Below are 115,017 nucleotides of genomic sequence, written 5' to 3'. Positions count from 1 at the left end.
GTGCTTCCCGACTGCCCGTGGCAGCCGGGAAGCACCTACGCGTAGATGCCCTAGAACGTCACTGCTGCATGCAGGCTCGCAACCGCCGCTGCGTTCAAGCGTATCTGATAGTTCTGCGAGAAGTTGACGGTATAGCCCGTGGTGCCGGGCGTTGCTACCAGATACGCATTGCCGCCCTCCACCGTACCGGACTTGATCAAGTTGCCCTCGTAGACGTTGCCGTTTAGCTCGTAGAAGGTTCGATAGGCGGGTGTCGTCAAGTTCGCGCGCACATTCGACGCCAAGTATGTCGTAACGCCATTGATCGTCGACACGGTGCCGTTGCTGAGTGTATAGGTCACCGCGTCGGTGGTCGAGAAAATACCCCCGGCCGCGATCATCGCTGCGATTGTCGTACCGCTTGCTACCGGCGTCGGTGCGTTACCGGTCGTGGCGCCCGCGAAGTCCACGACCGTGTAAAGGTCGCCGATTTGCGTGCCGGTGAATTTCTCATAGGCGGCGCCCGCGCTCCATGTGCTCGATGCATTGAGCAAAGACGCGTTGTAATAGAGCACGCTGAAGAATTGCGTGAACTCCGTTGGCGCGGCTGTGACCGCGCCCGTCAGTGGCACGACCGAATAGTTGGAGCGAAGTACGCTGTCCACAACGGTTACGCCATCGCTGGCAATGTCGTCGAACCGCACGCCTGTTCCCTGGTAACTGACATTGGACAAACTTGAGCCGACGAGGATTGCGCCGTTCACCAGATAACGCACGGGCGTCCCGGTTGCCGGCACACCGAGAGAATTCGCAATTGACGTGTATGAAGTTTCGTTGAGCTTCTGCGTGCCGGCCGTCAATGGCGACGCTGCCATAGATGCATGCGCCTCAATCAGGTAATTGAATCCATTTACAGGAGCGCCTGAAACCGGCAAATCCCAACTAAGAGCGTATGAAGCATTTGGCGCAAGCAGAAATTGTTCGGATGCGCTTTGATCCGCACTTAGCGCCGCATTATTGCCGGACGAGCTGCTATTCCCGCTGCCGCCACATCCGGCCAGGAAGGCCAATAGGCCCAACGTCATGAGAGACCTTTGCAGACCGAAGTTTTTCATTTTCCTTACCCCTGGCTTTGATTTTGTTTATTTGGAGTTCGCTGTTAACGACCAATTCGCATTCGGCTTTTTAATTACGACCGGCTTTCTGTGAACGGGATTCCGTGTCAGTTCTTAAAATGACTTTCGGGACGCGCAAAAATATCCGATGTTGTCGTGGGTGTCTAGCCTTTGATCAGACACTTCACTCGATTTAGATGGCGTGGTGATTTTCAGAGCCTGGCGGGAATGACGGAAGGTCAGCTCAGTACTAGCATTCACGGCCTCTACTCATGAGCACCGGTTCCCCGCTAACGGTGTTAGCGGGGAACAAGCCGCTGCTGCGCGGGGGCATTCACGGCTCGAACCAGCGGAAACGCTCGCGGGCGTTTTGACCGCAGTCAGAAGTTACGATGGTCGGGGTCATGCTCTTAACTGGCCCGCTATAAAATTGCTATAGCAAGGCGGGGAGGCAGACTGGACAAGTTCGAGATAACGAAAGACGCGTAATTCATTATTCCCAGCCGGCCAATAATTTTCGCCGCTAGCAGACAGCCAACTAATGTGAGCGGGCTGCGGGATGTGCTGTAGTCGAGATGACCTTAGGAAGCAAGGCGCCCGATCCAAGCGGGCGAATAGGTCGTTAAAATGCCGTCACCGGAGTGACGGCCAGGCCTTAAACATACTTGATCACAGCAGGGTTGCCGGGTACAAGGTCGAAGTTCACGACGGAATATGGGCCGATCATTGCGAGTTGCGCCACGATGACTCCAGGGATCGCTCCGTCAAAAACGGTGAGCAGACCTGGCACGAATGAAAAATTGGTCGCGGGGGCATCCAGCACGATTGTGTCGTTCCCATTGAAGCCCGAGATGCTGCCGCTGAACGCGGGAGGACTGCGCAGGACGAGCTTTGAATTACCACCGCTGAACGCGACAGTCTGGCCGCTTGCTACCGCTTCGAGCGACGCAGTACTGCCTGCTGTCAACGTGATCGTGCCGGAACCGCTGATCGCGCCGACGAAGCGTAAGTCGCTGCCCGCAACCGCCTTGATCATGCCGTTGTTTTGCATCGGGCCAATGAGCGTCAGTTGCTGGGACGCACTGATATTTCCCGTGTTGATGCAGCCCGCGGCAGCGATCACGGTGCCATGGCCGACAAGCGTCCCGCTCGCGTTGACCGCCATGCCTGTCGTTTCAATTAACCCGTCCGCGAGCGTCACTGGACCGTTCACGATAGTGCTGACGCCCGCAGAAACCACGCCGTGATCCGTGACGTCAAGTGAGCCGAAACCCATGTGCCCGATTTCCAGTGTGTTGATGAGAACCAGCCGCGCGTGCTCGCCATGGACCGTGATCGACCCTTGTCCGGCCGGCGTCCAGCCGGCCGCCAGGTCGGGTGCGCTGACGAGCCCGGATGGACCGATCTTCAGCATGCCGCTCGTCGACCGGCCGACAATGATCTCTCCCTGGGCCAGCAGCGATCCGTTCGACACCTCGACAGTGCCATTCGCTCCAGCATGATTGCCGATGATGACGGCCCAGGGATAGATAAGCGGGTCCGCGTTTCCGGCGCTTACCATGCCACCGTCTTCAATCTGCATCACCCCGTTGCCGTTCTGGCCAATCGACATCGGTTCGCCGCCGCCATTGAGGGTCGCGCCCGCGCCATGCACCCGCAACGTTCCGATCGACCCCGTCGCGTTGGCAACTCCGATTGCGTAGTTGTTGGGCAGATGAAATCCGTTGACGACCAGGCTGCTGTGCTTGCCGATAGTCAGCTTGCCGACATCGCCCGAGGAAACCCCGATGCCTATGAATGGCGTAGTCAGGACAGCCCCCGGGTGCAACGACAAGTCTGCAGCGGCCTGGGTACCCATCACGGCCGTCAATTGTCCCCTGACAACGTCGGACCCGCCGAAGATGAGCCGCCCGGCAGTACCCGTGCCCGCGATCGTCGCGCTGGCGGTGTCGAACATCGCGTCGTCGCCCGGACCCGGTACTGGCAAGGCCGGCAGCGGTGGCGGCGACGCGACCAGCCAGTTGTTCGGCGTCGAGAAATCCTCTGTTCCTGCCGCACCTGTCCAGGAATAAGTCGTCATGCTGATCTCCGTAAGTTGACGATTGCCGACCATGGGACATCTGAAACTTTGCCGTAACGATGGGCGAACACAATCCGCGCCACGACCGAACGCAGTGTTCAAAACGTTGACGACGACATGTGAGTTCTCAACGGCGAATTCGTGCCGATGCTTCGAATACCTTATCTTTGCGCGTGAACCTACTGCAAAAAGTGAGCGGCATAGAAGGCGAAGCGAACGGGCCACATTGGTTAATGTAGATTCTTTTCGACGAAACGCGAGGAATATCGTGGCAGTCAATGGCCCGATTATCTTTGCAGGCACGAAGTCACTGCACGCACCCCCGGCACTGAAATCCCCATGGGTTCAATGCGCTAAATCGTTTCGAATATTGAAACGACGGCCTGCCTCGGTTTAGCGCTGCGCTCGTGCGCCCCGATGGCTTCGTCGCCTGGGCCAGCGAGGCTTCCGCATTTGTCAGGAAACTGCTCATGCCGCGTCACGACGGCTCGGTGAACTCGAACCGGTGCGTTAGTCTGTCTGAGCGGGCCGGCGCCTATGGTTCGATGTTGATTGACCGTTCCTGCGACGCACCCGGTCCATTGAACTCACTCCACCGCTGCTCATTGAAGCGATTAGCCTCCGGCCCGCTTCGCGTTGTGACCGAACTTTTTGAGCGCTTCGATGACCCGCTCGCAATGGTCACCCTGCACTTCAATCACGCCGTCCTTGACGGTTCCACCAGAACCGCAGGCCGTGCGCAATTGCTTGCCGAGCAGTGCCAAGGCAAGCGGATCGAGCGCCAGCCCTTTGACGAGCGTCACGCTCTTCCCGCCCCGGCCTTTGGTCTCGCGAGTCACCCGCACTACGCCATCACCTACCGGCAGTGTCTTGGCAACCGTCTTGCAGATACACTCTGCGAGCGCTTGCCGGCATTCGGGACACATCCGCCCGCTATCGGTGGAATAGACAAGGCCGCCTTTGGAGCTACTCTTCATGATTGGTTTATTCAAAGTCGCTTAAGTCGGGAACCGGGACGAGTTTAGCAGGTGCGCATTCGCAGCCTCGTGGCGAAGTCCGGTCTCGAAGTACAACGGCCACACAGCTATGCGACTAAATCGGCGTCAGGCGTTGACAAGCAAAGCACCGGTGCGCTTAAGAATAGGTTGATTGCGCGACGACAGGTTCACAAATCGCAAACGCCTCCCGGCCTTTAGATAGCGCTCCTTTAGCGCTTCAAAAGCAACGATTGCAGAGTGATCGGCAACATGCAAATGCTGGCAATCAACGATGACTTCTTCTGCATCGGTTAGGGGCTGGAAAAGGTCCCGGAAATTCGCGCTCGATGCGAAGAACAAAGTGCCGTGCAAGACATCTGTTCGCGCACCTTCATTGCTGTTTTCACCTCGGCGCGTATTTCGCGCGCATGCAGCCAGGCGAAGTTCAATGCAGCTATGACGATGCCGCACAGTACGGCAATCGCCAGGTCGGTTAAACGGTAATCACGGTCACGGCGATGATCACCGACGCATCGTCGCAAGGAACTTTACCGGGCACCCGAAGCGATCCCCATGCAAAAGTCTGTTGTGCAACAACGTACAACACCCCGACCAGTGCGGCCATTAAAGTATTAGATCTCGCGGCAATGTGACGTCACGCGATCTTCTGAACCCATTGGCTCCGCCAACCCGGTGCTTCGAAGGGATCCGAAAAATACTGGGTCTCGTGAATAACCTTGCCGTTGCAGAACTCCATGATGCTGACTGTGTAAGCGACTCGCCCGTTATAGGTGATGGCGTATTCCGTGACCCACAGACTGCCTTCACCTTGAATTCGCCTGACATCGAAACCTGATGGCTTACCTGGATGGTGACCCCGCAGCGCCTGCAAATTGATTCGCCCGATAATTCGTTCACCTGATTGGGGATAGTCACAGATGGCATCGTCATCGTAAATATCATGTTCCGCGTCGAGATCACCGGCCGCCGACGCGTGCCAGTGCGCATTCAGGGCTTCACGTATTTGTTCTTCCTGCATGGAGTGCCTCCGGATACCGTTCACTTCAATCTATTGCTTGCTCCGCGGGATAAACCCGGGACTGCCTGTCTTGACGACTTGGTTGAACCGCTGCCTCGTCTCAATCCGGTTGATCTCGTCGAATGCGTCTGCCGGAAGCGCCGAGACATCGAAATTCTCTCGCGCGCGGGCCGGGGTTTTAGGGGTGGTGAGCAAAGCCCCGCCACGCTGGATCGCCCATGCAAGCAGTACCTGTGCCGGCGTAATTCCAATTCGCGCTGCAATCTGCAAGACGACTGGATCGTCGAGCGGTCCCGGCCTGATTCCGTGACCCAATGGCGCAAAAGCCAAAAACGCGATCTCTTTCTCCTTGCAGAACTCCAGGAGCTCCGTTTCCGGAAGATACGGATGTGCTTCGATCTGCACCGCCGCCGGCTTGATTCGTGCCGATTCATAGAGAGGCCGCAATTCGTTCAAGCCAACATCAGAAAGTCCGATGGCCCTGCATCTTCCACCGTCGACGAGATCTTCCATCGCCTTCCACGTGTCTAGCAATGTCACGTCTTTATCGTAGATGACATCGCCGCTTTCATCGCGCGGATCATGCTCGTCACCCGATTGAAATGCAAACGGAGTATGTATCAGGTAGAGATCAAGATAGTCGAGCCCGAGCCTTTCAAGACTTGCCTCGAAAGCCGCTTCGACGCGCTCAGGCCGATGATTGGAGTTCCACAATTTTGTGGTCATGAAGATGTCTTCGCGCGCAATCCCTCCGGCAGCAAGCCCTATCCGCAGAGCCTCGCCCACCTCGCGCTCATTCTGATATCGCTCGGCACAATCGAAGTGTCGATAGCCGGCTTCCAGCGCGTATCGGGTGGCACTGATCGTCGTAGCCGCATCGGGGATCAACGTGCCAAATCCGAGCGCGGGCATACGGCCGTCTCCGTGATTAAGCGCAATCTTTTTGCTCCGGAAATCGGAAGACTCAATCATGGCGACACCTCCGCACTCATTCATGCCCTGCGAGGAAGGACCGACGCGTGGGCCCGCAATAGTGGCGCCAGGCCCATGAACAGAAAAACGCCAACGTACTCGAGTCGTAGCGTGGGTCAGCCGCTTCATAGTGCATTCCCGGCTAACGAATTCGTGAACTGCTTACTCAGAGTCTCGTTACTTTCTTGTTATCTAACGGGATGTGAAGCCATTGGCAGGCGCGACGTCGTGGTTTTGGTAATGGAGCCGGAGTCATCTCGGCAACGCAAACGAGCAGAACAGTGACCGTGAAGCCCTTCTCCATAAACCGGATTGGTGTTGAATGCGCGACCGTTGAAGCCGCCGAAACGGGTCACGACGATTCCCAACTCAGCTGCCATCAGGGTCGAATCAAGCGACAAACAGGCCTGCTTCGCAATCAAGTGTAGCAAATGAATTACTGGGCAGCAGTTCAGGATTCCGGGGGGGGCAGGACACGGAGTTGGCAAGTGGCGGATAGCCTGGTCTTGGAAGGTGCGTTATCGAACCTGACCAGCGGCTATTTGATGCACACCGGCCAGTCGTTCCTCCGGTATTGCAGTTGGCGAGCGACGCCTGCCGGCTGACCTTTGCATGCCGCGATCGGCGACACGCGACCCGGAACCCGCAGCTCAAGCTGCGAGGTGCCAGCGGCTGCAGAAGGGCCCAAAACGGACGCCAGCGTGAGCAATTTCCGGTATGGCGTGAGGTGCGTTGCACGAACGCTTCGCCTGCCGGGCAATTGTTAATGAGCAGTGCCCGTTAACAACGGGTCGTCGTTGAGCACAATCGTGAATCGGGCGTCGTCCCCGATGCGATCAACTTCCAGGGCACCGCCGAGGCCGACTGCGATCGCGTTTGCGATATATAGCCCGAGGCCAAGCCCCGTTTTGTTCCGCGGGTTCCTCGACGACGATACGATGAAGGGACTTGTCATAAGCCCCGGTGAGAACGAAACGCCAGCCGGGATCCGGTTCGTAATCTCAATACGCCGTTGATCCCCGCAACGGTTCGCGCTGACCTGGATCGGAAAACGCATATCTCCATGATGCCGGGCATTGCTCAGCAAGTTCGAGATAGCTTGTACCAGACGGTCTCCATCCACCAGGCACTCTCCGAGCTCGCCGATTGCCACGGTCATCTCGACCCCAGGGTGCGCTTGTTGCGCCCGTTCGAAAGTCGCATACAGGAGCGGCGCGAGCGCTATCTTGCGAACTTCCATGGCCAGACCTACTCCGGTACGCAAGCGGCTTACGTCCAGGATGTAGGCGATCAACGACTGCATGCGCTGCGATGAGTATTCGATGCGTTTGACGCCGTCAGCATTTGAGAGAAGCCCGCGCCCCATTAGCGTGACAACCATATCGATGGCCTGGAGGGGGTCGCGCAAGTCGTGACCCATAATTGCAAGCAAAGCAGCGCGTTCGTGCTCGGCCACCCGGATATGATTGAGCGCCACCTCCTGCAAGATCGCTTTAAGTTCCCGAGCCGCAAACCGGTCGGTCGCGTCCCAGGCTCGACTACTGCCGCGCACCGTCTCTTTCCAGATTTCAAACGATTTTCGTGGCCTTGGGCACTCGACATTCGTGCCGGTCGCCGTGAGCTTCTCGGGTTGTCCCGCCCAATGGACAGTTTCAACAAGTTCGGCTCGCCACCAGATGATCGTGATCGCGGGCGTGCCGCTTAGTTGGATCGCGAGAATGCCTGAGGCATGGTTGGCTTCCGTGAGCAATCCGTCGAGTGCCGGCACGTCTCGCGAAACGGAGTCGGTCACGAGCAAGTCCTGACGGTGGTCGCTCAAATAGTCGGCCACCTTGATGGCGGCCGCGCGATCGAGGTTCGCCGGAAACGACCCTACCCGCTGGCCCACCAGTACCGACAGCGCATCGCACCCGATCAACCCGCGCATGGCGTCGTTCGCGGCTAGCAATCCGGCCGTAGCGTCGTCCGCCGATGCCAGCGCGTTAGCCACCTGACCACGCAGACCTTCAATACGGCACTCTGCTAAAGCACGTTGGGAAAGTTCGTTCCGCTCGACGGTAATCGACAGCACTTGAGCCAGCACGGTACAGGACACGCGAACTGCATGAGGCACCGACAACGGTTTCATGTGATGACATGCAATCAGGCCCCACAGTTTGCCATCGACGACGATCGAAACACTCATCGAGGCCGCGACACCCATGTTCGTCAAATATTCGATGTGAATGGGCGAGACGCTGCGCAAGATCGAATAAGTAAGGTTGAGCGGCTTACCGCTTGCCTGAGGAATAGCGGGTTCGATCGCCACCGGGACGTCTCCAACATCTGCAATGTGGCGTATTGGATTGAGGACGTAGAGGCGTCGCGCCTGCGCCGGGATATCTCCGGCTGGGTAACGCAGGTGAAGGTACGGCGCAAGCTGGGCACGCCTGGATTCGGCGCTGACACTACCGCTGCCGTCCGGCAGGAATCGATACGCCATCACCCGATCAAACCCGGTGAGCGTCCGTATGGCGTCTGTCGCGACTTGCAGCAATTGTTCCAACGACGAGGCGGCACTGCGCTGCAACTGTTGAATACTTTGCTGTACCAGGTTCGCGTAATGCGTAATTGGCGGGACAATCAACGGCTTTGCTTCCCACTCGGCCAGGAGTAAATCATCGGACCAATGCATGACAAGGTCGAAACGCCGCTGGTCCGCTCCGAAACATTGCACGCTCTCAGCGACTTGCTCGGGATTCTCCAGTACCCGGGCGATGGCATCTCTCGCGGTTTCATCGAAATGTGCGTCGGTCATCTTCATGCCGAGGCCAGGCAAGTGTCCGAGTAAAGACGTTGCGTTGGTGGAACGGGCGACTACGAATCCGGCTCGATCAAATGCCACCAACGCTCCATACCCCTGGATCAAGCCGAGCGCATGAATGGGCTCGAGATCGCAGCTTTCAATCGTTGATTGCATGGCGTAGCCGTGCGGCCTCGCGTGGAACTGGGATGGGAGCGGTGGTGCAAATGCCACTGGTGTGGCAAAGCGATGGCAGGGCGAGGTGAACTGGAGGCTGCTTCTTATTCGATTTTGTAAGGATGAGCCCCGGACCGAGTCTCCCCCTATACATACAACTTAGCAACCTTTCATATTGGATGTAGCCGCGCCTTCGCGTGAATTATGAAATGGGTGGCGCTAAAGCGCTTGTGCCCGGCCTGCTGTGCACGTAACCCAGCGAACTGCCGTTCGGCGGCGACAGCGAATAACGGCTCAGTCGTATCCATTTCAACGACCAACCGCGATTAATCGCGGAAATCGCGGAAATCGCGGAAATCGACAAATGATTTGCATGCCTGAGCCATTCCGACAAGATCGGACGTCGAGACTCTTAACCCGCTTCGTCAGCGTGCCTCACCCGCCGGAGAACGAAAGCGAGGCCGGTGAAAATGCATCCGACTACACACACGCCGGTCCAGCCAGCCGACGCCCACGCAGCGCCGGAAAGCGCAGCTCCCAACGCGCCACCGACGAAAAAAACACCGACGAACAAACCGTTCAGCCGTCCGCGCGCGGCGGGATCCATCAGGTTAATCGCACGTCTTCCCAAGGTCTGGTCAGTGACGACGCCTGCGTCAAGCGCGGCCGCACCCGCGACGAGCATCGCAACCGCCAGAACAGGATGAGCGCTCGCCGAGAAGCCTCCCCAGCCCGCGCCTGCCATGCCGATTCCCACAAGCGCCGCGAGCATCGTCAGGTGACCGGCAAGCAAGGTCTTGCGACCCCACCCGCGGTCGCCCGCGCGGCCGGCGAGCGGCGTCACGATCACACCCGCCGCGCCGGCGAGCGCGAACAGTGCGATGCCGTTCATATCGAAGCTGAATGGCGGCTGCACGAGCCGCAGGCCGATCGCAGTCCAGAACGCGCTGAACGCGCCCATCACCAACGCCGCCGATACAGCGTTCCGTTGCAGCACAGGCTCAGTGCGCAGCAATGTCCAGAGCGAGTACAGGAGGGCCGGGTAACGCTTCGGCATGGCCGGCATGCGCACAGGCAGTTTCACATACAGCACGATAGCGACGAGTGCATCGGTCCCCGCTGCAAGCCCGTAGAAAGCACGCCAGCCCGCTGACCCGGCAATCAAGCTCGCAGCCGGACGTGACAACAGGATGCCGAGCATCAAGCCGCTCATCACGTTGCCGACTGCACGTCCACGGTGACGTTCCGGCGCCATCGAAGCGGCCATCGGCACCAGCATCTGGATCACGCTGGTGGCGGCGCCCGCCAGGAAGACAGCGGCCAGGAACACTATGCGTGACTCGGTAAGCATCGCGATCGCGAGAAAACCGGCGCCGCATGCCAGTGTGAGCACGATCAGCCGGCGGTTCTCCAGCAGGTCGCACAGCGGCACAAGCAGCATCAGGCCCACTGCGTAGCCCAGTTGCGGCAGCATGGCTGCGAGGCCGGAGAACTCAGGCGCGAGATGCAGGCTGCGGCTGATCGCACCGGTCAGCGTTTGTGCGGCAAACAGGTTCATCACGATCACGCCGACTGCGGTCGCGAAGAAGACAGTCAACGGCCCCGTGAGTCTGTGCGGGTTGTCGACTTCCTGCGTCGTGATGGCACGGGCGGGACTTTCTGCTGATGGATTCATCGAACGGGTTCTCAAAACGGGATCTGAGAAGCCATCCTAGTGATGCATTTATTATGCGACAATTGAAATATGTTGATAATGATTATGCGTGCTATCTTTGAATACGTTTTTGGAGCGCCCATTTGAATACACGAGATCTACAAGCGTTCGTTGCGGTTGTCGACAGCGGTTCGATGGTGCGCGCGGCGGAAAAACTCCATCTCACGCAGCCCGGGTTGACACGGCGCGTGCAAAACCTTGAAACCATGCTGGGCGTGGAATTGCTCGATCGCCAAAGCAAGCCGCTCAAGCCGACCGCCGCGGGCAACGAGGTGGTTGCGCTCGCGCGCACCGTGTTGCGCGCGGTGGACGATCTATTGTTGGTGGCCTCTCCCGAAAGCGAGCCGTCCGGCGAGTTGAGAATTGGAATGCCGCCGTTTCTGGCGGAAATGGCGCTCGAAAAGCCAGTCGATCTCCTGCGCGATGCCTTTCCCCGGCTTACGCTGCGCGTAACAGCGGGTTGGTCGCCAGCTTTGATGCAAAGCGTGGAACGGGCGTCGCTCGATGCATCGATCGTGTTGATGCCGTCCGGCATCGCACCACCCGAGACGTTGCGCGCTACACGCCTCGCGTTCCTGCCGACGGTGATCGTCGCAGCGCGCAGCCTAGGTCTGCCCGATACGCCAGTGACATTGGCGGATCTGGCCCGTTACGAGTGGGTGCTCAATCAGGATGGCTGCGGGATGCGCTCGGTGTTAAGGCGCGCGATGGAAGCGGCGGGCGTGCCGTTCAATGTCGCCGTGGAGGCGTTTGGCTCCGAGCTGCAATTGTCTCTGGTAGCGCGTGGCCTCGGTATCGGGCTCGTCACGCCGGACATGCTGGAACGCACTGTGCATCGTCCCGCGCTCCAGGTTATAGAGACCACCGACTTTCGCACGGGAGTCGATGTGTGGTTCGTTCACGGTTCCGTTCCGGGCCGGCTCATGCGGGCTATCGATCTGTTGCGCTCTTCGCTCACCGAGGTGATCTCCGAAGGAAAGACGGTTATGCACGGGGAAGATGCAGGTTCGTCAACTAATTCGGCATCCTGAGTGAAATGCATTGCTGTTTTCGCGGGGACGGCTAGTGGTTAGCTGAAGAATTTGACTGCGCACGGCATTTCTGAAAGATACTGGAAACGCCGCGCGCGCTCAAGCTGCCTTGACGAGTCCGAGTTGCTGCAAGGCGGTCACGCCGTCGTCCAGACCGATCTCCTCAACAATCTTGCCATCCTTGAGACGCAGCACGGTCGTGCCGGTGAAGCGCATCTTCCGGCCAGTCGCAGCCGGCAACGAGCCAATCAGGAAATCGCTGAATGCAGGACCCGTATGCGTGCCGCCCCCCTCCCAACGGCCAACCACATACTCGCCCTCGGCGATGAGATCAGCCGCGCCCCAGAAGTTGAGATCCGGGAACGCCTCGCGGAAATCGGTCATGAATGCCTTGATGTCCTCGCGCCCATGGCGCGGTTCGTGCAACGAGTAGCGCAGAAGCATGTCAGGAGCAGCAAGTTCGTCGACGATGTCGAGGTTGCAGGTCTTGCCCCAGAAATCAGTGAACCAGCGGCCTACGATAGCCTTGTTGTCGTCTTCCTTGGACATGGTGAATTCCTCAATGACTGTGGTTGAAGAAGAGCGGCACGATCGCCTCTCTCTGCCTGAACCATATCGACGAAGGCATTCCAATGCCCCCCGTTTCTTGCGGCAATATTCGAAAAACAGTCACGCGGAATGTGGCGCCCGTGAGGCGCTCAGCAAGACGCTCAGCTTTTTCGGACCGATCGCTTGGGCTTTCGCATTAAGCAACCGGAGGATCACCGAGCAACAGGGCTAGCGGCTTCAGAGGTGAAAGAGCAATGAGTTCGAATTCCATCATGCCCGACACGCCCAGGGGTAGCTTTTCCAGTATCTCGTGAGCTTCGGCTGTACTCGAGGCGTTCATGATAAAAACAACCCCATACCCCTCGGCCTGGAAGTACCAGTGATCGATTTTGCCGGCCAGGTAGTTGCGGACAGTGGCGCGCACTTCGAAAGGCAGGATCGAGGCAATTGCGTCGGGCGTTCCCTTCGTTGTCACCGAACCAATCGCGAGGATTTTGTTCGTGGGGGCGACGACGGCATTGAGCGCCGGCAGGATGTGTGCATGAACGCGCGGATTTTTGGCTTGAGACATGTTAAAACTCCAGTTGATAGAAATTGGGGTGCTACAGCGATCACAGCAATTCGGACTAGCGTTCTTGCGGTTGAAAGAGCTTGCGGTTGGCTTTGACATATTCGCCTACCGTCATGGGCTTTCTACCCGTTAAAGCCTCAATTACATTGTTGTTCCCGGCGAAATCTCCGTTCTGGTAGTCGCGATAAACCGCAACGATATGCTGGATGAAATGCTTCGGCATCCCGATCGAATTCAGCCGTTCGCTAAAATCGTCGAAACTCTCCGGTTCGTAGCGAATCTTTCGGCCCAATGCCTCGCCAACGGCGCTCGCAAGCTCGTCGTGATTCATCTCCACCGCCCCATAGAGCGGGTAGGTCTTGCCGGAATGCGGCGTTGGGTCGAGCATGATATTGGCGATGGCGCGTCCCTGGTCTTCCGCCGAGATGGGTGCGTGGCGCCCGTCTCCCGCCGGAACCTTGATGAGATCGTGGTTAGCGATAAGCGGCAGTTGAAACCCGTACGTCAGCCATTCCATGAAAAACGTGGGACGCAAATGCGTAACGGGAACGCCGGCCCAGTCGAATACGCGTTCGCCGTACCAATGCGAACGCGCAGCATGGCTTACGGCGTCAGCCTTTGCAGAAATCTGCGACATATTGACAATGGAACGTACCCCTGCGGCTATCGCGGCATGCGCGAAATAGGCGCTCGCATCGACGAGCTGCGGCTGCATGACGGGATACACGAAATACGCGCCAGTCACTCCCCGCACTGCTTTTTGAACGGCATCGTTATCGAGGAGATCGCCGAAGACGACCTCGACTCCTTTGCCGCGCAATGCCTGGGCACGATCGTCGTCGTTATGCACGAAGGCCCGAACCTTCGATCCCCTTGACAACAGGTGGTCGATGGCACTCCGACCAGTGGCCCCTGTCGCGCCCGTTACCAAATACAGTTCATCGTTCATCTCGTTCTCCAGATATATTTAAATACCGTTCGTAATCCTATATATATGAAACGCAATACCGTTCCAATATCCTTCGCCCCACGCTGTCTTATGACTTAAGATGCCATGCTATTTTCTACCGGTTTGCTGCACCGCCCAGGGCTGCCAACGGAGATAACGGACCCAGTGGAATCAGGTCGAATTCCATTAGATCAGCCTTGCCGAGCGGTAACTGTTCCAGTGTTCTACGCGCCTCATTCACATCGGTCATATTAAGAATAAAAACGACACTGGCCTGGTCCTTGCGGACGTACCACTGTTCAATCTTTCCCCCAAGATAGAGTTTGACCGTGTCGCGAACTTCCTGAGGAAGCATCGCACCGATAGCGCCGGGCGTTGACTTCGACGTCAACCGGCCGATGGCAAGTATTCTGGTGGTGGGAACGTCAGGTAGTCCAAGTGAAGCGGGCGTTTGTGCGGGTTCCGCCGCCTGTACGGAGCTGAAAGCAGGCATGGAAAGCGTCAACATGACCGCCATTGCAGCCGTCGCCAATCGTTTCGGTAGCTGCAAAGCAGGACCGATTGCTCTTACGTTCATGGTTTTCTCGATGGTCATGACATCTCCTTCAAGGGTTGATATTTGATGTATATACAACATTAAGCATAAAAAAAATGCCATCGAAACGACGGCGTCAATCAGAGGCAGCGACATATCAAAACGGCGAATTCCAGACGGATTCCGACGCTTTGTGGACTGCCCTCACTCCATCCGGCCCAAGCAACTTGCCGGCCTGTTTCTGTGCGGCCCGCCAATCCGGAAGCACGGCTTCAATCTTCGCGTTGCCTGCTGCTGTAAGCGCGACCTCTCGAATTCCCTTTGCATCCGAGGACACTGCCTCAACCAACCCCTTCTGTATCAACAGATCCAGATTGCGCGAAACGGTAGATCGTTCCAGTTGAAGCACCTCGCCGATCTTACCCGGTGCGCAAGAGCCAATTTGTCCCAACGCCGTCAGCATATTGACTTGGGCAACCGTCACATCATGGCTTGCCATAGCCTGTTCGTAGATGGCCGAAACCGACCGCGCGACAATACGAACGCGCATGGCCAGACAATTGTTGATGATTTCGCGGACGGCGCTACGTGTAGTCATGAATCGAACCGAGTTTGTTGATCGATTCATTGTTGTAGATACAACGTGCATTGTCAAGTTTATTTTCGCTGGCTCTATCGAGAGCTTGCGGTGCTCGCGGATTAGCGAAATGCAGAATGCATTCCGCATAGAGGCCATTCGCCGCCGGACTCGTTACCGGAAACGTCTGAAAAAGCTACGAATGTCGGCCGCGAGGAGTTCAGGTTCTTCCATTGCCGCGAAATGGCCGCCACGTGGCATGTCGGTCCACTGCGCGACATTGAACGCTCGTTCCAGCCAACCGCGCGGCGGATGGTTAATCTCCTTCGGAAAGTGCGCAAAGGCCACCGGCGGCGATATCCGTTGTCCGGCGTCGAAACGCATGGGTTGCAAGCGGTTTTCCCAGTACATTTGAATGGCTGAACCAATGCTCTGGGTGTACCAGTAGAGCGATAAATTGGTGAGCAGTTCATCTTTCGAAAAGCTACGCTCGATCACACCCTCGCAATCGCTCCACGCGCGAAACTTCTCCCCGATCCACGCGGCCAGCCCGACCGGTGAGTCGTTAAGCGACGCGGCTAGCGTCTGCGGCCTAGTGCCGTGCATATGCGCATAACCGCCCTCGAGCGCAGCCCACTCACCCTTCTCTCGAAGGTAGTCTTGTTCAGCAACGGTAAGCGGCGAACTCACGGCATCGATTGCAGGTTCGTACGAGCTCGGCAGAAAGTTGAGATGAATGCCATCGACTACCTGAGAGTGCCGCAAGGCGAGCGCGATCGACACCCCCGCGCCCAGGTCGCCGCCCTGAGCGCCAAAACTCTCGTACCCAAGACCCCGCATCAGCGATGCCCACAGATCGGCCACCTGAAACGCAGAGGTGCCAGGGGTCGCAGACGCCGGTGAAAACGCGAAGCCCGGGAGTGAAGGAATGACGACGTCGAAGGCATCGTTCGGGTCAGCACCGAACGCAGCCGGATCGCACAACAGATCAGCCAATGCGTGAAATTCGAAGAACGATCCCGGCCAGCCATGCGTGATGACCAACGGATACGGCTTGGGTCCAACACCACGCCGATGAACGAAATGCACGCGCTGACCATTCACGTCGGCCATGAACTGAGGTTGTTGGTTCAGACCGCGTTCCGCGGTCCTCCAGTCAAAACCGTCGGCCCAGTACTCCACCAATTCGCGCAACCATGTGGCGTCTGCGCCTTGTTGCCATGGCGCGGACGGAGTCATGGATGCCCATCGGCTCGCGCGCAAACGCCGTCGCAAGTCGTCGATCTCAACATCGGACACGGAAATCTGAAATGGCTCGATATGCATGGCACCTCCTCTGGACGGATGAAGTCAATTCTCCACGCTCCGACTGTAAATGAAAGCGCGCCTGATGGCGCAGCCTCCGTGCGCATAGTTTGACACGTATATACTTCACGGAGTATATATAAGAGATGGAATCGACATTTGCCATCATCGCCGAGCCGAGCCGCCGCGCCATCCTGAGTCTGCTTGCAACGTCTGAGCGGTCCGTGGGTGATATCGAGGAGAAGTTAAACCTCTCGCAGCCCTCGGTCTCAAAGCATCTGCGAGTGCTCCGAGAGGCCGGATTCGTGGAATCGCGCGTCGATGCGCAGCGGCGTCTATACCGGATCAAACCGGAACCACTCATGGAGATTGACGCCTGGCTCGCGCCATTCCGTCAATTTTGGTCGGTCCATGTCGACGCTCTGGAACGCCACCTTGATCAGATGGATCCTGTACCGCGCAAAAAGGGGAAGAAACGATGAGCAATCGCGACGAATACATGCCGGGCCCTGCCGCGGGCGCCGAGGTCAGAAAAGACGGGGAAAAGTGGACACTTGTTCTCGTCCGCGAGTTGCGGCACTCGCCGGAGAAAGTGTGGCAAGCGTTGACCGATCCGGCCAGTCTGCGTGAATGGGCGCCATTCGATGCTGATCGAAGCCTCGCGTCAGTCGGCCCCGTCAAGCTTTCAACAGTCGGCACGCCGACGCCGCAGATCTCGGATACGCGGGTGACGCGCGCCGATGCACCGACCCTGCTCGAGTACCGCTGGGGCGAAAATGAAATGCGATGGCAACTTGAACCGCTCGGCGACGGCACGCGTCTTACGCTCTGGCACAACATCGATCGCGGCTTCATATCGATGGGTGCAGCCGGCTGGCATATCTGCCTCGATGTGCTCGATCGGCTTGTTGGCAACGATCCCATTGGGCGTATCGTCGGTGGCGAAGCTATGAAATTCGGTTGGCCGCGCTTGAACACCGAGTATGCGAAGCAATTTGCTAGCTGAATCGCCGAGTGCTGGGAAAGGCTCGCCTCGAACTCAGGAAGCGTCTCGAAGTTTTAGGAGGAAACAATGAAAAAATCGGCTTCGACCGAGGACCAACCGGCATCCGAGTTGATCGACAAAAGGCTCACCGATCTTGGCGACTGGCGCGGAGAAACTTTGAGCAGGATGCGCAATCTCATCAAAGATGCAGACCCGGATGTCGTGGAGGAGTGGAAGTGGATGGGAACGCCCGTGTGGTCGCACGACGGGATCATCTGCACCGGTGAGTCCTACAAGTCGGTAGTGAAATTGACCTTCGCCAAGGGAGCTTCGCTAGAGGACCCGACCAAGCTATTCAACTCGAGCCTCGACGGAAACACAAGGCGCGCGATTGACATCCATGAAGGCGAGGAGGTCGACTCGGCGGCGTTCAAGACGCTTATCGGTGCTGCTATCGCGCTTAATACATCCGGTGCAAAAGCTAAATCGAAGCCTAAGCGAGCGAAATGAGCTACGCGTGTTGGTTCTTAGACGCCTCAATACGGGAACCTCAAACCAGTAGCGAAATAATTCCCCCGACGGTGAGTCCCGCAGCGATCCATCTCCCGGCCGTGTAGAACTCGTTGCGATCCTGTTGCGGCTGGTCGGGACGTTCGAGACCAAGCGTCCCGTAAGCAAGCGACTTGACCGCCGATACGTTCGACGCCGAGCCCTCGTCACTGCTCGCGTCCTGACTCGCCATTGCAGCCCCTTCGGGCGAAATCGTGACGGCCGAATCCTGTGTCGCGACATCTGCGGGGTTGGTCGCTTGCGCTGTTTGTACCGGGTCGACGTTATCGTCCGATATAGACCGTTGGTCAGTCGCGGCACTCGAAGTCGATATCGTCCGCTCCTGAGTTGGCGACGACGCGGCATTGCCTATCTGCATAGCAAATCCCTCATCCTCTTAGTCGGCCTCTTCAGCTTATCGACTCAAGCAGTCGAATCTTTAGCGTTGGTAAGGATAGGTAAGGGTCAGCGCAGTCAGCCGCGAAAATCCAGCGTGGCTCAAGCCAATGCTTGCAACAGCTTCTGCCGCACTACTGCTGTAATCTCAAGCTGGCGCTCATTTTCAAATATACCGATTACCCGCTTGAGCGGACCGTAGGGAAGTTGCAGTGCTATCAGCGAATGGTCACGCGTCCAGGCAACATGCTTAAGCAAAGGCACGATAGAAATTCCCACGTTTTGCCGGACCAGGTCGATGATGGCGGCCACTGAGTTGACCTCGAGAATCTCCTTAGGTTTGATCCGCATGCGCCGCAGGGTCTGCTCGACTTTTGCCCCCGTTGGCGAGGTCCGGTCGAAGCGAATGAACGGCTGACTCTTGAGCAAGGATGAGACGTCTGCCTGGGCCGTCGCAACCCGAGTGCTTGCTATCAGCATAAGGGGTTCTTCATAAAGCGGCGTCCATTGAAGATTGACGGGCATCTCGTACGGTATCTGCACGGTGAGCGCGGCATCTATCTCGCACGCCGTGACCTGCTCCGCGAGCTCTTTGGTATGACCAAGAACAAGCCGGACATCGAGTGCCGGATACTGCGCCTTCAGGCTGACCAGGTTCTCCGACAGAAAGCCCATCGCCGAAACAATCGCGCCCACGGTAATGCTGCCGGCGATCTCGTGCCCCGTGTCCGCGTCGGCCAGCATTGCCTCATACGCCGCGACCAGCTTGCGCGCCTGCGGGATCAGCACGCGGGCGGCGGGGGTTAGCGTGATGACTCGCCCTGACCGATAGAACAGAGGCCTTCGGAACTCTTCCTCAAGCGCGCGCATCTGCTGTCCGACCGCTGCTTGTGTCAATGCAACCCGGCCCGCGGCTGCAGCAAAGGATCCGTATTTTTCGACGGCCAAGAACGTGCGCAAAAACCGAATGGTGCTCATGGAGATGGTATCCCGACGTCGCGAGACTAAAGGTTTAGTTTAGTTTGTGTAAATATAAATCAGTTAGTTTTTTTGAATCGGCGACTGCACAATTGTACGGTGAACCATTCCATTACAAGGCTGCAGACATGACGCAAGCAATTGATCGCCCCCCCGTAGACAAAGCCATCGAGCGCGGGCAGGCGTATTACGAACTGGGTTCGACGACCGTGTTCGCGTCGCGCCACGACCCGCGTTTCGCTTACACGTTGTACGTGCCTGAAACCATCATGGAGTCGGGCAACAACGTTGAACTCGTCGTGGTCATGCACGGGACGGGGCGTCAGTTCGCCCACTATCGCGACGCGTTCGCGGAATTCGGCCGCTGGAACAACTGCATCGTTTTATGCCCGCTATTTCCGGTCGGCGTGCGCGGTGACGGCAACCGGGACGGTTTCAAACATCTGATCGAAGGCGACATTCGCTATGACCGCGTGCTGCTCGATATGGTCGATGAGATCGGCGAGCGTTACGGCAAGCGCTTCGACCAGTTCGCGTTGTTCGGTTTCTCAGGCGGCGGGCAGTTTGCAAATCGGTTTGCCTACCTGCATCCGGAAAAATTATGGGCAGTGTCGATCGGTGCACCGGGCTCGGTGACCCTGCTCGATATCAAGCGCGACTGGTGGGTCGGCTTGCAGGGTTTCGAGCAGCAGTTCGGTAAGGCATTCGACCTCGACGCGTTGCGCCGCGTGCCTGTTCATATGGTGGTCGGCAAGGCGGATCTGGAAACGTGGGAGATCACACATCGGGAAGGTGGCCGTCATAACATGCCGGGCGCAAACGATGCCGGTACGACCCGCCCAGAGCGTCTCAGGTCGCTCAGGGCGTCGTTCGAAGAACAGGGAGTCAGTGTTGAACTGGATGAACTGGATAACGTTCCACACAACGGCATGATGGCCGTAAGCGCGGTTCAGGACTTTCTCGCGGGCGTGCTGCGAGCGCGCCGGTCCAGCTAGTTCAACTTTTCCTTCGCCCGGGCGCATTCCTGTTCCGGGCCGGTGCTGCATATCACGCGTCATTTGCCTGCTCTTGAGCGGCGGCGCGCAGGAGGAGATGACATATGAATCCAGCAGAACGCGAAGGCGTATCAACGCCCGCTGCACCTGACCTGCGCCAGGTCCGCCGCGCACTGATCGCCTCGGTGATCGGGAGCGGCTTCGAGTGGTTCGACTTCACCGCTTATGTCTACTTCTCGAAGATCATCGCAGAGGTGTTCTTCTCCGTGGGAAGCAGCGTAGTGTCGATGTCGCTTGCGCTTGCGACATTCGCCCTTGGGTTCCTTGTTCGGCCGCTCGGCGGGGTCCTGCTGGGCATCTATGCGGATCGCGTGGGACGCACCCGTGCACTTTCGTTGGTTATGCTGATGATGTGCGCGGGAACGCTGATATTGGCTTTGGCGCCGGGTTACGCGACCCTGGGCGTTGCCGCTCCGCTTCTAGTCCTATTGGCACGGCTGATCCAGGGACTGGCGATCGGCGGGCAATTCAGCCTCTCGTCGGTGGTCGTGGTGGAGAGCGCGCCGCCGGGCAAGAAAATGTTCTACGGCAGTTTCAATATGTCGTCGCAGGCGCTCGCCATACTGCTGGCTTCAGGATGCAGCTATCTGCTCATCAATAATCTCTCTACGAATTCCCTCGTGAGTTGGGGCTGGCGCGTGCCGTTCCTGATTGGCACGCTCATCGGGCCGCTGGGTTTTTACATCCGCCATAACATTGCCGAGTCGCCGGAATTCGAGGCCCTGCGCAAGCAAGTCCGCACAGGTGCCGCGCGTGCTTTCCGGCTAGGCGACTTCGTGCGTGAGCAGGGCGATGCGGCTTTATGTGCGATGGGTGTGATGATCATTGGCACGGCGTCCAATTATTTGTGGAACGCGTATTTGCCTTTGTATGTGGAACACCAACTGCATCTCCCGCTCAAGTCGGCCTTGCTTGGAACATTCATAGGCGGGGTCATCAACTTCCTGCTGTTTCCGGTCTCGGGCAAACTCGCCGATAAATTCGGCGCCTACCGCCTTTTCTATCCATTGGTGATCAGCTGGTTGCTTTGCACGTTCCCGTTGTTCTGGTTCATTGTTTCCGCGCCATCGCTCACGCATCTTCTCATCGCTCAGATTATTGCGTCGCTCTTCCAGGTTGCGATAGCGGGCCCGCACCCCGGCATGCTGGCGACAATCTTCCCGGCGAAGGCGCGTTCGACTGGCGTGGCGCTGTCATACAACCTTGCGGTAACTTTGTTCGGCGGCCTTGCGCCCCTGACCGTCTCGACGCTGACCGAAGTCACAGGCAGCCACTATGTTCCCGCTTTTTATGTCGTCTTTGCCGCGCTGGTTTCGCTTGCGCTCGTGGCGTTCACGCGTACCGGGCAGGCGGCCTTGGCTAGCGACCGCGCTAACAGCAAGCGATTTTCCGCGGCGCAGCACGGACCCACAGCGAACCTTCAGTCTTCCGATAGCTGAACCTCTCGCCCCCTGCGGCACACGCCCGGCGCCAATTCGCTACACTTGAGCGCATCGTGGGCACGGGGAGGGATCTCATTCATGGCAACGCGGAAGACGGCGGGTAATGCTACCGATAAAGCTGCCGGCAAAGCCGGGCAGATCAGGATCGGCATCGGCGGCTGGACCTTCGAGCCGTGGCGCGGCAGGTTCTATCCGGAAGGACTCGTGCAAAAGCGCGAGCTCGAATACGCGAGCCGCAAGCTGACCACGATCGAGATCAACGGCACGTTCTACGGTTCGCAGAAGCCCGCCACGTTCGTAAAGTGGCATGACGAAACCCCGGATGATTTCGTCTTCTCGCTAAAGGCGCCGCGTTTCGCAACGAATAGGCGAGTGCTCGCTGAGGCCGGCGAATCCGTCGAGCGATTCCTCGCGAGCGGCGTGCTCGAATTGAAGAACAAGCTCGGGCCGATCAATTGGCAACTCGCCCCGACCAAACAATTCGATGCAGACGACATTGAAGCCTTCCTGAACCTGTTGCCCCACAAAGTCGATGGCCGTGAGATCCGGCATGCGCTCGAAGTGCGGCACGAGAGTTTTCGCGACGAGGCATTCGTTGCCCTCGCGCGCAAGCATGGCGTGGCCATCGTCATGGCGGGCGATTCGAAATATCCGCAGATCGCCGACGTAACGGCGAAGTTTGTCTACGCCCGCATCATGGGGACGACCGAGCAGGTTGAGCAAGGCTATGACGACAAAACGCTGGATTTATGGACTAAGCGGGCTCGTGACTGGGCGGCGGGCGGTACGCCGAAAGGACTTGAGACGATCGGCAAGCCAGCCGCAGCGACTACGCCGCGAGACGTGTATTTATACGTGATCAGCGGCTTCAAGGCACACAACCCGGCTGCGGGCATTGCCATGATCGAGAGACTAAGCGGCAGCAGCGCTTAGCGAGTCATTCGGGCCTATTTCGGATCGGCCTTTGCGCCGAGCGTGGTCAGTGCATCCAACAACCAGTTCCCGGCGAGTCCCAGCGAAGCGCCCTTTAAACATAAGGCGTCGACCGCGACCAACCGGGGCCACCCGCGCGCCGATAACTCCTTTAACGTTTTTGCGCCGAAACGATCGGCCACCCACCGAGGCAGCTCGGTCCACCCGAAGCCCAGCTCCGCCATTTCCAGCAGGAGCAAATAACTATCGGCAGACCAGACTCGCACGCTTCTCTGATGCTCGCCCGGCTTCACGCCCGTGGTGATTCGCAATTCACGGTGCCTGGCGAGCTTTTCCATTGTCAGATCCCGAACACCGCTTAACGGATGTCCCGTCGCGACGAACAGTGCCAGCTCCGACGATTCCGCCAGCCTGATTGAGCGGACTTCGGGAGGATAGCTAGCCAGGGCCGCCACTACGCCAAGCGCTGCGCGGCGCTCCTGCACCAGCGAAACCACGTCTTCGTCCTCCTTGACCAGGCACTCGAGTTCGACTGTGGGAAAACGCTTTTCGAATGCCACGAGCAGCTTCTCATAGTGAGGCGGCTGGTACGTGTTGGATATGGCCAGACTCAAGCTAGGCTCCAACCCTGCACTGAGTCGCGCGGCCGCTTGTATCAAGCGATCGTGTGCTTCAAGGGTCTCGCGGGCATTGGCGAGCAGCGCTTCGCCATGTGCGGTGAGACGGGGCTTTCGGGTAGTTCGATCAAAGAGCGCGACACCTAAGTCAATTTCCATGTCCGCAATGATCGTGCTGACAGTCGATTGACTGCGCCCCAGCTTTCTCGCGGCGGCGGAGAAAGAGCCCGCGGCGGCGGCCTCCGAAAACACAATCAACGCGTCGATAGAAGCGACCATGATCTATCTGATTTTCCGATAGTAAGCAATTTGGGATATTAAGGGCGACCCCTGAAAATAACAACTGTCTATTCAAAGGTGAGGTCGGCATGACCACGCAACGCAGCTTGTACGAACGCATATTCCAGGTAGTTCTCTTCGAAGGACTTGCCATTGGCATTTTTTCTCCTGTCCTATCATGGGTCGTCGATAAACCTCTGGGCGAGACCACGGTCCTTACGATTGCAATTTCCGTCACCGCCATGGTGTGGGGATTCGCGTTCAACTCTTTCTTCGGTATCCTTATTTCCCATGCGTCAAACAAGGTGCAGAAGTGGAAGCGCGTTATTCATGCCCTCGGTTTCGAAACGGGTCTGGTCCTGATCGCGGTTCCCTTGTCGGCGTGGTGGCTGCAGATGACATTTGTTGAAGCCCTGCTAATGGATCTTGGGCTACTGCTTGTTTTTCTTCCGTACACGTTCTGTTTTTATTGGGCGTACGACATGCTAAGACAACGTTTGGTCAAAGCGCCCCTTAGGCGGAGCCCTTTGGTGCCACATAAGACCTTGGTCGCTGAGCGCCGGTCGCAATATGCTCCGGCAAGACCGGTGAAAACAACCGGGCCATAACGGTGGGCCCTTTAACCTAGTGTCTTAATGACTCTTCGAACCCGCACCACGCAAGGTGGCGTTGTTCGAATTTCGTTGCAACTGTGGTCCAACTTGTTAAAGTCGCGGAATTCTATTGCCAAGAGCCTGATTCGACCGCGATGAATTCTCTTGCCCGGCACCATGCGACGCTCTTCTGCCGCCGCACTTGCAAACACGCGCTGTTCTGCGCGCTGCCGCTCCTTGCGACCGCAGGCACAGTCCGTGCGCAAGGCTCAGTCACGCTATACGGCACACTCGACACCAGCATCGAAGTAACAAATCCAGGCAACGGCTGGACGACGAGAATGGATTCCGGCGCGTATCGCGGCTCTCGCTTTGGCTTGCGCGGGAGCGAGCCCTTGGGCAATGACACGAGCATCATCTTCGACCTGGAGAACGGCTTTGGCTCTGCGAACGGCACCCTCGACACGGCCGGCACCCTGTTCAACCGGCAGGCATGGGTCGGCCTCGACGCACCGTGGGGCGAAACCCGCTTCGGCCGGCAATATTCGCCGCTCTACATCCCGTTCAAGGGCGGACTCGATGCCTTTGGCGCAGGCACCATTGGATCGGGGCTGAACAACTTGTCGAAGATCACACCTTATACGGATAACGCGTTGACGTGGATCTCTCCTTCGATAGGCGGCTTCGACGTCACCGGCATGGCAGCGCTGCGCGACCCGGGCGACGGCAACGGTATCGGCGGGTATTACGTGACCGCCAATTACACCCTGAATGCCTTGAACTTGTCATATGCACGGCAGCAAACACACGGCGACGCCGGGTTGCGTGCGAATCTAGCGGGCGCATCCTATCTGTTCGGTCCCGTGCGCACCTACGTCGCGCTGTTCAACGGCGACGGCGGCAGTCCACGCTATCACGACGACGGCATTTCGCTGTCAGCCTCTTGGACCATCACGCCGCTGGCGCGCGCGTCGCTGGGCTATGCGCATGCACGCGATCGCAGCGGCGAGGGCAACAACGCAGACCAGTTCAGCGTCGCGTTCGAATACACGCTGTCGCGTTCCCTGCTGCTGTATTTCACCGCCGCCGATCTGGAGAATCGCGGCAACGCTACGTTCACCCTTCGCGGCGTCAACGTGACGGGATTGCCGGTCGCCTACCCGGGCGCACCGGTACGCGGTGTGCAACTCGGCATGATTGAACGATTTTGAACCGGGTGTTTCTACGCGATCTTTTAGACAGGCTCCGCGCGGCCACGTATTAAATTCCGCTAGCGAAATTGCGTTGATCGCCGCAAACGAAGAAATGCACGGCTAAGCCTTCTCACGGAAGTGACCTGAACATGCTCATCAAACACTCTCTAGTTATCGCTGTGCTGGCTTTTCTGGGTGTTACGCAAGCGCGTGCGGACGCAGGGTTTTATGTCGATCCCGACTCTAGTCCCGCAGTGTGGGTGCGAGCGCATCAAGCGGACCCGCGCGCACAACGCATTGCAGAGTCGATTGCAAACGTACCCACAGCGCGCTGGTTCGGCAACTGGAGCGGAGACGTGCACAAGGCGGTCAAGCGCTTCGTCGACAAGGCGCATGCTGCCCACCGCGAACCCATCCTGGTCGCCTACAACATCCCTCATCGCGACTGCGGAGGGGCATCGGCGGGCGGCGTGGGCGATGCCTCGGCTTATCAGGTCTGGATAGATTCGTTCTCGCGCGGCCTGGGCAATCGTCGTGCGATTGTCATCGTCGAGCCGGATTCGACCGCTCAACTGGATTGCTTCAAGACTGATGGCGAGCGCGACGAGCGACTCGACTTGCTGCGTTATGCGGTCTCGCGATTTCATCTCAACGCACCGGTCGCGGACGTCTATCTCGACGGTGGAAACGCACATTGGATTCCCGCAGCTGCCATGGCGGCTCGCCTCAACGCTGCGGGTTTGAGCGAGGCGAAAGGCTTCGCATTGAACGTATCCAATTTCTATACGACCGAGGAATCGGCGGCTTATGCAAACTCGGTGAACGCCGCGTTGGCAGCGCAATTCGGCTATAGCAAACCATTCGTTGTCGATACAAGCCGTAACGGCAAGGGTTCGGATGGTCAGTGGTGCAATCCGCCCGGCAGGATGATCGGTGCACGCACAAGCGGCCCCTCGGGCACCATGCTGCCGGTATGGATCAAGGTCCCGGGAAGTTCCGACGGACCCTGCGGAGTCGCTCCCACGTCGCCGGCCGGCGCGTTCAGCCCGGAACTGGCGGTGCGTCTCATCGACGGTGACTGAAGGGCAGGGGCATGCCGTTTCCGCGTTCGTTAGCCGCATATCCGAAGGTCAGGGACCGATGCGTGGCTGCGTCCGCGATATAGCCATCGCCCACGGTAACAGGAGCGCCATTGGCACCTACGGTGGCATCGCCGCAAGCGAAGACACCTTTAACGGTGGCGGCTTTCAACGTCGGACTCCACCTGTCGAGCAACGGCTTGCCTGTACTACTTACGAGAAAGCGCTGAAAGAATCACTAAGACGCCGTAACACGGCCCTGGCGGGCATCGTTTATAGTCGCTTCGATTGCAGCTTACAAAGCTCTTCAAGGGCTCATCCTGGCTCAAGCCATGTCCAACAGCGAAACCCGAATCCTTTTAGTCGACGACGACGCCGCACTGCGCGACTTGCTGCAAGCTTTTTTCGATGAACGCGGCGTCTCAGTCACGTTCCGTGAAGACGCACGTGACCTGAATCAAGTGGTGATGCGCGAGCGCCCCTCGATCATCGTGCTCGACCTGATGATGCCCGGTATCGACGGCCTGACGGCCCTCACCCGGCTGCGTGCGGATAATGACGATACCCCTGTCATTATGCTGACGGCGCGTGCGGACGACATCGACCGCGTTGTAGGGCTCGAAATGGGCGCGGACGACTACCTCGGCAAGCCCTTCATGCCGCGCGAACTACTTGCGCGCATCAACGCGGTGCTACGCCGCCAGGGCGTGAGCCGATCCCCGAGTCCGACCAGTCAACGCTCCGAACCGGTGCGTTTCGGGCGCTTCGAACTCGACTTTGACAGCCGCACGCTCACGCGCGACGGCGAGCCGCAGCGCCTCACCAACAGCGAGTTGCGCCTGCTCAACGTGCTCGTGCGCCACCCGATGGAAACACTATCGCGTTCGCGGCTGCTCACCCTCTGGTACGGCACGCACGCGGACGTGACGGAGCGCGGTATCGACGTCCCGATCTGGCGCCTGCGCCAACTGATTGAAGACGATCCCTCGCAGCCGCGCATCATCCAGACCATGCGCGGTATCGGCTATATGTTCGTGCCGCCGCGAGACTCTGGCGATGCACCCGATGCCGAACGAGATGCATAAGCTGCTGCGCCCCCTCAACACGATCTTCGGCCGGCTCGCGCTGCTGTCCGTGGGCCTGCTCGTCATGATGCAACTGACGTGGATGGTGATCGTGGATCGCGAGCGCGGCATCATCGAAGCGGATCACGTCAGCCGGCTGGTACGGCTGGTGCTGGATCCGGCAGCGAGTGCTGCCGACGGCTCGAGCGAGCGGCTCGCCGCCGCGCTCGGCCTTCGTTTTGCCGACGCCGGGCCGCAGTCAGTACCGCTCGGTTGTCCGCCTCCTTGCGCCGATACACATGGTCCCTTCGAGACCGTCCTGCGAGCGGACCTGCCGCCGCAAAGCCGCGTGGTGTTCGACCACACCGGGGACCTCATGTGGGTGCGTTATGGCCCATCGTCGCGATGGCTTGTGATCCCGGCCATCTTGCCTCCGGTGAGCCGCTTGGTGAGCGCGAGTGCGCTCATGCTGTTCCTCGCCATTGCTATCGCACTGCTCGGCGCATGGCAAATACAGAAACCCGTATTGAGGCTCGCACGCGCTGCTCGCGAGTTCAGGTTGGGGCATCGTCCACCCATGGTCCTGGCCAACGGCCCATCGGAAGTCAAAGGGCTGATTGGCGACTTCAACGAAATGGCCCGTGAACTGAGCGATGCCGAGCAGGAACGGGCGGTCATGCTGGCCGGCGTCGCGCACGACCTGCGCGCACCGATCACGCGCATTCAGGTCCGCGCGAACCTTGTGCAAGACGCGAACGCCCGCAACGGTTTTTTCCACGACACTGAATCGCTTGCGCAGATCGTCACGCAGTTCCTCGACTTCGCTCGCGATAGCGAAACAGATGCAAATGCCCCGTGGATTTCAGTCGATGCGTTCTGCCGTTCGCATTACGCGGAAGCTGAAGCGGATGTCGATGGCCACGATGTGCTCGCACGAGACCCGCTCTTCGTACTCGACTTGCAGGCGGGCGATGACTTCCGCCTGCCTGCCGTAGAACTGGACCGGATACTGTCGAATCTCGTCGAAAATGCGTTCAACTACGGCGCGCCGCCGCTTCACATTGCGACGTCGCGCCACAACGGGTGTGACCGTCTGAGCGTGCGCGATCATGGCAAGGGCATGCCCGAAGCTCATTTTGCGCGTGCGCTCAGGCCCTTCGTGCGGATCGATCCCGCTCGCGGCGGCGATGCACATTGCGGCCTGGGATTGACAATCGTGCGGCGTCTCACGCGTCGTTACGGCGGCGACTTGTCCATGCATAACGCAGATGGCGGCGGCCTCGCCGTCGTGCTCGACTTCCCCTTGCGTGTTCGCGCCTGACGACGTTGCCGCGCACTCCGCGGTAACGTTACATCGCGTAATCAGTCACTAAGCCAGCGTAAGGCAGGGCTCGTTAAGCTCGTGTCATCCCTTGCCGCTGGCATGGCGTTGCGCGGTTTTCTCCGAGCCTCCTTCGCTTTCCCTCGCGTTTTTCGAAAAACCTGCGCATCGATGTCTGCCCGGCGGCCCTTTGTCGAACCTTGATCGAAGGATGCTCATCGCATGTCCAGAATAATCAATCAGGTATCCGTATTAAAAATCCGGGCAGCCCGATCGATACGCGCCCGTGCACTTTTCGCCGTTGCTGCCTCGGCGGCCGCGTTTTCGCTAGCCGCTTGCGGCGATGGCGGTTCACCACGTCCGCCGCAGGGCGTGCCCGAAGTGGGCGTCGAAACCATCTCCCTGCACCCGATCGTCGCCAGCACCGATCTGTCCGGCCGCCTGTCTGCCGTACGCGTGGCCGACGTCAGGCCGCAGGTGCAAGGCATTGTCATGAAACGGCTCTTCACCGAAGGCTCGATGGTCGCCGCAGGCGCCGTGCTCTACCAGATCGATCCGGCCAGCTATCAGGCGAGTTATGACCAGGCCGTCGGGACGCTCGTGAAGGCACAAGCCACGGCCGACGCCGCGCAAACCAAAGCGACCCGTTATGCGGATTTGTCGAAGATAGACGGCGTGAGCAAGCAGGACTATGACGACGCCATCTCGTCGCTGCAGGAAGCGAAGGCCGACGTGGTCGCTGATCGCGCGGCATTGAAAACCGCCGCGATCAACCTGGGTTACACGAAGATCGTGGCGCCGATCGCCGGGCGTATCGGTAAGTCGAGCGTGACCGAGGGTGCGCTTGTCACGGCCGTGCAGACCACGGCGCTCGCCACCGTTCAAGCAACCGGCGAGATGTACCTCGACGTCACCCGTTCATCGGTCGACTGGTTGCGGCTGCAAAAGGAATTCGCGAGCGGCCAGTTGCAGCAGACGGATAGCGACGGCGCGGTCGTGCACCTCGCGATGGAAGACGGCAGTGATTATCCGCATGCCGGCAAGTTGCTGTTCTCGGATATCACGGTCGATGCCACCACCGGTTCGGTCACGCTGCGCAGCGTGTTCCCCAATCCGGAAGGTGCGCTGCTGCCGGGGATGTTCGTGCGCGCGCGGCTCGAAGAAGGTGTGAACCAGCAAGCGATCACCGTGCCGCAACTGGCGGTATCGCGCGCATCGGACGGTTCGGCCAGCGTGCTCACCGTTGGCGCCGACAGCAAGGTCGCGCAAACCACCGTGACCGCCAACAGCGCCAACGGCGCGGACTGGGTCATCACGAGCGGCCTGAAGGCCGGCGACCGCGTGATCGTGTCGGGATCGCAGAAAGCGCGCACCGGCGCGCTCGTCAAAGCGGTCGAAAGCCCCTCCCCTTCCGATTCAAATTCCGATGCGCCCGCTACGGCAGCATCGGCAACCCGCAGTTAAAGCGAGAACCTCATGGCAGGCTTTTTCATCAACCGACCGATTCTCGCGTGGGTCATCGCCATCGTCATCATGATGGTCGGGGCGGCGTCCATCCGCACGCTACCCGTCGAACAATATCCGAGCGTCGCGCCGGTGTCCGTGCAGATCACGGCGACCTATCCCGGCGCTTCCGCCGAAACCGTGGCGACCACGGTCACGCAGGTCATCGAGCAGAAGCTGAGTGGTATCGACAACCTGCTCTACATGTCCTCCACCAGCAATAACGCGGGATCGGCGACCATCACGCTGACCTTTCAGCAAGGCACCAACGCGGACATCGCGCAGGTGCAGGTGCAGAACAAGGTTGAGCAGGCAAGCTCGTCGTTGCCGCAAACGGTACAGAATCAGGGCGTGCAAGTCGCCAAGGCGGCCAACGCGTTCCTGATGATCGTCTCGCTGTCGTCTTCCGACGGCAGCATGAGTTCCATCGATCTCGGCAACGTCATCGCCACACAGATCGAAGACCCGCTGACGCAGATCGATGGCGTGGGCGACGTGACGCTATTCGGCGCGCAGCACGCCATGCGCGTGTGGCTCGACCCGGTCAAGCTGCAGGCGGTAGGTCTGACGGCAAGCGACGTCACCACCGCGGTCACCAACCAGAACGTGCAGCTATCGGTCGGGCAGATCGGTGGTTCTCCATCGACGAAAACGCAGGCCATCAACGCCACGATCTCCGCGTCGAGCCTCCTCACCACGCCCGCGGAGTTCGGCTCTATCCTGCTGCGCGTGAACACAGACGGCTCGAAGGTGTTGTTGAGCGATGTGGCACGCGTGGAGGTCGGCGGCGATGACTACAGCACGGACTCGCGGCTCAACGGCAAGCCCGCCGCGTCGCTTGCGGTGAAGCTCGCAAGCGGCGCGAACGCAATGAGCGTCGCGAAGGCGGTGCGTGCGAAGCTGGAACAGTTGACCCCGCAGTTACCACGTAGCGTAGTGGTCGACTATCCGTACGACACCACGCCGTTCGTGCGCATCTCGATTGAAGAGGTGGTGAAGACGCTGATTGAAGCTGTGATGCTGGTGTTCGTCGTGATGTATGTGTTCCTGCAGAACCTGCGCGCCACGTTGATCCCGACCATCGTGGTGCCGGTAGCGCTGCTCGGTACGTTCGCGGTGATGTCTGCGGTGGGCTTCTCCATCAACGTGCTTTCCATGTTTGGGCTCGTGCTTGCGATCGGCTTGTTGGTTGACGACGCGATCGTGGTCGTGGAGAACGTCGAGCGCTTGATCGCGGAGGAAAAACTGTCGCCTCTGGAGGCGACACGAAAAGCGATGAAGCAGATCACCGGTGCACTTGTCGGCATCACGACCGTGCTGATCGCCGTGTTCATTCCGATGGCCTTCTTCTCCGGTTCCACCGGCGCGATCTACCGGCAGTTCTCGATCACGATCGTGGCGGCCATGCTGCTCTCTGTGTTCCTCGCGTTGACACTCACTCCCGCGTTATGCGCAACGCTGCTCAAGCGTTCGGACATGGACCATCACGAGAAGCGCGGCGTGCTCGGCTGGTTCAACCGTGTGCTTGCGCGTGGCACCGACCGCTACTCCACGGGCGTATCGCGCGTGGTCGGCAAGCCGGTGCGTTATCTCGTGATCTATGCGCTGATCGCGGGCGTGGTCGTGCTGCTCTTTACGAAGCTGCCATCGTCTTATCTTCCCGAAGAGGACCAGGGCATCATCATTACGTCGATCTCGACGCCGGTCGGCACGCCCTCCGCGAAAACGCTCGATACCGTGAAGCAGGTCGAGGCCTACTATCTCGGCTTGCCGCAGGTGGACAAGATCATCACGCTGACGGGATTCAGCTTCAACGGCTCAGGCCAGAACAATGCGCTCGCGTTCGTCAAGCTCAAGGACTGGAGCACACGCCGCGGCAAGGATGGACAGGCGTCGTCGATCATCCTGCACGCCAACATGCATTTCGCCACTGCCGCACGCGACGCGCAGATCTTCGCGCTCAACCCGCCGGCCATCCAGGAACTCGGCACGCAGAGCGGTCTCGACTTCGAACTCGAAGATCGTGCGGGACAAGGCCACGACAAGTTGATGTCTGCCCGCCGCGAATTGATGGCGCTGGCCGCGAACAGCAGCATGCTCTCGGGCATGCGTCCCGGCGGTCTCGACGATACCCCACAGTTCCACGTCGATATCGATCGCGAAAAGGCCAGCGCGTCGGGACTCTCCATCGCCGATGTGAACGACACGCTGGGGACGGCGTTCGGCTCGACCTACGTGAACAATTACGTCGATACGGGCCGCATTCAGAAGGTGTATGTGCAAGCCGATGCGCCCTACCGGATGATGCCTTCGGACATCGGACGCTGGTACGTGAAGGCTAGTGCGAGCAGTTCGTCGAGTACCACGAACTACGACGGCCAGATGGTGCCTTTCTCGTCATTCGCCACCGGCAAGTGGACTTTCGGGCCACCGCAGATCGAGCGTTTCAACCGCACGCTCGCGATGGAAATCACCGCGCAAACCGGCGCGAATGCAAGCACTGGTCAAGCGATGGACGCGGTCGAAGCACTCGTCAAGAAACTGCCCGCAGGCTTCGGCATCGACTGGACCGGGCAGTCCTATCAGGAACGCCTCGCGGGTTCGCAAGCGATCTATCTGTATGCGATCTCGCTGATCGTTGTGTTCCTGTGTCTCGCGGGTCTGTACGAAAGCTGGTCCATTCCGATCGCGGTGATTCTCGTCGTTCCCCTGGGCGTGCTGGGCGCGGTACTCGGTGCGCATCTTCGCGGCCTTCCTGACGATATCTACTTCAAGGTGGGTCTGCTGGCGACCATCGGTCTGTCGACGAAGAACGCGATCCTGATTGTCGAATTCGCGAAGGATCTTCAAGCGCAAGGACGCGGTTTGATCGACGCCACGCTTGAAGCGGCGCGCCTGCGCTTGCGTCCAATCCTGATGACCTCGCTCGCGTTCATATTCGGCGTGCTGCCGCTTGTGATCAGCACGGGTGCGGGATCGGCGAGCCGTCACGCGATCGGCACCGGCGTGATGGGCGGCATGATCGCCGCCACCATCCTCGCGATCTTTTTTGTACCGGTGTTCTTCGTCGTCGTGCGGCGTTTGTTCGGCGAGCACGGCCACACCACGCATAACGAAGGTGAGCAATGATGAGACTCAAACTGGGTGCTTGCCTGCTGTCGCTGGCAATCACAACACTCACCGGGTGCACGCTCGACCCGCATTACGAGCGGCCCGCGGCACCGGTGGCCGCGGCCTTTCCACAGGGTGACGGTTACGAAAGCACGACGGCCGCGCAGAAGACAACCGCGGATACGTCAAAAGCGCTAGCCGTCGATACCCAATGGCGCAGCTTCTTTCGCGATGCGCGTCTGCAAAAGCTGATCCAGATCGCCCTCGACAACAACCGCGACCTGCGCGTCGCGGCGCTGAACGTGGCGGAATACGAGGCGCAATATCGCATCACGCGTGCAGCGCTGGCGCCGTCGATATCCGCGAGTGGCGGCGTGACACGCGAACGCGCGTTGGGCGTAACCAGCGTATCGAACGATCTCAACATTGGCACTACATCGTGGGAGATCGACTTCTTCGGGCGTCTGCGCAGTCTCAAGCGGCAAGCGCTCGAGAACTATCTCTCGACCGAGGCATCGCGTCAAAGCACGCAGATCAGCCTGATCGCGACGGTGGCGACCGACTACCTGACCTTGCTTTCGGACGAGCGGTTGCTGAAAATCACGCAGGACACGGTGGCGGCTGACCAGGCCACCTACGACGTCACGAAGCGCATACAGGAGCTGGGTAACTCCTCGCTGCTCGATGTGCGGCAGGCACAGAACACGCTTGCCAGCGCGCAGGCAAGCCTCGCGTCCTACAGGCGAGCCGTGGCTCAGGACCGCAACAACCTGGTCGCGGTGCTCGGCGCGCCGATCCCGGACGACCTCCCGGCCGCGCCCGCGTTCGACCAGGCTACCGACACGTCGATGTTCGCCGAGATCGATGCGGGCCTGCCTTCGACCTTGCTCACGCGGCGGCCGGATATCGTGGAGGCGGAACATGCGTTGAAAGCCGCGAATGCGAATGTGGGCGCCGCGCGTGCGGCGTTCTTCCCGAAGATAGAACTGACGGCGACCGCGGGGTCGTCGAGTTCGACGCTATCCGGTTTGTTCAAGGCGGGAACGGGCGCATGGGCGTTCGCGCCGACCGTCTCCCTGCCGATCTTCGATTACGGCAGCAACAAAGCGTCGCTGGACGTTGCGAAGATCGAAAAGAACATCGAGATTGCCGACTATGAAAGCGCGATTCAGACGGCGTTCAAGGAGGTATCGAATGCGCTCACGGCGCGGGCAACATACATAGATCAAGTGACCGCGGATCATGATTACGTAACGTCTGCGCAGAGCTATTACACGATTGCACAGGCGAGGTACAAGGCGGGCACGGACAGCTTCCTCACGTTCCTCGATGCTCAGCGAACGCTCTATACCGCGCAGCAGCAGTGGGCGTCCGACACGCTGTCGCAGCAGTCCAATCTCGTGACCTTGTATAAGGTGCTGGGCGGCGGGGTGGAGTGACAACGGGCAGCGCGTGATACTTAAGACTGACCGCCTGTGTTATCAAGCGTGATACCCAGTTCGGCCGCCATCTGCTCGACCATTGTCCGCAGCCGGACCAGCTCCTCGCCGAGCCGCTTGTGGTCGGCTTTGAGAATCTCGAACTCAGTATATGAAACGGAGTCGTCGACAGAACCGCCAGCCGAGGCTTCGCTCACACTCACGCTCACTTCGCCGCATAACAAATGCGCCCAGCGGCTTTCGCGCTCGCCCGGCGTGCGCGGCAGTTTCACGACGCGCGGCGGCTCGTTCGCGGCGAGTTCATCGAGGAAGGCCTCGACCGACGAGATATCGGCGAAGCCATGCAGCCGCGCGGCATTCAAGCGTAGCTCCGCCGCAGTCTGAGGCCCGCGCAGCATCAATGTAGTGAGCAGCGCGGCGGCCTGGCTCGGGATGCCCAGCACGCGGTTCATGTTGTGCTCGAAGCGCGGCACGCGGCTGCTGCTGCCTTCAAAAACCAGGCTCAGGCGCTTCAGGTCGTCCACGGTCGTGAGGACATCGGCGTCGGTGACGTTCATCACCGGGGAGCGGGCGGTCTTCTGGTTGCAACCGGATGTCAGTGCATTGACCGACAGCGGATAAGCATCGGGCACCGTGTGTTGCTTTTCGACGAGGACGGCCAACACACGCGCCTCGAGCGGCGTGAGGGTGCGCATGGGCGGGCGTGAGGGAACATCGGGAGTGGAGTTCATGCTTGACGTCGCTGAATGCACATACTGGTATTCGGACCGGGCGTTAAGCCGGGCGGGGGATGTCTATAGGCGCTTAACCAGCCCGTTGAAGAGCACTATGATATCCGCCCTGCCCTGTCCCGAGAATACGCGGTGATTGATGCACTTGGGCTGCGCCTACCTTCGATCGATCGAATACTTCCCTGCCCCGGTCACGCACAACAGCAGCAGGCCGCCCATGATGCTGATGTTCTTGTAGAAGTTGATCATGTTGGCCATATGCGCGTCGCCGGTCATCGTCCAGAAGTGGTGTCCAATGAGCGCCGTGCCCAGCGTGTACAACGCGAAGAGAAGCGCCAGAGGCCGGACGTAGAAGCCGATCAGAATTGCAATGCCGACAAAAAACTCCATGACAACCGCAATGATGGCGGAGAGCGTGGGGAACGGTGCGCCTTCCGTGGCCATGTAACCGACCGTGCCCGAGAACCCCGTCAACTTGCTCCAGCCGAAGATCACGAAGAGGATCATGAGCAGTACGCGCGCGATCAGAATCAATTCGTCTTTACGTTGCTCGAACAGGGTGTATCGCATGATGGCGTTCCTTTGGAAAGAGCACGACCGTACACGGGATGGATGCGCTCAAATGGCGCCAGTCGAACAGTAGCATCGCTATGTTGCAGCAGGCAAACGGCAGGATTGTTTCGATCAGACCGTGATGGCATCGCGACCGACGCGCTCGATGCCATCGACAAATTCGCGGATGATTCCCGCAATGGCCACCGGCGACTCCAGCGGGGACAAGTGGCCGGTACCGGGCAGCACACGCATGACCGCATGAGTCACGCGAGTGAGCAACTCCGCTTCGAGGATCGCGGTACCGTCGATACGGTCAAGCTCGCCGGCAATGACAATGGTCGGTACATCGATCGCAGCGACTTCGGACGAAATGTCTTCCTGGCTGGTGGATCGAGGCCACGCCAGCTTCGCCTGAGGCGCGCCACGCAGGCTGTCTTCAATCACCTGCTCACGGTGCTTCGGGCTCAACGGCTTGGCGGTCAGCATCTGGTCTATCGACATGCCGACAGACTCCCGCGTGACGTAGGCCCCTTCCATTGCTGCCCGCACCTCAGCCGGCAGCGCCAGCGGCCCGGGAGGGGACGGCGCAACCAGCACGAGTCCCGCAAGTCCCCGCGGTCGCCGCGACGCGAGCAACTGCGCAATCTTGCCGCCCATCGAATGACCGACCAGGACGAACCGGTCCAACTTCAATGCGGCAATCACGTGCTGCGCGTCATCGGCGAAGTCAGCGAGCGCGTAGCCCGCGGCAGGCGCGTCCGAGTCGCCCCAGCCCCGGAGATCAGGCGCAACGGTCCTGTACTCCACCGGAAGCGCAGCGATCACGTCATCCCATGTGCGCGACGAGCCACCCCAGTAATGTAGGAAAACGACCGGCAGCGTGCCGTTGCCCTGATCCTTGACGTGAATCTGTATACCGTTCAACGCTACTTTCATCGCGCTTCTCCTTGATATCGGCGGCTTGACCGCGGTCGGCCAAACTCACAAGGCGATGTTAGATTAGCGCATGAAAGGCGATAATCCCCGCTTTGCTATCATCACCCAATCATCTGACTATCGAATAAAAATGGACCGCTTTGCGAGCATCGCCGTGTTTGTGGCCGCCATTGACGAGGGCAGTCTCGTGGCCGCCGGCAAACGATTTGGCTTGTCCGCCTCCATGGCGGGCAAATACGTCAGCGCACTCGAAGCCGAGTTGAATGTGCGCCTGCTTCATCGCAGCACCCGAAGCTTGAGCCTCACTGACGCCGGGCGCACGTACTACGTCCGGTGCCAACGCATCCTCGAAGAATTCGACGATGCCAACCGCGAAGCCAGCGATGCGCACAGCGCAGTACGCGGCACCTTGCGAGTCGCCGCGCCGGTCACGTTCGGGACGCTGCACATGGGCGAGGTCGTCGCGCGCTATCTTGACGATCATCCCCATGTGAGCATTGAAGTCTCTCTCGACGATCGTTATGTCGACCTGCAAAGCGCGGGCATTGACGTGGCTATCCGCATCGGCAAGCTGCCCGACTCTGATCTCGTCGCCCGGCGCCTCGCCCCCTGCCGCATGGCAATCTGCGCGTCACCGGCGTACCTCAGCCGCGAGGGCACGCCTGAAGACGCCGAAGACCTCCGACGTGCACCTCGGCTGGCGTTCAACGAAGCGGTATCGGTTCCTGAGTGGACACTGACGGATGAACAGAATCACGACCATGTGATCGACGGGCCGCTTCGGATGCAGGCCAACAACATGCAGATGCTGCTCTCGGCGGCACTCGCGGGCGTCGGGATTGCATATGGACCAACCTTCGTTTTTGGGCGTGATATCAAGGCTGGAAACCTGGTCAAGTTGCTGCCTGACTATAGGACCGCCGAGCTGACCATCAACGCGGTTTATCCGACTGCGCGCTATGTGCCGTCGAAGGTTCGGCAGTTCATCGATTATCTTGTCGAGGCGTTTCGCGACGAGCCACCGTGGGATCGCTGATGGCTATGACTGATCGAGTCAAACCACCAATGACGCTTGTATAGTGGCGACCCGTGCACGTTGGCTGCGTGATGACCGGTGCAAAGTACAAGCGCAGAGGCTGCTTCAAAAGTATGCGAAGCTACGGCTGACACTGATGGCATTGGCATTATCCAGCCGTCCGGCAATCATCCCTTCGCGGAATAAAGAACAATAACGCACGAGCGGCCACGCATGCTCTGGCGATTTTTTTGCAGTCGCGTGAACACGTATCTGCTCTCGAGAGAACTTATGGACAATCCAACCCGCTCGGAACGCTCCCGTGCAGCCGCCATCCAGGCGGCGCTCACCATCATTTCCCGCGATGGCCCGGGCCAGCTCACGTTCGATGCCATCTCGCGCGAGAGCGGCATCAGTAAGGGCGGGCTGATGCATCAGTTCCAGACAAAAGGAAACGTGCTGAAAGCGTTGCTCGAGCACCGCACGGAGTATTTCGAGAACTTCTCCCGGGATTACCTGGCGAAGATCGGTCCCGACCATCCCAGCGCCGCCCTGTTGGCGCAGATCGCGACAACCCGCGAATCCATGATCCAGCAGGACTCGGTGGGCCATGCGATTCTGGCGGCGCTGGTGGAAGATCCCACGCTTCTGTCCGCCGTTCGGGAATCGGATGCAAAGAGGGTCAAGCGCGTCAAGTCCGAGGCAGCCGACCCTGAGCTCGCCTTGTTGCGCTGGGAGGCAGCGAGAGGCCTCGCATTGACCTCGCTGCTCGGGCTGTGCCCGCTATCCGACAAGGAGCGCGGCCGTTTATTTGATCGCCTGCTGGACGAGCGCCAGTGGGTAGGGTGTTCTGGAGCGCCCAAAAAACCGCGCTCCGTGCGCGCGTCACGCGGCGCTAGTTCTGGCGATCAAAGCGCCTGATTGTGGTTGATCTCCGCCGGCTGATAGGCCCAGTGGAGATCGCCTTGCATCGCGACGCATCGCGCATGCGAAAACTGCGCCACCGGATTCAGCAAACACCGATGTGCTGCTCGGAAATCGCCCATTCTCGATGCTTGCGTTAGCATGCCTCTGTGTCTATAAACGCAACAGATATGTTGTTAATATACATTGCATTTGACAACATATCTGTTGTATAATGGCCTCACTTAACAATAACAGGAGGCCTATGAAATACAGCGAGTTCAGAAAGTGGCTCAAAAACCAAGGCGCGGAATTCATACCAGCCAAAGGTAGCCACTTCCGAGTAACTCTTAACGGCAAGACAACAATTTTCCCGGATCACGGCAGCAAAGAAATGGGAACGGGGTTAGTTGAGCAGATTAAGAAACAGCTTGGATTGAAGTGAGTCGGTGGCCTCGGGAGGGGCTGCCTTCACACATTCGCTGTAGATCGCAGGTCGCGGAGTCGTTGCAATGCAGGACATCGCACTTCGGTTTTGAGGTGTGAAAATTATCGGAGAATCACATAGCCATGTTGTCTTATCCTGTGAAAATGGAGCTAGATACGAACAACACGTATCTGGTGACCTTCCCGGATATCCCCGAAGCCGTATCTGTCGGAGATGATGAAGACGAGGCACTGCTTAACGCACTGGACGCCTTGGAAAGCGCCATCGAGATCTATTTTGACGAGAAGCGGGAGGTTCCACCGCCTTCAAGACCAAAGAAAGGACAGCCTGTCGTGACGTTGCCGGCACTCGTCGTTTCGAAGCTTCTGCTCGCCAACGAAATGATCCGTCAGGGTATTAAGAAGTCGGAACTCGCACGTCGTCTGGACGTACATATGCCGCAGGTCGATCGTCTGCTCGATCCGCGTCATTCATCCAAGTTGGATGCCATTGAAGCGGCGTTCAACAAACTCGGCAAACGGTTGGAAATATCCATCGCCTGATCAGTTTTTGCACAACGTTCGGCCCCGGACGCATCGGCGTTTCCGGGGCCTTTTTAATTGGGCTGCTGCCGGGCCCAAGATGCCCCGCTAACGCACTGCGCAAAGCGCCTGCCTCATTTGCGCGCATCCGTAACAAACACGCCATCTGAGCAAAAGCCAACACACTTGCCCTGCACAATCACGCCAGCGCGGTCACCGTGATTTCAACCAGCAGATCCGGCGCGGCCAGCTTGGACTCGACCGTCGCGCGTGTCGGCGCGCAACCCGGTGCGACCCATGCGTCCCACACTTCGTTCATGCCCGCGAAGTCGCGGCCAATATCCGCCAGCCAGACCTGCGCCGAAACCAGCCGCGTTTTATCGATACCCGCTTGCGCGAGATAACCGTCGATCTTCGCGAGAACCTGCTGCGTCTGACCTTTGACATCGAGCGTGCGGTCATTCGACGTTTGTCCGCCGACGAACACCAGACCTGCAGCCTTCACGACGCGGCTCATCCGTTGATTGGTTTCGAATCTAACAATATCAGTCATAAGTATTCCTCGTTAATTTTAAATTGCCATCAATCAGCATGGCACAAACATGTGTCATCTCTATGCTGCCGCAACATCCTTGAACCGGTCGATGGCAAACGCATCCAGCGGCAACGACGCCACGCCGTCCAGCACCAGTTCTGACACCAGCTTCCCACACCCCGGCCCAAGCTGAAATCCGCTGCCGCAGTACCCGAACGAATAGGTCAGATTCGATGCACGCCGGCTGGGCGAGATAACGGGCAGCGAGTCGTCGGTGAAGGCTTCCACACCGGCCCATGCTCGATTGATCCCAAGATTGCGCAGGTGCGGAAACAGATCGACCACCGTATTTGCGCTCTTCACCAGCCGCGCGAAATCGACTTCGCCGTGGCGACCGGACAAGTCCGCAATTCCAATCAGCTTGCCGCCAATCACCACCGTGCCGTTATCGAACTGCTTGAAGGACAAAGGCCGCCCCGTTGCGCCGAGTGTCGCGCGGCAGAAAGGTGCGGCCCGATGCGTGACCATCAGCATGAGCCCTTCCGGATGAACCGGCACCGGCTCGCCCACTTGCTCCGAAAGCTCACCCGCCCACGCCCCGGCTGTGACCACCAGCTTTGCGGCCGAGAAAACACCCGATGGCGTATGCGCGAACCAGCGCTCGCCCTTCTGTTCAATGCGCGTGACCGGCGTGCCTTCATGGAACACGGCGCCGTGACGCTCCGCCGCCAACCGGAACGCGGTGGTCGTCCTGAACGGCAACGCGTAACCATCGCGTTCGACCCAGATACCGCCGGTCACATGCGGCGTAAGCGCGGGCTCCAGCTCAAGCACGGTCTCACGATCGATGATTTTCTCATGCGTGAAACCATGCGCTTCGAGCAGCGCGACGCGTTCGCGGCATTCATCGAGTTCGGCTTCGGTCTCCGCAATCTTCAACTGGCCCGACGCCACGAAACCGCAATCGTCGCCGATTGTATTGACGATGTTGTGCCAGATCTCCCGCGACATCAGCGCGAGAGGAATCTCCGGCAATGGCCGGCCGAGCGTACGCACGCCACCCGCATTGACGCCCGATGCGTGGCGCCCGACGTAATCGGCTTCCAGCACGGTCACGCCCACCCCGCGGCGCGCGATATGAAATGCGCTGCTCGATCCATGCAGCCCACCGCCGATGATCAGCACATCCGACTCATTGGCTACGGGCTTATTCACCGGCCAGTTCTCCGAGCGTGAGTGGTTTGATCGGCGGACGGATGCGGTAATAGCCCACCGTTTCGGGAGGCACGCTGCGCGCATCCGCGATCACTTCGGTGACGGTCAATCCGCACAAGCGGCCTTGACACGGACCCATGCCGCATCGGCCGAAGGACTTCGCCTGGTTCGGCCCAAGGCAGCCGAGCTTCACGAAATTCCGGAGCTCGCCGGCGGTGACTTCCTCGCATCGGCACACAATCACCTCGTCCTTCGGCACACGATTTTCATCGCGTGGACGATAGAGACTGTCGAGGAAAGGACGAATGCGCATGACCTCAGCCAGCCGGCGAAGCAGCGGCGCAGCGCTGCGATTGCGCGCGGCGGTATCGATTGCGCCAAGCTGCGCAGCAATCGCCAGCGCCGTTACTTCACCCTGCGTTTCCGCCGCCTGCGCGCCGCCGATCCCACCACCATCGCCCGCGACGAAGATGCCGGGGACATCGAGCTCGCCCCATTCATCGGTGACGGGCGCGAAGCATAACTGCGCGTCATCCCACTTATGCGATGCCCTGAGCGAAAGCGTGAACTGCGTATTCGGAACCACGCCCTGATGCAGCAGGATCACATTGGCCTCGATCCGATGCGACACGCCGCGCACCGAAAAAGTCAAAGCGCGTGCCCGTTCGGAACCGTCTTCATCGATACCGCTTTCCACCCGAAGGTCATCGGCGGCTTCATGCATCGGCACGCCTGCGTCGCGCAAAGTCCGCATCAACTGCAGACCCTTGCTCAGATACGGCCACGCACGCAAAGCGGACAACATGTGCCGCTTCGCGCGCCAGCGGTCCTCGTGACGCGTGGTGTCCACCAGCGCGCGAATGGGTACACCCGCGCGGACGTACTGCCATCCGAGCAAGTAAAGCAGCGGTCCGCAGCCGACGAGTATCGGCGGCTCGGCGGGCACTTCACCCGCGCTTTTCAGCAGGATCTGTGCGGCACCGGCGGTCATCACGCCGGGCAGGGTCCACCCGGGAATCGGGAAGGGCCTCTCCAGCGCGCCGGTCGCGAGCACCACGCGCCGGGCCTCAAAGCTGCTCACCTTGCCGTCCTTGAGGTAGTGCACCGTACGCTCGCGCGTGACTTGCCAGACCGACGCGTTCGGTACATAACGCGCACCTGAACGCGCAAACTCGCTCGCCAGCGCAGCACCGGCGCCATAGTCCGCGCCGAGAATTTCGCGGCGCTGTGCATCGCTGCGCTCGATCGCGCGATAGATCTGCCCGCCGACCGCTTCCTGTTCATCGAGCAGGACCACGGACAGCCCGGCTCTCGCAGCCTGGGTCGCAGCAGCGAGCCCGGCGGGTCCGGCACCGATCACGGCAACATCGACAGTTTCAGCGGCCATGAGCGTTCTCCAACGGGTTCATATCCGACAGCGGCGGCAGATCGCGCGCCCCCTCTTGTGAATGAATACGCATGCCGTCTTGCACCGCGACAAGACAACTCTGCCGGCTCGGCATACCGTCGATCTCGACCAGGCATTCGAAACAAGCACCCATCATGCAATACGGCGCACGTGGCGCACCGGACACGGGCGTCGCGCGAAATCGCTGGACGCCGGCGGCCAGCAACGCGGCTGCAACCGAGCGTCCGGCCGGGACGCTGAGCGCCTGGTCGTTGAACCAGATCTGGATGGTGGCCTCGGCCTGGGCCTTGGCATCGGCGCCAGCAGCCGGCGAAAGCACTCTGAATAGCGGTTTTGAAGTCATAGTGGGGCAGCTAAAAGCAAAGCGAAGTGGCGGCGTTCAGGACGCATCGCGGAAAATGGACGACGGTTCCGGCAAGCAGAAGGAGTCGATGCAAGCGAGACGTTGAGGCGGCTAATGAGCATGGCTGGTTGCGTGATCGGCGGCGAGAAAGCGGCCGCCCCGGAACGAAGCGAGTTCATCGGGGATCGGTCCACCTTGAATCCACGGGGCAATTCGCATTGCATGCGCTGCCGCCAGCGTCACGCCGCTGTGACAGGTCACGACGAATGCGCCCGGATACTGCAGCGACTGCTCGTAGATCGGGAAACCGTCCGGGCTGTAGACACGCAGCGCGGCCCATGTGCGTACCAGCCGCACGTTCTTCAGCAAGGGGAATGCACGCACATCGCGTCGCGCAATGTTCGACAGCACGTCGGCGGTGGTGAAGTCGTTGTAGCCGACCTCCTCCATTGAGTCGCCGAACTGCACCGAGCCTTCATCGGTCTGACGCACATTGATGGTCGGGTAATGCAGGAACGGCGCGACCCGTTCGCTGACCAGTACCTGTCCGCGATTCGGTGCAACCGGCGCGTGCAGACCCACCTGGGCGCTAAGCGCGCGGTTGCCGAGACCTGCTGACAGGACAACCTTCGGCGCGCGCCATACAGCGTTCTTGCCGTGCACGGCGAAGCCGTTCGTCTCAGGAACAATACGCCCGATATCTTCGCCGTTGATGAGCGTCACGCCGCGCCGCTGCATGGCGTCGTGCAGCGCACGCAGCAGCTTGAGCGGATTCACATGGCCGTCCATGGGCGTATAACTCGCGCCGATCACTTCAGGTCCTACAGCGGGAATACGTTCGCGCAACTCCCGTGCATCGAGCAATTGATACGGATACTCACCACCGAGTTCTGACTGCAGCGTGGACAGGCGCTTCTCGCGATCGGCCAACTCTTCGTCGGAGAAACACAGGTGGAAGCCACCGGGCTGCTTGAGCGATACATCAATACCCGTTTCTTCCAGCAACGCCGCAGCGAGTCCCGGCCATAGCCTTGACGAACTGCGCGACCAGCGTGCGTACGGCGACAAACCGTAGCCTTTACCCTGCACCCACACCAGCCCGAAATTGCCGCGCGATGCACGAAACCCGCCATCGCCTTGATCCAGCACCGTGACTTTTGCCCCTTCGCGCGCCAGCCCGTAGGCCACCGCGGTTCCTACCAGCCCACCCCCGACCACCAGCACGTCGGGGCTGTCGACTGAATAACCTCTCATCGTGTTTCTCCAATCAGGACGCGGTCCAGACCCACCATCCGGTCGAGCACCAGCATCAAAACAATCGTGCCGGCGATCAACACGGTCGACACGGAGGCCACCAGTGGATCGATCGTCTGCGCGATCTGGTTGTACATCGCGACGGGCAGCGTGGTCGTGCCGGGTGTCGCGACAAAAATGGTCATGGTGAGCTCGTCGAAGCTCTGGATGAACGACAGCACCCAGCCGCCGGCCACGCCGGTACGGATCATCGGCAGCACGACGCGGCGAAAGGCCGTGAAGCGGCTCGCGCCGCATGACAGCGCTGCCCGTTCGGCATCGCGATCGAGACCAATAGCCGATGACAACGCCAGCCGCAACGCGTACGGCAACACGATGATCACGTGCGTCGCGCAGAGCGCCCAGAAAGAGCCGCCGAGTCCGAGCAAGCTCAGGAACCGCAGGAACGCAATGCCGAGCACCACGGCGGGGATCATCATGGGCGAGAGGAAAAAGCCGGTCAGCGCGCCGCGTCCAGGGAAGCGATAACGGGCGATGGCCAGCGCCGCCGGCAACGCGAGCGCCACTCCAACCGTGGCCGCCACCAGCGCGAGGCGCACTGAGAGCCAGAAGGCATCGACAATCTGGTCGTTGTGCAGAAGCGCCCTGAACCAGCGCAGCGACGCGCCGTCGAACGGCAGCGAGATGAAGCCCTTGTTAGTGAACGAGACCGCGATCACGACCACCAGCGGCGCCGCGATGAACGTGAGAAACAGCACGTTGAACAGCAGGCCCAGGAATCCGTTTTGTTTCATGACGTCTCCTGGTTCAATCGAATATGTGCTTGAAACGGCGCTCGGCGAGACGACTACAGCCGAGCACGATTGCCACATTCGCAATCAGCAGCAGCACCGCGATGGTCGCCCCTAAAGGCCAGTTCAGCGTACCGAGGAACTCGTCGTATGCAGCGGTCGCGACCACCTTGAGACGCCGGCCGCCGATCAACGAGGGCGTAGCAAATGCCGATGCCGACAGCGCGAACACAATGATCGATCCAGACAGGATGCCCGGCAGGATCTGCGGCAGAACCACGCGCCGGAACACGCGGAACGGCGAGGCGCCCATGGACCGGCCGGCCCATTCAACCTGCGGGTCCAGCTTCTGCAACGTCGCCCATACCGACATCACCATGAAGGGCACCAGCACGTGCGTCAGCGCGATCACAACGCCGGTCATGGTGAAGACGAGGCGGATAGGCTCATCGGTGATGTGAAGCGCCTGCAACGCGTTGTTCAGCACGCCGTTATTGCCGAGCAATATCTGCCAGCCGAGCGTGCGCACGACGACCGATATCAGCAGCGGACCGAGCACGACGAGCAGGCAGATGGACTGCCACGGCCGCTTCATCCGCGCGAGCACGATGGTCTCGGGCACGCCAAGCAGGATACATAGGAAGGTCACCGCGAACGCCATGCCTGCGGTGCGGGCGAAGATCGCGCCGTAGTAGGGATCGGTGACAACTTCAAGGTAGTTGCGCAGCGTGTAGGTCGCGAGCGTGCCCTGGCTGTCGCTGAAGACGTGGAAGGACAACACGAGCGTCAACAGCAGCGGCACCAGCAGCAGGCTGCCGAACAACAGCAACGCGGGAGCGGACAGGAGCCACGGGGCAGCACCCGCGCGATCGTTGTCAAGCGTGGCCATGATGTCCCTCCTTCTGAAGCACACGCAAGTCGTCATCCGACCACGCGACGCCCACCTCCGCGCCTTCATCGGGCGGCGGTGCGCCATTATTCGGCTGGGCCACGCTCAGTTGCCCAAGACCGGTATCGATCAGCAGAAGCCACTGGTTGCCTGTGAACACACGCGTCGTAATACGGCCTGTTGCGCGAGCACCAGCTGTGTCCATAGTCGTGAGATGAACCTTCTCCGGGCGGATATACACGTTCACCTCGCCCTGCACATCGCGGCCTTCGTGCGGCACCTTGAGCGTGGTGCCCGCTACATCGACTTCAGCGCAACGAGCATTGAGGCGCAGCACCGCGCCGGGCAGCAGATTGGTCTTGCCAAGAAACGCTGATGCGAACGGCGTTTCCGGCCGCTCGTAAGCTTCGAACGGCGTGCTCAGTTGCGCGATCATGCCGCGATGCATCACCGCGATGCGATCGCTCATCGTCATGGCTTCGACCTGATCGTGTGTGACAAGAATGGTCGTGATACCGAGACGCTTTTGAATCGACCGCAATTCGATGTGCATTTCCTCGCGCAGCTTGGCGTCGAGATTGGACATCGGTTCGTCGAGCAACAGCAGTTCGGGCCGCATGGCAAGCGCGCGGGCAATCGCGACGCGTTGCCGCTGACCGCCCGACAACTCTTTCGGATATCGGCCACCCAGTCCGTTCAGACGCACGAGATCGAGCGCTTCGGCCACGCGATCAGCGCGTGCCGCGCGTTTCATGTTGCGCATCTCGAGGCCAAAGCCGACGTTGCCGTTCACGGTCATATGTGGAAACAACGCATAGCTCTGGAACACCACGCCCATGCCCCGTTTCTCCGGCCGCTCATGCGTGATGTCGCGACCGTCGAGCAGGATCGTGCCGGTGCTTGGCGTGACAAAACCCGCGATCATCTGCAGGGTCGTGGTCTTGCCGCAACCGGAGGGACCGAGCAGCGACAGGAACTCACCACGCTCGACGTCAAGGTCGATCTGTTCGATCGCGGTGAAGTCGCCGTAGTGCTTCGAGATGCCTTTGAGGGTCAGAAAGCTCATGTGCGTCCGTGAGTTAATGTCAGCGGTCGGTGTGTGCTGCTCCGGGTCAAACTCAACGTTCAGCGCTCCACGCTGCGATTCCAGCGTTCAGTCCACTCGGTCCGATGCTGGTTGATCGTTGTCCAGTCCACCGCAACCAGCTTCGAGATCTGCTCAGGACCATAAGGTACTCGCGCCGCCACTTCCGGCGTCAGTTGCACGGTCTTGTTGACAGGACCGAGGCCGATCGCCTGCGCCTGAATCGTCTGCACTTGCGGACTCAGCAGGTACTGGATGAACTGCTGCGACAACGCGGGCTGCGCGTTCTCGGCCACTGCGCAAGCGCCGACCTGCAGCGCGACGCCACCCTCTTTCGGATAGAAGAACTTCAGCGGAAAACCCGTGTTTTGCAGCGCAACAGCGCGGCCGCTTCCATACGGCGCGAGGATCACGTCGCCGCTTTGCATCAGTCCATCCATCTCACCCGGCGTCGGAGCCCACGACAACACATCCGGTGCGACCTGCTTGGTCATGGCGGTAAACCCCGGGTCAATGTTCTTCTCGCCGCCGCCATTCAAACGCGCCAGCATCACCAGCGTATGCAGGCCATACGTGTTGGTGATAGGCGGCATGCCGAGCTTGCCCTTCAGGCGCTTGTCGTACAGCACGCTCCAGGAATCCGGCGCGGGCAAGCCCATCTTCTTGAAAGCATCCGCGTTATAGCCAATCCCTGTCGCGACCATGCCGACACCGACCGAGGTGGGACCAAGACGTGCAAGCGGATACAGGTCCTTCATCACCGGCGCTTCCTCGACTTTCGCGCACAGACCCATCTGCATCGCCTGGTACATCGGGCCGTCATCCATCACCGCGACGTTGATCTGCTGATGCCCTTTTTGCGCCTGCAATTTCGCGAGCGTGTCGCTGGAATTACCCGCAACGTAGACAATCTTGACGTCGTGCGCCTTCTCGAACGGCGGGATGATCTTCTCGCGATACATGGTCTCGTTCGAGCCACCCACGTTCGCCACATACAGCGTGGTTTCTGCCTGCGCCAGCGGCGATCCGGACAACCCCGCGGCGCAGCCGAGCGCAACCAGCAGGGGCCGCAGATACGAACGAGAAGACGACGAACAAGCAATCTGCTGCAGTTGTTTCATGTGCGATTCTCCAGACTGGGGCGGGTCGGACGCTTGAGGAATGTGGTCAGGCAAATTTATTTTGTTCGTTGCAGGGCATATCGTCCAATAAGAATAAAATAGCTATCCATACAGGAATGATATGGGTTTCGTTCAATGAATCTTAAGCACATAGAGGCGTTCCGGGCGGTCATGCTGGCGGGTTCCATGACCGCGGCGGCCAAGGAATTGTTCACGTCGCAGCCCAATATCAGCCGCCTGATCACGCAACTGGAACGCGAAACCGGGCTCTTGCTGTTCCAGCGCAGCGGCGTCAGGTTGATTCCAACCAGCGAGGGGAACGCGTTTTTTCGCGAGGTGGAACGCGCGTATGTCGGCCTGCAAGGGCTGACTAATGCGGCGGCCCAGATCAAGAATCTGGGAACCGGTCGATTGCGCATTGCAGCAATGCCGTCGGCGGGAATGACTCTCGTGCCACATGCAATCCAGCGCTTCCAGGCATTGCATCCGGAGGTCACCGTCTCGTTGCATGTGAACACGTCGGGCACCGTCAATCACTGGACGAGTTCGCAGTTCTGCGATCTCGGAGTCGCGATCTATCCCGCCGAAGCGTCCAATTGCGAGGTCGAGTTGTTATCGAGGGTGGCTGCGGTAGGCGTGCTGCCTGCGGGTCATCGGCTGGCGAAGAAGGCGTCGCTCAAGCCGAAGGATTTTCAGGGAGAACCCTATATATCGCTCTGTCATGGCGACGGCACACGCGCTCAAATGGACGAGGTCTTCGCGCATGCGGGCGTTGAACGGGTCATGGCAATCGAGGCTCAATACTCCGCCATCTGCTGCGAGATGGTTCGCAGCGGCATGGGTGTGACGCTGTCGCATCCTATCGTTGCGCAAGATTTTGCCGGGCCTGGCATCGAAATCCGTCCATTCACGCCAGCGGTCCTGTTTCCCATTTATTTGCTGTTTCCTCCGCATCAGCCGCGGACTCGTCTGACCATGGAATTCGTGGACATACTGCGAAAGACGCACGACGATCGGATGGCGGCGATGGGTAAGCTCGAGCGGTTGAAGCGGGCTTGAAGGGACGTGATCCTGGCTACTTCAGACCCACAAGCTTATGCGTCAAAATTGGCTTGATTGCGCTCTCGCATGCCGGCGCTCCGGTTTCCAGATGGACCACCAAGTCGTAGGTCGTCGAGCGCCGCGTAAGCATCAGGCTCGTCGACTCACCGTGCGGCACTCGCGTTGCGTGCCAGCAGTGAGGGCGCATGCAGACACCCTCGCCCTGCGGCACCCAAAACGCACGCAGCGACTCCATATCGGGCTGGCCGCCCTCAGTGCTCGTTGCAACGATCTGGATCACAGGCGCGGTCAGCGGCACGATGGCTTGCTGCGTCAGCCAATGGGCTTCGAGGCTCGCGACCGTTTCGTCAGCGTTCCTGTACTTGACCCACAGGACTTCGGTCTCGCCGATCGCGCCGGTATCGAAGAGATGCTCGCGCCAGAAATCCGAAGCCGGACTGGTGTACGCGGGAGCGTCGCCGTCTTTTTTAAGCGGCTTGCCCAACATCCAGCCATAGGGGTTGAAGGCCTCGGCGCTGAGCTGTTGAATCGTGAGAGAAGGATAGGAATTAGTCGGCATTTTTCGGCAAGGTGTCTGGAATTATCGAAGGATTTGATAATGAAACCGGCGCATCGCCTGTGTTGGGAAACAGCGCGAACTCGGGGCCATTGGCCAGGCTGAAATCACGCACGACTTGCAGCGCAAGGCGCGTAATGGATTCGCACAACAAGCTGTCCGGGCTGCGCCTAAACGTTGCTACAAGCGGGAGCGCCGGAACGCGGTGCGTCACCTGCAGCAATTGCAGCCGGCCCGACTGCAACTCGTGCATAACAAACGCGGTCGGCAGCACGGCTATGCCGAACCCGTCGACGACAAGACGAATAATCGCGGCCACCGAGGAGACACAATTAATCTGGACGGAGGTCTCGCCGCTTGCCGCGAATAACTCGGTGAGGAAACCATGAGGCGCCGAGTGCCGTGCAAAACTGACGATGGGAAACGCAGCCAACTCAGCCTCCGAGAGCGCTTCAGCCGATAGGTTGAGCGAAGGGCTCGCCACCCATCGCATGGGGAGTGTCCCAAGCGGAATGTTGACGGCGTCGCTGCCGGTCACGTTCGTGGTCAGCAATGCGACATCCACATTGCCGTTGACGAGATGCCCGGAAAGATTGGCCGTGGTGTCCGACGTGAGTTCGATCGTCAGGTTCGGATACTCCTCCCTTACCCGCTTCAGCAGATTCGGCAGCCATGTATGCACGACCGACTCGATCACACCCAAGCGCAGCAATCCCGATACTTTGGAACGGTCACTGACGCTCGCGAGCATGTCGCGGTTCAGCTTCAGGATCTGCTCCGCGAACGCAAGCGCCTTGGTGCCTTCCTGCGTGAGCGTCACATCGCGTGGCCCGCGGTCGAACAGGCGCACGCCAAACTCCTGCTCCAGCGCAGATATTCGGCTGGAGATAGCGGCCTGAGTCGCGTGCAAATGCTCGGCCGTCATCCGGAAGTTGCGCAGCTTGGCGAGCCATACAAACGTTTCGAGAAAGCGGACATTCATGGCGCACCCCGACTGATGCGTTGAGTAGCGAAGCGGCGGGCATCGATTGAATCATTCCCTTCAGTTTATCGCTGGAAGAATTTCCGCGTGATAAGAAAAAGTGACCACGTAGGCCCACATTTACTTGTTGGACATCGGCGGGCCCCTCTTCAAGACTGTCATGCATTGAATCCAACCGGTGAAAGGTTTTGATGAAAACACTTGAATGCAGGATAGATGGCGGCGTTGATATCGAGGTAACGGTAAGCCGCCTCGTCATCGCCGGCTGGGCAGGGCGCGATGCGCGCGACGTCGAGCACCATATCCGCGAACTGGAAGCGCTCGGCGTCAAACGGCCGGCGTCGGTGCCAACGTTCTACCTTGTCGCGCCGGCCTTGCTGACGACCGAGAGCGGTATCGATGTGGTGGGCACGCACTCATCCGGCGAGGTTGAGGTCGTGCTGATCCAGACCGCGAGCGATGGCTTGCTCGTCGGCATAGGGTCCGACCATACGGATCGCCGGGTGGAAAGCTACGACGTCGCTGTATCGAAGCAAATGTGTGCGAAGCCGGTGAGCGCCGCGCTCTGGCGTTACGCCGATGTCGCCCCCCACTGGGATTCGCTGATCGCACGCAGTTGGCGGATCGGCGGCGATGCCGGCCCCGTGTTGTACCAGGAAGGCACGCTCGCACGCTTGCTGCGCCCCGAAGAACTGATTGAAAGAGGTTTCGGCGCGGCCGCCATGCCGCCCGGCTCGGCAATGTTCTGCGGCACGCAAGCCGTGCTTGGCGAACTAAGTGCGGGTGTGGGCTATGAACTCGAACTACATGATCCGGTGCTTGGGCGCAGTCTTTGGCATCGCTATAGGGTCGACGCGTTGGCCCATGTGGAATGACGGCGCTCCGGGCCATCATCAACAGGTTCGGCGCTGTCGACCCATTCTTTCGACTCGCTGGCCTTGATGACTACGTGTGTGTAGGTTCGTCGGCGTTGGAATGTGATGTTTTTTGACTGATCCAACGCGATGATGACGGCACGGGCTAAACCGGTGCTTCGGTGCGTGGGGCTGCCCTCGCGATCTGCGGAACGCCGCGCTGTTTGACTTCCCAAAGATCGCGATCATTCTGCAATTGCAGCCACATGGACGCGGGCGGGTTCGTGATCCATTGCTCCAGACGCAAGGCCATTTCCGCGCTTACCGCTGCGTGTTCGTTGATTAAACGCGTCAATGCGGAGCGTGAAACGCCGAGTTGCCCGGCCGCTTCGGTGACGGTTAGCCCCAATGCGGGAAGAATGTCTTCACGCAACAGCGAGCCCGGATGCGGAACGAAATGTTGCTTCATCAGTGATAGTCCCTGTAATCGACTAGCACCGCATCGGTACCATCGAAAGTAAAAATAAGCCGCCAGTTTCCGTTAACCGACACAGCAAAAAAATCGCGGTAATCGCCCTTCAATTTGTGAAAGTCGTTGCCGGGGAAATTCATCGAATTGGGCTCACTCGCTCGATTGAGCGCGTATAACAAGCGGCTTAGTCTTGCCGCATGCGCCGGCTTGATGCCTTTGACATTGCCTGTCTCGAAGTACGCCCGCAAACCTTTATGCTTGAATGTCTTGATTGCCATATGAAGTGTAGCGCATAGCGCTACAAATAACAAGGTGGAGAAACGGCACGGGCTGAACTCCTCGCGCAGTTGGCTACTCACACAGGTCCAAACCCGGCCTCGTTCCGTGCGACGCTAGCCGCTGCAACTGCGGCGCGATAAGCATCGTTACACAGTCTTGATGGATTCCTTGCGCCCCAATTAGATTTGTTTATCGCCAGTCAACATAATTAGTCGTTGGACGGGGGAAATTGGCGTTTGAATACTGAGCCTCATTCGGCGGCCATGTTGCTTAACTGCATTCGATGGACGCCCCCGCTCACTTTCCAAGCCCCAAGGATCCGCTCGTGACTTCCTCTTCCGCGCCGCTTCGTTTCTCGCGTCCCGCCTGCTCCGCCTGCTCCGTCCTCTCGGCAGCGGTTCTTTTGATTGTCAGCGGACAAAGCTACGCGGCCGACCCGGCCGTCGTCCTGATCGGCCACGCCGCGCCACTGACCGGACAGCTTTCCCACATGGGCAAGGACAGCGAAAACGCTGCGCGGCTGGCGATCGACGAAATCAACAGCCAGCACCCGGTGATCGGCGGCAAGCCGGTCCGCTTCCAGCTCGATTCCCAGGACGATGCCGCCGATCCGCGCACCGGCACGCAGGTCGCGCAGAAGCTGGTGGACGACGGCGTGGTGGCGGTTGTGGGCGATATCAATTCGGGCGTCTCGATCCCTGCGTCGAAGATCTACAGCGAAGCGGGCATCGTGCAGATTTCGCAAGGTTCGACCAACCCCACGTACACCCTGCAGGGATACAAGACCACGTTTCGCGTAGTCGCGACAGACGCGCTGCAGGGACCGGCGCTCGCCCATTACGCGCTCGACTCGCTGCATGCGAAGCGGATTGCGATTATCGACGACTCCACCGCCTACGGTCAGGGACTCGCCGATGAATTCGAAAAGGCCGCGAAAGCGAAGGGCAGCACGATCGTCACGCGCGAACAAACCAACGACAAGGCCACCGATTTCCGCGCGATCCTGACGAAGATAAAAGGCTTGCGTCCCGACGTCATCATGTACGGCGGCTCGGACGCAACCGCCGGGCCGTTGGCCAAGCAGGCGGGCAATCTCGGGATTACAGCCAAGGTGCTGGGCGGCGACGGCGCATGCACGGAAAAGATGATCGATTTGGCCGGCGATGCGATCGGCAACGTGACCTGTTCAGAGGCGGGTTTGGCGCTCTCGAAGATGCCCAAGGGACAGGACTTCGAAAAGCGCTATACGGCACGTTTCAATACGCCGATCGATGCGTACGCGCCGTTCACCTATGACGCGGTCTACGTGATCTACAACGCGATGAAACGCGCGGACTCGACCGAGCGCACCAAGGTGCTGGCCGCGATGCCATCGACTCAATATGACGGCGTGATCGGCCGCATCGCGTTCGATCCGCATGGCGATCTCAAGGACGCAGCCATCACGATCTATCAGTTCAAGGACAAGAAGAAAACCGTGATGGATGTCATCAGGATGTGAGGGTTGCTGAGGGCGTGCTCGCGGGCCTATGGCTGCCGCCCGTGAACACGCCTCAATCAGAACTTGTAACGTATCGCGAGCCGCACCCGCCACGTACGCTTGATCGATCGAGTCTGGCCGAATCCCGGCAACGACGGGAGTCGTTGCCTATCCAAACCTAATACCGAACAGGCCGCCATCTTCGGTGGCATCAGTCAGGCGTGTTGCAAGTACATAGTCATTGAGATCGAAGTCTTCGATGGTTTCCTTAAACGCGTCGTCTTCATTCATCGTCACGATGTACTGAAAACCAAGTTCACTCGAAATCTCGGCGCCAAGGCGCAACGCGCTAATTACTTGGCGACCATCAACGCCATCAAAGAGGTGGCTGTCATGGATCAGAAATCCGGGTCCCATTCTACGCTTGGAGCACAAACGCATAAGCATCATGTCGAAGCAGAAAATCTGCATGTTCTTGATGCCCTTGCTCCGTTCACCCTGCATCGGAAACTTGAACATCGGGCCATTGGATGTTTCATCGACCGTCATGCTACCGGCTGATTCATACAAACGTTGAGAGGTCTCCTCGAACGCGACGATCGCTTCAGCCAGTTGATCCTTCTGCTCGGCGAAATCGCGCCGTAGCCGGATCGTGAGGCGATTACGTTCGATCTCCAACTCGTTCTTCGTACCATCAAGCTGCTCCGCGGCTTCAAAGCGTTGGCGCAGCGATTCCACTTCGGACTCGAGTCGACCAAGTTCTCCTTGCAGCTTTAAAAACTGTTCCAGCGCACCGTAGCTCTTGAGGATACCCAGAATTTCACCGCGTCGATGGTCAAGCTGTGCCTTTCTCCCATCGCGTAGCTCGATGCGCAGCTTTGCCGCTTCGAGTTCGCTGGACAGATAATCCTTGCGATTGCGCACCACCGACTCATGGAAACTCTTCACGTCCTCATAGCGGCGCTTGACCAAGCCAGGAAGCGCCACGCCTGCTTCTTGATAGACCGCCTGAAGGTCTTCAAGATCGGGAGGGATTTCGGAGGTCAGCGCGCCTTCCAAGTCGCGAATAGCCGAGAAGTCGATGGTGTTGGCATTGGCCAACTCATTGAGTTGACGTGTCAGCACGGAGCTTTCGACCTCCAGTTCTCGATATTCGGGCAACACCTGGAATGTCTCGATCTCTGCATGGAGTTTCTTGAGACGTGCCTCTTGCAAAGTCATCTGCGTGCGCAAGTCTGCGGCCTTGCCGATGATCGAGCCGAACGCGCCAGTTCCAGCTGCCTTCTTTAGTTCTTCCAGGGTCTTTTCACGATCACGAACAGCTTGCCAATCGCGTGCAATCTGCCAGTCCAATCCGAGAAGAAACATGAGCGCCATTTGCATGTCGCCAGTTCCCTGCATCGTGGCCTGCTTTTCCGGCGTCATGAAAGCGCCACTTGCTTGCCGGCGCACAAAATAGGCGAACAGCGACCGGAACGAAGGCGGCTTGCTGCCTGCAGCTTCCAGGCTGCTCAAACCGAACATTTGTTCGCCGAGGAACGAGCACCACTCGGTTGCCGAGAATTTCATCTTGGCCCCGGGCGGGGTCCTCACGGAGATCTTCGCCTTGGAGTTGCCACTGCGCTCAACGACAGTGTGTTCAGCCTTCAGATCGAAGATCATGCCGAAGGCTGAGTCGATCAGTTCTGGCGTGCGGAAAATGGAATCCGGAGGGGCTTCGGAGCCCGTCAGGAAATGCACAAGTTCGACGAAACTGGTTTTGCCCGCTCGATTGCGTGTTTGCTTGCTGCTTGCTCCCTCTGTTTTTTGAGCAAGCAGGACATTCAGGCCCGGCTTCAGATCAGCGAGATTCTTGAAAGTGGGTAGTGCGCTGTAAATCTGGTGAATCAAGCTGTCCTCCGTGCCACGAGGCCTCTGTCAAGTTCAATGGTCCCGAGGGCATACAGAAGATCAAGGGCGAGCAAAAACCAGTCATAGGTGATACGCCGAGGCGTTATGCCAGTCAAACCTGCATCGTGCCTGTTTAGTTCCTCCCATAACGCGGAAACCGTCTTAGGGCCTGCCAGGAAGGTCAGAACATGGCCGCCCACGGTCAACAGTGCGCGATCCTGTGGAAGATGCTTGGAAGGAAGGATCATGCTGTCCCCACCGCTCGAGCGTCTTCGAAAATCTCGCACTTGTCGAACAGGTAGGCCATGACGGCCAGCACCGCAACCTTACGCGTGGGCGTGGTATTTGCCAACCCTCCGGCCCAGGCTTCTAGTCGGCCGAAGATCTCATCGGGATGGAGTCGAGGCGTCGCCTCGCGCAACGCCATATATTCGCTCTTGAATGCCGACGCAATCTGCTCACCGTAGCTGGGGTTCTTCCAGTTGTTGAAGAACTGTGCAACCAGCGGCGACTTCTGCATGCCAATCTTCAAGAAGTCGGCGACAGCCTGAGAGAGAAGGTTCGCCTCGATCTTCCCGCGTGATACGTCTTTTACTTCGCTCGTAGTCGGTATGGGAGTGACGTTGATATGAGTAAGCACGGCTACCAAGTCGCCGTAACCCAGATTGACGTTCGCTTCCATCGTCGGCGCGAGACCGAACCAGGATTCAAGATCCAGCAGATTCAACTGGCGGAACTTCTTCAGCATCTCCTCGTATCCACAGTGGCCGATTTTGATCTTCGGGTTTTCTTGTCCGATTCTGGCTAGCGCCTCGATGATTTGAGGACTCAAACGGCCATCAGGAGCGTTGTGGACGAAAGTCCACTCATCGAAGTATTTCGCCCAGTGCTCTTTGGCACCCTCGAAATCCTCGTTGATCTTCTTGATGGCTTCGGTGGCGCTCAATTCATTGGGGGCGTAGCTCTGGAACAGGACTCGCGCCGAAGGCAGATATCCATCATTCTTCCGATCCCCAACATTGCCCCAAGGGCGGCAAGCCATGAAGTCGTTTGGGTGAACCTTCGACATCAACTTCTCGAAAAGGCGTTGGAATCCGTCACCCTTGGACTCCAGGAACGCAATGCGGAAATCTTTTTCGTAGTTGAGCTGTTGTATGCGATCCATAGGTTCGGTGCCGTGACTGGAGGTTGTTTGATTGCTTCCGGGAAAACCTCACGGTGTCCTACCATCCGATTGGGGATGCGCACGGTTGATATCAAAGGGAAGTGCTTTATCTGCCGCTATGCGGGTAAGCAGAATTCGGATTGCATCCGAAACGGACAAACCCATTTCGGCCAGTACATTAGTAGCTTCCTCTTTGATATACCCGTCTATCCGGGCACGAACGACATCGGTATTCGCCACTGCTGCGCGCTCTAAATTTTAGTAGCTACATTGTGGCTCATGTGCGCATTGAAGTCAGTCACTTTTTGTCTCCGCGGCGTGGCTTCCCGCCGGTCCGCCGTCGGGCTCGGACCGCTACGCCGCGCTGCACGCGCAGATCCATGGCAGGGCGATCGATGAGGTGATGTTGATCCAGCACACGCTGGGGCGTTCATGGCCGGCGATCGGGAGTTTAGGAAGGGAAGCCCCTCGAAGGGCGATCCACGAAATGCAACCCATCCAGCATCCACGAGAACGCAGCCTGGCTCAATGCGCATCCGTAAAGAACGGTGGATTCCCGAGACACGCCCGCCGCTCGGGAACATCCCTCACTCAGAACTTGTGCCGTATCGCGAGCCGCACGACAACCTGCTTCGACGTGGACGAAGCGTCCGCCGCACCCGGCACGTACGCGTCATCCAGCGCGGTTCCGGTGTTGTCCCCACCGACCGATTGGAAAGCAGCTTGGGCGTAGACATCGGTACGCTTGGACAGCAGGTAGTCGGCCATCAACCCTGCCGACTGATAGTTCGGGTGAGCCGTGCCGGTGCTGGCGTTATCGGTAGCACGTGTATAGACATACTGCGCACCGACGAAAAACGCCGGGGTGAATTGATACTTGCCGTTGATCTCGAAGTTGTTGAACTTGAGCGACGATATCGATCCGCCTGCCGGGACGATTGACCCCGTGATATAGGTCGTGGAAGTCGGGTCGGACAGGTTGGAGTTGGTGTACGCAAAACCGACCGTCGCATTGCCCATGGTGTAGTTGATACCGGCGCCGAAGACGCGCAAGCGCTGCGCGAGGAAGTTCTGGTCGGTCGTGGGAATGGCGCCGCTCGTCGTGCCGGAAGGGTTATCCGAATTCAAATAGGCCGCCGCAATCAGCAAACCGCCGTAGGTATATTGCGCGCCAACACTCATCAGCCGGTTGTTGGCAAAACCCCCGGCCACGTTACTGAACCCATACATGCCGCCGAATTGAAAACCGGCCCATGTCGGGCTCGTGTATTTCACCGTGTTATTCACGCGGAATGAATTGTCAGTGTTGTCGTTATCGTACGGGTGCGCGAACAGATACCCTGCCCAGTTGCCGTTTGCCGTTGTCTGCGCAAGAAAGTCCACTACCGAATCATATTGCCGGCCCAACGTAACGGTTCCGTATGTGGCGTCGCTAATGCCCACGAAAGCTTGCCGGCCGAATTCCAGACCGCCCTGACCCAGCCGCCCGTTATTCAGGTTGAAGCCATTTTCAAGGGTGAAAATTGCCTTGACGCCCCCGCCCAGATCTTCTCCGCCCTTCAATCCCCAGCGGCTGCCCTGCGCGTAACCGCTCTGCATTTCATAGGCTTTATTGCCGTTGACGTTATTCGTATAGTCGAACCCTTCGTCGATGACGCCATACAGCGTCACACTGCTTTGGGCATGCGCGCCCGCGACGAACAGGCATGACAAAGTCATGCACATTGCTTGCTTTTTCATTGATGGCTCCAAAACCATAGATCCGGCGTGGCGCCGGCGTGGACCTGCTTTTTTTATGACGCTTCTTTTATGACGCTTCTTTTATTGATCGCCCGGTATGGGCGTGTGTTTCCAGGACCCTTGATATGGGCCCTGTCCTGCGCTCAGTCACGGTGCTAACTGATTGGGTTACGCGACGCGTTCGGCGCGCCGCTCGACGAACCGGCGAACATAGTCGTTCGCCGGAAATCGCACGATGTCCTCGGGCGTGCCTTGCTGCACGAGTTCACCATCACGCAGAATCGCGATCTGCGTGCCGAGCCGCAATGCTTCATCCAGGTCATGCGTGATGAAGACAATGGTTTTGTTCAACGTCCTCTGCAACTCGAGCAACTGATCCTGCATCTCCGTGCGGATCAACGGATCAAGTGCCGAAAAAGCTTCGTCCATCAGCAGCACTTCCGTGTCCGCCGCCAGCGCACGGGCGAGCCCCACGCGCTGACGCATCCCGCCTGAAAGCTCGTCCGGAAATTTATCGCCGTAACCGTCCAGGCCCACCTTGCCGAGCCAGGTCCGGGCCTTCTGGTTTGCTACATCGTGGCGCTCGCCTCTTACACGCAATGCGTACGCCGCGTTCTCCAGCACCGTTGCATGAGGCAACAGGCCGAAGTTCTGGAACACCATGCTCACGCGATGCCGCCGGAACTCGCGCAGCCCCGCCGCGTTGAGCGACAGGATGTTCTCGCCGTCGATCACGATCTCGCCCGCGCTTGGATCGATCAGCCGGTTGAAGTGGCGCACGAGCGTGGACTTGCCGGAACCGGACAAGCCCATGATCACGAAGATCTGACCCGCCTCGATATTCAGGTTGATGTTGTTAAGGCCCACGTTGCAGCCGTTGTCTGCCAGCACGTCCGCCTTCGACGCGCCGTGCCTGAGCATGTCGATAACGCGTGCGTGGGTCATCGTCGGCCCGAAGATCTTGTAGACGTTGCTGACTCGGATAGCTGTCATGTTCGCGCTCCGCGCAAGAAGGTTGGGTGAGAGTCAGACGTGACGCGAAGCGGCGTCGCCCGCCGCTTCCGGCTCGCCAAGACCGGGGCTGCGCGCGCTCTGGCGAGCCTGCACGCGTGCCCTCCTGTTCGCGCTCAGCGCCATGCGTGCACGCCGTTCCTGACCATAACCCTGCGAGATCCGATCGATTACTATCGCCAGGATCACAATCGCGATACCCGCCTGCATGCCCTTGCCGACATCGAGCGTCTGGATGCCGGCCAGCACGTCTTCGCCCAGGCCACGCGAGCCGATCATCGATGCAATCACGACCATCGACAGCGACATCATGGTGGTCTGGTTGATACCGGCCATGATGCTCGGCCGCGCGAGCGGCAACTGCACGCCTATCAGCACCTGCCAACGTGTCGTGCCAAAGGAGCGTGCGGCTTCCACGACGTCACCGTCGACCTGCCGGATACCCAGGTCCGTGAGCCGGATCAGCGGCGGCAGCGAATAGATCACGGTTGCGAAAATGGCGGGCACCTTGCCCAGCCCGAAGAGCATCAGCACCGGGATCAGGTACACGAAGCTGGGCAGCGTCTGCATCACGTCGAGCACGGGCAATAACGCCCGGCGCATCCACCGGCTTTGCGAGCACAGGATGCCGAGCGGAATGCCTAGCACGATCGACAGAACGGTTGCCACCAGCATCAGCGCGAGCGTCTGCATCAACTTGTCCCACAACCCGAACGCGCCGATTGCGTAAAGCAGCAGCACGAACAGCGCGGCCAGCGAGAGCTTTCGCGTGGCGTGCCAGGCGAGCAGACCGGCGAGGAGTAACAAGAGCCACGGCGGCGTGATTCGCAAGCCGCTTTCCAGCGGCACCAGCAAATATTTCAGCACGACCAGGCTGAACGAGTGGAAGGCATCGCCATAGTTCTGGACCAGCAATGCGACCTTGTCGTTGATCGGGTCGGCAAGCGAAAGATGCGGAAAGATGGACGTCATGGTTCACTCGTCTTGGGAAGGGTCGCGGTGACACGGAAAGGGCCCGTTATTAAGTGCCCAGCTTGGCCTGCACCTTGGCCGCTACATCGGCCGGCACCCAGGTCTTCCACATCTCGGGATGCGTGCGCAGGAACGTGGTGGCCATGGCCGATCCGTCGATCTTCTTCGATGTCATCTCAAGGATCGTGCTGTTCAGGAAGTCCATCGGAAAGCGGACTTTCGAGAACATCTCGATGGCTTGCGGTTCGGCTTCGCTGAAGGGCGTCGAGACACCCACCGTCACGTGCGACACCATGTACGACGAAGCACATTGCTTCGTGCTGCTTTCATCGCGCAGGGTCTTCCAGCAGGCGTCGTTATACGCCGGCATCTTGAGTTCGACGAACTTGTATTTCGCCATCAGCGCAGCCGGTCCCCAGTAATAAAACACCAGCGGCTTGCCGCGCTGATACGCCGATTCGATCGATGCATCGAGCGCCGCGCCCGTGCCCGGGTGGAAGTTGGTGTATGACGCATCGAGGCTCAGCACCTTGAGCAAACGCGTATTCACGCGTTCGCAGTCCCAGCCTGTCGGACAGTTCAGGAAACGGCCCTTTTCCGGTTCTTCATCATCGGCGAACAGCTCCTTGTATTTCGGCAGGTCCGTGACGGAAGCAAGACCTGGCGCGCTCGCCTTGATGTTGCGCGACGCATCGCCCTTGATCACATATTCGGGCACGAACCAGCCCTCTTTCGTGCCACCCGGCAGCGTGTCGCCGACCAGCTTGACCTTGCCGGCAGCGACCGCTTTCGATGTAATCTCGCTACGGCCGGTCCATTGCTCGGCCCAGACCTGCACGTCGTTGCTTGCCAGCGCGGTCTCAGTGGCGGCAGTGCTGCCGGGCACGACATCCGTAGCGCAGCCATAGCCCTTTTCAAGGATTTGCCGCAGCACTTCGGTCGCAAACGCGCCGCTCTCCCACGTAATGCCCGCAAAGTGCACGGTCTTGCCGGAGCTGCAGAAAGTCCCTGCGGCGTGCGCAGTGCCGGCGCTAGCCGCAGCCACGACCAGCGCCGAAATGCCTGCTTTGAAGAATCGTTTGAGCATCGTCTTGCACCTATGGGGTTGGTTTGTTATCGATTTCTAGTGATGCGGCGTGGGTGAGAATCAGGCCAGCAACCTGGCCTCGAACGGATAATCCGAGAGCAGTTCGACGCGGCCGTCGTCGCGAATGTAGACCTGCTCTTCGAGCTTCACGCCTTCGCCGCCGGCCTCGTGTCCGATATAGCTTTCGATACACAGGGTCATGCCCGGCTCGATCACGCCGTCATACCCCTTGGCCTCGTTGTCCTCTCTATGCACGATGTACGGATACTCGCCCGTCATGCCAACGCCATGCGCGAGCGCGAAATAGCGGCGTGCACGGTATGGCTCGGGAATCTTCCACGCCCGGGCGATGAACTCCTGGAAGGTCGTGCCCGCACGCACATTCTCCATGTTCGAATGAATCTGCTCGTATGCGAGCTGGTAGAGATTCTTTTGTGCGGCTGTCGCCTGCACATCGCCGCAAAGGAACGTGCGCGAAAAATCCGCGTAGTAGCCGAAGCGGCCGACCACGTCCGTGTCGAGCCCGACGAGTTCACCCGACTGGATCTTGCGCGGACTGCTTTCCTGGAACCACGGATTGGTGCGCGGCCCCGAACTGATCAGGCGCGTTTCAATGTAGTCGCCATCGGTTGCAATGATGTGCTGATGCAGATGCGACCATAGCTCGTTCTCGCTGATGCCCGGCACAAGCGCTGCTTCCAGTTTGCGCACGCCTTCTTCAGCGGCACGCAGCGACGCGCGGATCATCTTGATCTCGTTGGGCACCTTGATGGCACGCGCCCGTTCGAGCGGCTCCTGTGCATCGAAGACCTGATAGCCGCGCGCCTGCAATGCGAACGCCGCGGCGGACGTCGCGCTTTCAATCGCAATGCGCTTGCCGCCGCCGCTTTGTTTCATCAGCTCATCGATTTCTGCTGCCCAGCGCTCGGTGACCTGACCGAGCATGTCGTCGCAGAAGTAATAGGAAATCGCGGTGGCGGGGCGGACTTCATCGACGGTGTCCAGCCCGTCGGCCAGGAAATCGCAGCCTGCGTACTCGAACAGTACGACCTTGCCTTCCGCCGGCACGAACACATAGCGGGCCGGGTTGCGCATTGAATAGACCTGCATGTTGCGCGAGCCGGTGGCGTAGCGCATGTGCGTCGGGTCGAACAGAACAGCGGCGGTCAAATCGCGCTTCTTCAGCTCACGGCGCACGGCAGCCAGCCGGTCACGCTGAATCTGCGCAATTTCTGCTGCGGTGGGTTCGCAATCTTCAGGAAGATGGGTGGGGCGAATAATCGACATGTGGGCTTTTTATGAGAGTTAATCGACGAGGCTATCGGCGCGAACGAGCCGTTGTTCGGCTTCCAGATGAGCTTCCGAAACGCGGCCGTATAACTGCCGTGTCCGTTCAAGCCGTCCGATCACGCCAGGCTTTTGCGAGTAAGCAAAAATTGCTGTGTGACGCTCGACTTCTCCCGCTACCTGCGTGACGCGGTGCAGCGAAAAGCGGCCCTTGAACAATTGCAGGTCTCCCGGACGCAACGTAATGATGTTGATGGCTTCGCGGGTTTCCCCTCGTACCACCCGGCCGACGCCTTCATAGTTCTCGCCTTGCGGCGTGCGAATGTTCGGGCAGTATTCGAAGTCACCGCCCGAGGTGGGTTGCTGTGTCATCATCGAAACGATGAATTCGTTCGTGTCGTAATGCCACGGCTGTTCAGTGCCGGGCGGCATCACGTTCTGCACCAGGCCCGCATACGGATCGGCGTATTCCCACACCCGCGTTTCGCCCAGGCAGTCGGCCACGAAACGCTTCATCGCCTGGGCGACATAGATGCGATGCACGATCGCGTCTGCCGGAATCAGGTCGCGTGTCACAAAGCCGCTAGTGCGGTCCATGAAGATGCGGCGCGGATCGGCGTCGGACAACGTGGGATCGTCGGCGGTGAAGTAGGCGTTGACCTTACGAGTTGAAAAGTAGGTTTTTGTGGCTAGGGCGCGACCCTCGTTGCGTGCCCGCTCCAGCGCCTCCGGGCGCAGGAAGTCGTGCAGCACGGCGCTGCCGCTCGCGGCCAGATCGGCGCGGCAGGCCGCCACCAGTTCGTTCAGGCGCGGGCTGTCCGGGTCGTGCAAGGGATAGCGGTCGGTGTTGACGATATCGCTGAGATCCAGGCATTCAGCATCGGCAAGTGAAACAGAGAGAACCACGGCAGGCTCCAAATCGATATTTTGGCGAGTGGATTTACGAGTCGACTTCAACAACAATCTGCGAACGACGGCCCGATCTTTTGGCGGCCAATTTCTTTTGGAAAGCGAGTATTTCCGATGGATTCCATTAGCGAACCCGATTGGTCGAAGATCGCTTCACTCGATGCGGAACTCGTACGTGCGTTTGTAGTAGTGGCTGAAAGCGGGGGTTTCACGGCGGCGGCACGCCAGCTTCATCGCACGCAATCAACCATCAGCCTGCGTATCAGGACGCTCGAAGAACGGCTTGGCGCGCATCTGTTCTTGCGCAACAGCCGTCATTTCGCGCTCTCAAGCGATGGCGAGAATTTCCTGATCCACGCTCGGCGGATATTGCAGGTGCAGAACGAGGCGATTGCATCGCTCACGCGAGGTAGCCGCGGCAACGTGATTCGTTTCGGGCTGCCGGAAGATTATGCTGAGCTTTGGCTGCCGGAATTGCTGCGGGCGTTTTACGCGTTGCGCCCCGGCGCTCGGCCGCATATTCATTGCCGGACATCGCTGGAATTGCTGGAACGGCTGGGTGCAGGTGAACTCGATCTGGCGCTGGTCGTGCGGCATGGCGAGCGTGCCGGGGGAAAACCCCTAGCGCGTCAGGAACTGGTGTGGGCGGCTCATCATGATTTCGAGTTGTGCGCGGATGCGCCGGTGCCGCTCGCTCTCTTCGACGAAAGCTGTACTTATCGGCAACGGGGATTGCAGGCGCTGACCGCGATCGGGCGGGATTATCAACTCGTGTACACGAGCCAAAGTCCCACCGGCATCCGCATTGCGGTGAATCATGGCGCGGCGGTGACCATCATCGATCGTCGGACGCTGCCCGCATGCTGGCGCACGTTCGGCGAAGCGGATGGCCTGCCGGCGCTGCCGCCGGCCGAACTGGAACTTCACATCGCACCGACCATGCGTAACGAAGCAACGCGCGACCTGAGCGCGTTGATCGAGACGCTGGTGTCCGAGCATAGCGGCGTGATGGTTTGAGGGTTGATGGCTGGCCGCACGGCTCGCCAATTCGCACCACGCTTGGCGAACTTTCCGGTCCTGACCCGAGCGGTTATATTCCCTGTTCCCTTCAGGCTACGCCGCTAGCGACGTCCCCTGTCCTATTCACGCTTTCACGTTTCGCCCATGCCCCACTCCGCTGCTGTTCTGGAAACCGATCGCCTCGTCCTCCGCCCACCGCAACAAGCCGATTTCGACGACATCTACGCCATGTGGTCGGACATCAATGTCGTGCGCCATGTCACCGGCAACGCCTTCACGAAAGAGGAAGCATGGGCGCGCCTGCTTCGAAGCGCGGGGCATTGGTCATTGATGGGATTCGGCTACTGGGTAGTCAGCGAGAAGCACAGCGGCAAGTTCGTCGGCGAGGTCGGCTTCGGGCAATTCAAGCGCGGTATCGATCCCGCGTTCGATGAAGCGCCGGAGATCGGATGGATGTTGACTGCCGAATCGCAAGGACAAGGCTACGGAACCGAAGCCGTGCGCGCCGCGTTGCGATGGGCGGATGCACGCTGGCCCGAAGCGGAGATTGTCTGCATCATCTCGCCGGAAAATGCGCCCTCGCTTGCGCTCGCCAAAAAATTCTCATTCGCACAAAGTCGCGCAACAACGTACAAGGGTAGGGCAACCGTTGTATTCCAGCGCGAGGCGTCATCGCGTGAAAGCGAAAGTGAAATTTAAAGCCCTTCCAGGAAGTCTTTTTTGATCGATTTGGAGTAGGCGGAACACGCTACGTGCGCAGCGTTGGCCGCCGCATTGACCATGACACTCGCATCGACGGGCTTGCATAGCGACACAACAATCGGCGGTGGAACCGGCTTCAACGGCAACTCGACGAACTCGCCGCTTTGCAATTCCTTCGCGACGAAAAGACTGGGAATACCGGCAACGCCATATCCATCGCGCACCAGTTGAACGATTGCGGCCACCGAGGGCGAGCACGTAATACGCGTTTGTTCGGGCCGCATGTTCTCTTGCCGCGCAAGCGTATGTACGATACTTTCCAGCGCGACTTGCGGCGCTGTCCCACGGCCGAACGTGACTATTGGCCGTTGCAAAACACGTAACGCAAGCCCCGCCGTGCGTCGCGACAACAACCCGCGCCGCGCGATCCAGCGCACCGGATAACTCGCCACCGCACTCGATGCAATCTTGGTGCTATCGATCCCCTCCACCCGTATGACGAGATCAAGCTCACCGCTCAGCAAGCGGCGCTGCAACACCGAACTGGAGTCGACGGTGAGATCGACATCGAGCTTCGGATAGTTCGCATTCAAGTACGTGATGTAGTGCGACAGCCAGCTATGCACCACTGTTTCGATGACGCCCAACCGCAGCTTGCCGCCGACCACGACCTCCTGACCCGCCGCCTCGCGCAACGCACGCGCGGCATCGACCACGTTCCTCGCGAGCCCGAGCAGACTCTGCCCTGCCGTCGTCAACCGGAACGCGGTTGAGGTGCGGTCGACCAGCTCAGTCTTCAACTCGTCCTCAAGCGACTTGATGCGCAGCGAAATGGTCGCGGGCGTAGCGTGCATGACACGCGCCGTCGCCCGGAAACTTTCCAGTTCAGCCAGCGTCACGAAGGTCTCGAGGAAACGTGTATTCATGCAGGCGTCAGCCGGAACGACTGCATGGCGTCACCCAGGCGGAGGGCCTGATCGTTCATCGAACTCGCTGCCGCTGCGGCCTGCTCGACCAGCGCCGCGTTCTGTTGCGTGGTGCCGTCCATCTGCGCGATGGCTCGGTTGACCTCTTCAATCCCCACGCTCTGCTGGCTCGACGCAGTAGCAATGTCCTCCACAATCGATGTCACGCGTTTGACCGCCGTGACGATATCGGCCATTGCCTTGCCCGCGTTTTCGGCGAGTCCCGCGCCGCTTTCGATCTGCGTCAGCGAGGTATCGACCAGCACGCGGATCTCTTTTGCCGCAGCCGCGCTGCGTTGCGCGAGGCTGCGCACTTCGCCCGCCACCACCGCAAAACCACGGCCGTTTTCACCGGCCCGCGCCGCTTCAACCGCCGCGTTCAGCGCAAGAATATTCGTCTGAAATGCAATGCCGTCGATCACCGCCGTGATCTCGGCAACTTGCTTCGAGCTCGTTGCAATTGCGCGCACGTTCTCGACCACGTCATTCACCACGTTGCCGCCTCGCAGCGCCTGCGCCGACGCGCTTGCCGCAACCTGACTTGCTTGCGACGCGTTATCGGCATTCGCCCGGACCGTGGTCGTGATCTCGTCCATGGCCGCCGCGGTCTCCTGCAGCGCCGCTGCCTGCTGCTCGGTGCGGCTCGACAGGTCCGCGTTGCCGCTGGCAATTTCCGCGGCGGCAAGCTTGATGGCATCGGCCGCGTCCTTCACGCGCGATACCGTGCCCGCCAGGCTATCGCGCGTATGGGCAATCGCTGAGATAACGCTATGCGTATCGCCGGCCGTCACATCGATACGCCCCGTCAGGTCGCCCGATGCTATCTGCCGCGCGAGTTGCGCGGCGTCGGCAGGTTCACCGCCAAGCGAGCGGCGCACGCTCTTGATTGCCAGCGATGCAAACAGCGAAATAGCCGCGCCGAGTGCGAACAGCATCAGGAACGAATGCAAGAGCGTGCGATAGAACGCCGCCTGGATGTCGTCCTGATACGTGCCGGCGATCATGTCCCAGTCCCACGGCTTGTAGCGTTTCGTATAGCCCAGCTTCGAACTCGGTTCGGTCTCGCCCGGCTTCGGCCACCAGTATTCGAGGAACCCCGCGCCTTCCGCGGAACTGCCCGCCGCGGCGATGGCCTTGTAGAGCGGGTTGCCCTTCGCGTCCTTCCAGTCCGACATGTCTTTGCCGTCCAGCTTCGGGCTGATCGGATGCATGATCATGACCGAATTCGCCCCGACGATAGTCACGTACCCGCCGCCGTCGTACCGCAGGTCGCCGATCCGCGCGATGGCTTCCTGCTTCGCGGCGTCGACGGACATCTTGCCGCTCTGCGCCAGCTTGTCGAGGCCGGCGGCGATTGAATACGACATCGAGACAATATCGCCCAGATCGCGGTGACGCTCTGACAACTGCAGGTCACGCGTCTGGTAAGCGTGCCAGACGGTCAGCGTCAGAAGGCCGAACCACGACAGAATCAGCGGCATCCATAACTTCTGACGCAAGGACAGACGGTTCATTTTTTTGTTTTCCAGTTGAAAGGAACGGCGGTCAGGAGAGGCGCGGGAGAACGAGCCCGCTGGTTCGCTTAACGGCAGCCCGGAGGAATTATTAACTCCGCCAAAAAAATGCGCCTGCGTGATCGATGATTTTTGCCGTGCATTTCCTAGCAAAAAATGCACGCCGGCCTGCGGGCGTCAGCACGTCAAAACATCGCGGAAAAAGGCATGCAGCCTTGCTTTGCGCCTATTTGTCTAGTGCCTTGAGCCAAAACCCGCTACGTGAAAACCCGCACGAAACTGTTAAGAAAACCTTAACGCATACGAGCGGAATTACTCGCTGGCGCCGCTTTTTTTTCGACCCTAACCTGCATCCCATCACTTGCTTCATCGCCATTTCATTGCATTCGTGAGGGACCTGAACCATGCCGCACCTTTTCCGCCAGCAAGTCCGCAGCAAGCGTTTTACCGGTCCGACGGCCGGTCACTGCGGCGAGTTCGCGCAAGCCAATCTCGCCGTCATCCCAAGCGCTTATGCAGAGGATTTCCTGCGTTTTTGCGTGCGCAACCCCAAGGCGTGCCCGCTGCTCGGCGTGGGTGAACCCGGTGAGTGGAACGTCCCTGCGCTGGGCCGAGACCTCGATATCCGCACCGACGTTCCCGGCTATAACGTGTATCGCGACGGCGTGTTGTGCGAGCAGCCGGGCGATATCGTCGAACTCTGGCGCGACGATCTGGTGGTGTTTGCCATCGGCTGCTCGTTTTCATTCGAACAGATGCTGGGGCGCGAACGTATTCCGTTACGGCACGTCGATGAGGGCGTCAACGTGCCGATGTTCCGGACGAACATTTCCAACCAGGCGGCCGGGCCGTTCGGCGGCAAGCTGGTCGTCTCCATGCGTCCCATGAGCGGCGCGCATGCGGTGCGCGCTGTCCAGATCACGAGCCGGTTTCCTTCGGTGCACGGTGCACCGGTGCATCTGGGCAGCCCGGCGGTGCTCGGTATTGAAGACTTGATGCAGCCCGATTACGGTCAACCGGTCTCGATCCATGAACACGAAATACCCGTGTTCTGGGCGTGCGGTGTGACGCCGCAAAGCGCCATTGAAAGCGCGCGGCTGCCGTTCGCCATTGCGCATCGGCCGGGTCACATGCTCATGACCGACATCCCCAACTCATCGCTCGCTGTGCTCTGAGCGCACGCTCACGAACCCTGGAGAAAGCCATGAATACCGAAGCCCACTATGCGAGCACGCAAGTTGAAGCGCTGCCCGATGAACCCGCCAGCAGCGGCATGTTCGGCTGGTATAAACACACGACCCCAAGCGAGAAGCGCGCGTTCTGGAGCTGCAAGATAGGCTATGGACTCGACGCCATGGACACGCAGTTCCTAAGCTTCGTGATCCCCACCCTGATTGCAACCTGGGGGTTGAGCAAGGGCGAAGCCGGGTTGATCGGAACGGTGACGTTGCTGACGTCCGCGCTCGGCGGTTGGGTGGCAGGCATTCTCTCGGATCGCATCGGCCGAGTGAAGACGCTGCAAATCACTATTCTATGGTTCGCGTTCTTCACGCTCGTCTGCGCGTTTGCTCAGAATTACTCGCAGTTGCTGGTTGCACGCGGCTTGATGGGCTTTGGCTTCGGTGGCGAGTGGACAGCGGGCGCTGTATTGATCGGCGAGGTCATCCGCCCGCGCGATCGAGGCAAGGCAGTGGGCATGGTGCAGGCGGGTTGGGCAATTGGTTGGGCGGTCGCCGCTGGTCTCTATACGCTGGTGTTTTCGTTTCTCCCCGGCGACATCGCATGGCGCGCACTGTTCGCGCTCGGGATCTTGCCCGCGCCGTTCGTGATCATGATCCGCCGTCTTGTCGACGAGCCCGAAGTCCACAAGGCGCAAAAACAACGCGAACTGGAAACCAATGACCGCAGCTCGTTCCTCGAAATCTTCGGCCCCGGTATCTGGTTCACCACGCTGCGCACGGCCATTCTCGCGACCGGCACGCAGGGCGGCTATTACGCCATTACTACGTGGTTGCCGACGTACCTGAAGACCGAGCAGCACCTGAGCGTAGTCGGCACTGGCGGCTATCTCGCCGTGGTGATCGCTGGATCGTATGCGGGGTACCTGTGTGGCGCATTTCTCAGCGACCGCTTCGGCAGACGACTTAACTTCATCGTGTTTTCGCTGGCTTCCATGATCATCGCGCTGGTCTACACCCGTGTGCCGATGAGCAACACCTTGCTCCTGATCCTTGGCTTTCCGCTTGGCTTTTTTGCGTCGGGGATCTTTGCCGGCATGGGCGCGTTCATGACCGAGTTGTTTCCTACACGGATACGTGGTTCTGGTCAGGGCTTTTGCTACAACTTCGGCCGTGCTGTCGGCGCGACGTTTCCTTTCCTGATCGGTTTTGTCGCGCAGAAAATGTCCTTGGGCATCGCGATTGGGACGTTCGCGGCTGCGGCCTATGGCGTGGTGATTTTGGCGGCGTTGACGTTGCCGGAGACGCGTGGCGCTAAGCTTGTTTCTTAGATTTTGCTCGCGGAGGGGTGGGGTGTTCGCACTGGTGGACGGGGGGGTAGTGGTCGAAGTCAGTGCCGGGTGCTAGGTTCCTGCGGTAGCGGTCGGAGTCAATGCCGGGTTGCTGCTTTCAGTGTTAGCGGTCTGCATGAGTCGGATATTCTCTTTATCACTATTAGCCACTGTGCGTGGCGGCACGTCATTTCTTTGTCCAAAGCGACAAAGAAACGAAGCAAAGAAAACGCTTTCAGAACGAGGGCTCATAAGTTGACCCAGCGTGCAGTTTCCGCGTTTTTGGCACCCCAAAAGCACGGTGCTCGCCAGAACGACGGATGTGTGAAACCCTCCTTCTCGCGAATTCTTACACGCACACGCTTCGCCCCGTACGCTCTCGGGCAAGCACCATTGCCAAAGAACCAACACGGCCTTACGCGTATTTACGGCTCCATTTTTCGGAGATTGGTTTAGTAGTCTGTGCTGCTGAGTAATCTGCGCTGTTATCTTCGTTGGCCACACGACCCGACGCATACCGCTATATATTTTGGTGGTTTTGATTGTGCGACTCACAGTGTTATTCGTGCGGTACGGCCTCATGCATTCTAGGGGCTTTGTTTCTTAGCGGGTTGGCGACGTGGTTCGGGATGCATACAAATTGTTAGGTGGTTGTCCGCGGATAGCGCGGGGTGTCCCTTGGGCAGGTTCAATCACTGGTGGCGAAGCGTGTGGGTATCCGTGTTCGGAGAAGGAGGGTTTCACACATCCTCCATTCTGGCGAGCACCGTGCTTTTGGGGTGCCAAAAACGTGGAAACTGCACGCTAGGTCAACTTATGAGCCCTCGTTCTGAAAGCGTTTTCTTTGCTTCGTTTCTTTGTCGCTTTGGACAAAGAAATGACGTGCCGCCACGCACAGTGGCTAATAGTGATAAAGAAAAAAGCCAACTCAAGCAGACCACTAACGCCGAAAGCAGCAACCCGGCACTGACTCCGACCGCTAACGCAAAACCTAGCAACCGGGCACCAATCCACCTCCGTCCACCGGCGCGAGCACCCCGCCCTTCCTAAGTTATCCTTTACAACAGGACCACTCCCATGTCCCAGACAAATCCCTCCCACGACCGCCGCTGGCAATTCTGGATCGACCGCGGAGGCACCTTCACCGACATCGTCGCGCGCCGCCCCGATGGCCGCATCGTCACGCATAAGGTGTTGTCAGAGAACCCCGAGCGATATCGCGACTCCGCTGTGCATGGCATCCGCGAGCTGCTGGGCATCGCAAACCACGAAGCCGTGCCCGCCGAGCTAATCGATAGCGTACGGATGGGCACCACAGTAGCCACGAACGCGCTGCTCGAACGCAAGGGCGCGCCAACGCTGCTCGCTATCACGAAAGGCTTCGCCGATGCCCTGCGCATCGCGTATCAAAGCCGGCCGAAGCTATTCGTGCGAAACATTGAATTGCCGACGCTCCTGTACGAGCAAGTTGTTGAAATCGATGAGCGGATCGGCGCACGCGGTGAAGTCGTGCGGGAACTCGACGTCGAGCAGGCTCGCCAAGCGTTGCAAAGCGCCTTCGATAACGGCATCCGGTCCTGCGCAATCGTATTGATGCATGGCTACCGTTACACCGCGCATGAACAAAAGCTCAAGGAGCTTGCGGAGCAAATCGGTTTTACGCAGATCTCCGTCAGCCACGAAGTCAGCCCGCTGATGAAGCTGGTCTCGCGGGGTGACACCACTGTAGTCGACGCATACCTCTCACCCATCCTGCGCCGCTATGTCGGGCAGGTTGAAGCCGATCTGGGTGCAGTGCCGCTGCAATTCATGCAGAGCAATGGCGGCCTCACCGATGCCCATCGTTTCCAGGGCAAGGATGCGATCCTGTCGGGACCAGCGGGTGGCATCGTAGGAGCAGCGCAGGTATCGAAACTCGCGGGCTTCGACAAGATCATCGGCTTCGACATGGGCGGCACATCCACCGACGTCACGCACTACGCCGGCGAGTACGAGCGCGAGTTCGCCACCGAAGTGGCCGGCGTGCGCATCCGTGCGCCCATGATGAAGATCCATACGGTTGCGGCGGGCGGCGGCTCGATCTGCAGCTTCGACGGCGCGCGTTTTCGCGTCGGGCCGCAAAGCGCGGGCGCGAATCCCGGACCGGCTTCGTACCGGCGCGGTGGCCCGCTGACCGTAACCGACTGCAACGTGATGACCGGCAAGATCAGCGCGCGCTGGTTCCCGCACGTGTTCGGGCCGGACGGCGACCTGCCGCTCGACGCCGATGTCGTGCAACGCAAGTTCGCGGAGGTGGCAGCGGCGGTGGCAGCCGCGACCGGCGTCGCGCGAACGCCTGAAGAAATTGCGGAAGGCTTCCTGAAGATCGCAGTCGAGAACATGGCGAACGCGATCAAGCAGATTTCCGTGCAGCGCGGCTACGACGTCACGCACTACACGCTCGCGTGTTTTGGCGGCGCGGGCGGTCAGCATGCGTGCCTCGTCGCTGACGCGCTCGGCATGTCGCGCGTGTTCATCCATCCGCTGGCGGGCGTTCTGTCGGCCTACGGCATGGGTCTCGCCGATGTCCGCGCACTGCGGCAGCAAGCGCTTGAAACACCGCTTGATCGCGAAGCGCTCGCAGCTTGCGGTCACACGTTCGGACCACTGGAAACAGCAGCGCAAAACGAAGTTGCCGAGCAACGCATTCCCGTCGATAACATCGCGTTGCGGCGCACGCTGCATATCAAATACGACGGCACCGACACCGCGCTTGAAATCAACTTCTCGACGGAACCGGCAAGTATCGTTGCGACGTTCGAGCGTTTGTATCGTACGCGTTATGGCTTCCTCATGCCGAACAAGACGCTGATCATCGAAGCGGTCGCGGTCGAAGCCATCGGCCGCACGCAGGACGCTGAAGACGAACAATGGCCGCTGGCCGAGCATGCATCGATGAATCCGGAAGCGCTTGCGACCACGCGCATTTTCTCGGGCGGTGAATGGCGCGATACCCCTGTCTTCGATCGCGATGCGCTGGCGCCCGGCGCGCGTATCGACGGCCCGGCGATCGTCAACGAGCGTACCGGAACGACCGTGATCGAACCCGGCTGGCAAGTCGTGGTCAGCAAGCACAATCATCTCGTGGTTGAACGAACGACCGCGCTCGTCAATCGACATGCTGCAGGTACGCAGGCGGACCCTGTGCTGCTTGAAGTGTTCAATAACCTGTTCATGTCGATTGCCGAACAGATGGGCGTGACGCTCGCTAACACGTCGTACTCGGTGAATATCAAGGAACGTCTCGACTTTTCGTGCGCGCTCTTCGACACCGGCGGCAACCTGATCGCCAACGCGCCGCATATGCCGGTGCATCTCGGGTCGATGGGCGAAAGTGTGCAGACAATCATCGACCGGCGTGCGGGCACCATGCAAGCCGGCGATGTCTACGTGCTCAACGCACCGTACGCAGGCGGTACGCATTTGCCGGACGTGACCGTCATCATGCCGGTGTTCGTCGATGCCAGCTCCACACCGACCTTCTATGTCGCGGCGCGCGGACACCATGCGGATATCGGCGGCATCACGCCCGGCTCCATGCCGCCGGATTCCACGCACGTAGACCAGGAAGGCGTGTTGCTCGACAACATTCAACTCGTGGCGCAAGGGCGTTTTCTCGAACGTGAAATACGCGACCTGCTGACTTCCGGCCAGTATCCGGTACGCAACGTCGAGCAGAACCTGGCCGATCTGCGTGCGCAAGTTGCCGCTTGCACGAAGGGCGCGCAGGAGCTTGAACGCATGTGCGGGCAGTTCGGTCTGGATGTGGTGCGTGCTTATATGCAGCACGTGCAGGACAACGCGGAAGAAGTCGTGCGGCGCACGCTTTCCGTGCTCAAGGACGGCCGTTTCGAATACGCGCTCGACGACGGCGCGAAGATCGTGGTGGCGGTATCGATCAACCGCGAAGCGCGGTCGGCCGTGATCGATTTCGAGGGCACGAGCGCGCAGCAACCGAACAACTACAACGCGCCATCGGCGATCTGCAAGGCGGCGGTGCTGTATGTGTTCCGCACGCTGGTAGACGACGATATCCCGCTCAACGCCGGTTGCCTGAAGCCGCTCGAGATCCGCATTCCGGCGGGATCGATGCTCAATCCGCACTATCCGGCAGCGGTGGTGGCGGGTAATGTCGAGACCTCGCAAGTTGTCACCGACGCCCTCTACGGCGCGCTCGGCGTGATGGCCGGCGCACAGGGCACGATGAACAACTTCACCTTCGGCAACGAGCAGTTCCAGTACTACGAGACCATCTGCGGCGGCGCGGGTGCCGGCCCTGCCTTTGACGGTTGCAGCGCGGTCCAGACGCACATGACGAACTCGCGGCTGACCGACCCGGAAGTGCTCGAGTGGCGCTTTCCGGTACGTCTCGACGACTTCCGCATCCGCCGCGGCAGCGGCGGTGCGGGACTGCATACAGGCGGCGACGGCACCGAGCGAAGGGTACGTTTCCTCGCGCCGATGACCGCGGTGATCCTCTCCAACCGGCGGCGTGTCGCGCCGTTCGGATTGGCGGGCGGCAAGGCGGGTGCGCTTGGTATGAACTGGGTCGAACGAGCGGGGGGGCAAGGAGCGTGAGACCTTCGGCGCGCGACATCAGTCGCAGATGAATCCCGACGATGTCTTCGTCATTCAGACTCCCGGCGGTGGCGGCTACGGCGAAGAGCGATGATGCCTGCTGTCCGTCTCGAGCTATTAGCGAGGCGGACAGCGGCACCTAAGAAAGCAAACCTCAGATCTCCACTTTCGATCCGAATTCGACCACGCGATTAGTTGGCAGCTTGAGATACGCCGATACATTGCCGACGTTGTGCAGCATGACGCCGAACAATCGCTCGCGCCACAGGGCCATGCACCTTTCCCTCTCGCGCTTCGGTATCACGGTCGCACGGCTCAGGAAGTAGGACGTCTCCGACTGCTCGAACACCAGGCCGTATGCCTTGCATGCTTCAAGGGCACGCGGCAAGTTGACCTCGTCCTTGAAGCCGTAAGAGATCGTGATGTGATAGCAGTCGCTACACAGCGATTGCACCGACACACGCTCGCTCTCTTCAACCCACGGGACCTCTTTGTTCGACACCGTCAGGAACACCACTCGCCGGTGCAACACCTGGTTATGCATGAGGTTGTTGATCAACGCATGCGGCACGCCATGAGGATCGGGCGACAGGAAAATCGCCGTCCCGTTGACCCGCACAGGAGAACGCGCCAGCAGCGACTCCAGGAACGGCTTGAGCGGCGTCGTCCCGGCCCGTACCTTGGCTTCCCCGAGCATGATTTCCCATCCACGTCCCCAGGTGGTCATGACGGCGAACATGAGCAGCCCGATCACGAGCGGGAACCACCCGCCCTGCGTGATCTTGAGCAGATTGGCCGAGAAGAACGTGGCATCGATCACAAAGAAAAACACCGTAGCGCCCACGCACAGAAACCAGTTGTAATGCCATGCATAACGAATCACGAAGAACGTAAGCATGGTCGTGATAAGCATGGTGCCGGTAACGGCAATGCCGTAAGCCGACCCCAGTGCAGTCGATGACCCGAAGCCGATCACAGCCGCCACCACGGCGACCAGCAAGGTCCAGTTGATGCCCGGAACGTAGATCTGCCCTATCTCTTTCGCCGATGTGTACACCACGTTCATGCGCGGCAGGAAGCCTAGCTGCATCGCCTGCTTCGTCATCGAATAGGTGCCTGAAATCACGGCTTGCGAGGCGATCACCGTGGCTATCGTCGACAACACGACCATGGGAAACAGCGACCACACCGGGAACAATCGATAGAACGGATTTTGCACAGCGGACGGATCGGACAGCAGTAGCGCGCCCTGTCCGAGGTAATTCAATGCGAGTGCCGGGAATACCAGGCCGAACCAGGTGAGCCGGATCGGATGGGCGCCGAAATGACCCATGTCGGCATATAGCGCCTCAGCGCCCGTCAAGGACAGCACGACGGCCCCCAGTGCGACGAACGCCAGCCACCGGTGATGCAGGCAGAATGCCAGCCCCGCAAACGGATTGAGCGCGACCAGGATATGCGGCGCGTTCATGATCTTGATGAGCCCCGCCCCGGCGATGACGATGAACCACACCACCATGATCGGCCCGAACACCGCGCCAATACCGGACGTCCCGTGCTTTTGCATCATGAACAACGTAATCAGCGCGGCCAGCGTGATCGGGATGACATAGGGCTTGAGCAACGGCGTTGCGACCTGCAGCCCTTCAACCGCGCTCAGCACTGATATGGCGGGCGTAATCACGCCATCGCCATAGAACAGTGCAGCACCCATCACACCGACGGCCAGCAGGGTATGACGAAGCCGTGGACGGCTCGCAACCGACGACGCGGCAAGCGCCAGCAGCGCCATGATTCCGCCTTCGCCGTGGTTATTCGCGCGCAGGATGAGCGTCACGTACTTGAGCGAGACGACCACCGTCAGCGACCAGAAGATCAGCGAGACAATGCCGATCACATTGCCGGGATCCAGCTTCAACCCGTTGGCGGGATCGAAGACCGTTTGCAGGGTGTACAACGGACTGGTGCCGATGTCGCCATAAACCACGCCAAGCGCAGCCAGCGCCAGGCCCAACACGGCCGGCCGATGCGGCTGGGGCTCACCAACGTTCTCAGCGCCGGTCGCAGCGGGTGCAGGTAGTCCCATGTCTCCTCCAGATGGCCGCCGCCGGGAGCCTGTGGCCCCGGGGTACGGATCGTCCGTCTGCTTGTTCTGGCGCGATCCGAAGCCGGCTTAATTGTCAGGCAAAAAGCGGTTTGTTATCTCTGGTTGATCCAAGTATAGGAAAGCGTAAGCGGATCGGCGAATCCATCTCGCGTACGGCAGCATAGATTGAGTGAACGGAAAAGGCGCTAAGGGTTAACTCAAGCATCTTTGGCTTCTTGTTGTACTTGTGTTCAGCCATGTCCTGGCTAACACCACGGCTTCGAAATACTTACATGAGCGCTTACGGACCTTGCGTTATCACTCCGATGACAACAACGCTATTGACGCAGCGAGTGGGCTTATCGAGAATCCACGCAGCACCTACAGAAAACAAAAACGGCTAGGACTAAGATGCGCGCTTGTTTCCATACAGCAGTAAGCGGTCTCATGAGCAGTCTGATCGTGCTTGGCCTCGCCGGCGGACCGTCCGCTGCCTTGTCCCAGGAAACCGGCGCAGCGCCGGCAGACACCTCAGCCGCGCCCGCCGACATACAGGAGTCGCCCGACGCGTCCGCTTCATTGCCGGCCGGAACACCAGCGCGCCCAGATGCGGCCAAACCCTCCGCTCAGGCCAGCGCCCGTGCCGCATCGGATGCGAACGTCAACCCCGCTCGCCGCAACAGCGTAAGCGCTGCGCGAGCGCCGGCCGCTGCCAGTGACGCCGCCAGCGAAACGAAAGCCGACACCCTGATACCGGTCCCGCCGGAAACCACGTCGGTCACGCAACATTCGATCCGTCTCGACGGGCACAAGATCGACTACACGGCCACAGCCGGCAATCTGCTTCTGCGCAACAACGCGGGGCAGGCAGAGGCCAGTGTCTTTTATGTTGCTTATACGTCGAATACGAAAAGCACCGCCACACGTCCCATCACGTTTCTTTTTAACGGCGGCCCGGGCGCGGGCAGCGTCTTCCTGCTGATGGGATCGTTCGGGCCGAAGCGTGCGCATACGTCGAGTCCCGCTATCACGGCGCCGGCGCCTTACGTGCTCGCGGACAATCCGGACAGTCTTCTGGACACGACCGATCTGGTCTTCATCGATGCACCCGGTGCAGGCTTCTCAAGAATCGTAGGCCGCGCCACCGGCAAGCGCTTCTGGGGCGTCGATGAAGACCTGGAGGCCTTCGACCACTTTATCGAGCGCTACCTGAGCGTGAACCAGCGCTGGAATTCGCCGAAGTACCTGCTTGGCGAATCGTATGGAACGGCGCGCGCCGCCATGCTTGCGTATCGCCTGAGCCAGAACAACATTGCGTTGAACGGGGTCGTCTTGATGTCCTCCGTCCTCAACTCGGGCGCGCACATGAATGGAACGGATCTGGAGGCCGAGAGCTACTTGCCGACCTATGCGGCCATTGCCTGGTATCACGACAAGATCGTGCCCAAGCCGCCGAGCTTACCGGCGTTCCTCGACGAGGTCCGGGCGTTCGCTTCCGGCCCCTACGCGCAAGCATTAGCAGCAGGCGATTCGCTCCCCGATTCCGAGCGCGACGCAATCGCCGCACGTTTGGCGCATTACACGGGGCTCGATGTGAACTACATCAAGCAGTCGCGCCTGCAAATCTGGCCGCCGCGATTTCGCAAGCAACTGCTGATACGCGAATCACGCACAGTGGGCCGCTACGATGCGCGATTCGAAGGCATGGACTACGACGACGCGTCCGAGCATCCCGACTACGACGCGTCGGTCACCAGCGTGTCGAGCGCCTTCGTTGCTGCGTTCCACGAGCATCTCGCACAAGACCTGCACGTCGAACCGAAAGATGCGTATCGCGTATTCAACGACGACGCGTTGAAGCAATGGAACTGGAAACATCGCGAGTGGTGGGGCGAGCAGCTTGCGTTGCCCTATGCAGCCGGCGACCTCGCTGAAGCGATGCGGCAGGATCCCCAACTGCGCGTGCTGTCGCTCAACGGCTATTTTGATCTGGCGACGCCGTTCTTTCAGACCGAATACGATCTGGCGCATATGGGGCTGGACCCGTCCCTCAGATCAAACGTGCAGCGCACGTATTATCCGACGGGCCACATGATCTATCTCGACGATGCCGCCCTGCATTCGCTCAAGCAAGATCTCGCGCGTTTTTATAGTGCCGGCGCGGCGCAAGCGCCGAAGGCTGGGTCGCAGTAGATCGAGAGCAAGCCGCTCATTCGTCATCCTGACGATTTTTTCACAGGGACGCTTAAAGCAATGGCAACCCCGCATCACGCTTTACCTCGCGCAGCGAAAGCGTGGACTCGACGGCCGTAACGCCGGGCAATGTCCGCAATACGTCTCGGAGGAACGTGCCATAGTCCTCCAGATCTCGCGCGACGACTTGCAGCAGATAGTCTGCGCTACCGGAAATGTTGTGGCACGAAACAATACGCGGTATGGCCTGGATTTCGCGCTCGAACCGGTCGGCCAGTTGCCGGTCGTGCACGCCAAAACGCACCAGCGTAAATGCGACCAGACCCAGTTTCAATGCGGACTTGGACAAAACCGCCCGATACCCTTCTATATAACCTTCTGCTTCCAGCCGCTTGAGACGTCGAGCGCACGGCGTTTCGCTAAGTCCAACGGCTTCGGCGAGGCTCGCGTTAGTCGCGCGGCCATCGGCCTGGATCGCGATCAGCATTGCGCGATCTATCTTGTCGAGTTCCATACGGTCCATCCGTCATCCTCCATGAAGGATACGAATGTTAGTGCATTCCGCTAAATCCCGCGGTCTCCCGGCGGGAAATACCTAACTCGCTAATATAGTCTGACGTAATGAGCGCGCTGCAACTGCCTGGTTTCCTAAGCGGGCCGGTTAGTCATGCCCGGCGGCAACTCGCCAATTTGCCGGAATAAGCCCAGCCAGTCTTCAAGGTGCCACGTCTTCGCAATGCGGTCATCGCGGAATTCATGGAAAGAATGAATCGCGAACTCGACCACCTTGGATGTGGCTGGAATGCCCATGAGCGGTCCCGACTGCGTGCCCGTGACCTTTGCACGCACGCCGACCATGGCATCGTGGATCAGGACATTGAGCAGGACGATTTTCATATCGGGCAACGCGTGCAACAGGTCTGCAAGCATGGGCGCGATCTGCTCCGCGCCGATCGCCTGTCCCGATGCACTTGGCAGATACTGCCAGTCAGATGTGACGGCCGTGCGCAGGAGCGCTATATCCGCAAGCTCGATGGCACGATAGAAACGCGTGATGACATCCCTTGTGGCGGCGTGCCCGGTTTCGTTCGATGCAGTCATGTTCGGTCCTCTCCGGCGCTCATGAGGCGTTCATGGGACGCGCATAGGCAAGCAGTCGGCCCCGCTTCCTTATGCCGTATCGCATCTGCATATCTGCACAGGACAGGGTTTCAGCAATGATAAGCCACTTGGCAGACACCCTCTGAGCACGCAACAGAACGCCTTACTCACGTAGGAAAGTCGGTCGATCGCGACAACGTCTCCCAGGTCTTCAGCTCCTGCTCGACAAACGCATGCTTCTCACGAACCCGCGCCAAGGCGTCCGTGCCCAACTGAAGCCGCAGCGGCGGATTGGCGGCCGACACCAACGTCAGCAGCGCTTGCGCGAGCCTCTTCGGATCTCCTGGTTGCCGACCGTTGAATGCGCTCGCCGACACTCGAACCTTGCCGGCGGTTTCGGCATAATCCGCGATCACGTTCTCCGCTTCCATCGCGGACGATGAATCGAGAAAGTCCGTTCGGAAATAGCCTGGCTCGACGACCGTGACATGGATGCCAAGCGCCGAAAGTTCTGCGTGGAGCGCTTCTGAAAGCCCTTCCACGGCGAACTTGGTTGCGCCGTACACGCCGAAACCCGCACCGACCCGATAACCGCCCAGCGACGACATGTTGATCACATGCCCGGAGCGCTGGCTGCGCATTTGCGGCAGCACGGCGCGGGTGACGTTCAGCAAACCCATCACGTTGGTGTCGAAAATGCTGCGGACCTCTTCGGCACTGGTCTCTTCGACCGCGCCTGCCAAGCCATAACCGGCGTTATTGACAAGCACATCGATGCGGCCGAAATGCTCCATCGCCAGCTTGACGGCTTGATGAGCCGCGGACTCGCTGGTGACATCGAGGTCGACAGCCAACAGGCCCGGCTGCGAGCCGAGTGCGTTGGTGACGGCGCTCGATTTGCGGGCCGTGGCAACCACGGCGTCACCTTGAGCGAGCGCCGCAGCGGTAATCTCGGCGCCCATTCCACGCGATGCGCCGGTGATCATCCAGACGCGCTTGAAGCTTGTTTGCGGGGTCATTTCGAACCTCTCCGGTCAGGCACCGCCTTTACATATTGATCTGTCCGCCCAACTCCACCACGCGATTAGGCGGCAAGCTATAGTACTCCGCCGCTTGCGCCGCATTGCGACCCAGGAACGCGAACAGCTTCTCGCGCCAAAGCGCCATCGCCTTGCTTTCACCGGTCGCACGAATCGTGTCGCGGGCGAGGAAGAACGAGGTATCGGCAGCGTCGTAAGTCCAGCCGGGAATCTGCTTCTGGATCAGCGTCAGAAGCACCGGCACGTCCGGAATCTCCATGAAGCCGTGACGCACAATGACCGCATAACAACCATCGCCAAGATCCTCCACCACGGCCTTGTCGGCGTCCCTGACATGGGGCACGTTGTCGGTCGTGCCAGCAAGAAAGATGTTCGTATTGTGCAGCACGCGGTTGTGCTTGAGGTTGTGCATGAACGCCGTCGGTGTCATGCCGGCCACGCCGCCCGGAAACACTGCCGTGCCTTCAACGCGCGACGGCGGGTGACTGCTCCTGCACAGCGAATAGATGATGTCCTTGAGCGGCAAGTTATCTGATTTCATCCGGTCGACCAGCATTTCGCGGCCCTTGTGCCAGGTCGTCATGATCGTGAACAACGTAGCGCCTGCCAGCAGCGGAAACCAGCCGCCGTCGAGGACCTTGCTGACGTTACTCGATACAAACACCGCGTCGACAACCGCAAAAGGCCCGATGACAAGCGCTGTTGCCAGTGGTTTCCAGTGCCATAGGCAATGCGTGATGAAGTACATCAGCAACGTGGTGAGCAGCATGGTGGACGCCACCGCGATACCGTAGGCAGAGGCGAGGTTATCGGATGATTTGAAGAACACCACCAGGAACACAACGGCCGCGAACAACGAGAGATTGATGAACGGCACGTAGACCTGGCCGATCTCATGCGTCGACGTATGAACGATCGGAATGCGCGGCAGGAAACCAAGTTGTACTGCTTGCTTCGTCATGGAGAACGCACCCGAGATCACCGCTTGCGACGCGATGATGGTCGCCGCCGTCGCCAGGATGACGAGCGGGACAAGCGCCCAGCCGGGAGCCGACTCGAAGAACGGTTGCTTGAGCGTATCGGGATGCATCATGACAAGCGCACCCTGACCGAAATAGTTCATGACCAGACTCGGCCAGACGAGGAACATCCATGCGAGACGGATCGGCTTTTTACCGAAATGCCCCATGTCCGCATACAAGGCTTCACCACCCGTCAGCGCGAGGAAAACCGAACCCAGCACAATGAATGCCGTGCCCGGGCTATGTGCCAGGAAAGCGATGGCGAAGGTCGGCGAAGCCGCTTCAAGAATGACCGGATGCTGGACGATGTGCAGCAAGCCCAACGCGGCCAAGGTCACGAACCACACCACCATGACCGGCCCGAAGACCTTCCCCACGGCACTGGTGCCGTGCTTCTGGATGGCGAACAATCCCGTCAGGATAACCAATGAAATCGGCACGATCCAGGCGGTGAGCTGAGCATCGATAAGCGTCACGCCTTCCACCGCCGAAATGACGGAAATGGCCGGCGTAATCATGGAGTCGCCGTAGAACATGGCCGCGCCGAACACGCCGAGCGTTAGCAGGACATTACGCAAGCGCTCGGGAGCGACGCCTGATGCCAACGCGGTCAGCGCAAGAATGCCGCCTTCGCCGTCATTGCCTGCGCGCATCACGAAGCTGACATACTTGAGCGTGACGACAATCAGGATCGACCAGAGAATTAGCGACACGATGCCAAACACGTTAGTCTGACTGACCCCGCCCGCGGCCTTCAGGCACTCCCTGAGGGTATAAAGCGGACTTGTGCCGATGTCGCCAAAAACAACGCCTACAGCACCGAGCATGAGAACCGGCGCCCCTTGTACAACTTTGGTCGAAGAATTTGCGACTGATGCTGACATATGCCTTTCGCTCGATTTGTTAATCACCACCGCTAACCGGGATGGCCCACAGGCTAACCGGTTTCATCGGCATGGACCTCAGCATTTACACCAAGCGCGCCTCATCATCTCAATAACACGCCCCGTAACAATAACCGCGAAAAATGACGGTGGGTCATGCAAAACAAATGCGAAGCGCGCGCGTTTGAATAGCGTGACCAGGACGCGAACGTCCGCGCACCGCCCGGACTGCTTGCGCAAACTTGTTGGCTCGCACTGCGTCGGGTACGCTTGCCGCATACTAAATAAAGACCCGGCGTACACGCTATGAAAAAATTAGTCAGGCTGGAATTGCAGCAGATCCATCCAACGCAAATAACCGCCGGAATGCTGGAGGTCGATGAGAAACGCAAGCACTTCGCGTCCCTGCCCGCGGAAGAATTGAAGCGCGCGCTCAAGGCCCTGCCTATTCCGGCCGTGTTGGGCCGGGATGGTACCCACTTCGCGACTGATCATCATCACCTTGCGCGGGCGCTATTCGATGCCCAGATTAATTACGCTTACGTTGAAGTCATGGCCGACCTGTCGAAACTGAAAGGCGACGCCTTCTGGCTGGAGATGGCAAACCGGCGATGGGTGCACCCCTATGACGAGCACGGCATCCTGCATGGCGTTGCCGCCATTCCGCCCAATGTCTCGGGGCTCATAGACGATCCGTACCGGAGCCTGTCAGCGTTTGTTCGCAATGCGGGCGGCTACATTAAAACGCCAGAGCCGTTTGCCGAATTCCAGTGGGCGGACTTCTTCCGGACTCGCATCCGCTTGTGGAGCACGTCGTTTCAATTCAGCGCCGCCGTGAAGCAGGGGGTGCATCTTGCCAGAAGTCCGGATGCGTTGGTACTGCCGGGGTTCTACAAGAGCAAGGTTGGCACTGGAGCTGCGGCCGGCGCTTGATGACGGGCTCGACGGGTTAGCGGCAGATCCACATACAAAAACGCCGTTGGACCCTTTCGAGTCCAACGGCGTCTAGATACTGCAGCGATCCTTACGGCGAACCTTAATGCGCCAGGAACGAGCGCAACTTCTCCGACCGGCTCGGATGCACGAGCTTGCGCATCGCCTTGCTTTCAATCTGGCGAATCCGCTCACGCGTCACATCGAACTGCTTGCCGACCTCTTCCAGCGTATGGTCGGACACGGTGTCGATACCAAAGCGCATGCGCAGCACCTTCGCTTCACGCGGCGACAATGAATCCAGCGCATCCTTGATCGCCAGACGCATGTCGGCGTGCATGGCGGCATCAGCCGGGGATTCCGTGGCCGAATCTTCCACCATGTCGCCCAGCGTCGTGTCGCCGTCTTCGCCCAAAGGCGTTTCGAGCGAAACCGGTTGCCGCGCGATCTTCAGAATGCTGCGAACCTTTTCTTCCGACAAATCGAGGCGAACCGCCAGCACCGACGGATGCGCTTCCTGTCCCGTCTGCTGCAGGATTTCGCGCGATACGCGGTTCAGCTTGTTGATCGTCTCGATCATGTGCACCGGCACGCGAATAGTCCGGCCCTGATCGGCGAGCGAACGCGTCACAGCCTGACGGACCCACCACGTGGCGTACGTCGAAAACTTCCAGCCACGACGGTATTCGAACTTGTCCACAGCCTTCATCAAGCCAATGTTGCCTTCCTGGATCAGATCCAGGAAATGCATGCCGCGGTTCACGTACTTCTTCGCGATCGAGATCACCAGACGCAAATTCGCTTCTGTCATTTCGCGCTTCGCCTGACGCATCTTGTGCTCGGCGGACGTCATCTGCTTGTTGAGCGCCTTCAGCTGCAACAACGGCAACATCAGGTTCGACTCGATCTGGATCAGCTTCTGCTGTTCCGCCTGGATGGCCGGCAGGCTGCGTTCCAGCGCCTTGCCATAGACGCTCGAGGCGGCGTGACGGGTTGTCCACTCGAGATCCGTCTCGTGGCCCGGGAACACTTCCACAAACTTCTCGCGCGGCATGCCCGCGACGTCGACCGCGATCTTCAGGATGCGGCGCTCGATAGCGCGAACCTGTTCGACTTGCTCGTGAACCTCGGCGCACAACTTATCGATGGTACGAGCGGTAAAGCGGATCGTCGCCAGTTCTTGCTGGATGTGTTCCTGCACGCTCGGCCATTCGCCGGTGCGCGAGTCGTCGGCGGTATAAGCCGCATGGAACGCGTCGAAATGGTCCCGCACGTTCGAGAAAATAGGCAGGCAATCGCGCAGCAAATGCTTGAGACGCGTTGCGTTCGCACGCGTGGCCTGCTCGTCCTCGGTCTCGCCGTCTTCGTCGTCGCTTTCCGACGCGAGTTCGGCTTCGTCGAGTTCAGCGTCGGTATCGGCATCCGCCGCGACCGCGTCTTCGTCCAGCGTGGTGTCCTTGAAGCCGTCGACCAGTTCGTCGATGCGCAGCTCGCCCGCGACAATCTTGTCCACGGTCGTGAGCAACGTGACCACGGTCGACGGGCACGCGAATGCCGCCTTGATCATCTCGCCGAGGCCATCTTCAATGCGCTTCGCGATTTCGATCTCACCCGCACGGGTCAGCAGTTCGGTGCTGCCCATTTCGCGCATATACATACGCACGGGATCGGTCGTCCGGCCGAATTCCGAGTCGACGGTCGCCAGCGTGACTTCCGCTTCCTCGTCCGATTGCTCGTCCGACACCGCCGTGGGGGCGGAATCATTCAGCAGCAGCGTTTCCGAGTCCGGCGCTTCTTCGTAGACGGCCACACCCATGTCGCGGAACGTGCTGACAATGGTTTCGATAGCCGATGTCTGCGCAAAGTTACCCGGCAGGTGATCGTTGATCTCCGCGTGGGTCAGGAAACCTTGCTGCTTTCCCAGTTGAATCAACGCCCGCATCTGGCGTTGACGTTCATCGGCCTGCTCGGGCGAGCAAACGCTTTCGTCCATTGGGCGCGACAACTTGTCCGCAGCCCCACGGCGGGCTTTCGATTTTTTTGCAGGAACGCCGTTGCCGGCGGTAGATTCGGTTGGATCAAAACTTGTCATACATTTCCTCGACAGCTTTGCTCTGTAATAACAAACCAGTGCACAAGCGGTTAGACACGAGCACTACCGTGACGACCGACGGGATCATCACCTCGGGTTCAGCTATTCAGCTTATTCAGCCAATTCGATGCGTTGATTCGAGCAAAACTGAATCAGTTTGGAGGCGGGGCGCGCTAACGAGCGCAGTACTCGCGCGGGTCGTACAGTCTATAGCAACTTGGTTGCGGCTAGTGAGGTAAACGCCAATATCAGGCGTATTTAGTAGCCGAGCGCAGCAAAACACCAACATTTAGCTCGGACAAGTAGTCAATTGCGGACGAATTAGCTCGATTCAAGACCGTGCAAGCCACATGAAGTCCCCTAATTGAGCATAAAAAAAGCGCCGTTATTCCGACCCCGATTAACGCGCGCTGGTTCGGTGACGGACGATTTTCGTCGACTTTGCTTCTCGTGAGGTGGTTTTTTCGCGTCGCAGCTTTGCAGGGAGCCGTGCACGTACCTCGCTGACTGTCAGATTGGCGATAACGCCTATTTTAATCGCATTGCGGTCAATCGCATTTCAATGCGATTTTTTTCTCCCTACTCTCTTCGTTAGACGCGGCGCTTCCGATGATCCTTTGATGATCCGGGAGGCCGTCGATGCCTATCGAGGAAGTTGACATGAAAAACGTCACGGCGTTGATCACAGCCCTGGAAGCGGAACTCGGAGCCGATGCGGTACTGACGGCCGAATCCGACCTCGCGCCTTTCACGGAAGACTGGCGTGGCCGCTACAAAGGTCCGGCGGCAGCGCTCGTCCAGCCCTCGAATACCTCGCAGGTGTCGGTCGTCGTGCGCTTGTGCGCGGAGTACGGCGTCCCGGTCCTGCCGCAAGGCGGCAATACCAGTCTGTGCGCGGGCGCGGTGCCGGCGAACGTGGGCCTGCCGCCGGTCATCGTCAATTTGACGCGCATGCGGCGCATTCGTCATATAGATGCAGCTAACGGCTCGATGGAAGTCGAAGCCGGTTGCGTGCTGAAGACCATCCAGGATGCGGCAGCCGCCGAACAACGCTTGTATGCGGTCAGTCTGGGCGCCGAGGGTTCGTGCCAGATCGGCGGGAATTTGTCGACCAATGCGGGCGGGACCGCCGTTCTGCGCTACGGCAATACGCGCGACAACGTGCTGGGTCTGGAGGTCGTACTCGCCGACGGCACCGTCTGGAACGGGCTGCGCGCCTTGCGCAAGGACAACACAGGACTCGACCTGAAGCACTTGTTTATCGGCACGGAAGGCACGCTCGGGATTATCACGGCTGCTACGTTGAAGCTGCATCCGCTGCCGGCGCAACACGCGCTTGCGTGGTTCGCCCCAGTGGACCCCGCCGCCGCGCTGCACATCCTGGGGATATTCCAGGCCGCGTGCGGGTCACGGCTGAGCGCCTTCGAGATGATCAACCGCCGCCAGCTCGAACTCGTGATCGAGCATGTTCCCGGCCGTCGCAATCCGCTCTCGGAGCTGCATGAATGGCATGTGCTGGTTGAACTGGGAGACACCCACGGCGGCGAGGAAATGACTGCGTTGATGCAGCAAACCCTGGAACACGCGGCCGAAGCCGGGTTGATCCATGACGCCGTTCTCGCCAGCAACGAGACCCAACGCGCCGCCCTCTGGGAAATTCGCCATAGCGTGTCCGAAGCCAATAAGAAAGCAGGCGTGGGCCTGACGACCGACTGTGCGGTGCCGGTGTCGGCGGTGCCGCTGTTCATTGAGCGCGCCACGCAAGCGGTGCATGCCATTGTTCCCGGGCTGGACATCATCGTGGTCGCGCATCTTGGCGACGGCAACGCGCATTTCATCCCCTTCTTCACCTTCGAAGCCTGGCGCCAACTCGCCGATCGCTCCTCGATGGCCAACACCATGCGCCGCTGCGTGAACGACGTCGCGCATGAATTGCGCGGCACGTTCAGCGCGGAGCACGGCGTCGGGCAAACCGGGCTGCCGGAGATGGCGCACTACAAATCCGCAGTTGAACTCGGCCTGATGCGCGCGGTGAAGAACGCGCTCGATCCGCACAACCTGTTCAATCCGGGACGTTTGCTGCCCTGAATTTCCGGGTCCCGCTTTTTTGATCGTCTCGGGACCACCGATCCAGGCCACAACAAGAAGCCTGGACGTTCGCATCACAGCGTTTCTGTTTCTATCCACACCCTTGGAGCCGACATGAAAAAGCAGCCCGCACGCGATGAGATTCAACAGCTTCAACAACCCGGCCGCCGCACGGTCATCAAAACGGCTGTCGCCGGCGCTGCCGCTGTGGCGTTCCCGTTCGTCTGCACGCCCTCGCGCGCGGCGAACAAACGGATCGTCATTCGCGACGATGGCGGCATCTACACCAAGGCGTATGGCGCCGTTTTCTACAAGCCGTTCACGGAGAAAACGGGCATTGAAGTGATCGGCGTGCAAGCTAACGCCGAACCCACAGCGCAGATCAAGAGCATGGTCGAGACCGGCAGCTACACGTGGGACATGGCCAAGATCAGTCAGCCTGCCATCCTCCTATTGACGGGCGGCGGCAAGGAATACCTGGAGAAGCACGGGCTTGAAGCCGACCCAGTGATCGCGAAGATTCCATCGCAATACATGTCGCCGTATGGCGTTGGCACCAACATTTATACGACCGTGCTCGCCTATCGCACTGACGCCTTCAAGGGTCGCAAAGCCCCTAATTCATGGGCCGATATGTGGAACGTCAAGGACTACCCAGGCCGTCGCGGCTTGCGCAAGTATCCGTTCGATACCTTCGAAGAAGCGATGATGGCCGACGGCACGCCGCTCTCGCAGGTCTATCCGGTCAACTTCGACAAGGGCATCGCGAGCCTCGACAAGATTTCCAAGCACGTCGATGTGTGGTGGACCACGGGCTCGCAAGTCGAACAGATGCTGGGCTCCGGTGAAGTCGACATGATCAGCACGTGGGTATCGCGGGCGCAATCGGCTATTGCAAACGGCGCGCCGGTGGCGATCGTCTGGAACCAGAACATCTGGGGCGTCGACAACTGGTCGATCCTCAAAGGCACGCCGAATGCCGCCGCCTGCCGCGAGTTCATCAAGTTTGCGTCCGACCCGAAACGTCAGGCCGCGCTGGTCGAATTTTTCCCGGCCGGTGTTACGCAGCCCGAAGCATTCAACTACATCAAACCCGAGATCGCGAAGAACTGCCCGACGTTCCCGGAGAACATGAAGAACGGCCTGCATATCGATGCGAAGTTCTGGCAGGAAAAACAAAGCGTCGCGCTCGAACGCTTCAATAGCTGGATCCTGACCTGAGCGCTGTTTTTATCGCTTCCTTTGTGTTTTCACCGTCACGGATGCCGATTCCATGCCTGCCTCGAACCTTCAAATCACCGGACTCTGCAAGCGTTATGGCGACTTCGTTGCCCTCGCGCCCACCGATCTCGATGTCGCCCAGGGCGAATTCCTGACCCTGCTCGGACCCAGCGGATCAGGCAAGACGACGCTGCTCAGCCTGATCGCCGGGCTCGCGCAGCCGGACGATGGCCAGGTGCGGATCAATGGCGTCGACGTGACGTATGGAGCGCCGTATGAGCGGGACATCGGCATGGTGTTTCAAAACTACGCGCTGTTCCCGCACATGACGGTAGCGGAGAACATTTCGTTCCCGTTGCAGATGCGCAAGACCGACGCCAAAGCGACGCGTGAGAAGGTCATGCAAGCGCTCGAGATGGTGCATCTGCCGCATGTGGCAGGGCGTTATCCGCGGGAATTGTCGGGCGGTCAGCAGCAGCGGATTGCACTCGCGCGCTGCATGGTCTACCGTCCGTCGATCATCCTGATGGACGAACCGCTCGGTGCGCTCGACAAGAAATTGCGCGACCAGATGCAACTGGAGATCAAGCGGATTCATCGGGACCTGGGCACGACGATTGTCTACGTCACGCACGACCAGGAAGAAGCGATGACCATGTCCGACCGCATCTGCCTGATGAACGCCGGATCGATTGCGCAACTCGGCACGCCCGCCGATCTGTACTTCCGTCCGAAGAGCGTGTTTGTCGCGGACTTCCTTGGCGAATCGAACCTGCTCGACGCGGTGGTCACAGGGCGCAGCGGCGATCAGGTGCAGATCAGCGTGCAGGGCGGCGCGAACGTCAACGCGATGGCGTACGACTCCGTGATCCGCGACGGCCGCCCGGTGAAACTGATGCTGCGCCCGCAGAACCTGCAGATCCACGATGGACCGCCGGGAGCGTCGATTAACGGCGGCACGTTGTCGGCGAAACTCACCGACATCATGGTCACCGGCAGCATGACGAAGCTTTATCTGCAGTCACATATCAGCGATGCCCCGCCGCTTGTCGCGGCTTTTCCCACCAACCGGCTCGGCCGTCAGTACGAGATCGGGCAGACGCTCGGGCTTTCGTGGCTGACCGCGGACGCTGTTGCCATTGCGGGGTAAGCGATGAATCGTTCCGCCCTGACCGCTGAACAAATGCATCCCGACGCACCGCCGCCACGCCCTGCCCGATGGCGAGCATGGTTGCGACCCGGCGCGATGAGCGCGCCGATCATCGTGTTGCTGCTCGTGATGCTCGTGTACCCCGTCGGCCAGTTGTTGCTGCTGAGCGTACATAACGGCAGCGGCTTTACGCTCGTTGAATACAAGCGGCTCTTTGCTTCGCCGGTGTATGTGGATGTATTGCTGATCACGCTGAAGGTCTCGTTGTGGACGACCTTCTTCTCCGTGCTCACCGGGTACCCGATTGCTTACCTGATTTCCTCGCTGACGCGTGAACGCAAGAACCGTCTGCTGTTCTGGGTCCTGCTCTCCTTCTGGACCAGCTTTCTCGTGCGCACGTTCGCATGGGTCGTGCTGCTCGGGCGCAACGGCGTGATCAACCAGATGCTGCTTGGACTTGGCATCATCGACCGGCCGCTGAGCCTGCTCTATAACTTTTCCGCCGTGATCGTCGGCATGGTCCACGCGCTGATGCCGCTCGCGGTGCTGACCATGCTCTCGGTGATGGAGAACATCGACCGCCGCTTGCCAAGCGCTGCCGCCACGCTCGGCGCGCGTCCGGGCACAGTGTTCTGGAAGGTGTATTTCCCGCTGTCGCTGCCGGGTGTGGCCGCAGGCGCGTTGATGGTGTTCGTCACGGCCATCGGCTTCTTCATCACACCCACGCTGCTCGGTGGACGCCATCAGACCATGATTACGCAGCTGATCATCGACCAGGTGATGCAGGCGTTGAACTGGGGTTTCGCGGGCGCAATCTCCGTGCTGCTGCTGGCGGTCGTGCTGCTCGTGTTCCTGATCTATGACCGCATGGTAGGTCTCTCCACCATGGCCGGCGGCAGCTCGTCCGCGCGTGGTCCGAAGCGCGGCGGCGGCTGGAGCCGCAAACTCGGCGATGTGATCCTGACCGCGCTGGGCAACGCGACAGATGCGGTGATCGGCGTATTGCCCAAACGCCGCAAACGCCGCGCCGCCAATGTCGAAAGCCTGACGTTGCGCGTGGTGGTGATCCTGCTGCTGGTCTTCCTGAGCGCGCCTGCGTTCCTGATGATTCCACTCTCGTTCGATTCCGCGTCTGGCCTCGCGTGGCCGCCGCACGGTTTCTCGTTGCAGTGGTATCGGCAGATCACTGATTCGCCGTTGTGGATGCAGGCCATCACGCGCTCGATGCTGGTGGGTATCGGCACCGGCATTCTCTCGATGCTAATAGGCACGCCCGCCGCATTCCTGCTGGTGCGCGGCGGCATGAAGGGCAAGGCGGCCATGCTTGCTTTCATCCTCGCGCCGATCGTGGTGCCACGCATGATCATTGCGGTAGGCGTGTTCTATTTCTTCGCGAAGATCGGCCTGATCGGATCATCGTTCGGCCTCGTGCTGGGACACACCGTGGTGGCCGTGCCCTACGTGGTGATCACCATGATGGCCGTACTGCGCAACTACGACACGCGGCTCGACCTCGCCGCGCACAGCATGGGCGCACGCCCGTGGGCCACGCTGCGCCGCGTCACGTTCCCGATTCTTGGCGCAGGGTTGATGTCGTCGTTCCTGTTTGCTTTCGCCACTTCCTTCGATGAACTGACCATCGCGCTGTTCTCGTCGGGCGGCTTGAGTACGACCTTGCCCAAGCAGTTCTGGGACGAAATCACGATGCAGATTTCACCGGTCATCGCGGCCGTTTCCACGTGCCTGTTCGTCTTTATTGCAGCCTTGATCTGGGTGGCGGACCGGTTGCGCCGCCGCAGCCTCGCTTCTTGAATAACCTTGTTTTCCAGGACTAACTCATGCTTTCAGCCCTCCAACTGCGTGGCGTCTTGCCGGCCATTCCAACTCCCGTCAATCCCGATGACACCATCAACGCCGACGCCGCTCGCGCGCTCATGCGCTATCTGCTGAAGCAGGGCGTGGACGGGGTCGTGCCGCTTGGCGGCACCGGTGAATATGGCGCACTCTCGCGCGCCGAGCGCATTCGCATGGCCGAGATAACGGCGGAACAGGCAGCGGGCAAGGTTCCCGTTATTGCGGGCGTGCTCGATCCCGGTTATCACGATGCGATGCAAGCGGGCAAGGACTTCGCGGCCGCCGGCGCCGATGGTCTGCTCGTGCTGACGCCCTATTACACGAATCCGACGCAAAGCGGCATTCGGGATTACTTCATGCGTTACGCCGATGAATCGCCGCTGCCGATTCTCATCTATGAAATCCCGTACCGCACGCGGATTGCGATTGCGCCCGAAGTGCTGCATGAGTTGTCGAAGCATGAGCGGATCATCGGCATGAAGGCATGCAACACGGACATGTGGCATTTTCTGCGCACCGTTGCGGGCGTGGATGAATCGTTCGCCATACTAAGCGGTGAGGATACGTTGTTCCCGTTGCACGTGGCGGCCGGCGCCAAGGGTGGGATCGTGGTGACGGCGACGTTGCTGCCGACTGCGTGGAGAAAAATTTATCAGTTGGCGTCAGAGGGGAAGACGCAGGAAGCGTTGACGCTGCATCGCTCGCTGATTCCGCTGATGAACCTGGCGTTCGCCGAGACGAATCCCGGTCCGATGAAGTCCGTGATGGACCTGATCGATGTCCACGCGCCCGCGATGCTCGCGCCACTGGTTCAGGCGGAGCCGGGGTTATCGGCGAGCTTGCGCGTGGAACTGGAGAAACAACTCGACTTGTTTGAACGCGGGGTTTGACGCGTTGTTGTTAAAACCTCAACGCTTGTAAGTCGACAGCCGTGCCTTCGAAATCGAAGTCGCGGCGACTTGCACATGCTGCGCGAGTTCGGCTTCCACGCGTTCGATCGACCACCGCGACGTGGGCACCGAAATATTGATCGCGGCAACCGCCATGCCGCCGTGATCCGTGACCGGAGCGGCGACCGAAATATCACCGAGCACCGTCTCGTTTTCGATCACCGCGTAACCCCGTCGCGCGACCTTGCGGACGCGTTCGAGCAGTTTGTCGGGATGGATTTCAGTGTAGTGCGTCAGCGGGTCAAGCGGCGTCTGCGCCAGGATTTCGCGCACGCGCTCGTCCGACAGACGAGAAAGGATTGCTATGCCCGCAGCCGTAAACATCGCCGGCAAACGAGCGCCGACCACAATGTCGATGTTCACCAGATGCTGCCCCGGAAAGCGCGCGACGAACACGATCTCGTGGCCGTCGAGTTCCAGCAGGTTGGTGGTTTCGCCGAGACGACGGCTGATATCGAGCAGATACGGTGAGGCTTTGTCGATGAGTTCGTTGGCCCGCACGTAGTTGTACGAGAACTGCAACACCTTCGTCGTCAGGGCGTAGTTCCGCGTTTCGGGCACGCGATAAAGGTAGCCGAGCGCTTCGAGCGTATGAACAAGGCGCTGGGTCGCGCTGCGGTCAAGGCCGGATGCGCGGGCGATATCGACGAGGGTCATGTGACGGCTCGGACCGTCGAAGGCGTGCAGGACCTGGAAGGCTTTTTCCGTCGACCCGACGAATAGCGATGAGCGCTGAAGCGCTTTCTCGTCGGGCTTTTCCGGCGTGCCAGCGGCGCTTTTTGACATGCTCGTGTGAGATTCGAAAGTATCGGATTGTGATTATCTCAATTGTAGTGCAATCGAATCACGTGTTTGTGGCCGATTGCTATTTCGTGGAGTATTGATGCTTGCGTCTGTTGCTGAGTACAGGATCGCTGCACGGCGGCGCTTGCCGCGGCTTGCGTTTGACTATCTTGATGGCGGTGCTGAAGACGGCGACGCGTTGCGGCGCAATAGCGATGCGTATCGGCAGTGGCTGTTCAAACCGCGCGTCCTCACAGATGTGTCGCGCTGTTCAAGCACGACGCAATTTTTTGAACGCGAAGCGGCCGCGCCGCTGATCGTGGGACCGACGGGCCTGAACGGTCTCTTCTGGCCGCGCGCCGACGAACTGCTCGCACAGGCCGCAAGTCGCGCGAGCTTGCCGTTCGTGTTGTCGACCGCGTCGACGTCGCTATTGGAGGACGTGCGCGCCGCCGCGCCGCAAGGCGACCTGTGGATGCAGCTCTATGTGCAACAGGATCGCGGCATTGCCGAAGACTTGATGCGGCGCGCGAGCGCTGCAGGTTATTCAACCCTGGTTCTCACCGTCGATGTCCCGGTGCACGGCAAGCGCGATCACGACACGCGCAATGGTTTCCGGTTGCCGCTGCGTTTATCGCCCAAGCTTCTCGCCGATTGCCTGACACATCCGCACTGGTGCTGGCAGATGGCGCGCACGGGTTCGCCGCAATTAAAGAACATTGCGAAGAGCGTGGGCGAGCATGCGGATCTATCGCGTCATTCCGCCATGCTGAGCCGGCAGATGGACTTGACGCTGGGCTGGAGGGATCTGGAGTGGGTACGACGGCACTGGAGCGGCAAGGTGATCGTCAAGGGCATCATGGGTATCGAAGATGCATTGCTGGCCGCTGCGCATGGCGCTGATGGCATGGTGATATCGAATCATGGGGGGCGGCAGTTGGGGAGCACGTTCGCGCCATTGGAGCTGCTGCCGGGAATCGTTGCGGCAGTACGCGGAAAGACGGAGATTTTTATCGATGGCGGAGTACGGCGCGGCAGCGATGCATTGAAGGCCGTAGCGTTAGGCGCGCGCGGCGTGTTGCTCGGGCGAGCGCCGTTGTATGGACTCGCTTCGCGCGGCGCAGCCGGGGCCAGCGAAGTGCTCGCGCTGATCATGGAAGAGATGCTGATTTCGCTGCGCTTGCTGGGGTGCCAGGGAATCTCGGATCTCGGTCCGGCGTACGTCGGGCGCGACGGTTCGCGTGATGCAGCCCCGGGTTAACAATGCAATCGGCCAGCCCCTTATAATCCCGGCCGCCGGAGCGCGTTCGCGCCTCCTCGACTGTTACGATTATTTGAAGGAACTATGTCTACACTCCCAGCCTGCCCGCTTTGCTCGATGGAGAATACCTACGCGGACGCCGATCGCATCATTTGCGCAGACTGCGGTCACGAATGGTCAGCGTCAGAAGCCACACCGGCCGATGACGACGCGAACGCAGTCGTGAAGGACGCCAATGGCAATGTGCTGGCCAACGGCGATTCCGTGGTGCTGATCAAGGACCTGAAAGTGAAGGGTTCGTCGATCACGCTGAAGGTGGGCTCGAAGGTGAAGAGCATCCGGCTGGTAGGCGGCGACCACGAGGTCGACTGCAAGATGGACGCCGGCAGCTTTATGCTGAAAGCCTGCTATTTGAAGAAGGTTTAACGTCCAGCCCGAGTTCGAAAAGCCATCCGGCAAGGATGACTTTTCGAAGCGCTCACACCACGCGCTTACCCTCCCGCTAGCGGATTGCCCTGGTCGTCGGTATCGAAGGTCTGCGACTGGAACGCGAAGAAAAACGCGCGCCACGTGCCGTCCGCGTACGCGATCATCAGCGCTCCGTCCTGATACGCGCCGTTGTCCTGCTCGTACGGGGCGCCATTGCCCTGGTTCATATGGATGTCGTGGACGCCATTGCCGGGGACAAATTTGAAATACTGGTCCGGCTTGTTTTCTTCAGGACCCCATCTCGATCCAAATGCGTAAATGATCGACCCTTCCATGGCCATCGCCGCAACAACCGCGCTTTCCAGTTTGTCTTTCAGATCATTGGTCGAGCCGGGTGCGTCGGCGGGAACGGGCGTCATTGCCTTGATATCGACCAGGCCGCCGCGCACATAGTCGATGGCGAGACCGCCGGGCGTAGACGGCAGCGTGGTGAAACCGGGCGTCAACGCGCCCAGACCGCTCGTCAGTGTCTCGGGCAACGTATCCTGCTCTTCGAACAAAACCGTTGAAGGCGCGTGCGGCGCCGACGACTTTACGTTCGACGCAATCCGGAAAACCGTCGTTCCTGCGTGGACCAGGATTTGATAGTGGTCGTCATCGGCATTGCGAAGATGACCGGTCACGGTGCCCTTGAGCACCCCGTAGTTCACTGCCATGCATCCTCCTCGTAGTAAAACCGGCAGCGGTTGCTGCTCATGCGAAATCCAGCTTCGTCCTCCCTACTCCCGCGAGCGCCCTTGCGCAAACGTTGCCGCGGCGACCGGGCGACCGGGACCGGGCGCCGCGAAATGCGCACAATCAATCGATGTGTGCGAGGCGGAGCGAGGCACGCGTTGCGCTTCCCGCCGGCCGGTTCGACAGACTGTCTGCTGAGAAGTGCCATCGAAATGGCGAGCGTCGAGAAACATCCGTTCAATGTTCGGTTGCCATCAAAACATCATTAAAAAAGCGTAGGCGCGGCTATCGATCCAGGCGCCTCTCATCTTGTGTACGCTCGCAGACACATCGGCTCTTTCTAGCGGTATGTAATGTCACCATCGCGACTCGTTCGTCGCGTACAGTGCCCCGTTCGACCACCGTAACCGTGTATCAGATCCTGCGACATTCATGAACGCGCATGCCCTTTCCGACCATCACGTCAGCGAAGCCCCTGATCGCCAACGGGCGGGCCGCGCATTCGCGGCAAGGCTCGACATGACCATCAAGCGTTCCGGGCTTTCGTCCGGGCGCGTGGCGAAATCGCTGGGTGTCACCGAGGGGGACGTCACGCTGTGGCGAGCGGGTATCACGTTGCCGCGAGCCGCCGACTGCCGTCGCTTGTCGGAACTCCTGCACGTGGAGATGGCATGGCTCAACGGGGGATCGAAGCCAGTCGGCGAAGGCTAGCGCAGGCCCGACAGGGTGAATTCCGTTGCCTGGCGGCAATGTGATTCACCAACGATTTTGCGGCCTTCGTGCAATGTGGCGGACAATTGCCCAGCACATTCCGCCACGGAAATAGCAGTGAGCCTGACGAATGCGGCACCCGGCTAACGTGTGCCGCACCTCACCCTGAGTCAATCGCGCAGTGAAGCGGTCAAACGCGCCGCGGTATCGAAGAACTCGATCCAGCGGGTCAACAAGCCGTCCTTTATCGTGCAGATGTGAACCCACTCCGTTTCGAATGGCTTGCCGGTTTCTTTTAGCGTCACCCGGACAAACCCGAGAACGACAATATGCTCGTTCGCGTCGATAAACTCCCGGGGTTCCCACGTCGTGATCTCCCCGTCCGCGGCCAGATCTTTGAAATACTGCCCGACCTCCTGCCGGGTACGACATTGCGTTGCATGAGGTAACGATGCGGGGCCTACGATTCGCCAGTCAAGCGTCGGCGCGACGCACTCGAGCACAGCCTCGATGTCGTTGCGCCCAAACGCCTGATAAGCTCGCCTCACAACTTCCATGGGCGTGTCCATGAATTCCTCCTTGGGGTAAAAGCGTGGCGCGGGACGGTCCTCCGAACGAATCGAGTTGGCGCAAAGGTCGATGCTCGTTGGCGAAGCGCCTTCATCAAGGCTGCACCGTCATCAAGCGAAACCCTCGCCTACGCTCGACACGTCGCCCCGCCTGAGGCGGTCAGCCTCTCAATGGATTAACGCATCGGCAGCGTCGATAACAACGAATGCCGGCTTGTTAAAGCGGCTCGGTTGGACTGACCGGGGTTTCTCCTGCTTTGGGATTCGCAGGTCACGAAGCAGGGAGAATCATCATAGGAACGGGAATGGCTGGCCTTAAGCGCAATGTCTTAACCAGCACGATTAAGGGTGTTATAGGTTGTGCCCGGATATAAATCCAGAGTGTCGAGTGCGGATCGACTAGAGCGACAGCGGGACATGCTTAAGCAAGGATGCCTAAGTATTAAGTCGTTTACTGCGAACATGCGTTCCAAGCGGCAATACGACAGCCCGGCTGAGCCGATTCGATTTGTCTGTACTGAAGCGGATGAGCACGCCAACGTATCAGCGAAGACTTGCCCCCTCTATGACGCGAAGCTCCAGCGCGATTTGCCCATTGCCTTCGCGACGTTGAGCGCCTTGTCGGCGGCATTGAGCGCCGTCAGCACGTCGCTGCCGTGATCGGGAATCAAAGCCACGCCAATACTCGCGCCCACACTGACCGAAACATGCGCGGTCAGCGCAAACGACGCCGACATTTCGCTGATCAGGCGATCCGCAAATGCAGCCGCTTCCTCATGGTTGCGCGCCCTGACCGTGACGACAAATTCGTCGCCACCAATGCGAAACACCATGTCCTCCGGCCCCTTCAATGCGTTGAGACGGCCGCCGATCATAACCAGCAAGAGGTCTCCCGCTTCGTGGCCGTACTGGTCGTTGACGGGTTTGAAGCCGTCCAGATCGATATAAAGGACGGCAGTTTTTACGGCACTTTCCGACGCTGTCTTGTATCGGTTCTGCGAAGCATGGATCAACCCGGCGCGATTCGGCAGGCTGGTCAGCGCGTCATGGCGCGCACGGTGATCGTTCTCCCGTTCCGCCTTCATGGTTGAGACAAGCAGTCCATTCAGGCGAAATGCCGCGATGCTCATCGCAACGAGGTAGAACGGAATTTGAATCAGCGTCAGGCTCAGGATGAGCTCTTTCGACATGGCCGCTGCAATACAGCACGGACCAAGGGACAAAAGAATCATGATCCCGACCAGTCGGGGCGCGCCGAAATTCCGGAAGCAGATGCCCCCAACCATCGCGGCGGCGGACAAGCAGGAGAGCGTGGCGGCAATCCAGTCCGTACTCTGGATGCTGATAAATGCACCGTAGCCGACGCTCGCACCCCAAAGAACGCCGAGGAGCAGATAGACATCGGTGAAGGTCGGCTGTCCGCGCCTCGCCGCCCGATGCGCCGCGACCAGCAAGACCAGGCGCGCGCTGCACAGGACGACTTCGATCACCACCCAGGCGATAAATGCCGGCGAGGGTTCGCGCATGGCGATCGCAACGGAAACAGCGATGGTATTGAGGACGCCGCCGGCGAAAATAGGCAGTGTGCCGAACAGACTTCCGATCAGCGCGACCCGGATGTCATCGGGTACGTCGGGGCCGGAATAACATAACCAGGTGGTGAATCGCCAGCGAGGCAAGCTAAACGGCGCTATTTTCGTATCCATGGATCGTTTCGTTTATGCGCGACTGCCGTGTCATGGTGTCATGGTTGTTCGTCACGGCGCCGGCGCCCGTCCGAGCGGTTTAGCCGAATAAGCCAGTATTCTATACGTGCTTAAGTTACGCGATTGTGTGCACTGCAATGTGATGTGCTCTGCTTGGCGGGATGTGCCGCTTGATCGACGCGAGGCGCTGCGTTACGGAATCAAACAGAATCGAAGTGAAATGCCGCGGGATTAAACCGCATGTCCGGAGCGCGTTCCGGACGTCATCAAGCACTTTTACGAGCGTGGCTTTCGCGTGCCGTATGGCGATGTTCGACGGGAAACACATGCGGTCGGTGTACCAATGCAGCCTGCTGCCGACGGAGCAATCCTCGAAATGAACTGCCGGGCGCCGTCGTATCGGGCGAGGGACGGGCGGGCTGCTGCGACTGGTTTGCAGGATAGACGGCCAACGGACATGTTTCAGCGATGGTGGCCTGCACCATCGCGTTTTTAGATTTGATTACAACGCCCGCCAAGCCGTGCTCGAAGTTCTGCTTCCGGCTGAGTCCAATCCAATTCAGACTCTGCCGGTGACGCCCGCTTCCTAACTTTCCCTATCGCGAAGCTTGCGCCTCAAAATCTTTCCTACGTTGCTCTTGGGCAGTTCGTCGCAAAACTCTATGGCCTTCGGTCGCTTGTAACCGGTCAGCTGCTCCCGGCAAAACGCCATGACGTCGCCCTCAGTGAGACGCGCGTCACGGCGCACGATGAACAGCTTCACGGCCTCACCTGAATGCTCATCGCGCACGCCAATTGCCGCAACCTCGAAGACACCGGGATGCGAGGCGACCACGTCCTCGATTTCGTTCGGATACACGTTGAAGCCGGACACGATGACCATGTCCTTCTTGCGATCGACAATCCTTACGAAGCCGCGCTCATCCATGATGCCGATGTCGCCGGATTTGAAGTAGCCGTCGGGTGTCATGACGCTAGCGGTTTCATCGGGACGGTTCCAATATCCCGCCATTACCTGCGGCCCGGAAATGCAGATTTCGCCGGGCTCGCCGTGGGCAACGTCACGCCCATCGTCGTCGCGAATCGCAATGAAAGTTGAAGGCAGCGGTACCCCGACCGTACCGCTAAACGTGGTGCCATTTGACGGGTTGCTGGTTGCGCACGGCGAAGTCTCGGATAGCCCATAACCTTCAATGATCGACTTGCCCGTCTTCTCAAACCAGCGCGCCGCCACTCCTTGCTGGATAGCCATGCCGCCGCCGTTCGCAAGCATCAGTCTGGACAGGTCGAGCGAGGCGAAACCCGGGTCGTTCAACAGCGCGTTGTAAAGCGTGTTGACGGCCGGGAACGAGGTAATCGCGTAACCCTGCAGCGCCTTTATCATGCCGGGAATATCGCGGGGGTTCGGAATGAGGAGTCCGAGCCCGCCGGCCCGCATGGTCAGGAACGCGCAGACCGTGAGCCCGAAGATATGATATAGCGGCAAGGCAACCACGGTGACAATAGGATCGGTATCGGTATCGGGACGCTCCCGGGTCAACGGCTCACGCCACACTTCGCTCTGAAGCACGTTGGCGATCAGGTTCCTGTGCAGCAACATCGCCCCTTTCGAAACGCCCGTCGTGCCGCCGGTGTATTGCAGCACAGCCAGGTCATCGGGCTCGAGATCGGGACGCTTGAGCGGGCTGCGGGCGCCTTGCGCCAACGCGTCGCCAAAGGTAGTGCGCGGGGTAGGCGCCTGCTCGTTGGACGCAAGCGGGTTCGGCACGCCCATCATCTCGCCGATCGATGCGACCACGACATGCAAAACCCGGGTGTTGCGTTGAACCGCCTGCAAGACTGCATCGAATGGTTCGAGCAGGACGATCGCCTCCGCGCCGCTGTCGACCAGTTGATGCTCGAGTTCGCGGGGCGTATAGAGCGGATTCACGTTCACGACCACGTAACCCGCGCGCAGGATAGCGGCCATTGCCACCGGATACTGCAGCACATTCGGCAGCATGATCGCGACCCGCGCGCCTCGGGCGAGCCCCTTGGATTGCAGCCAAGCGCCGAGATTTCGCGACTGCACGTCGAGTTCCGCATACGTCAGCGTCCGGCCCATGCAGGCAAACGCTTGCCGTGGCGCAAACGCCTTGAAGCTCTCATCGAGCAGGTCCGGCAGCGAACGGTATTGCGTCGGGTCGATATCCGCCGGAACGCCAGGCGGGTAGGCTTTCAACCAGATTCTTTCCATTGTGCTTTTCATCGTACTTCTCCTCGATGCCTAACGTGCCGCAAGCGCGGGCAAGCGTCGCTGCGGCCGATCAAAGCAGCCTGTGAACGTACGCAGTTGATCGACCGTTCCCCGCTCCAGCACGATGGTTCCTTCCTGAAGCAACCCCGGCACCTGGCCCGCGATGTCGCGCAGCATCGTGTACAAAGTTGCGGTATCGAGCGCAAGCTGAAGGTGAGCATTTGGCCACGGGCGCTCGTGCACCTGAAGCACCCCCTTGCGCAATTCCAGCGCGAACATGGCGTCCCGATCCGTCAGCCACAGTGTGAGGATCATGTGGACATCGGCAGACTGCACTGGATCGACAGAAACGCAGAGGCGCTGCAATACGTTGCCAAGCGGTTGCGCGCGCATCACGTCCATGGAGGACAGTCCGCCGCCGCCCGCAAACGGCAGCTCGTCGTAAGCATGTTCCAGCTCGCGCGCCGCGCTCAAATACCAGTTGCGCCAATTGGTGTTCTCGGTGCGATACCCCAACTCGCGCAACGCCTCCGCCTTGATCGCCCGTGCGTCGGAATCCGTTGTATCGAGTCGCACGAGCAATGTGGCGAGCTCGGCAGCCCAGCGCCAGTCACCGTCCCCGAGCGCCACCCGGGCGGCCGCGCGCACGGCTTCGGTACCGTTCATCATGTCGACCGTGCGGCGAGCCCGCTCTGCACGTGGCAATGGATCGAGAGAAGCGGGATCGCCGTCGAACCACCCCAGTTGTCCGGTGTACACCTGCCGCACGGAATGCTTGACCGTGCCGTAGTACTCGCCGAGCCACGCATGCTGGGCCAGATGCGGCGGCAGCGACGGAATGGCGTCGGCGAGTTCGTCCTGCGTGAGGCCGCGATTCATGTGGCGGATCGCCTGGTCGTGGATGAACTGGATCGCGTCGCGATACACGGACAATACGTCCGCCACGGCCGCTTCGCCCGACACCGGACGGCCATGCGCCGGCACCATGTGCGCCGCATGGAAGTCCCGCATCATGTCGATGGTTCGATACCAGCGCACCGGATCGCGATAGCGCGTGCCACGCAGCGTATGCACGTTCGCAAGACACTCGCCCTGGATCACCTCCGCCGACAGCAGGACACCAAGGTCGGGCAGCCACATCACGATCTCGTCATCGGCTTCCGATGGCGCATAGCGGAACTCGAAACGCACCCCGGCGAGCACGATATCCAGGGTATCGTCGAATACGCGCGTGGGTGCGAGAAAACTCGCCGGTTCGGCAATCAACACCGGTCCGATCCCTGCATTGACCTTGCCGGTCGGGCCCGCGGGCAGCAGTGTGCCGAAGCTGTACGCCGAGCGCGCGGCAAGGATAGGCGCGACAAGGTTCGCGTTGTTGATGACCGTTTCCATCAGCGAGCTATGCGCGATGATCTCGACACTTCCCGCCGCGAGTTGCGCCTCGTCGGCAAACGCACGCACACCGCCCGTGTGGTCCGTATGGTTGTGCGTGTAGACCACCGCCTTCACGGGCAATCGCGCGTGGCGCGGATCGATTGCACAGAAGTCCTCATAGATTCGTTTAGCCGCCGATACGGCTTCGGTTGTATCGATCACCACAATACCGTCGTCGCCAACCACGAAGATGATGTTCGCAATCGCATAGCCGACAGCGCAATACACGCGCTCCGCCACGCGGTAGATGCGCTGAGCCATGCGCTGCGAATGTTGCGTCAGGCGCGGCGGGACGGTCGGTGCGGCGATCGCGAAGGCGAGGTTCACGCCGGCGTCGAACGCGACATCGAGCGGATCGCCAATGTGTGGCGCGTCAAAAGCGGGTTGGCGCGATAGGCCGGCGCAACATGGGGTCATGGATGTCTCCTTGCGGTAGTCGAAAATACAATCGGAACCGGAATTCTTGTTCCGTTTTTGCTGAAAAAATCAAGAAACGGCCAGAACCAGGCAACGGCAAAACTGTGTCTTGAGCCAAGGCGTCAGACGGCGGCTCGCCAGTGACAATGGGCCGGGATCGTTCAGGACGAGGTTGACCAGCATCCCCAGGATCAGTTGAAGCGCAGCCTGTACCTCGAATTCGATCGACTCTGCATCCGCTTTTTTCGCATTGCGTTCTTTCGCAATAGCGGCGACGAGCGGCGGTACGATCAACGCGAGCACGTCGCGGTTCGCTTCCTTGACGATGTCCCACGTCGCTCTCGGTCGCGAAACGCGTAACAGCGACGCATGGAACAGTCCGCGATTGCGGCGAAACGACAGCACATACATCTCGACGATCGCGTCCGCGACTTTTCGCGCGTCACCTGAGCGCCATTCGGGCTCGCTGGCCACCATGTCGCGCACGCGGTCGCGACTTTGGGCCATTGCGCGGTCGAGCACCACGTCGAAAAACATGTCCTTGCTGTCGAAGCGCCTGTAGAACGCGCCGATAGAAGTACCCGAGCGTTCGACGATATCCGTGATCGACAGATCGTCCAGATTGCCACTCTCCTCAATCAACTCGCGGCCAGCCTGCAGCATCTTTTCCAGCCCGATCTGGCTGCGCGCCTGCCGCGGTATCGGGAGGGCGAATTCAACTGCTGCGCGGCTGCGTGGCTGGGGTCGGGTCATGGGGTCTTGTGAACGGTGTTGCGCAAAACGGAATCGGGATTCCGGATCCTCGGCGAACGCTCGTGCTTTGTCAACCCGCCCAAGGGAAAGCCCTATGCGTGGCGCCTGCCGATTACATCTTGCCCGCCCATCACATCAATCCGCGTGCGGCCGAATTGGCGTTGTCCATGACTTGCTCTGTCAACGCCAGCGCCGCGCTGGCGGCCGGCGAATGGGTTCGCTCAGCCAGGGACACGAGTGCGAATTCAAGGCTCAGTTTCGGCGGATGGGTGAGCGCAATGCGCGCGAGACGCTGAGCCTCCAGGTCGTGCCGGACCGCCGAGGCCGTCGCGAACAACACCGCATCTGTTCTCGCCACGACGTCTTTAAGCACGGCAACGTCGTTGCACTCGACCTGCAACGGAATTTCCTCGTGGGCGCGATACTTGAGCAGACGATGCAGCGCGTCTTTCATAAATCCAGGCAGCGATACTGAAACGAGTGGAAACTCCCGCAACGCGGACAGCGGCACCGGGCCCCGCGCCAGCAGGGGATGATCCGGCCGCGCGAACCAACCGCCTTCATGACGCGGCAACCGGTGCAAGGCCAGGTCTGGCGCGACGGGCGGCACGCGCCGATCCGTCACCACGAAATCAACACGCTCTTCGCGAAGTTTCTGCATCAATTCGTCGCCTTCCCTCAACTCGATCAGCACCTTGATCTTGGGAAAGCGCCGTGAAAACTCAACCAGCAAGTCCGGCAGCAGCACGACAGCCGCGTAGGGCCCGAGGCCGATCTTCACCTCGCCGAGTTCGTGCGCCTTGAGCAACTCGACATCACGGAACATGCACCGCGTTTCGAACAGAACGCGCCGCGCGCGCTCGACCAGCAGGCGGCCGGCAGCGGTCAGCGCGACGCCTCGCGCGGCACGATCGAAAAGCTTCACGTCGAGTTCGTCCTCCAGCGCCTGAATGCTCCGGCTCAGCGCGGGCTGGCTCAAATGGACCCGGCCAGCCGCTCGGGCGAAACTTCCTTCCTCGGCCAGCGCAACCACGTGAGAGAGCCGGCGCGAATTGATTTCATGCATTGTTTGCAACGTTCCGATAAAGAGATTGCACTTGAACTATTGCGTTATACCACCTCAAATGGGCGCAAAGATGCGGGCGGGAATGCCTCGACAAGCTCAATACGCGCAACGCACAGAGGAGACGTTATTGAAAACCACACCATCGCGCACCGCTCCAAAACCCGCCTTGTCCGCCACCGTGCCCATGTGCTGCCATCGCCAGTGATAAAGCGTCGGGGTACCAGTTAGCCGACCCCACTGCCAGGGCCTTCTCAGGAGCATTTGATGTTTGAAGCAAAAGATTCTGGATTCGTGCTGGACCGCTCTGCACCCATGGCGACAGCGAGCGGTCGGCGCTGGGTGATCGTAGCGACGCTGTTTCTTTTCATGGCCATCAATTTCGCCGACAAGGCCGTGCTGGGCCTCGTCGCGCTGCCCCTCATGCACGACATGCAACTGACGCATGCGCAGTTCGGAATCGTCGGAAGCGCGTTTTTCCTGCTTTTCGCGTTATCGGGAATCGGCTTCGGGCTGGTTGCTGACCGGCTTAACGTGAAATGGCTGATGGCGGGCCTCGCGATGGTGTGGGCGGTTGCGCAGTTGCCGCTTGCGTGGCCAACCAGCTTCGCCGTGCTGCTCGGCTGTCGTATCCTGCTCGGCGCCGGAGAAGGCCCGGCATCACCGCTCGCGCTTCACGTTGTGTACACCTGGTTCGAGGATCATGAACGCAGCCTGCCGACCACCATCGTCCAGCAAGGCGCCACGACCGGCATCATCCTGGCGGGGCCGGTGCTTACCTTCATCGCTCAACGCTGGTACTGGCATGCGGCCTTTCTGACGCTGGGCGTGGTCGGCGTCATGTGGACGATTCTTTGGCTGGGCGTGGGGAAAAGCGGCGACGCGCACCACAGCCAACCGCTCACGAATGCGCTGCGCGCCGGCTGGGCTCCGGTCCGCTCGAGTGTGAGTTATCGGCGCATTCTCACCGACCGGACCGTGATCGGCGTGCTGCTGCAAGGACTTGTCGCCTATTCGGTGATAGCGATCGGGGTAACCTGGGTACCCAGCTATTTTCGGGTCGCGCTCGGGTTCAGCGCTACCGAGGCCGGCTGGCTCTTCGCGCTGCAAGTAGCGGCGCAAATTCCGATAGGGCTCGCACTTGCCATGTGGTCACATCGGATGCTCGCACGCGGGGTATCGTCGCGGCTGGCGCGTGGCGCGCTGGTCAGCGGTGCATTCGTCGTGAGCGGAATGGCCTACTGCATGCTTTATGTCGATGCCCCGCCGTACGCAAAAGTTGCGGTGATGGCACTGGCGAGCGCGCTGGCGCTCCAGGCTTTCACGTTCGGCCCGCTGCTGGTGGCCGAAGTCACGCCGGACGTACGGCGCGGAGCGATGCTGGCGATCACGAATTCAATTGCAACGTTGGCGGGTTTGATTGCCCCTGCGGCGATGGGTAAGGTGCTTGGCGTGGTAGCAAACAACCGCGGGTATGAGTTGGGCTTTACCGCTACGGGCGTGCTGTTGATCGTGGCAGGCGCAGCAGGATTTCTGCTGCTTGATCCGCAACGCTCGCGTAGACGACTGCAACAATCTCGCACCGTTTGAAAACACTTTCAAATCCAGACAGATAGCCTCCAGGATGCTGGATAAAAAAACCGCGGCGCCCGGCATTCGACCGGGCGCCGCAGTTTTTATCCAGCCAGACAGTAACGTTAAAACTGGTGACGCAGACCTGCCATCACGCCCAATTGCGTACCCTTCTGAGCCAACCCGACGCCGTTGACACCTTGCAATTGCGCGCCGATCAAATCTCCCCGGTATTGCGAGTAATCCGCTTCCAGGTAGACGTCAGTACGCTTGGACAAGTTGTAGTCGCCCACCAGCTGATACTGCCACGCCGACCCGTCCTTCGATTGGGTCTTGCCATCCTGCAGCGTACGCCAGACGTTCGCCGCAAAGTGCCACGCGTTGCCCACCTGCTGCGTAACGCCGCCCATGATCATCCGGCGCTTCGAAAAGTCGGTGTACTTGAGCGCCGTCAGCGCGGCCGCCGTGAACGGCCCGTTAGCGAAATTGGAGAAACCGGCATCGTTCTGGTCAACGATGTACCCCAGCGCGAATCTCGTCTTGTCCCATGTGTACGATCCTCCGAAGGTCCATGACTTCGAATCGCTGCCGTTGACTGAGTCCTTCGATTCCTTATAGGCGGCGCCCAGCGAGACAGGGCCGCCCGCTGGAGCGTAGGCCGCGGCCAAGCCCATCTCGCTGCCATAAGACATGTGACCGGCGACACCACCGAACGCGTACCCCGCGGAGACCATGAGGTCGTGAGCGTGAAACTGGTACTGAACCTGATTGCTCGTCCAGATACCCCCGCTCATTGTCACCTCGGGCTGAAAGCTGAAGTCGTACGGAATCCACGGATTGCTACCGTACCCGCCAATGGTGATCCCTTCTATCATCACGTTGTACTGACGACCTATGATGACCTGGCCATACGTACTCGACCGCACTCCGACCTGTGCCTCGTTGAAATACGGCAACGTGGGATCGCTTTGTCCATTGTTGATGTCGAATCGATTTTCGAGCTTGAAGAAGGTTGACCATCCGTCGCCCAGATCCTCAACACCTTTCAGGCCCCAGCGGCTTTGCGTCATGCCGCCATTGCCAAGCGCCACGCTTGAATCACCCGCTTTGTTGGCGTTCGTCATGTATCGGACGCTTTCATCGACAACGCCATACAACGTGACGCTCGATTGCGCATGCGCTTGCTGACAAGCCAGCGCGACTGGCAGCAAGGCATAACGCCACTTGCTCAACTTCCTCATAGTGTCTCCCCGTTTTTGAGTTTCGCTTTCTGCGAATGGGTGGCTTTGCGCCCGGATCGACAGCCCTGTGCATCTCCACGCGAAAGCTTGTCGATTCCTCCTGCTGAGTTACAAGACGATGCTTGCGTCTTCAATTTGACGGGAAGCCAACGATAATTCCAGTGCATTGTTGTTATCGTATGAATGCACTGACTGCATGGATGTGGAGTGCGCTGGAGGGGCGACAGAGGTTCTAAGCCCGGATAGGCTGCTGCCAGCCGCCCAAGGGCCCTTTTGCGAATCCGCCGGGAGAGGCGAACACGAGCGCGTTGTCACGAGGCGCGAGCCTGCAACAAGCGATCTGAAGATAGCAACCGTTGTACAGCCGCCTCAGTCTTGTCTTCGAGGCGCGGTTTAATTAAGTCAAACTGACCTTTGCGAATGCGATTCGATTACGCAAATAGGCACAGACCAAAGCAACCAGTTCTGCCTTAAGTACGGGTGAATCGAGCTCCCCGTTCCGGGCAGCGGCATGAACCACGCCTTCGACGGCTGCAGCGAGCACGCGCCCGGCCACATCGTCGCGGGCAGGATCGAGTGTCTTTGAACTTGATTCGATGACAACGCGGTAACGACGCTGATATTCCCTTTCAAAGTCACCGTAATTCGAGCGTCCGGCGAGCGGGACTTCATCGAGCAGAACGCGGTGCAACGCATGATTGATTGAGTGCACGGCAATGACGCCATCGATCAGGCAAACGACCCGTTCATCGAGCGTCCCTGACTCGCTCCATTCCCCGGAGATGGATAACGCATCAAGCACCAAGCCGAGATGGCGCTGGCGAATCATCTCGGCAAGCGCGAACTTGTCAGCGAAATACTGATAGAGCGATCCAACGCTGACGCCAGCAACCGCGGCCACTTCGTTCGTCGTGAAATCCGCCCAGCCCCGGCTCTCCAGAACGCGAATAGCTGCGTCAATAATGGTGTCCACCGTCGCTCGGGAACGCTGCTGTCGCGGCGGCTTCCGCATGATCCTGGGCTGTCCGGAAACGCGAGTATTCAAAATTGTGTCTCCCAGTCAGAATGCGAATATCAGCTCGCATAATACACAGAGCTCAACTCGTACCTTCACGAGAATCCACATGAGCGCACAGACGCTTTTGATTTCCCTGTTCGAATACAAGGCATGGGCCAATCAAGGTCTCATTGCAAGGTTGGCCCAACTTGGCAAGCTATCGTCCGAGGTCGAGTTCCGCATGGCGGTTAGCCTCTTCAATCATGCCCATATTGTTGATCGCATTTTCGGCGCCAATCTTCAGTGCGAGAAGCACGCCTATTCCCGGACCGATTCCGACGACGTACCGAACCTGGAAGACCTGTTTGATGCGACCAGAGATATGGATCGCTGGTATATCCAATATGTTACGCACCTGCGCGATGCCGATCTCATGGAAGCAATCGCATTCTCTTTCACGGACGGGACACCGGGGAAAATGTCGCGCGAGGAAATGCTTGGACACGTCATTGCACACGGCGGATACCATCGCGGTGAAATCGGGCGAATCCTGACCCAACTCACTGGGTCGTCACCACGTGACACCTTTACCGGCTTCCTTCACGAAGTGGAGCCTGCACGCCGTGACGAACCTTGATGTCTGACTGAGACCAAACGATCCGCCATCGACGGCGAGTAGCATCGAGAGGCGGTTTCGAATCGACCACGGAAATCCGATGTCGATTCAGGCTCGATTGATCCGGGTCGGCACCGAACTTTTGGATTCGGCTTGGTTCAGACACTCGACGTCGGTGACTAGACCGTCAACAATCCGGGCGTGCAAAACTGCAGCCGCACGATTGCAACCGATTAAGGGACGAATATGGGCTTACGGGGATTGCTGTTGAAAGGCATCGCTGTCATTGTTTTAGGCCTAATTGGCACCCTTTTTGTCCTGCACGAAGATAGTAGCGTGCATGCTGGCATTGTCATCGATCGTCCGCCTGCCGATGTCTGGAACGTCGTATCGAATAGCTCCGCGTATCCCGATTGGAATCCCTTTATCACTCGTGTTGACGGTGACTTTAGGGAGGGAGAGGCGATCCGCATTGTGCTAGGCAATGGACCGGATTCGATGGAGTTCAAGCCGACAGTTCTGATCGTTCGTCCGGGACGAGATCTTTGCTGGCGTGGCAGTATATTGATTCGCGGCGTCTTCGACGGTACGCATTGCATTCACCTCACGGCCGTCACTGGCGGCACCCATCTTGAGCAAACCGAATCTTTCTCTGGATTGCTCGTTGGGCGGTTGACCCAAGACATAATCGAGGAAACTCAGCGGAACTTTCAGGCGATGAACACCGCGGTTAAGCAACGCGTGGAAACGAAAACGCCCTGAGCGCCGCTCATCGCGCGACACCCGGCGGTATCAAGGGCTGCAGTTGCTGGTCGGCCGATATCGAACATTGCTGGCGTCGCTCGGATCGTCGACCGTTCCCTAGTATCGTTGACCGTTGAGGAATGCATCGGCTGGCTTGGAACGAACAAAAGGCCGGGCGACTTTATGATGGGGCGTGACCACAATTCGGGAGACGCAATGAGAAAGCTCAAAATCATGGAGCACATCTCGTTGGACGGCGTGATCCAGGCATCCGGAGAAGACGATTTCCCCTACGCTGACTGGACCGTGCCCTATCGGACCCCCGCCGGCCGGGATGCGCTCCTCGCCGAGCATGGGGGGCGCTTCGATCTGCTGCTCGGACGTCGCACCTACGATATGTGGTCGGCCTTTTGGCCAAAGGCACCGAGCAGTCCGATGGCGGAGGGCTTGAATGCGGCAACCAAATATGTCGCGACGCACCGCCCCGAAAGTCTTGAATGGGGGCCGTGTGAGTGGCTTGGACCGGACGTTGTCGAGGGCATTCGCCGCATCAAGTCTCGGGCAGGCCCTGGCCTGATTCTGTGGGGGAGCTCCACGCTGACATCGACGCTGCTCGAACAGGGGCTAGCGGATGAAATCCTGCTGGTGGTCTATCCAGTCCTGCTGGGTACAGGGAAGCGCTTCTTCGCCGAGGGAACCCCACCGTGCTCATTCGAACTCGTCAGTACAAAAGCAACGCCGTCCGGCGTCAACCTCTGCGCTTACAAAGTGGCCAGCCCGTTGAAGACCGGGCAATCTGGCGAAGCGGCTTGAGGCGTTGTTCGATCATCGAAGATAGAGCGTAAACCAAGGGCTCTCGAACGTTCGCTTGGGGTCGAGTTGAGCCGGTCGTCGTCGGGCTGGGTCCGGCCACAAAACCACACTCACAATTTTAGAGACGCGCCTGGACCGTACGGAAACCGGTGCGCGACTGCGTTCCGAATCGGCAAGCGCAGTGTCCCGCGCTACACGCTGTTGTGCTCCGCATGCAGCGGCTCGACATCTTATGCGGTGCTCCTTAGCGAAGTGCAGCCGCCACCGCCTCGTCAATCTGCAGCGCGAAGCGCGCTTGAACATCGGGCACCGTAAAGCCAATTGACAGTTCCAGATACGCGTCGCCTAGCACCAAATTAACGAATGTCGCTGCCCGCAATACAGCAGTCGAATCATCAAATCGCTTTCGCAGAATTTTTGCGGCGAAGGCACGCACGACCTTTGCACCATTTTCGTAAAACACCTGGCCAAGTTCCGGAAGACGCTCGGCCTCAGCAACGATGGCCCGGTAAAGCCGCAGATAATCCGGCGCGATAAGGCTTTGTGCCAACACCCATCCCAACTCGCGCAACTCGACTTCAGGTGATCCATCGGATTGCTCGTCCAGAGCGCTGGCGAGAAATCCGCCCACCTGAGCGCACATCGAGCTCACCAGACCAACGAAGAGCGCCTCCTTCGACTTGAAGTGGCGATAGACCGTCTGTTTGCCGACGCCAGCGGCCGCGGCGACATCGTCCATCGTTGCCAGGCCGAAACCCTGGCTTAAAAAAACGGTTTTGGCGCCGTCGAGGATGGCGGACCGCTTACGGCGTTGCAGCGGGCTCAGGTCGGGGAGAGAGGACGTGTTCATGCCAGATAAATAACAGATCATCGAGTAGTTGACAAGACTGGTCGGTCTCGTTTAGATTTGTCGAAACGAGACCGATTAGTCTCGTTCGTGTGACTTATCAACTTCGCAGGCAATCATCGAGGAGAACGCTATGGAACTATTTATTACAGGTGGTACGGGCTTTATCGGGCAAGCGGTCGCGCGCAAAGCAATCAGCCTCGGCCATCAGGTGACGGCGCTGGTGCGCAACGACAGCTCGGCGGCCGCGAGCGCGCTGGCACGTCTCGGCGTGAAACTGCATGGCGGCGACTTGCGTGAGCCACAGTCTTTCGCTGCGACTGCCGGTGCCGCTGATGGCGTGGTGCACATGGCGTCGACCAACGATGCTTCCGCCGCCGCTGCTGACGAGGCCGCGGTTGAGGCGATGCTTTCGCATTTGCATCCGGGCGCGGCGTTCATCTATACGTCGGGCACCTGGGTCTACGGCAATACGGAGGGCGAGCCCGCGACTGAAGCATCGGCGTTGAACCCGACGCCACTCGTCGCCTGGCGGCCCGCAGTGGAGCAACAGGTGCTGGCCATAGCAGCACGCCGCTCGATTGCCGCGGTGATCCTCAGGCCGGCGATGGTGCACGGCTACGGCGGCGGCATCTTCGGCATGCATGCCGGTATGGTCCGTCAGACCGGCACTGTGAGAGTCGTCGGCGATGGCCGCAACCACTGGCCTGCCGTGCACGTCGATGATCTCGCCACGGCCTACCTGAGTGCGATGGAGCGGGCGGCAAGCGGGGACGGTCGAGTCACGGGACAGATCTTCAATGTGGTCGCGGAAGATGCCGTTGCCGTTGCCGAAATGGGCGAAGCGATTCGGGCCTCGGTCGGCGCCGAGCGCGTCGAATTTTGGCCGCTCGACGATGCTCGCAAATCACTTGGGCCATTTGCTGACGCACTGGCGCTCGACCAGACGGTAAGCGGCCAGCATGCCCGGCAAGTTCTTGCGTGGGAACCGCACGGCCCCGGCCTGATTGCGGACCTCTCTGTACAGAACCACTTTCAGCAAAACAACGGAGCATGACGATGGCGTTAAACACTGCATCCATCGAATCGATTCTCGCGATGATCGTAGCGGTTCTGTTCGCGGTTGCCGGGGTGGTCAATCTCGCGGGACGCGGCGCGGTGAAACGCGACTTCGCACGCTGGGGTTACCCGGCATGGTTTCGATTGCTCTGTGGCGCTCTCGAGCTGCTGAGTGCAGTACTTCTTCCTGGACAACAAACCAGAGTTTTAGGCCTGACGCTGGCCGGTGCGATCATGATTGGCGCGCTCTTCACGTTGCTACGAAATCGCGAACCGTTCCGGCATCTCGCCCCGGCGCTGATCTTCTCGGCTCTCGTTGTGGCTACGTTGGCGCTCCGCGGTTGAGGCTTACTCGCCATCATGCGAGTGAGCCCGGGACGCTAACAGGCCGCGCGGGTAATCCGTTCTGCCGGTACTTGAAATACGCACATGGATAGCAGGCATTGGACCAACTCCAATTTGATCACGTGCGTCATGCGTCCGCTTTTTGTAGCGATGGCTGGGCGATGCAGGTCGCCTGCCGCAGATCACCGCTTTACGTGCCACAGAAAACGGCCACTCATGCATGAGGCAGCGGGCGGCCCAGACCGTGTCAAAACGCGTAACGGCACAAACTCCGACGACACCTGCTCTCGCAACGAAGTGCGGATTATTGAATGCGGCATGTGGAACATCAATTTCATCAAAGAGGATGTGGTCAAGTCCC

Annotated in this window: 104 protein-coding genes and 2 pseudogenes; 44 read left to right on the top strand and 62 right to left on the bottom strand. The window is 59.6% G+C overall.

From position 1 onward, the window contains the following. Positions 1-50: 50 nt before the first annotated feature. The 8 genes and pseudogenes from FH08_RS0111385 to FH08_RS0111345 form a co-directional block, all read right to left on the bottom strand. A complete protein-coding gene (locus FH08_RS0111385; RefSeq protein ID WP_235210334.1) occupies positions 51-854 on the bottom strand; it encodes a hypothetical protein in 804 nt (267 codons plus the stop codon). 895 nt (positions 855-1,749) lie between these two features. After that, a complete protein-coding gene (locus tag FH08_RS0111380) occupies positions 1,750-3,174 on the bottom strand; it encodes a hypothetical protein (protein ID WP_160172460.1) in 1,425 nt (474 codons plus the stop codon). 614 nt (positions 3,175-3,788) lie between these two features. Next, on the bottom strand, positions 3,789-4,151 hold the full coding sequence (locus tag FH08_RS0111375; RefSeq protein ID WP_031358437.1) for a translation initiation factor Sui1: 363 nt from the start codon (positions 4,149-4,151) through the stop codon (positions 3,789-3,791). Positions 4,152-4,277: 126 nt separating this feature from the next. Further along, positions 4,278-4,776, bottom strand: a pseudogene (locus FH08_RS0111370) (STAS domain-containing protein); the annotation flags it as partial. A 30-nt stretch (positions 4,777-4,806) separates the two neighbouring features. After that, positions 4,807-5,190 (bottom strand): nuclear transport factor 2 family protein, encoded by a 384-nt coding sequence (locus tag FH08_RS0111360; protein ID WP_031358435.1) that lies wholly within the window; start codon positions 5,188-5,190, stop codon positions 4,807-4,809. A 30-nt stretch (positions 5,191-5,220) separates the two neighbouring features. Next, positions 5,221-6,162, bottom strand: coding sequence for an aldo/keto reductase (locus tag FH08_RS0111355; protein ID WP_031358434.1), 942 nt, complete (start codon positions 6,160-6,162; stop codon positions 5,221-5,223). Between the two features lie 763 nt (positions 6,163-6,925). Continuing rightward, the gene (locus FH08_RS0111350; RefSeq protein ID WP_031358433.1) at positions 6,926-9,121 is read right to left on the bottom strand and encodes a GAF domain-containing protein; all 2,196 of its coding nucleotides are present in this window, start codon (positions 9,119-9,121) and stop codon (positions 6,926-6,928) included. 412 nt (positions 9,122-9,533) lie between these two features. Beyond that, positions 9,534-10,796: an MFS transporter gene (locus FH08_RS0111345; RefSeq protein ID WP_081889438.1), complete on the bottom strand. Its 1,263-nt coding sequence runs from the start codon at positions 10,794-10,796 to the stop codon at positions 9,534-9,536. Between the two features lie 122 nt (positions 10,797-10,918). Here FH08_RS0111345 and FH08_RS0111340 point away from each other — a divergent pair, with 122 nt between their 5' ends. Beyond that, on the top strand, positions 10,919-11,866 hold the full coding sequence (locus FH08_RS0111340; protein ID WP_031358431.1) for a LysR family transcriptional regulator: 948 nt from the start codon (positions 10,919-10,921) through the stop codon (positions 11,864-11,866). A gap of 99 nt (positions 11,867-11,965) precedes the next feature. Here the strand turns inward: FH08_RS0111340 and FH08_RS0111335 are convergent, their stop codons facing one another. The 6 genes from FH08_RS0111335 to FH08_RS0111310 all read right to left on the bottom strand — a co-directional run bounded on the left by FH08_RS0111335 (position 11,966) and on the right by FH08_RS0111310 (position 16,373). Further along, positions 11,966-12,415, bottom strand: coding sequence for an ester cyclase (locus FH08_RS0111335; protein WP_031358430.1), 450 nt, complete (start codon positions 12,413-12,415; stop codon positions 11,966-11,968). A 196-nt stretch (positions 12,416-12,611) separates the two neighbouring features. Next, positions 12,612-12,986: a hypothetical protein gene (locus FH08_RS0111330; protein ID WP_031358429.1), complete on the bottom strand. Its 375-nt coding sequence runs from the start codon at positions 12,984-12,986 to the stop codon at positions 12,612-12,614. Between the two features lie 55 nt (positions 12,987-13,041). Next, positions 13,042-13,935, bottom strand: coding sequence for an NmrA family NAD(P)-binding protein (locus tag FH08_RS0111325; protein WP_031358428.1), 894 nt, complete (start codon positions 13,933-13,935; stop codon positions 13,042-13,044). Between the two features lie 115 nt (positions 13,936-14,050). Continuing rightward, entirely contained in the window at positions 14,051-14,530 is a 480-nt protein-coding gene (locus FH08_RS0111320; protein ID WP_235210333.1) for a hypothetical protein, read from the bottom strand. A 97-nt stretch (positions 14,531-14,627) separates the two neighbouring features. Beyond that, complete coding sequence (locus tag FH08_RS0111315) at positions 14,628-15,119, bottom strand: MarR family winged helix-turn-helix transcriptional regulator (protein ID WP_235210338.1); 492 nt, start codon at positions 15,117-15,119, stop codon at positions 14,628-14,630. 102 nt (positions 15,120-15,221) lie between these two features. Next, complete coding sequence (locus FH08_RS0111310; RefSeq protein WP_031358425.1) at positions 15,222-16,373, bottom strand: epoxide hydrolase family protein; 1,152 nt, start codon at positions 16,371-16,373, stop codon at positions 15,222-15,224. Positions 16,374-16,498: 125 nt separating this feature from the next. Here FH08_RS0111310 and FH08_RS0111305 point away from each other — a divergent pair, with 125 nt between their 5' ends. The 3 genes from FH08_RS0111305 (at position 16,499) to FH08_RS0111295 (ending at position 17,847) form a co-directional block, all read left to right on the top strand. Next, positions 16,499-16,834, top strand: a complete 336-nt coding sequence (locus FH08_RS0111305) for an ArsR/SmtB family transcription factor (protein WP_031358424.1) — start codon at positions 16,499-16,501, stop codon at positions 16,832-16,834. After that, entirely contained in the window at positions 16,831-17,358 is a 528-nt protein-coding gene (locus FH08_RS0111300) for an SRPBCC family protein (RefSeq protein ID WP_031358423.1), read from the top strand. The genes FH08_RS0111305 and FH08_RS0111300 overlap by 4 nt, the downstream gene beginning before the upstream one ends. 66 nt (positions 17,359-17,424) lie before the next feature. Then, positions 17,425-17,847 (top strand): DUF1801 domain-containing protein, encoded by a 423-nt coding sequence (locus FH08_RS0111295; protein WP_031358422.1) that lies wholly within the window; start codon positions 17,425-17,427, stop codon positions 17,845-17,847. 40 nt (positions 17,848-17,887) lie between these two features. Here the strand turns inward: FH08_RS0111295 and FH08_RS0111290 are convergent, their stop codons facing one another. After that, complete coding sequence (locus FH08_RS0111290) at positions 17,888-18,265, bottom strand: hypothetical protein (RefSeq protein WP_031358421.1); 378 nt, start codon at positions 18,263-18,265, stop codon at positions 17,888-17,890. Between the two features lie 119 nt (positions 18,266-18,384). Beyond that, positions 18,385-19,260 (bottom strand): LysR family transcriptional regulator, encoded by an 876-nt coding sequence (locus FH08_RS0111285; protein ID WP_031358420.1) that lies wholly within the window; start codon positions 19,258-19,260, stop codon positions 18,385-18,387. Between the two features lie 128 nt (positions 19,261-19,388). On the opposite strand from FH08_RS0111285, the gene FH08_RS0111280 reads away from it, so the two are divergent. The 3 genes from FH08_RS0111280 to FH08_RS0111270 all read left to right on the top strand — a co-directional run bounded on the left by FH08_RS0111280 (position 19,389) and on the right by FH08_RS0111270 (position 22,690). Next, complete coding sequence (locus FH08_RS0111280; RefSeq protein ID WP_031358419.1) at positions 19,389-20,255, top strand: hydrolase; 867 nt, start codon at positions 19,389-19,391, stop codon at positions 20,253-20,255. Between the two features lie 104 nt (positions 20,256-20,359). Beyond that, positions 20,360-21,754, top strand: coding sequence for an MFS transporter (locus FH08_RS0111275; protein ID WP_063771192.1), 1,395 nt, complete (start codon positions 20,360-20,362; stop codon positions 21,752-21,754). A gap of 81 nt (positions 21,755-21,835) precedes the next feature. Further along, a complete protein-coding gene (locus tag FH08_RS0111270) occupies positions 21,836-22,690 on the top strand; it encodes a DUF72 domain-containing protein (RefSeq protein WP_031358417.1) in 855 nt (284 codons plus the stop codon). 14 nt (positions 22,691-22,704) lie between these two features. On the opposite strand, the gene FH08_RS0111265 is transcribed toward FH08_RS0111270, so the two are convergent. Further along, positions 22,705-23,586, bottom strand: a complete 882-nt coding sequence (locus FH08_RS0111265) for a LysR family transcriptional regulator (protein ID WP_031358416.1) — start codon at positions 23,584-23,586, stop codon at positions 22,705-22,707. Positions 23,587-23,675: 89 nt separating this feature from the next. Between FH08_RS0111265 and FH08_RS0111260 the strand changes: the two genes are divergently transcribed. The 8 genes from FH08_RS0111260 to FH08_RS0111225 all read left to right on the top strand — a co-directional run bounded on the left by FH08_RS0111260 (position 23,676) and on the right by FH08_RS0111225 (position 34,889). Continuing rightward, a complete protein-coding gene (locus tag FH08_RS0111260) occupies positions 23,676-24,194 on the top strand; it encodes a PACE efflux transporter (protein ID WP_051888145.1) in 519 nt (172 codons plus the stop codon). A gap of 140 nt (positions 24,195-24,334) precedes the next feature. Beyond that, on the top strand, positions 24,335-25,390 hold the full coding sequence (locus tag FH08_RS0111255; protein WP_081889437.1) for a porin: 1,056 nt from the start codon (positions 24,335-24,337) through the stop codon (positions 25,388-25,390). A 131-nt stretch (positions 25,391-25,521) separates the two neighbouring features. Further along, on the top strand, positions 25,522-26,454 hold the full coding sequence (locus tag FH08_RS0111250; RefSeq protein WP_051888141.1) for a glycoside hydrolase family 6 protein: 933 nt from the start codon (positions 25,522-25,524) through the stop codon (positions 26,452-26,454). 329 nt (positions 26,455-26,783) lie between these two features. Continuing rightward, on the top strand, positions 26,784-27,536 hold the full coding sequence (locus FH08_RS0111245; RefSeq protein ID WP_031358412.1) for a response regulator: 753 nt from the start codon (positions 26,784-26,786) through the stop codon (positions 27,534-27,536). Further along, positions 27,517-28,836, top strand: coding sequence for an ATP-binding protein (locus FH08_RS0111240; RefSeq protein ID WP_326928951.1), 1,320 nt, complete (start codon positions 27,517-27,519; stop codon positions 28,834-28,836). The genes FH08_RS0111245 and FH08_RS0111240 overlap by 20 nt, the downstream gene beginning before the upstream one ends. Positions 28,837-29,058: 222 nt before the next feature. Further along, entirely contained in the window at positions 29,059-30,300 is a 1,242-nt protein-coding gene (locus FH08_RS0111235; protein ID WP_051888139.1) for an efflux RND transporter periplasmic adaptor subunit, read from the top strand. 12 nt (positions 30,301-30,312) lie between these two features. Then, positions 30,313-33,468: an efflux RND transporter permease subunit gene (locus FH08_RS0111230; RefSeq protein WP_031358409.1), complete on the top strand. Its 3,156-nt coding sequence runs from the start codon at positions 30,313-30,315 to the stop codon at positions 33,466-33,468. After that, positions 33,465-34,889 carry an efflux transporter outer membrane subunit gene (locus tag FH08_RS0111225; RefSeq protein ID WP_419177993.1) on the top strand — a complete coding sequence of 475 codons (1,425 nt, stop codon included), beginning with the start codon at positions 33,465-33,467 and terminating at the stop codon, positions 34,887-34,889. Before FH08_RS0111230 ends, FH08_RS0111225 begins: the two co-directional genes overlap by 4 nt. A gap of 20 nt (positions 34,890-34,909) precedes the next feature. Here FH08_RS0111225 and FH08_RS0111220 read toward each other — a convergent pair whose 3' ends face one another. The 3 genes from FH08_RS0111220 to FH08_RS0111205 all read right to left on the bottom strand — a co-directional run bounded on the left by FH08_RS0111220 (position 34,910) and on the right by FH08_RS0111205 (position 37,111). Beyond that, positions 34,910-35,620 (bottom strand): YceH family protein, encoded by a 711-nt coding sequence (locus tag FH08_RS0111220; RefSeq protein ID WP_031358407.1) that lies wholly within the window; start codon positions 35,618-35,620, stop codon positions 34,910-34,912. A gap of 156 nt (positions 35,621-35,776) precedes the next feature. Continuing rightward, a complete protein-coding gene (locus FH08_RS0111215; protein WP_031358406.1) occupies positions 35,777-36,190 on the bottom strand; it encodes a DoxX family protein in 414 nt (137 codons plus the stop codon). A gap of 114 nt (positions 36,191-36,304) precedes the next feature. After that, on the bottom strand, positions 36,305-37,111 hold the full coding sequence (locus FH08_RS0111205; RefSeq protein ID WP_035565944.1) for an alpha/beta fold hydrolase: 807 nt from the start codon (positions 37,109-37,111) through the stop codon (positions 36,305-36,307). 130 nt (positions 37,112-37,241) lie between these two features. On the opposite strand from FH08_RS0111205, the gene FH08_RS0111200 reads away from it, so the two are divergent. The 4 genes from FH08_RS0111200 to FH08_RS0111180 all read left to right on the top strand — a co-directional run bounded on the left by FH08_RS0111200 (position 37,242) and on the right by FH08_RS0111180 (position 40,019). Continuing rightward, positions 37,242-38,147, top strand: coding sequence for a LysR family transcriptional regulator (locus tag FH08_RS0111200; RefSeq protein WP_031358404.1), 906 nt, complete (start codon positions 37,242-37,244; stop codon positions 38,145-38,147). A 270-nt stretch (positions 38,148-38,417) separates the two neighbouring features. After that, positions 38,418-39,047 (top strand): TetR/AcrR family transcriptional regulator, encoded by a 630-nt coding sequence (locus tag FH08_RS0111195; protein WP_031358403.1) that lies wholly within the window; start codon positions 38,418-38,420, stop codon positions 39,045-39,047. Positions 39,048-39,294: 247 nt separating this feature from the next. Beyond that, positions 39,295-39,474, top strand: coding sequence for a type II toxin-antitoxin system HicA family toxin (locus FH08_RS0111185; RefSeq protein WP_031358402.1), 180 nt, complete (start codon positions 39,295-39,297; stop codon positions 39,472-39,474). Between the two features lie 125 nt (positions 39,475-39,599). Continuing rightward, positions 39,600-40,019 (top strand): type II toxin-antitoxin system HicB family antitoxin, encoded by a 420-nt coding sequence (locus FH08_RS0111180; RefSeq protein ID WP_031358401.1) that lies wholly within the window; start codon positions 39,600-39,602, stop codon positions 40,017-40,019. Between the two features lie 178 nt (positions 40,020-40,197). Here FH08_RS0111180 and FH08_RS0111175 read toward each other — a convergent pair whose 3' ends face one another. From FH08_RS0111175 to FH08_RS0111135, 9 genes are all read right to left on the bottom strand, one after another. Further along, positions 40,198-40,551, bottom strand: coding sequence for a RidA family protein (locus FH08_RS0111175; protein WP_031358400.1), 354 nt, complete (start codon positions 40,549-40,551; stop codon positions 40,198-40,200). A 60-nt stretch (positions 40,552-40,611) separates the two neighbouring features. After that, positions 40,612-41,748 (bottom strand): NAD(P)/FAD-dependent oxidoreductase, encoded by a 1,137-nt coding sequence (locus tag FH08_RS0111170; protein WP_031358399.1) that lies wholly within the window; start codon positions 41,746-41,748, stop codon positions 40,612-40,614. Then, the gene (locus FH08_RS0111165) at positions 41,741-43,135 is read right to left on the bottom strand and encodes an NAD(P)/FAD-dependent oxidoreductase (RefSeq protein ID WP_031358398.1); all 1,395 of its coding nucleotides are present in this window, start codon (positions 43,133-43,135) and stop codon (positions 41,741-41,743) included. Before FH08_RS0111165 ends, FH08_RS0111170 begins: the two co-directional genes overlap by 8 nt. Further along, positions 43,125-43,499, bottom strand: a complete 375-nt coding sequence (locus FH08_RS0111160; protein WP_031358397.1) for a (2Fe-2S)-binding protein — start codon at positions 43,497-43,499, stop codon at positions 43,125-43,127. The genes FH08_RS0111165 and FH08_RS0111160 overlap by 11 nt, the downstream gene beginning before the upstream one ends. 111 nt (positions 43,500-43,610) lie before the next feature. Beyond that, positions 43,611-44,753 carry an NAD(P)/FAD-dependent oxidoreductase gene (locus FH08_RS0111155; protein WP_031358396.1) on the bottom strand — a complete coding sequence of 381 codons (1,143 nt, stop codon included), beginning with the start codon at positions 44,751-44,753 and terminating at the stop codon, positions 43,611-43,613. Then, positions 44,750-45,547 (bottom strand): ABC transporter permease, encoded by a 798-nt coding sequence (locus tag FH08_RS0111150; protein ID WP_031358395.1) that lies wholly within the window; start codon positions 45,545-45,547, stop codon positions 44,750-44,752. The genes FH08_RS0111155 and FH08_RS0111150 overlap by 4 nt, the downstream gene beginning before the upstream one ends. Positions 45,548-45,560: 13 nt before the next feature. Continuing rightward, on the bottom strand, positions 45,561-46,433 hold the full coding sequence (locus tag FH08_RS0111145; RefSeq protein ID WP_031358394.1) for an ABC transporter permease: 873 nt from the start codon (positions 46,431-46,433) through the stop codon (positions 45,561-45,563). Further along, on the bottom strand, positions 46,420-47,499 hold the full coding sequence (locus FH08_RS0111140) for an ABC transporter ATP-binding protein (RefSeq protein WP_031358393.1): 1,080 nt from the start codon (positions 47,497-47,499) through the stop codon (positions 46,420-46,422). The genes FH08_RS0111145 and FH08_RS0111140 overlap by 14 nt, the downstream gene beginning before the upstream one ends. Positions 47,500-47,558: 59 nt before the next feature. Further along, positions 47,559-48,638, bottom strand: coding sequence for an ABC transporter substrate-binding protein (locus tag FH08_RS0111135; protein ID WP_031358392.1), 1,080 nt, complete (start codon positions 48,636-48,638; stop codon positions 47,559-47,561). A gap of 135 nt (positions 48,639-48,773) precedes the next feature. Here FH08_RS0111135 and FH08_RS0111130 point away from each other — a divergent pair, with 135 nt between their 5' ends. Further along, the gene (locus FH08_RS0111130; RefSeq protein WP_031358391.1) at positions 48,774-49,697 is read left to right on the top strand and encodes a LysR substrate-binding domain-containing protein; all 924 of its coding nucleotides are present in this window, start codon (positions 48,774-48,776) and stop codon (positions 49,695-49,697) included. Between the two features lie 16 nt (positions 49,698-49,713). On the opposite strand, the gene FH08_RS0111125 is transcribed toward FH08_RS0111130, so the two are convergent. Continuing rightward, complete coding sequence (locus FH08_RS0111125; protein WP_031358390.1) at positions 49,714-50,259, bottom strand: ureidoglycolate lyase; 546 nt, start codon at positions 50,257-50,259, stop codon at positions 49,714-49,716. Then, positions 50,249-51,238: a LysR family transcriptional regulator gene (locus FH08_RS0111120; RefSeq protein WP_051888137.1), complete on the bottom strand. Its 990-nt coding sequence runs from the start codon at positions 51,236-51,238 to the stop codon at positions 50,249-50,251. Before FH08_RS0111120 ends, FH08_RS0111125 begins: the two co-directional genes overlap by 11 nt. 191 nt (positions 51,239-51,429) lie before the next feature. On the opposite strand from FH08_RS0111120, the gene FH08_RS0111115 reads away from it, so the two are divergent. Beyond that, a complete protein-coding gene (locus FH08_RS0111115) occupies positions 51,430-52,113 on the top strand; it encodes a DUF2848 domain-containing protein (RefSeq protein ID WP_031358388.1) in 684 nt (227 codons plus the stop codon). Between the two features lie 145 nt (positions 52,114-52,258). Here the strand turns inward: FH08_RS0111115 and FH08_RS0111110 are convergent, their stop codons facing one another. After that, positions 52,259-52,561, bottom strand: a complete 303-nt coding sequence (locus tag FH08_RS0111110) for a HigA family addiction module antitoxin (protein WP_031358387.1) — start codon at positions 52,559-52,561, stop codon at positions 52,259-52,261. Further along, complete coding sequence (locus FH08_RS0111105; RefSeq protein ID WP_326928950.1) at positions 52,561-52,923, bottom strand: type II toxin-antitoxin system RelE/ParE family toxin; 363 nt, start codon at positions 52,921-52,923, stop codon at positions 52,561-52,563. The genes FH08_RS0111110 and FH08_RS0111105 overlap by 1 nt, the downstream gene beginning before the upstream one ends. Before the next feature lie 323 nt (positions 52,924-53,246). On the opposite strand from FH08_RS0111105, the gene FH08_RS0111100 reads away from it, so the two are divergent. Further along, on the top strand, positions 53,247-54,344 hold the full coding sequence (locus FH08_RS0111100) for a branched-chain amino acid ABC transporter substrate-binding protein (RefSeq protein ID WP_035565938.1): 1,098 nt from the start codon (positions 53,247-53,249) through the stop codon (positions 54,342-54,344). A 147-nt stretch (positions 54,345-54,491) separates the two neighbouring features. On the opposite strand, the gene FH08_RS0111095 is transcribed toward FH08_RS0111100, so the two are convergent. The 10 genes from FH08_RS0111095 to FH08_RS0111055 form a co-directional block, all read right to left on the bottom strand. Continuing rightward, a complete protein-coding gene (locus FH08_RS0111095; protein WP_031358384.1) occupies positions 54,492-56,213 on the bottom strand; it encodes an ABC-three component system protein in 1,722 nt (573 codons plus the stop codon). After that, positions 56,210-56,461 carry an ABC-three component system middle component 6 gene (locus FH08_RS54135; RefSeq protein WP_031358383.1) on the bottom strand — a complete coding sequence of 84 codons (252 nt, stop codon included), beginning with the start codon at positions 56,459-56,461 and terminating at the stop codon, positions 56,210-56,212. Before FH08_RS54135 ends, FH08_RS0111095 begins: the two co-directional genes overlap by 4 nt. After that, complete coding sequence (locus tag FH08_RS0111085) at positions 56,458-57,378, bottom strand: ABC-three component system protein (RefSeq protein ID WP_031358382.1); 921 nt, start codon at positions 57,376-57,378, stop codon at positions 56,458-56,460. The genes FH08_RS54135 and FH08_RS0111085 overlap by 4 nt, the downstream gene beginning before the upstream one ends. Before the next feature lie 48 nt (positions 57,379-57,426). Then, entirely contained in the window at positions 57,427-57,618 is a 192-nt protein-coding gene (locus FH08_RS50350) for a type II toxin-antitoxin system RelB/DinJ family antitoxin (RefSeq protein WP_075583324.1), read from the bottom strand. A gap of 351 nt (positions 57,619-57,969) precedes the next feature. Beyond that, positions 57,970-59,118 (bottom strand): porin, encoded by a 1,149-nt coding sequence (locus FH08_RS0111080; RefSeq protein ID WP_031358381.1) that lies wholly within the window; start codon positions 59,116-59,118, stop codon positions 57,970-57,972. Between the two features lie 168 nt (positions 59,119-59,286). Beyond that, positions 59,287-60,111 (bottom strand): quaternary amine ABC transporter ATP-binding protein, encoded by an 825-nt coding sequence (locus tag FH08_RS0111075; protein ID WP_051888135.1) that lies wholly within the window; start codon positions 60,109-60,111, stop codon positions 59,287-59,289. A 33-nt stretch (positions 60,112-60,144) separates the two neighbouring features. After that, on the bottom strand, positions 60,145-61,101 hold the full coding sequence (locus FH08_RS0111070) for an ABC transporter permease (protein WP_051888134.1): 957 nt from the start codon (positions 61,099-61,101) through the stop codon (positions 60,145-60,147). 49 nt (positions 61,102-61,150) lie between these two features. Beyond that, on the bottom strand, positions 61,151-62,188 hold the full coding sequence (locus FH08_RS0111065) for an ABC transporter substrate-binding protein (protein WP_031358378.1): 1,038 nt from the start codon (positions 62,186-62,188) through the stop codon (positions 61,151-61,153). A 60-nt stretch (positions 62,189-62,248) separates the two neighbouring features. Further along, a complete protein-coding gene (locus FH08_RS0111060) occupies positions 62,249-63,475 on the bottom strand; it encodes a M24 family metallopeptidase (RefSeq protein WP_031358377.1) in 1,227 nt (408 codons plus the stop codon). 18 nt (positions 63,476-63,493) lie between these two features. Then, positions 63,494-64,381 (bottom strand): hypothetical protein, encoded by an 888-nt coding sequence (locus FH08_RS0111055; protein ID WP_031358376.1) that lies wholly within the window; start codon positions 64,379-64,381, stop codon positions 63,494-63,496. 117 nt (positions 64,382-64,498) lie between these two features. Here FH08_RS0111055 and FH08_RS0111050 point away from each other — a divergent pair, with 117 nt between their 5' ends. Together FH08_RS0111050 and FH08_RS0111045 are read left to right on the top strand one after the other, a co-directional pair. Continuing rightward, positions 64,499-65,401 carry a LysR substrate-binding domain-containing protein gene (locus tag FH08_RS0111050; RefSeq protein WP_031358375.1) on the top strand — a complete coding sequence of 301 codons (903 nt, stop codon included), beginning with the start codon at positions 64,499-64,501 and terminating at the stop codon, positions 65,399-65,401. Positions 65,402-65,548: 147 nt separating this feature from the next. Beyond that, entirely contained in the window at positions 65,549-66,103 is a 555-nt protein-coding gene (locus tag FH08_RS0111045) for a GNAT family N-acetyltransferase (protein WP_031358374.1), read from the top strand. Here the strand turns inward: FH08_RS0111045 and FH08_RS0111040 are convergent. Both FH08_RS0111040 and FH08_RS0111035 read right to left on the bottom strand, forming a co-directional pair. Next, positions 66,100-67,032 (bottom strand): LysR family transcriptional regulator, encoded by a 933-nt coding sequence (locus FH08_RS0111040; protein WP_031358373.1) that lies wholly within the window; start codon positions 67,030-67,032, stop codon positions 66,100-66,102. The two genes, FH08_RS0111045 and FH08_RS0111040, sit on opposite strands and share 4 nt — an antisense overlap. Next, complete coding sequence (locus FH08_RS0111035; RefSeq protein WP_031358372.1) at positions 67,029-68,585, bottom strand: methyl-accepting chemotaxis protein; 1,557 nt, start codon at positions 68,583-68,585, stop codon at positions 67,029-67,031. The genes FH08_RS0111040 and FH08_RS0111035 overlap by 4 nt, the downstream gene beginning before the upstream one ends. Positions 68,586-68,710: 125 nt before the next feature. On the opposite strand from FH08_RS0111035, the gene FH08_RS51790 reads away from it, so the two are divergent. The 4 genes and pseudogenes from FH08_RS51790 to FH08_RS48345 all read left to right on the top strand — a co-directional run bounded on the left by FH08_RS51790 (position 68,711) and on the right by FH08_RS48345 (position 75,805). Further along, entirely contained in the window at positions 68,711-68,977 is a 267-nt protein-coding gene (locus tag FH08_RS51790) for a hypothetical protein (RefSeq protein WP_152602790.1), read from the top strand. Between the two features lie 12 nt (positions 68,978-68,989). Continuing rightward, a complete protein-coding gene (locus FH08_RS0111030; RefSeq protein WP_031358371.1) occupies positions 68,990-69,760 on the top strand; it encodes a putative hydro-lyase in 771 nt (256 codons plus the stop codon). A 29-nt stretch (positions 69,761-69,789) separates the two neighbouring features. Continuing rightward, complete coding sequence (locus tag FH08_RS0111025) at positions 69,790-71,094, top strand: MFS transporter (RefSeq protein ID WP_031358370.1); 1,305 nt, start codon at positions 69,790-69,792, stop codon at positions 71,092-71,094. A 1,077-nt stretch (positions 71,095-72,171) separates the two neighbouring features. Further along, positions 72,172-75,805 (top strand): annotated as a pseudogene (locus FH08_RS48345) (hydantoinase B/oxoprolinase family protein). A gap of 60 nt (positions 75,806-75,865) precedes the next feature. Here the strand turns inward: FH08_RS48345 and FH08_RS0111015 are convergent. Continuing rightward, positions 75,866-77,797, bottom strand: coding sequence for a potassium transporter Kup (locus FH08_RS0111015; protein WP_031358369.1), 1,932 nt, complete (start codon positions 77,795-77,797; stop codon positions 75,866-75,868). A 447-nt stretch (positions 77,798-78,244) separates the two neighbouring features. Between FH08_RS0111015 and FH08_RS0111010 the strand changes: the two genes are divergently transcribed. Continuing rightward, the gene (locus FH08_RS0111010) at positions 78,245-79,990 is read left to right on the top strand and encodes a S10 family peptidase (protein ID WP_081889435.1); all 1,746 of its coding nucleotides are present in this window, start codon (positions 78,245-78,247) and stop codon (positions 79,988-79,990) included. Positions 79,991-80,042: 52 nt separating this feature from the next. On the opposite strand, the gene FH08_RS0111005 is transcribed toward FH08_RS0111010, so the two are convergent. The 4 genes from FH08_RS0111005 to FH08_RS0110990 form a co-directional block, all read right to left on the bottom strand. Beyond that, positions 80,043-80,504, bottom strand: a complete 462-nt coding sequence (locus FH08_RS0111005) for an Lrp/AsnC family transcriptional regulator (RefSeq protein WP_031358367.1) — start codon at positions 80,502-80,504, stop codon at positions 80,043-80,045. A 134-nt stretch (positions 80,505-80,638) separates the two neighbouring features. Continuing rightward, entirely contained in the window at positions 80,639-81,091 is a 453-nt protein-coding gene (locus FH08_RS0111000) for an ester cyclase (protein ID WP_031358366.1), read from the bottom strand. Positions 81,092-81,258: 167 nt separating this feature from the next. After that, on the bottom strand, positions 81,259-82,110 hold the full coding sequence (locus tag FH08_RS0110995) for an oxidoreductase (RefSeq protein WP_031358365.1): 852 nt from the start codon (positions 82,108-82,110) through the stop codon (positions 81,259-81,261). A 28-nt stretch (positions 82,111-82,138) separates the two neighbouring features. Further along, positions 82,139-84,037, bottom strand: a complete 1,899-nt coding sequence (locus FH08_RS0110990) for a potassium transporter Kup (protein ID WP_031358364.1) — start codon at positions 84,035-84,037, stop codon at positions 82,139-82,141. Positions 84,038-84,343: 306 nt separating this feature from the next. Here FH08_RS0110990 and FH08_RS0110985 point away from each other — a divergent pair, with 306 nt between their 5' ends. Continuing rightward, on the top strand, positions 84,344-84,970 hold the full coding sequence (locus tag FH08_RS0110985) for a ParB-like protein (protein WP_031358363.1): 627 nt from the start codon (positions 84,344-84,346) through the stop codon (positions 84,968-84,970). A gap of 103 nt (positions 84,971-85,073) precedes the next feature. Here FH08_RS0110985 and rpoD read toward each other — a convergent pair whose 3' ends face one another. Beyond that, entirely contained in the window at positions 85,074-86,963 is a 1,890-nt protein-coding gene (rpoD, locus tag FH08_RS0110980; protein ID WP_152602802.1) for an RNA polymerase sigma factor RpoD, read from the bottom strand. A 759-nt stretch (positions 86,964-87,722) separates the two neighbouring features. Here rpoD and FH08_RS0110975 point away from each other — a divergent pair. The 5 genes from FH08_RS0110975 (at position 87,723) to dapA (ending at position 94,265) form a co-directional block, all read left to right on the top strand. Further along, complete coding sequence (locus FH08_RS0110975; RefSeq protein WP_031358361.1) at positions 87,723-89,150, top strand: FAD-binding oxidoreductase; 1,428 nt, start codon at positions 87,723-87,725, stop codon at positions 89,148-89,150. Positions 89,151-89,264: 114 nt separating this feature from the next. Further along, positions 89,265-90,371 (top strand): ABC transporter substrate-binding protein, encoded by a 1,107-nt coding sequence (locus FH08_RS0110970; protein WP_051888131.1) that lies wholly within the window; start codon positions 89,265-89,267, stop codon positions 90,369-90,371. A gap of 52 nt (positions 90,372-90,423) precedes the next feature. Continuing rightward, positions 90,424-91,521, top strand: coding sequence for an ABC transporter ATP-binding protein (locus tag FH08_RS0110965; RefSeq protein ID WP_031358359.1), 1,098 nt, complete (start codon positions 90,424-90,426; stop codon positions 91,519-91,521). Between the two features lie 96 nt (positions 91,522-91,617). Next, complete coding sequence (locus FH08_RS0110960; protein WP_152602801.1) at positions 91,618-93,333, top strand: ABC transporter permease subunit; 1,716 nt, start codon at positions 91,618-91,620, stop codon at positions 93,331-93,333. Positions 93,334-93,359: 26 nt separating this feature from the next. After that, on the top strand, positions 93,360-94,265 hold the full coding sequence (gene dapA / locus FH08_RS0110955) for a 4-hydroxy-tetrahydrodipicolinate synthase (protein WP_031358357.1): 906 nt from the start codon (positions 93,360-93,362) through the stop codon (positions 94,263-94,265). Between the two features lie 18 nt (positions 94,266-94,283). Here dapA and FH08_RS0110950 read toward each other — a convergent pair whose 3' ends face one another. Next, a complete protein-coding gene (locus FH08_RS0110950; RefSeq protein WP_031358356.1) occupies positions 94,284-95,111 on the bottom strand; it encodes an IclR family transcriptional regulator in 828 nt (275 codons plus the stop codon). A gap of 97 nt (positions 95,112-95,208) precedes the next feature. On the opposite strand from FH08_RS0110950, the gene FH08_RS0110945 reads away from it, so the two are divergent. Both FH08_RS0110945 and FH08_RS0110940 read left to right on the top strand, forming a co-directional pair. After that, positions 95,209-96,369 (top strand): alpha-hydroxy acid oxidase, encoded by a 1,161-nt coding sequence (locus FH08_RS0110945; protein WP_031358355.1) that lies wholly within the window; start codon positions 95,209-95,211, stop codon positions 96,367-96,369. Between the two features lie 84 nt (positions 96,370-96,453). Then, positions 96,454-96,795 (top strand): zinc ribbon domain-containing protein YjdM, encoded by a 342-nt coding sequence (locus FH08_RS0110940; protein ID WP_031358354.1) that lies wholly within the window; start codon positions 96,454-96,456, stop codon positions 96,793-96,795. A gap of 65 nt (positions 96,796-96,860) precedes the next feature. Here the strand turns inward: FH08_RS0110940 and FH08_RS0110935 are convergent, their stop codons facing one another. Then, a complete protein-coding gene (locus FH08_RS0110935; protein WP_031358353.1) occupies positions 96,861-97,514 on the bottom strand; it encodes a YukJ family protein in 654 nt (217 codons plus the stop codon). A 451-nt stretch (positions 97,515-97,965) separates the two neighbouring features. On the opposite strand from FH08_RS0110935, the gene FH08_RS0110930 reads away from it, so the two are divergent. Continuing rightward, positions 97,966-98,244, top strand: a complete 279-nt coding sequence (locus FH08_RS0110930; RefSeq protein WP_031358352.1) for a transcriptional regulator — start codon at positions 97,966-97,968, stop codon at positions 98,242-98,244. A 170-nt stretch (positions 98,245-98,414) separates the two neighbouring features. Here the strand turns inward: FH08_RS0110930 and FH08_RS0110925 are convergent, their stop codons facing one another. The 6 genes from FH08_RS0110925 to FH08_RS0110895 form a co-directional block, all read right to left on the bottom strand. Further along, positions 98,415-98,813 carry a nuclear transport factor 2 family protein gene (locus FH08_RS0110925; RefSeq protein WP_031358351.1) on the bottom strand — a complete coding sequence of 133 codons (399 nt, stop codon included), beginning with the start codon at positions 98,811-98,813 and terminating at the stop codon, positions 98,415-98,417. Between the two features lie 563 nt (positions 98,814-99,376). Then, positions 99,377-100,519: a GGDEF domain-containing protein gene (locus tag FH08_RS0110920; protein WP_031358350.1), complete on the bottom strand. Its 1,143-nt coding sequence runs from the start codon at positions 100,517-100,519 to the stop codon at positions 99,377-99,379. 586 nt (positions 100,520-101,105) lie between these two features. Next, the gene (locus FH08_RS0110910; RefSeq protein WP_031358348.1) at positions 101,106-102,755 is read right to left on the bottom strand and encodes a long-chain-fatty-acid--CoA ligase; all 1,650 of its coding nucleotides are present in this window, start codon (positions 102,753-102,755) and stop codon (positions 101,106-101,108) included. 30 nt (positions 102,756-102,785) lie between these two features. Next, positions 102,786-104,606 (bottom strand): alkyl sulfatase dimerization domain-containing protein, encoded by a 1,821-nt coding sequence (locus FH08_RS0110905; RefSeq protein WP_051888130.1) that lies wholly within the window; start codon positions 104,604-104,606, stop codon positions 102,786-102,788. Positions 104,607-104,675: 69 nt separating this feature from the next. Next, complete coding sequence (locus tag FH08_RS0110900; RefSeq protein ID WP_063771190.1) at positions 104,676-105,359, bottom strand: TetR/AcrR family transcriptional regulator; 684 nt, start codon at positions 105,357-105,359, stop codon at positions 104,676-104,678. Between the two features lie 130 nt (positions 105,360-105,489). Beyond that, a complete protein-coding gene (locus FH08_RS0110895) occupies positions 105,490-106,425 on the bottom strand; it encodes a LysR family transcriptional regulator (RefSeq protein ID WP_051888126.1) in 936 nt (311 codons plus the stop codon). Between the two features lie 264 nt (positions 106,426-106,689). Here FH08_RS0110895 and FH08_RS0110885 point away from each other — a divergent pair, with 264 nt between their 5' ends. Further along, positions 106,690-108,012, top strand: coding sequence for an MFS transporter (locus FH08_RS0110885; RefSeq protein WP_051888125.1), 1,323 nt, complete (start codon positions 106,690-106,692; stop codon positions 108,010-108,012). A gap of 107 nt (positions 108,013-108,119) precedes the next feature. Here the strand turns inward: FH08_RS0110885 and FH08_RS0110880 are convergent, their stop codons facing one another. Together FH08_RS0110880 and FH08_RS0110875 are read right to left on the bottom strand one after the other, a co-directional pair. Next, positions 108,120-109,235, bottom strand: coding sequence for a porin (locus FH08_RS0110880; RefSeq protein ID WP_031358343.1), 1,116 nt, complete (start codon positions 109,233-109,235; stop codon positions 108,120-108,122). A gap of 397 nt (positions 109,236-109,632) precedes the next feature. Next, positions 109,633-110,208, bottom strand: coding sequence for a TetR/AcrR family transcriptional regulator (locus tag FH08_RS0110875; RefSeq protein WP_235210331.1), 576 nt, complete (start codon positions 110,206-110,208; stop codon positions 109,633-109,635). A gap of 151 nt (positions 110,209-110,359) precedes the next feature. Between FH08_RS0110875 and FH08_RS0110870 the strand changes: the two genes are divergently transcribed. The 3 genes from FH08_RS0110870 to FH08_RS0110860 all read left to right on the top strand — a co-directional run bounded on the left by FH08_RS0110870 (position 110,360) and on the right by FH08_RS0110860 (position 112,405). After that, positions 110,360-110,869 carry a DinB family protein gene (locus tag FH08_RS0110870; protein ID WP_031358341.1) on the top strand — a complete coding sequence of 170 codons (510 nt, stop codon included), beginning with the start codon at positions 110,360-110,362 and terminating at the stop codon, positions 110,867-110,869. Between the two features lie 246 nt (positions 110,870-111,115). After that, positions 111,116-111,610 carry an SRPBCC domain-containing protein gene (locus tag FH08_RS0110865; protein WP_160172459.1) on the top strand — a complete coding sequence of 165 codons (495 nt, stop codon included), beginning with the start codon at positions 111,116-111,118 and terminating at the stop codon, positions 111,608-111,610. 198 nt (positions 111,611-111,808) lie between these two features. Beyond that, a complete protein-coding gene (locus tag FH08_RS0110860; protein WP_031358339.1) occupies positions 111,809-112,405 on the top strand; it encodes a dihydrofolate reductase family protein in 597 nt (198 codons plus the stop codon). A 244-nt stretch (positions 112,406-112,649) separates the two neighbouring features. On the opposite strand, the gene FH08_RS0110855 is transcribed toward FH08_RS0110860, so the two are convergent. Next, positions 112,650-113,255, bottom strand: a complete 606-nt coding sequence (locus FH08_RS0110855) for a TetR/AcrR family transcriptional regulator (protein ID WP_031358338.1) — start codon at positions 113,253-113,255, stop codon at positions 112,650-112,652. A 130-nt stretch (positions 113,256-113,385) separates the two neighbouring features. Here FH08_RS0110855 and FH08_RS0110850 point away from each other — a divergent pair, with 130 nt between their 5' ends. Both FH08_RS0110850 and FH08_RS0110845 read left to right on the top strand, forming a co-directional pair. After that, complete coding sequence (locus FH08_RS0110850; protein WP_031358337.1) at positions 113,386-114,309, top strand: NAD-dependent epimerase/dehydratase family protein; 924 nt, start codon at positions 113,386-113,388, stop codon at positions 114,307-114,309. 2 nt (positions 114,310-114,311) lie between these two features. After that, complete coding sequence (locus FH08_RS0110845; protein WP_031358336.1) at positions 114,312-114,656, top strand: DoxX family protein; 345 nt, start codon at positions 114,312-114,314, stop codon at positions 114,654-114,656. Positions 114,657-115,017 lie beyond the last annotated feature (361 nt).

Source organism: Caballeronia sordidicola (genome assembly GCF_000729995.1).
In the GTDB taxonomy this organism is placed as follows: Bacteria; Pseudomonadota; Gammaproteobacteria; order Burkholderiales; family Burkholderiaceae; genus Caballeronia; species Caballeronia sordidicola_A.
Note: the sequence above shows the minus strand (reverse complement) of the source record. Positions and strands in the feature narration are given on the sequence as shown.

Coding starts and splice junctions, on each gene's coding strand:
- FH08_RS0111025 (WP_031358370.1), top strand. CDS start 69,790: ATGAATACCGAAGCCCACTATGCGAGCACGCAAGTTGAAGCGCTGCCC.
- FH08_RS0110965 (WP_031358359.1), top strand. CDS start 90,424: ATGCCTGCCTCGAACCTTCAAATCACCGGACTCTGCAAGCGTTATGGC.
- FH08_RS0111245 (WP_031358412.1), top strand. CDS start 26,784: ATGTCCAACAGCGAAACCCGAATCCTTTTAGTCGACGACGACGCCGCA.
- FH08_RS0111010 (WP_081889435.1), top strand. CDS start 78,245: ATGAGCAGTCTGATCGTGCTTGGCCTCGCCGGCGGACCGTCCGCTGCC.
- FH08_RS0111315 (WP_235210338.1), bottom strand. CDS start 15,119: ATGCACGTTGTATCTACAACAATGAATCGATCAACAAACTCGGTTCGA.
- FH08_RS0111140 (WP_031358393.1), bottom strand. CDS start 47,499: ATGAGCTTTCTGACCCTCAAAGGCATCTCGAAGCACTACGGCGACTTC.
- FH08_RS0110850 (WP_031358337.1), top strand. CDS start 113,386: ATGGAACTATTTATTACAGGTGGTACGGGCTTTATCGGGCAAGCGGTC.
- FH08_RS0111130 (WP_031358391.1), top strand. CDS start 48,774: ATGAATCTTAAGCACATAGAGGCGTTCCGGGCGGTCATGCTGGCGGGT.
- rpoD (WP_152602802.1), bottom strand. CDS start 86,963: ATGGACGAAAGCGTTTGCTCGCCCGAGCAGGCCGATGAACGTCAACGC.
- FH08_RS0110900 (WP_063771190.1), bottom strand. CDS start 105,359: ATGACCCGACCCCAGCCACGCAGCCGCGCAGCAGTTGAATTCGCCCTC.
- FH08_RS0111005 (WP_031358367.1), bottom strand. CDS start 80,504: ATGGAACTCGACAAGATAGATCGCGCAATGCTGATCGCGATCCAGGCC.
- FH08_RS0111120 (WP_051888137.1), bottom strand. CDS start 51,238: ATGAATGTCCGCTTTCTCGAAACGTTTGTATGGCTCGCCAAGCTGCGC.
- FH08_RS0111385 (WP_235210334.1), bottom strand. CDS start 854: ATGGCAGCGTCGCCATTGACGGCCGGCACGCAGAAGCTCAACGAAACT.
- FH08_RS0110990 (WP_031358364.1), bottom strand. CDS start 84,037: ATGTCAGCATCAGTCGCAAATTCTTCGACCAAAGTTGTACAAGGGGCG.
- FH08_RS51790 (WP_152602790.1), top strand. CDS start 68,711: ATGATTTTTGCCGTGCATTTCCTAGCAAAAAATGCACGCCGGCCTGCG.
- FH08_RS0111375 (WP_031358437.1), bottom strand. CDS start 4,151: ATGAAGAGTAGCTCCAAAGGCGGCCTTGTCTATTCCACCGATAGCGGG.
- FH08_RS0111165 (WP_031358398.1), bottom strand. CDS start 43,135: ATGGCCGCTGAAACTGTCGATGTTGCCGTGATCGGTGCCGGACCCGCC.
- FH08_RS0111225 (WP_419177993.1), top strand. CDS start 33,465: ATGATGAGACTCAAACTGGGTGCTTGCCTGCTGTCGCTGGCAATCACA.
- FH08_RS0111040 (WP_031358373.1), bottom strand. CDS start 67,032: ATGAATACACGTTTCCTCGAGACCTTCGTGACGCTGGCTGAACTGGAA.
- FH08_RS0111135 (WP_031358392.1), bottom strand. CDS start 48,638: ATGAAACAACTGCAGCAGATTGCTTGTTCGTCGTCTTCTCGTTCGTAT.
- FH08_RS0111250 (WP_051888141.1), top strand. CDS start 25,522: ATGCTCATCAAACACTCTCTAGTTATCGCTGTGCTGGCTTTTCTGGGT.
- FH08_RS0110910 (WP_031358348.1), bottom strand. CDS start 102,755: ATGGAAAGAATCTGGTTGAAAGCCTACCCGCCTGGCGTTCCGGCGGAT.
- FH08_RS0110895 (WP_051888126.1), bottom strand. CDS start 106,425: ATGCATGAAATCAATTCGCGCCGGCTCTCTCACGTGGTTGCGCTGGCC.
- FH08_RS0110970 (WP_051888131.1), top strand. CDS start 89,265: ATGAAAAAGCAGCCCGCACGCGATGAGATTCAACAGCTTCAACAACCC.
- FH08_RS0111265 (WP_031358416.1), bottom strand. CDS start 23,586: ATGGTCGCTTCTATCGACGCGTTGATTGTGTTTTCGGAGGCCGCCGCC.
- FH08_RS0111255 (WP_081889437.1), top strand. CDS start 24,335: ATGAATTCTCTTGCCCGGCACCATGCGACGCTCTTCTGCCGCCGCACT.
- FH08_RS0111295 (WP_031358422.1), top strand. CDS start 17,425: ATGAAAAAATCGGCTTCGACCGAGGACCAACCGGCATCCGAGTTGATC.
- FH08_RS0111360 (WP_031358435.1), bottom strand. CDS start 5,190: ATGCAGGAAGAACAAATACGTGAAGCCCTGAATGCGCACTGGCACGCG.
- FH08_RS0111270 (WP_031358417.1), top strand. CDS start 21,836: ATGGCAACGCGGAAGACGGCGGGTAATGCTACCGATAAAGCTGCCGGC.
- FH08_RS0111060 (WP_031358377.1), bottom strand. CDS start 63,475: ATGTCGATTATTCGCCCCACCCATCTTCCTGAAGATTGCGAACCCACC.
- FH08_RS0111230 (WP_031358409.1), top strand. CDS start 30,313: ATGGCAGGCTTTTTCATCAACCGACCGATTCTCGCGTGGGTCATCGCC.
- FH08_RS0111075 (WP_051888135.1), bottom strand. CDS start 60,111: ATGACAGCTATCCGAGTCAGCAACGTCTACAAGATCTTCGGGCCGACG.
- FH08_RS0111205 (WP_035565944.1), bottom strand. CDS start 37,111: ATGAAAGTAGCGTTGAACGGTATACAGATTCACGTCAAGGATCAGGGC.
- FH08_RS0111185 (WP_031358402.1), top strand. CDS start 39,295: ATGAAATACAGCGAGTTCAGAAAGTGGCTCAAAAACCAAGGCGCGGAA.
- FH08_RS0111125 (WP_031358390.1), bottom strand. CDS start 50,259: ATGCCGACTAATTCCTATCCTTCTCTCACGATTCAACAGCTCAGCGCC.
- FH08_RS0111380 (WP_160172460.1), bottom strand. CDS start 3,174: ATGACGACTTATTCCTGGACAGGTGCGGCAGGAACAGAGGATTTCTCG.
- FH08_RS0110940 (WP_031358354.1), top strand. CDS start 96,454: ATGTCTACACTCCCAGCCTGCCCGCTTTGCTCGATGGAGAATACCTAC.
- FH08_RS0111345 (WP_081889438.1), bottom strand. CDS start 10,796: ATGAATCCATCAGCAGAAAGTCCCGCCCGTGCCATCACGACGCAGGAA.
- FH08_RS0110870 (WP_031358341.1), top strand. CDS start 110,360: ATGAGCGCACAGACGCTTTTGATTTCCCTGTTCGAATACAAGGCATGG.
- FH08_RS0111150 (WP_031358395.1), bottom strand. CDS start 45,547: ATGAAACAAAACGGATTCCTGGGCCTGCTGTTCAACGTGCTGTTTCTC.
- FH08_RS0111290 (WP_031358421.1), bottom strand. CDS start 18,265: ATGCAGATAGGCAATGCCGCGTCGTCGCCAACTCAGGAGCGGACGATA.
- FH08_RS0110950 (WP_031358356.1), bottom strand. CDS start 95,111: ATGTCAAAAAGCGCCGCTGGCACGCCGGAAAAGCCCGACGAGAAAGCG.
- FH08_RS0111320 (WP_235210333.1), bottom strand. CDS start 14,530: ATGACCATCGAGAAAACCATGAACGTAAGAGCAATCGGTCCTGCTTTG.
- FH08_RS0111080 (WP_031358381.1), bottom strand. CDS start 59,118: ATGAAAAAGCAAGCAATGTGCATGACTTTGTCATGCCTGTTCGTCGCG.
- FH08_RS0111300 (WP_031358423.1), top strand. CDS start 16,831: ATGAGCAATCGCGACGAATACATGCCGGGCCCTGCCGCGGGCGCCGAG.
- FH08_RS0111195 (WP_031358403.1), top strand. CDS start 38,418: ATGGACAATCCAACCCGCTCGGAACGCTCCCGTGCAGCCGCCATCCAG.
- FH08_RS0111070 (WP_051888134.1), bottom strand. CDS start 61,101: ATGACGTCCATCTTTCCGCATCTTTCGCTTGCCGACCCGATCAACGAC.
- FH08_RS0111085 (WP_031358382.1), bottom strand. CDS start 57,378: ATGGATCGCATACAACAGCTCAACTACGAAAAAGATTTCCGCATTGCG.
- FH08_RS0110935 (WP_031358353.1), bottom strand. CDS start 97,514: ATGGCAGTGAACTACGGGGTGCTCAAGGGCACCGTGACCGGTCATCTT.
- FH08_RS0110985 (WP_031358363.1), top strand. CDS start 84,344: ATGAAAAAATTAGTCAGGCTGGAATTGCAGCAGATCCATCCAACGCAA.
- FH08_RS0111035 (WP_031358372.1), bottom strand. CDS start 68,585: ATGAACCGTCTGTCCTTGCGTCAGAAGTTATGGATGCCGCTGATTCTG.
- FH08_RS0111280 (WP_031358419.1), top strand. CDS start 19,389: ATGACGCAAGCAATTGATCGCCCCCCCGTAGACAAAGCCATCGAGCGC.
- FH08_RS0110925 (WP_031358351.1), bottom strand. CDS start 98,813: ATGGACACGCCCATGGAAGTTGTGAGGCGAGCTTATCAGGCGTTTGGG.
- FH08_RS0110975 (WP_031358361.1), top strand. CDS start 87,723: ATGAAAAACGTCACGGCGTTGATCACAGCCCTGGAAGCGGAACTCGGA.
- FH08_RS0111175 (WP_031358400.1), bottom strand. CDS start 40,551: ATGACTGATATTGTTAGATTCGAAACCAATCAACGGATGAGCCGCGTC.
- FH08_RS0111260 (WP_051888145.1), top strand. CDS start 23,676: ATGACCACGCAACGCAGCTTGTACGAACGCATATTCCAGGTAGTTCTC.
- FH08_RS0110945 (WP_031358355.1), top strand. CDS start 95,209: ATGCTTGCGTCTGTTGCTGAGTACAGGATCGCTGCACGGCGGCGCTTG.
- FH08_RS0111145 (WP_031358394.1), bottom strand. CDS start 46,433: ATGGCCACGCTTGACAACGATCGCGCGGGTGCTGCCCCGTGGCTCCTG.
- FH08_RS0110960 (WP_152602801.1), top strand. CDS start 91,618: ATGAGCGCGCCGATCATCGTGTTGCTGCTCGTGATGCTCGTGTACCCC.
- FH08_RS0110855 (WP_031358338.1), bottom strand. CDS start 113,255: ATGAACACGTCCTCTCTCCCCGACCTGAGCCCGCTGCAACGCCGTAAG.
- FH08_RS0111325 (WP_031358428.1), bottom strand. CDS start 13,935: ATGAACGATGAACTGTATTTGGTAACGGGCGCGACAGGGGCCACTGGT.
- FH08_RS0111240 (WP_326928951.1), top strand. CDS start 27,517: ATGCCGAACGAGATGCATAAGCTGCTGCGCCCCCTCAACACGATCTTC.
- FH08_RS0110880 (WP_031358343.1), bottom strand. CDS start 109,235: ATGAGGAAGTTGAGCAAGTGGCGTTATGCCTTGCTGCCAGTCGCGCTG.
- FH08_RS0111155 (WP_031358396.1), bottom strand. CDS start 44,753: ATGAGAGGTTATTCAGTCGACAGCCCCGACGTGCTGGTGGTCGGGGGT.
- FH08_RS0111285 (WP_031358420.1), bottom strand. CDS start 19,260: ATGAGCACCATTCGGTTTTTGCGCACGTTCTTGGCCGTCGAAAAATAC.
- FH08_RS54135 (WP_031358383.1), bottom strand. CDS start 56,461: ATGATCCTTCCTTCCAAGCATCTTCCACAGGATCGCGCACTGTTGACC.
- FH08_RS0110845 (WP_031358336.1), top strand. CDS start 114,312: ATGGCGTTAAACACTGCATCCATCGAATCGATTCTCGCGATGATCGTA.
- FH08_RS0110920 (WP_031358350.1), bottom strand. CDS start 100,519: ATGGATACGAAAATAGCGCCGTTTAGCTTGCCTCGCTGGCGATTCACC.
- FH08_RS0110860 (WP_031358339.1), top strand. CDS start 111,809: ATGAGAAAGCTCAAAATCATGGAGCACATCTCGTTGGACGGCGTGATC.
- FH08_RS0111045 (WP_031358374.1), top strand. CDS start 65,549: ATGCCCCACTCCGCTGCTGTTCTGGAAACCGATCGCCTCGTCCTCCGC.
- FH08_RS0111110 (WP_031358387.1), bottom strand. CDS start 52,561: ATGAAGCAACATTTCGTTCCGCATCCGGGCTCGCTGTTGCGTGAAGAC.
- FH08_RS0111350 (WP_031358433.1), bottom strand. CDS start 9,121: ATGCAATCAACGATTGAAAGCTGCGATCTCGAGCCCATTCATGCGCTC.
- FH08_RS0111200 (WP_031358404.1), top strand. CDS start 37,242: ATGGACCGCTTTGCGAGCATCGCCGTGTTTGTGGCCGCCATTGACGAG.
- FH08_RS0111180 (WP_031358401.1), top strand. CDS start 39,600: ATGTTGTCTTATCCTGTGAAAATGGAGCTAGATACGAACAACACGTAT.
- FH08_RS0111115 (WP_031358388.1), top strand. CDS start 51,430: ATGAAAACACTTGAATGCAGGATAGATGGCGGCGTTGATATCGAGGTA.
- FH08_RS0110905 (WP_051888130.1), bottom strand. CDS start 104,606: ATGACCCCATGTTGCGCCGGCCTATCGCGCCAACCCGCTTTTGACGCG.
- FH08_RS0111215 (WP_031358406.1), bottom strand. CDS start 36,190: ATGCGATACACCCTGTTCGAGCAACGTAAAGACGAATTGATTCTGATC.
- FH08_RS0111160 (WP_031358397.1), bottom strand. CDS start 43,499: ATGACTTCAAAACCGCTATTCAGAGTGCTTTCGCCGGCTGCTGGCGCC.
- FH08_RS0110885 (WP_051888125.1), top strand. CDS start 106,690: ATGTTTGAAGCAAAAGATTCTGGATTCGTGCTGGACCGCTCTGCACCC.
- FH08_RS0110930 (WP_031358352.1), top strand. CDS start 97,966: ATGAACGCGCATGCCCTTTCCGACCATCACGTCAGCGAAGCCCCTGAT.
- FH08_RS0111000 (WP_031358366.1), bottom strand. CDS start 81,091: ATGACTGCATCGAACGAAACCGGGCACGCCGCCACAAGGGATGTCATC.
- FH08_RS0111275 (WP_063771192.1), top strand. CDS start 20,360: ATGAATCCAGCAGAACGCGAAGGCGTATCAACGCCCGCTGCACCTGAC.
- FH08_RS0111015 (WP_031358369.1), bottom strand. CDS start 77,797: ATGGGACTACCTGCACCCGCTGCGACCGGCGCTGAGAACGTTGGTGAG.
- FH08_RS0111310 (WP_031358425.1), bottom strand. CDS start 16,373: ATGCATATCGAGCCATTTCAGATTTCCGTGTCCGATGTTGAGATCGAC.
- FH08_RS0111050 (WP_031358375.1), top strand. CDS start 64,499: ATGGATTCCATTAGCGAACCCGATTGGTCGAAGATCGCTTCACTCGAT.
- FH08_RS0111355 (WP_031358434.1), bottom strand. CDS start 6,162: ATGATTGAGTCTTCCGATTTCCGGAGCAAAAAGATTGCGCTTAATCAC.
- FH08_RS0111335 (WP_031358430.1), bottom strand. CDS start 12,415: ATGTCCAAGGAAGACGACAACAAGGCTATCGTAGGCCGCTGGTTCACT.
- FH08_RS0111305 (WP_031358424.1), top strand. CDS start 16,499: ATGGAATCGACATTTGCCATCATCGCCGAGCCGAGCCGCCGCGCCATC.
- dapA (WP_031358357.1), top strand. CDS start 93,360: ATGCTTTCAGCCCTCCAACTGCGTGGCGTCTTGCCGGCCATTCCAACT.
- FH08_RS0111330 (WP_031358429.1), bottom strand. CDS start 12,986: ATGTCTCAAGCCAAAAATCCGCGCGTTCATGCACACATCCTGCCGGCG.
- FH08_RS0111065 (WP_031358378.1), bottom strand. CDS start 62,188: ATGCTCAAACGATTCTTCAAAGCAGGCATTTCGGCGCTGGTCGTGGCT.
- FH08_RS0111030 (WP_031358371.1), top strand. CDS start 68,990: ATGCCGCACCTTTTCCGCCAGCAAGTCCGCAGCAAGCGTTTTACCGGT.
- FH08_RS0111235 (WP_051888139.1), top strand. CDS start 29,059: ATGTCCAGAATAATCAATCAGGTATCCGTATTAAAAATCCGGGCAGCC.
- FH08_RS0111220 (WP_031358407.1), bottom strand. CDS start 35,620: ATGAACTCCACTCCCGATGTTCCCTCACGCCCGCCCATGCGCACCCTC.
- FH08_RS0110995 (WP_031358365.1), bottom strand. CDS start 82,110: ATGACCCCGCAAACAAGCTTCAAGCGCGTCTGGATGATCACCGGCGCA.